General features: G+C 67.8%; 110 protein-coding genes, 3 tRNA genes, 1 other RNA gene and 1 pseudogene (2 of these 115 only partly in view). 50 read left to right on the forward strand and 65 right to left on the reverse strand.

Annotated elements, in window-relative coordinates; translation table 11 throughout:
• Together HMPREF1529_RS10110 and HMPREF1529_RS10115 are read left to right on the forward strand one after the other, a co-directional pair.
• On the forward strand, positions 1 to 2,090 hold the 3' portion of the coding sequence (locus tag HMPREF1529_RS10110) for an ATP-dependent DNA helicase (RefSeq protein WP_232212109.1). 1,096 nt of this gene lie to the left of the window's left edge; only the last 2,090 of its 3,186 coding nucleotides appear in the window; the start codon falls outside the window, past its left edge; it ends in the stop codon at positions 2,088 to 2,090.
• Positions 2,087 to 5,374, forward strand: a complete 3,288-nt coding sequence (locus tag HMPREF1529_RS10115; RefSeq protein ID WP_016464736.1) for an ATP-dependent DNA helicase — start codon at positions 2,087 to 2,089, stop codon at positions 5,372 to 5,374. The genes HMPREF1529_RS10110 and HMPREF1529_RS10115 overlap by 4 nt, the downstream gene beginning before the upstream one ends.
• A gap of 24 nt (positions 5,375 to 5,398) precedes the next feature.
• Here the strand turns inward: HMPREF1529_RS10115 and HMPREF1529_RS10120 are convergent, their stop codons facing one another.
• Positions 5,399 to 6,730 (reverse strand): hypothetical protein, encoded by a 1,332-nt coding sequence (locus HMPREF1529_RS10120; protein ID WP_016464737.1) that lies wholly within the window; start codon positions 6,728 to 6,730, stop codon positions 5,399 to 5,401.
• Between the two features lie 65 nt (positions 6,731 to 6,795).
• Between HMPREF1529_RS10120 and nudC the strand changes: the two genes are divergently transcribed.
• Both nudC and HMPREF1529_RS10130 read left to right on the forward strand, forming a co-directional pair.
• On the forward strand, positions 6,796 to 7,728 hold the full coding sequence (nudC, locus tag HMPREF1529_RS10125) for an NAD(+) diphosphatase (protein ID WP_016464738.1): 933 nt from the start codon (positions 6,796 to 6,798) through the stop codon (positions 7,726 to 7,728).
• Positions 7,725 to 9,440 (forward strand): ATP-dependent helicase, encoded by a 1,716-nt coding sequence (locus HMPREF1529_RS10130; RefSeq protein WP_005053632.1) that lies wholly within the window; start codon positions 7,725 to 7,727, stop codon positions 9,438 to 9,440. Before nudC ends, HMPREF1529_RS10130 begins: the two co-directional genes overlap by 4 nt.
• Positions 9,441 to 10,270: 830 nt before the next feature.
• Here HMPREF1529_RS10130 and HMPREF1529_RS10135 read toward each other — a convergent pair.
• Positions 10,271 to 11,680 (reverse strand): zinc-dependent metalloprotease, encoded by a 1,410-nt coding sequence (locus HMPREF1529_RS10135; protein WP_016464740.1) that lies wholly within the window; start codon positions 11,678 to 11,680, stop codon positions 10,271 to 10,273.
• Positions 11,681 to 11,815: 135 nt separating this feature from the next.
• Here HMPREF1529_RS10135 and HMPREF1529_RS10140 point away from each other — a divergent pair, with 135 nt between their 5' ends.
• Together HMPREF1529_RS10140 and HMPREF1529_RS10145 are read left to right on the forward strand one after the other, a co-directional pair.
• Entirely contained in the window at positions 11,816 to 12,934 is a 1,119-nt protein-coding gene (locus HMPREF1529_RS10140) for a YlbL family protein (protein ID WP_005053626.1), read from the forward strand.
• Positions 12,935 to 12,997: 63 nt separating this feature from the next.
• Positions 12,998 to 15,910, forward strand: a complete 2,913-nt coding sequence (locus HMPREF1529_RS10145) for a UPF0182 family membrane protein (RefSeq protein ID WP_005053625.1) — start codon at positions 12,998 to 13,000, stop codon at positions 15,908 to 15,910.
• Positions 15,911 to 15,994: 84 nt separating this feature from the next.
• Here HMPREF1529_RS10145 and HMPREF1529_RS10150 read toward each other — a convergent pair whose 3' ends face one another.
• The 7 genes from HMPREF1529_RS10150 to idi are packed head-to-tail and all read right to left on the reverse strand — an operon-like array spanning position 15,995 to position 21,621.
• Entirely contained in the window at positions 15,995 to 16,867 is an 873-nt protein-coding gene (locus HMPREF1529_RS10150) for a prenyltransferase (RefSeq protein ID WP_016464741.1), read from the reverse strand.
• Positions 16,864 to 17,208 carry a lycopene cyclase domain-containing protein gene (locus tag HMPREF1529_RS10155; protein WP_005053620.1) on the reverse strand — a complete coding sequence of 115 codons (345 nt, stop codon included), beginning with the start codon at positions 17,206 to 17,208 and terminating at the stop codon, positions 16,864 to 16,866. Before HMPREF1529_RS10155 ends, HMPREF1529_RS10150 begins: the two co-directional genes overlap by 4 nt.
• The gene (locus HMPREF1529_RS10160; RefSeq protein ID WP_016464742.1) at positions 17,205 to 17,564 is read right to left on the reverse strand and encodes a lycopene cyclase domain-containing protein; all 360 of its coding nucleotides are present in this window, start codon (positions 17,562 to 17,564) and stop codon (positions 17,205 to 17,207) included. The genes HMPREF1529_RS10155 and HMPREF1529_RS10160 overlap by 4 nt, the downstream gene beginning before the upstream one ends.
• A 1-nt stretch (position 17,565) precedes the next feature.
• Positions 17,566 to 19,161 carry a phytoene desaturase family protein gene (crtI, locus tag HMPREF1529_RS10165; RefSeq protein ID WP_016464743.1) on the reverse strand — a complete coding sequence of 532 codons (1,596 nt, stop codon included), beginning with the start codon at positions 19,159 to 19,161 and terminating at the stop codon, positions 17,566 to 17,568.
• Complete coding sequence (locus HMPREF1529_RS10170; RefSeq protein ID WP_005053613.1) at positions 19,158 to 20,012, reverse strand: phytoene/squalene synthase family protein; 855 nt, start codon at positions 20,010 to 20,012, stop codon at positions 19,158 to 19,160. Before HMPREF1529_RS10170 ends, crtI begins: the two co-directional genes overlap by 4 nt.
• Complete coding sequence (locus HMPREF1529_RS10175; RefSeq protein ID WP_005053610.1) at positions 20,009 to 21,076, reverse strand: polyprenyl synthetase family protein; 1,068 nt, start codon at positions 21,074 to 21,076, stop codon at positions 20,009 to 20,011. Before HMPREF1529_RS10175 ends, HMPREF1529_RS10170 begins: the two co-directional genes overlap by 4 nt.
• Complete coding sequence (gene idi / locus HMPREF1529_RS10180; RefSeq protein ID WP_005053608.1) at positions 21,073 to 21,621, reverse strand: isopentenyl-diphosphate Delta-isomerase; 549 nt, start codon at positions 21,619 to 21,621, stop codon at positions 21,073 to 21,075. The genes HMPREF1529_RS10175 and idi overlap by 4 nt, the downstream gene beginning before the upstream one ends.
• A 64-nt stretch (positions 21,622 to 21,685) precedes the next feature.
• Between idi and HMPREF1529_RS10185 the strand changes: the two genes are divergently transcribed.
• Positions 21,686 to 22,162: a MarR family winged helix-turn-helix transcriptional regulator gene (locus HMPREF1529_RS10185; protein WP_332248120.1), complete on the forward strand. Its 477-nt coding sequence runs from the start codon at positions 21,686 to 21,688 to the stop codon at positions 22,160 to 22,162.
• An 81-nt stretch (positions 22,163 to 22,243) separates the two neighbouring features.
• On the opposite strand, the gene HMPREF1529_RS10190 is transcribed toward HMPREF1529_RS10185, so the two are convergent.
• Positions 22,244 to 22,320 (reverse strand) — tRNA-Met (locus HMPREF1529_RS10190).
• A gap of 131 nt (positions 22,321 to 22,451) precedes the next feature.
• Here HMPREF1529_RS10190 and HMPREF1529_RS10195 point away from each other — a divergent pair.
• Complete coding sequence (locus HMPREF1529_RS10195) at positions 22,452 to 23,255, forward strand: carbon-nitrogen hydrolase family protein (protein ID WP_005053604.1); 804 nt, start codon at positions 22,452 to 22,454, stop codon at positions 23,253 to 23,255.
• On the opposite strand, the gene HMPREF1529_RS10200 is transcribed toward HMPREF1529_RS10195, so the two are convergent.
• The gene (locus tag HMPREF1529_RS10200) at positions 23,236 to 24,453 is read right to left on the reverse strand and encodes an aminotransferase class I/II-fold pyridoxal phosphate-dependent enzyme (RefSeq protein ID WP_016464744.1); all 1,218 of its coding nucleotides are present in this window, start codon (positions 24,451 to 24,453) and stop codon (positions 23,236 to 23,238) included. The genes HMPREF1529_RS10195 and HMPREF1529_RS10200 overlap by 20 nt on opposite strands.
• Before the next feature lie 100 nt (positions 24,454 to 24,553).
• On the opposite strand from HMPREF1529_RS10200, the gene HMPREF1529_RS10205 reads away from it, so the two are divergent.
• Positions 24,554 to 26,140 carry a trypsin-like peptidase domain-containing protein gene (locus HMPREF1529_RS10205; protein WP_016464745.1) on the forward strand — a complete coding sequence of 529 codons (1,587 nt, stop codon included), beginning with the start codon at positions 24,554 to 24,556 and terminating at the stop codon, positions 26,138 to 26,140.
• A 96-nt stretch (positions 26,141 to 26,236) separates the two neighbouring features.
• Here the strand turns inward: HMPREF1529_RS10205 and HMPREF1529_RS10210 are convergent, their stop codons facing one another.
• Genes HMPREF1529_RS10210 through HMPREF1529_RS10220 form a run of 3 tightly spaced genes read right to left on the reverse strand, consistent with a single transcriptional unit; the run spans position 26,237 to position 28,770 of the window.
• Entirely contained in the window at positions 26,237 to 27,526 is a 1,290-nt protein-coding gene (locus HMPREF1529_RS10210) for a maltokinase N-terminal cap-like domain-containing protein (protein ID WP_016464746.1), read from the reverse strand.
• A gap of 21 nt (positions 27,527 to 27,547) precedes the next feature.
• The gene (locus tag HMPREF1529_RS10215) at positions 27,548 to 27,787 is read right to left on the reverse strand and encodes a hypothetical protein (RefSeq protein WP_232212110.1); all 240 of its coding nucleotides are present in this window, start codon (positions 27,785 to 27,787) and stop codon (positions 27,548 to 27,550) included.
• A 50-nt stretch (positions 27,788 to 27,837) separates the two neighbouring features.
• Positions 27,838 to 28,770: a hypothetical protein gene (locus tag HMPREF1529_RS10220; protein ID WP_016464748.1), complete on the reverse strand. Its 933-nt coding sequence runs from the start codon at positions 28,768 to 28,770 to the stop codon at positions 27,838 to 27,840.
• Between the two features lie 102 nt (positions 28,771 to 28,872).
• Between HMPREF1529_RS10220 and HMPREF1529_RS10225 the strand changes: the two genes are divergently transcribed.
• From HMPREF1529_RS10225 to HMPREF1529_RS10235, 3 genes are read left to right on the forward strand one after another with little or no spacing between them, the layout of a single operon-like run.
• Positions 28,873 to 30,363 (forward strand): ABC transporter ATP-binding protein, encoded by a 1,491-nt coding sequence (locus tag HMPREF1529_RS10225; protein ID WP_084675244.1) that lies wholly within the window; start codon positions 28,873 to 28,875, stop codon positions 30,361 to 30,363.
• The gene (locus tag HMPREF1529_RS10230; protein WP_016464750.1) at positions 30,339 to 31,892 is read left to right on the forward strand and encodes a hypothetical protein; all 1,554 of its coding nucleotides are present in this window, start codon (positions 30,339 to 30,341) and stop codon (positions 31,890 to 31,892) included. The genes HMPREF1529_RS10225 and HMPREF1529_RS10230 overlap by 25 nt, the downstream gene beginning before the upstream one ends.
• 55 nt (positions 31,893 to 31,947) lie before the next feature.
• A complete protein-coding gene (locus HMPREF1529_RS10235) occupies positions 31,948 to 32,220 on the forward strand; it encodes a DUF3039 domain-containing protein (RefSeq protein ID WP_005055043.1) in 273 nt (90 codons plus the stop codon).
• Positions 32,221 to 32,230: 10 nt separating this feature from the next.
• On the opposite strand, the gene HMPREF1529_RS10240 is transcribed toward HMPREF1529_RS10235, so the two are convergent.
• The gene (locus HMPREF1529_RS10240; RefSeq protein WP_016464751.1) at positions 32,231 to 33,565 is read right to left on the reverse strand and encodes a nicotinate phosphoribosyltransferase; all 1,335 of its coding nucleotides are present in this window, start codon (positions 33,563 to 33,565) and stop codon (positions 32,231 to 32,233) included.
• 66 nt (positions 33,566 to 33,631) lie between these two features.
• On the opposite strand from HMPREF1529_RS10240, the gene murI reads away from it, so the two are divergent.
• The 5 genes from murI (at position 33,632) to HMPREF1529_RS10265 (ending at position 37,691) form a co-directional block, all read left to right on the forward strand.
• A complete protein-coding gene (gene murI / locus HMPREF1529_RS10245) occupies positions 33,632 to 34,468 on the forward strand; it encodes a glutamate racemase (protein WP_016464752.1) in 837 nt (278 codons plus the stop codon).
• Positions 34,465 to 35,202 carry a ribonuclease PH gene (gene rph, locus HMPREF1529_RS10250; RefSeq protein ID WP_005055050.1) on the forward strand — a complete coding sequence of 246 codons (738 nt, stop codon included), beginning with the start codon at positions 34,465 to 34,467 and terminating at the stop codon, positions 35,200 to 35,202. The genes murI and rph overlap by 4 nt, the downstream gene beginning before the upstream one ends.
• The gene (rdgB, locus tag HMPREF1529_RS10255; protein WP_016464753.1) at positions 35,199 to 35,843 is read left to right on the forward strand and encodes an RdgB/HAM1 family non-canonical purine NTP pyrophosphatase; all 645 of its coding nucleotides are present in this window, start codon (positions 35,199 to 35,201) and stop codon (positions 35,841 to 35,843) included. The genes rph and rdgB overlap by 4 nt, the downstream gene beginning before the upstream one ends.
• 65 nt (positions 35,844 to 35,908) lie before the next feature.
• Entirely contained in the window at positions 35,909 to 36,826 is a 918-nt protein-coding gene (locus HMPREF1529_RS10260; protein ID WP_016464754.1) for a cation diffusion facilitator family transporter, read from the forward strand.
• Between the two features lie 262 nt (positions 36,827 to 37,088).
• A complete protein-coding gene (locus HMPREF1529_RS10265) occupies positions 37,089 to 37,691 on the forward strand; it encodes a hypothetical protein (RefSeq protein WP_016464755.1) in 603 nt (200 codons plus the stop codon).
• A 3-nt stretch (positions 37,692 to 37,694) separates the two neighbouring features.
• On the opposite strand, the gene HMPREF1529_RS10270 is transcribed toward HMPREF1529_RS10265, so the two are convergent.
• Positions 37,695 to 40,106 (reverse strand): ATP-dependent DNA ligase, encoded by a 2,412-nt coding sequence (locus HMPREF1529_RS10270; RefSeq protein ID WP_016464756.1) that lies wholly within the window; start codon positions 40,104 to 40,106, stop codon positions 37,695 to 37,697.
• Between the two features lie 59 nt (positions 40,107 to 40,165).
• Between HMPREF1529_RS10270 and ku the strand changes: the two genes are divergently transcribed.
• Positions 40,166 to 41,014, forward strand: coding sequence for a non-homologous end joining protein Ku (gene ku, locus HMPREF1529_RS10275; RefSeq protein ID WP_005055061.1), 849 nt, complete (start codon positions 40,166 to 40,168; stop codon positions 41,012 to 41,014).
• A gap of 1 nt (position 41,015) precedes the next feature.
• Here ku and HMPREF1529_RS10280 read toward each other — a convergent pair whose 3' ends face one another.
• From HMPREF1529_RS10280 to HMPREF1529_RS10290, 3 genes are all read right to left on the reverse strand, one after another.
• Positions 41,016 to 41,741, reverse strand: coding sequence for a DedA family protein (locus HMPREF1529_RS10280; protein WP_005055062.1), 726 nt, complete (start codon positions 41,739 to 41,741; stop codon positions 41,016 to 41,018).
• Between the two features lie 137 nt (positions 41,742 to 41,878).
• Positions 41,879 to 41,960: transfer RNA gene (locus tag HMPREF1529_RS10285), tRNA-Leu, on the reverse strand.
• A gap of 12 nt (positions 41,961 to 41,972) precedes the next feature.
• Positions 41,973 to 42,800: a formate/nitrite transporter family protein gene (locus tag HMPREF1529_RS10290; RefSeq protein WP_005055068.1), complete on the reverse strand. Its 828-nt coding sequence runs from the start codon at positions 42,798 to 42,800 to the stop codon at positions 41,973 to 41,975.
• 166 nt (positions 42,801 to 42,966) lie between these two features.
• Here HMPREF1529_RS10290 and HMPREF1529_RS10295 point away from each other — a divergent pair, with 166 nt between their 5' ends.
• The 8 genes from HMPREF1529_RS10295 to HMPREF1529_RS10330 all read left to right on the forward strand — a co-directional run bounded on the left by HMPREF1529_RS10295 (position 42,967) and on the right by HMPREF1529_RS10330 (position 47,820).
• Positions 42,967 to 43,188, forward strand: a complete 222-nt coding sequence (locus HMPREF1529_RS10295) for a hypothetical protein (protein WP_005055070.1) — start codon at positions 42,967 to 42,969, stop codon at positions 43,186 to 43,188.
• A 90-nt stretch (positions 43,189 to 43,278) separates the two neighbouring features.
• On the forward strand, positions 43,279 to 44,469 hold the full coding sequence (locus tag HMPREF1529_RS10300) for a CpaF family protein (protein WP_005055072.1): 1,191 nt from the start codon (positions 43,279 to 43,281) through the stop codon (positions 44,467 to 44,469).
• Positions 44,466 to 45,323: a type II secretion system F family protein gene (locus tag HMPREF1529_RS10305; protein WP_005055074.1), complete on the forward strand. Its 858-nt coding sequence runs from the start codon at positions 44,466 to 44,468 to the stop codon at positions 45,321 to 45,323. The genes HMPREF1529_RS10300 and HMPREF1529_RS10305 overlap by 4 nt, the downstream gene beginning before the upstream one ends.
• Positions 45,320 to 46,246 (forward strand): type II secretion system F family protein, encoded by a 927-nt coding sequence (locus tag HMPREF1529_RS10310; protein ID WP_005055075.1) that lies wholly within the window; start codon positions 45,320 to 45,322, stop codon positions 46,244 to 46,246. The genes HMPREF1529_RS10305 and HMPREF1529_RS10310 overlap by 4 nt, the downstream gene beginning before the upstream one ends.
• A gap of 108 nt (positions 46,247 to 46,354) precedes the next feature.
• Positions 46,355 to 46,534 (forward strand): hypothetical protein, encoded by a 180-nt coding sequence (locus tag HMPREF1529_RS10315; RefSeq protein WP_005055077.1) that lies wholly within the window; start codon positions 46,355 to 46,357, stop codon positions 46,532 to 46,534.
• Between the two features lie 14 nt (positions 46,535 to 46,548).
• Positions 46,549 to 46,938: a TadE/TadG family type IV pilus assembly protein gene (locus HMPREF1529_RS10320; protein WP_005055079.1), complete on the forward strand. Its 390-nt coding sequence runs from the start codon at positions 46,549 to 46,551 to the stop codon at positions 46,936 to 46,938.
• Positions 46,922 to 47,398, forward strand: coding sequence for a TadE family protein (locus HMPREF1529_RS10325; RefSeq protein ID WP_332248122.1), 477 nt, complete (start codon positions 46,922 to 46,924; stop codon positions 47,396 to 47,398). Before HMPREF1529_RS10320 ends, HMPREF1529_RS10325 begins: the two co-directional genes overlap by 17 nt.
• A complete protein-coding gene (locus HMPREF1529_RS10330; protein ID WP_005055083.1) occupies positions 47,395 to 47,820 on the forward strand; it encodes a pilus assembly protein TadG-related protein in 426 nt (141 codons plus the stop codon). The genes HMPREF1529_RS10325 and HMPREF1529_RS10330 overlap by 4 nt, the downstream gene beginning before the upstream one ends.
• 11 nt (positions 47,821 to 47,831) lie before the next feature.
• Here the strand turns inward: HMPREF1529_RS10330 and HMPREF1529_RS10335 are convergent, their stop codons facing one another.
• Both HMPREF1529_RS10335 and HMPREF1529_RS10340 read right to left on the reverse strand, forming a co-directional pair.
• A complete protein-coding gene (locus tag HMPREF1529_RS10335) occupies positions 47,832 to 48,488 on the reverse strand; it encodes a DUF6226 family protein (RefSeq protein ID WP_005055085.1) in 657 nt (218 codons plus the stop codon).
• A gap of 35 nt (positions 48,489 to 48,523) precedes the next feature.
• Positions 48,524 to 49,774, reverse strand: a complete 1,251-nt coding sequence (locus HMPREF1529_RS10340) for an MFS transporter (RefSeq protein WP_005055087.1) — start codon at positions 49,772 to 49,774, stop codon at positions 48,524 to 48,526.
• A 73-nt stretch (positions 49,775 to 49,847) separates the two neighbouring features.
• On the opposite strand from HMPREF1529_RS10340, the gene prfB reads away from it, so the two are divergent.
• On the forward strand, positions 49,848 to 50,957 hold the full coding sequence (gene prfB / locus HMPREF1529_RS10345) for a peptide chain release factor 2 (RefSeq protein WP_005055089.1): 1,110 nt from the start codon (positions 49,848 to 49,850) through the stop codon (positions 50,955 to 50,957).
• Here prfB and HMPREF1529_RS10350 read toward each other — a convergent pair.
• Both HMPREF1529_RS10350 and HMPREF1529_RS10355 read right to left on the reverse strand, forming a co-directional pair.
• Positions 50,958 to 51,701, reverse strand: a pseudogene (locus tag HMPREF1529_RS10350) (alpha/beta fold hydrolase); the annotation flags it as partial.
• A 45-nt stretch (positions 51,702 to 51,746) separates the two neighbouring features.
• Entirely contained in the window at positions 51,747 to 53,048 is a 1,302-nt protein-coding gene (locus HMPREF1529_RS10355) for an ISL3 family transposase (RefSeq protein WP_016463282.1), read from the reverse strand.
• Between the two features lie 244 nt (positions 53,049 to 53,292).
• Between HMPREF1529_RS10355 and ftsE the strand changes: the two genes are divergently transcribed.
• The 3 genes from ftsE (at position 53,293) to smpB (ending at position 55,855) form a co-directional block, all read left to right on the forward strand.
• Positions 53,293 to 54,387, forward strand: a complete 1,095-nt coding sequence (gene ftsE, locus HMPREF1529_RS10360; RefSeq protein ID WP_005055093.1) for a cell division ATP-binding protein FtsE — start codon at positions 53,293 to 53,295, stop codon at positions 54,385 to 54,387.
• Positions 54,384 to 55,298 (forward strand): permease-like cell division protein FtsX, encoded by a 915-nt coding sequence (ftsX, locus tag HMPREF1529_RS10365; protein WP_005055095.1) that lies wholly within the window; start codon positions 54,384 to 54,386, stop codon positions 55,296 to 55,298. Before ftsE ends, ftsX begins: the two co-directional genes overlap by 4 nt.
• An 80-nt stretch (positions 55,299 to 55,378) precedes the next feature.
• Positions 55,379 to 55,855 carry an SsrA-binding protein SmpB gene (smpB, locus tag HMPREF1529_RS10370; RefSeq protein WP_005055097.1) on the forward strand — a complete coding sequence of 159 codons (477 nt, stop codon included), beginning with the start codon at positions 55,379 to 55,381 and terminating at the stop codon, positions 55,853 to 55,855.
• A gap of 124 nt (positions 55,856 to 55,979) precedes the next feature.
• On the opposite strand, the gene HMPREF1529_RS10375 is transcribed toward smpB, so the two are convergent.
• The gene (locus tag HMPREF1529_RS10375; RefSeq protein WP_005055099.1) at positions 55,980 to 56,639 is read right to left on the reverse strand and encodes an SIMPL domain-containing protein; all 660 of its coding nucleotides are present in this window, start codon (positions 56,637 to 56,639) and stop codon (positions 55,980 to 55,982) included.
• Positions 56,640 to 56,738: 99 nt separating this feature from the next.
• On the opposite strand from HMPREF1529_RS10375, the gene ssrA reads away from it, so the two are divergent.
• Positions 56,739 to 57,108, forward strand: a transfer-messenger RNA (tmRNA) gene (gene ssrA / locus HMPREF1529_RS15660).
• A 69-nt stretch (positions 57,109 to 57,177) separates the two neighbouring features.
• Here the strand turns inward: ssrA and HMPREF1529_RS10380 are convergent.
• The 3 genes from HMPREF1529_RS10380 to HMPREF1529_RS10390 form a co-directional block, all read right to left on the reverse strand.
• The gene (locus tag HMPREF1529_RS10380; protein ID WP_016464758.1) at positions 57,178 to 58,428 is read right to left on the reverse strand and encodes a tyrosine-protein phosphatase; all 1,251 of its coding nucleotides are present in this window, start codon (positions 58,426 to 58,428) and stop codon (positions 57,178 to 57,180) included.
• A 228-nt stretch (positions 58,429 to 58,656) separates the two neighbouring features.
• The gene (locus HMPREF1529_RS10385) at positions 58,657 to 59,253 is read right to left on the reverse strand and encodes a hypothetical protein (RefSeq protein WP_005050056.1); all 597 of its coding nucleotides are present in this window, start codon (positions 59,251 to 59,253) and stop codon (positions 58,657 to 58,659) included.
• Positions 59,254 to 59,271: 18 nt separating this feature from the next.
• Positions 59,272 to 60,111, reverse strand: coding sequence for an inositol monophosphatase family protein (locus HMPREF1529_RS10390; RefSeq protein WP_036283271.1), 840 nt, complete (start codon positions 60,109 to 60,111; stop codon positions 59,272 to 59,274).
• Positions 60,112 to 60,226: 115 nt separating this feature from the next.
• On the opposite strand from HMPREF1529_RS10390, the gene HMPREF1529_RS10395 reads away from it, so the two are divergent.
• From HMPREF1529_RS10395 to HMPREF1529_RS15365, 3 genes are all read left to right on the forward strand, one after another.
• Positions 60,227 to 60,302 (forward strand) — tRNA-Lys (locus HMPREF1529_RS10395).
• 202 nt (positions 60,303 to 60,504) lie between these two features.
• Entirely contained in the window at positions 60,505 to 60,708 is a 204-nt protein-coding gene (locus HMPREF1529_RS10400) for a helix-turn-helix transcriptional regulator (RefSeq protein WP_016464759.1), read from the forward strand.
• Positions 60,705 to 61,940, forward strand: a complete 1,236-nt coding sequence (locus tag HMPREF1529_RS15365) for a tyrosine-type recombinase/integrase (protein ID WP_016464760.1) — start codon at positions 60,705 to 60,707, stop codon at positions 61,938 to 61,940. Before HMPREF1529_RS10400 ends, HMPREF1529_RS15365 begins: the two co-directional genes overlap by 4 nt.
• Positions 61,941 to 62,114: 174 nt before the next feature.
• On the opposite strand, the gene HMPREF1529_RS10410 is transcribed toward HMPREF1529_RS15365, so the two are convergent.
• Positions 62,115 to 62,870, reverse strand: coding sequence for a hypothetical protein (locus tag HMPREF1529_RS10410; RefSeq protein ID WP_157533900.1), 756 nt, complete (start codon positions 62,868 to 62,870; stop codon positions 62,115 to 62,117).
• A 20-nt stretch (positions 62,871 to 62,890) separates the two neighbouring features.
• On the reverse strand, positions 62,891 to 63,997 hold the full coding sequence (locus HMPREF1529_RS10415; protein ID WP_016464762.1) for a hypothetical protein: 1,107 nt from the start codon (positions 63,995 to 63,997) through the stop codon (positions 62,891 to 62,893).
• Between the two features lie 34 nt (positions 63,998 to 64,031).
• Between HMPREF1529_RS10415 and HMPREF1529_RS16110 the strand changes: the two genes are divergently transcribed.
• The 4 genes from HMPREF1529_RS16110 to HMPREF1529_RS10430 are packed head-to-tail and all read left to right on the forward strand — an operon-like array spanning position 64,032 to position 66,283.
• Complete coding sequence (locus HMPREF1529_RS16110) at positions 64,032 to 64,793, forward strand: hypothetical protein (protein ID WP_016464763.1); 762 nt, start codon at positions 64,032 to 64,034, stop codon at positions 64,791 to 64,793.
• A gap of 19 nt (positions 64,794 to 64,812) precedes the next feature.
• The gene (locus HMPREF1529_RS10425) at positions 64,813 to 65,805 is read left to right on the forward strand and encodes an ArdC-like ssDNA-binding domain-containing protein (RefSeq protein WP_157831580.1); all 993 of its coding nucleotides are present in this window, start codon (positions 64,813 to 64,815) and stop codon (positions 65,803 to 65,805) included.
• Positions 65,806 to 65,852: 47 nt separating this feature from the next.
• Positions 65,853 to 66,074, forward strand: coding sequence for a hypothetical protein (locus tag HMPREF1529_RS15870; RefSeq protein WP_157533901.1), 222 nt, complete (start codon positions 65,853 to 65,855; stop codon positions 66,072 to 66,074).
• 29 nt (positions 66,075 to 66,103) lie between these two features.
• Entirely contained in the window at positions 66,104 to 66,283 is a 180-nt protein-coding gene (locus tag HMPREF1529_RS10430) for a hypothetical protein (RefSeq protein WP_016464765.1), read from the forward strand.
• 48 nt (positions 66,284 to 66,331) lie between these two features.
• Here HMPREF1529_RS10430 and HMPREF1529_RS10435 read toward each other — a convergent pair whose 3' ends face one another.
• The 19 genes from HMPREF1529_RS10435 to HMPREF1529_RS10530 form a co-directional block, all read right to left on the reverse strand.
• On the reverse strand, positions 66,332 to 68,584 hold the full coding sequence (locus HMPREF1529_RS10435; protein WP_016464766.1) for an ATP-dependent DNA helicase: 2,253 nt from the start codon (positions 68,582 to 68,584) through the stop codon (positions 66,332 to 66,334).
• A 25-nt stretch (positions 68,585 to 68,609) separates the two neighbouring features.
• Positions 68,610 to 69,218, reverse strand: coding sequence for a hypothetical protein (locus HMPREF1529_RS10440; protein ID WP_016464767.1), 609 nt, complete (start codon positions 69,216 to 69,218; stop codon positions 68,610 to 68,612).
• On the reverse strand, positions 69,215 to 69,745 hold the full coding sequence (locus tag HMPREF1529_RS10445; protein WP_016464768.1) for a DNA N-6-adenine-methyltransferase: 531 nt from the start codon (positions 69,743 to 69,745) through the stop codon (positions 69,215 to 69,217). Before HMPREF1529_RS10445 ends, HMPREF1529_RS10440 begins: the two co-directional genes overlap by 4 nt.
• 5 nt (positions 69,746 to 69,750) lie before the next feature.
• Positions 69,751 to 70,455: an exonuclease domain-containing protein gene (locus tag HMPREF1529_RS10450; RefSeq protein WP_016464769.1), complete on the reverse strand. Its 705-nt coding sequence runs from the start codon at positions 70,453 to 70,455 to the stop codon at positions 69,751 to 69,753.
• The gene (locus HMPREF1529_RS15370) at positions 70,452 to 71,036 is read right to left on the reverse strand and encodes a 5' nucleotidase, NT5C type (RefSeq protein WP_198013054.1); all 585 of its coding nucleotides are present in this window, start codon (positions 71,034 to 71,036) and stop codon (positions 70,452 to 70,454) included. The genes HMPREF1529_RS10450 and HMPREF1529_RS15370 overlap by 4 nt, the downstream gene beginning before the upstream one ends.
• 21 nt (positions 71,037 to 71,057) lie before the next feature.
• The gene (locus tag HMPREF1529_RS10460) at positions 71,058 to 71,516 is read right to left on the reverse strand and encodes a hypothetical protein (RefSeq protein ID WP_157533902.1); all 459 of its coding nucleotides are present in this window, start codon (positions 71,514 to 71,516) and stop codon (positions 71,058 to 71,060) included.
• 717 nt (positions 71,517 to 72,233) lie between these two features.
• Positions 72,234 to 72,821: a hypothetical protein gene (locus tag HMPREF1529_RS10470; RefSeq protein ID WP_016464773.1), complete on the reverse strand. Its 588-nt coding sequence runs from the start codon at positions 72,819 to 72,821 to the stop codon at positions 72,234 to 72,236.
• A 23-nt stretch (positions 72,822 to 72,844) separates the two neighbouring features.
• The gene (locus HMPREF1529_RS15375) at positions 72,845 to 74,299 is read right to left on the reverse strand and encodes a DUF7007 domain-containing protein (RefSeq protein ID WP_016464774.1); all 1,455 of its coding nucleotides are present in this window, start codon (positions 74,297 to 74,299) and stop codon (positions 72,845 to 72,847) included.
• A gap of 10 nt (positions 74,300 to 74,309) precedes the next feature.
• On the reverse strand, positions 74,310 to 75,383 hold the full coding sequence (locus tag HMPREF1529_RS10480; protein ID WP_198013055.1) for a ribonuclease HI: 1,074 nt from the start codon (positions 75,381 to 75,383) through the stop codon (positions 74,310 to 74,312).
• On the reverse strand, positions 75,317 to 76,426 hold the full coding sequence (locus HMPREF1529_RS10485) for a hypothetical protein (RefSeq protein ID WP_157533905.1): 1,110 nt from the start codon (positions 76,424 to 76,426) through the stop codon (positions 75,317 to 75,319). Before HMPREF1529_RS10485 ends, HMPREF1529_RS10480 begins: the two co-directional genes overlap by 67 nt.
• A gap of 147 nt (positions 76,427 to 76,573) precedes the next feature.
• Positions 76,574 to 76,933 (reverse strand): hypothetical protein, encoded by a 360-nt coding sequence (locus HMPREF1529_RS10490; protein WP_016464777.1) that lies wholly within the window; start codon positions 76,931 to 76,933, stop codon positions 76,574 to 76,576.
• A complete protein-coding gene (locus tag HMPREF1529_RS10495) occupies positions 76,930 to 77,412 on the reverse strand; it encodes a hypothetical protein (protein ID WP_016464778.1) in 483 nt (160 codons plus the stop codon). The genes HMPREF1529_RS10490 and HMPREF1529_RS10495 overlap by 4 nt, the downstream gene beginning before the upstream one ends.
• Positions 77,409 to 77,915 (reverse strand): hypothetical protein, encoded by a 507-nt coding sequence (locus HMPREF1529_RS10500; RefSeq protein ID WP_157533906.1) that lies wholly within the window; start codon positions 77,913 to 77,915, stop codon positions 77,409 to 77,411. The genes HMPREF1529_RS10495 and HMPREF1529_RS10500 overlap by 4 nt, the downstream gene beginning before the upstream one ends.
• Before the next feature lie 32 nt (positions 77,916 to 77,947).
• A complete protein-coding gene (locus HMPREF1529_RS10505) occupies positions 77,948 to 78,445 on the reverse strand; it encodes a hypothetical protein (RefSeq protein WP_016464780.1) in 498 nt (165 codons plus the stop codon).
• A 29-nt stretch (positions 78,446 to 78,474) separates the two neighbouring features.
• Positions 78,475 to 80,214 carry an FtsK/SpoIIIE domain-containing protein gene (locus tag HMPREF1529_RS10510; RefSeq protein WP_016464781.1) on the reverse strand — a complete coding sequence of 580 codons (1,740 nt, stop codon included), beginning with the start codon at positions 80,212 to 80,214 and terminating at the stop codon, positions 78,475 to 78,477.
• Positions 80,215 to 80,330: 116 nt separating this feature from the next.
• The gene (locus HMPREF1529_RS10515) at positions 80,331 to 82,862 is read right to left on the reverse strand and encodes an ATP-binding protein (RefSeq protein WP_016464782.1); all 2,532 of its coding nucleotides are present in this window, start codon (positions 82,860 to 82,862) and stop codon (positions 80,331 to 80,333) included.
• Entirely contained in the window at positions 82,862 to 83,950 is a 1,089-nt protein-coding gene (locus tag HMPREF1529_RS10520) for a hypothetical protein (RefSeq protein WP_016464783.1), read from the reverse strand. The genes HMPREF1529_RS10515 and HMPREF1529_RS10520 overlap by 1 nt, the downstream gene beginning before the upstream one ends.
• Entirely contained in the window at positions 83,950 to 84,123 is a 174-nt protein-coding gene (locus HMPREF1529_RS15875) for a hypothetical protein (protein WP_157533907.1), read from the reverse strand. Before HMPREF1529_RS15875 ends, HMPREF1529_RS10520 begins: the two co-directional genes overlap by 1 nt.
• A gap of 296 nt (positions 84,124 to 84,419) precedes the next feature.
• Positions 84,420 to 85,007 (reverse strand): hypothetical protein, encoded by a 588-nt coding sequence (locus tag HMPREF1529_RS10530; RefSeq protein WP_016464785.1) that lies wholly within the window; start codon positions 85,005 to 85,007, stop codon positions 84,420 to 84,422.
• Positions 85,008 to 85,550: 543 nt separating this feature from the next.
• On the opposite strand from HMPREF1529_RS10530, the gene HMPREF1529_RS10535 reads away from it, so the two are divergent.
• The 3 genes from HMPREF1529_RS10535 (at position 85,551) to HMPREF1529_RS10545 (ending at position 88,772) form a co-directional block, all read left to right on the forward strand.
• On the forward strand, positions 85,551 to 87,587 hold the full coding sequence (locus HMPREF1529_RS10535) for a RecB family exonuclease (RefSeq protein WP_036283283.1): 2,037 nt from the start codon (positions 85,551 to 85,553) through the stop codon (positions 87,585 to 87,587).
• Between the two features lie 29 nt (positions 87,588 to 87,616).
• Positions 87,617 to 88,240, forward strand: coding sequence for a hypothetical protein (locus HMPREF1529_RS10540; RefSeq protein WP_016464787.1), 624 nt, complete (start codon positions 87,617 to 87,619; stop codon positions 88,238 to 88,240).
• Between the two features lie 91 nt (positions 88,241 to 88,331).
• On the forward strand, positions 88,332 to 88,772 hold the full coding sequence (locus HMPREF1529_RS10545; protein ID WP_016464788.1) for a hypothetical protein: 441 nt from the start codon (positions 88,332 to 88,334) through the stop codon (positions 88,770 to 88,772).
• Here the strand turns inward: HMPREF1529_RS10545 and HMPREF1529_RS10550 are convergent.
• From HMPREF1529_RS10550 to istA, 12 genes are all read right to left on the reverse strand, one after another.
• The gene (locus HMPREF1529_RS10550; protein WP_016464789.1) at positions 88,769 to 89,542 is read right to left on the reverse strand and encodes a metal-dependent hydrolase; all 774 of its coding nucleotides are present in this window, start codon (positions 89,540 to 89,542) and stop codon (positions 88,769 to 88,771) included. The genes HMPREF1529_RS10545 and HMPREF1529_RS10550 overlap by 4 nt on opposite strands.
• Positions 89,543 to 89,544: 2 nt before the next feature.
• Positions 89,545 to 93,591 carry an FtsK/SpoIIIE domain-containing protein gene (locus HMPREF1529_RS10555; RefSeq protein WP_016464790.1) on the reverse strand — a complete coding sequence of 1,349 codons (4,047 nt, stop codon included), beginning with the start codon at positions 93,589 to 93,591 and terminating at the stop codon, positions 89,545 to 89,547.
• Between the two features lie 130 nt (positions 93,592 to 93,721).
• Positions 93,722 to 94,267 (reverse strand): nuclease-related domain-containing protein, encoded by a 546-nt coding sequence (locus tag HMPREF1529_RS10560; protein ID WP_016464791.1) that lies wholly within the window; start codon positions 94,265 to 94,267, stop codon positions 93,722 to 93,724.
• A gap of 47 nt (positions 94,268 to 94,314) precedes the next feature.
• Positions 94,315 to 94,482 carry a hypothetical protein gene (locus HMPREF1529_RS15880; RefSeq protein WP_016464792.1) on the reverse strand — a complete coding sequence of 56 codons (168 nt, stop codon included), beginning with the start codon at positions 94,480 to 94,482 and terminating at the stop codon, positions 94,315 to 94,317.
• A 108-nt stretch (positions 94,483 to 94,590) separates the two neighbouring features.
• Positions 94,591 to 95,952, reverse strand: coding sequence for a hypothetical protein (locus HMPREF1529_RS10565; RefSeq protein ID WP_016464793.1), 1,362 nt, complete (start codon positions 95,950 to 95,952; stop codon positions 94,591 to 94,593).
• A gap of 2 nt (positions 95,953 to 95,954) precedes the next feature.
• Positions 95,955 to 96,269, reverse strand: coding sequence for a hypothetical protein (locus tag HMPREF1529_RS10570; RefSeq protein WP_016464794.1), 315 nt, complete (start codon positions 96,267 to 96,269; stop codon positions 95,955 to 95,957).
• Positions 96,270 to 96,393: 124 nt separating this feature from the next.
• The gene (locus HMPREF1529_RS10575; RefSeq protein ID WP_016464795.1) at positions 96,394 to 98,796 is read right to left on the reverse strand and encodes a hypothetical protein; all 2,403 of its coding nucleotides are present in this window, start codon (positions 98,794 to 98,796) and stop codon (positions 96,394 to 96,396) included.
• Positions 98,797 to 98,850: 54 nt separating this feature from the next.
• A complete protein-coding gene (locus HMPREF1529_RS10580) occupies positions 98,851 to 99,021 on the reverse strand; it encodes a hypothetical protein (protein WP_157533908.1) in 171 nt (56 codons plus the stop codon).
• 115 nt (positions 99,022 to 99,136) lie between these two features.
• Positions 99,137 to 100,329, reverse strand: a protein-coding gene (locus tag HMPREF1529_RS10585; RefSeq protein WP_157533859.1) for an IS3 family transposase whose coding sequence is annotated in 2 segments (ribosomal slippage) — positions 99,137 to 100,042 and positions 100,045 to 100,329 — 1,191 coding nt in all. Because the reading frame shifts where the segments join, the coding sequence is not laid out codon by codon here.
• Between the two features lie 51 nt (positions 100,330 to 100,380).
• Positions 100,381 to 100,893: a hypothetical protein gene (locus HMPREF1529_RS10595; RefSeq protein ID WP_232212111.1), complete on the reverse strand. Its 513-nt coding sequence runs from the start codon at positions 100,891 to 100,893 to the stop codon at positions 100,381 to 100,383.
• 862 nt (positions 100,894 to 101,755) lie between these two features.
• Positions 101,756 to 102,544 carry an IS21-like element helper ATPase IstB gene (gene istB, locus HMPREF1529_RS10600; RefSeq protein ID WP_016464798.1) on the reverse strand — a complete coding sequence of 263 codons (789 nt, stop codon included), beginning with the start codon at positions 102,542 to 102,544 and terminating at the stop codon, positions 101,756 to 101,758.
• Positions 102,544 to 103,746, reverse strand: a complete 1,203-nt coding sequence (gene istA / locus HMPREF1529_RS10605; protein WP_036283295.1) for an IS21 family transposase — start codon at positions 103,744 to 103,746, stop codon at positions 102,544 to 102,546. The genes istB and istA overlap by 1 nt, the downstream gene beginning before the upstream one ends.
• Positions 103,747 to 104,210: 464 nt before the next feature.
• Between istA and HMPREF1529_RS10610 the strand changes: the two genes are divergently transcribed.
• Positions 104,211 to 104,894, forward strand: a complete 684-nt coding sequence (locus HMPREF1529_RS10610) for a hypothetical protein (protein WP_036283297.1) — start codon at positions 104,211 to 104,213, stop codon at positions 104,892 to 104,894.
• On the opposite strand, the gene HMPREF1529_RS10615 is transcribed toward HMPREF1529_RS10610, so the two are convergent.
• The 3 genes from HMPREF1529_RS10615 to HMPREF1529_RS16115 are packed head-to-tail and all read right to left on the reverse strand — an operon-like array spanning position 104,895 to position 105,780.
• Positions 104,895 to 105,179, reverse strand: coding sequence for a hypothetical protein (locus HMPREF1529_RS10615; RefSeq protein WP_016464801.1), 285 nt, complete (start codon positions 105,177 to 105,179; stop codon positions 104,895 to 104,897).
• Positions 105,176 to 105,442: a hypothetical protein gene (locus HMPREF1529_RS10620; RefSeq protein ID WP_016464802.1), complete on the reverse strand. Its 267-nt coding sequence runs from the start codon at positions 105,440 to 105,442 to the stop codon at positions 105,176 to 105,178. Before HMPREF1529_RS10620 ends, HMPREF1529_RS10615 begins: the two co-directional genes overlap by 4 nt.
• Entirely contained in the window at positions 105,439 to 105,780 is a 342-nt protein-coding gene (locus tag HMPREF1529_RS16115) for a hypothetical protein (protein WP_036283300.1), read from the reverse strand. Before HMPREF1529_RS16115 ends, HMPREF1529_RS10620 begins: the two co-directional genes overlap by 4 nt.
• Between HMPREF1529_RS16115 and HMPREF1529_RS16120 the strand changes: the two genes are divergently transcribed.
• From HMPREF1529_RS16120 to HMPREF1529_RS15895, 3 genes are all read left to right on the forward strand, one after another.
• Positions 105,779 to 105,937: a hypothetical protein gene (locus HMPREF1529_RS16120; RefSeq protein WP_198013056.1), complete on the forward strand. Its 159-nt coding sequence runs from the start codon at positions 105,779 to 105,781 to the stop codon at positions 105,935 to 105,937. The genes HMPREF1529_RS16115 and HMPREF1529_RS16120 overlap by 2 nt on opposite strands.
• 241 nt (positions 105,938 to 106,178) lie before the next feature.
• Positions 106,179 to 106,412, forward strand: a complete 234-nt coding sequence (locus HMPREF1529_RS15890) for a hypothetical protein (RefSeq protein WP_016464804.1) — start codon at positions 106,179 to 106,181, stop codon at positions 106,410 to 106,412.
• A 57-nt stretch (positions 106,413 to 106,469) separates the two neighbouring features.
• Positions 106,470 to 106,655, forward strand: coding sequence for a hypothetical protein (locus tag HMPREF1529_RS15895; protein WP_157533910.1), 186 nt, complete (start codon positions 106,470 to 106,472; stop codon positions 106,653 to 106,655).
• Between the two features lie 499 nt (positions 106,656 to 107,154).
• Here HMPREF1529_RS15895 and HMPREF1529_RS10630 read toward each other — a convergent pair whose 3' ends face one another.
• Positions 107,155 to 108,015, reverse strand: a complete 861-nt coding sequence (locus tag HMPREF1529_RS10630) for an IS3 family transposase (RefSeq protein ID WP_016464806.1) — start codon at positions 108,013 to 108,015, stop codon at positions 107,155 to 107,157.
• On the reverse strand, positions 108,012 to 108,311 hold the full coding sequence (locus tag HMPREF1529_RS10635; protein ID WP_016464807.1) for a transposase: 300 nt from the start codon (positions 108,309 to 108,311) through the stop codon (positions 108,012 to 108,014). The genes HMPREF1529_RS10630 and HMPREF1529_RS10635 overlap by 4 nt, the downstream gene beginning before the upstream one ends.
• A gap of 186 nt (positions 108,312 to 108,497) precedes the next feature.
• Between HMPREF1529_RS10635 and HMPREF1529_RS10640 the strand changes: the two genes are divergently transcribed.
• From HMPREF1529_RS10640 to HMPREF1529_RS10665, 5 genes are all read left to right on the forward strand, one after another.
• Entirely contained in the window at positions 108,498 to 108,749 is a 252-nt protein-coding gene (locus HMPREF1529_RS10640; RefSeq protein WP_157533911.1) for a hypothetical protein, read from the forward strand.
• A 22-nt stretch (positions 108,750 to 108,771) separates the two neighbouring features.
• Positions 108,772 to 109,092, forward strand: coding sequence for a hypothetical protein (locus tag HMPREF1529_RS10645; RefSeq protein WP_016464809.1), 321 nt, complete (start codon positions 108,772 to 108,774; stop codon positions 109,090 to 109,092).
• Positions 109,089 to 109,685 carry a hypothetical protein gene (locus HMPREF1529_RS10650; RefSeq protein ID WP_016464810.1) on the forward strand — a complete coding sequence of 199 codons (597 nt, stop codon included), beginning with the start codon at positions 109,089 to 109,091 and terminating at the stop codon, positions 109,683 to 109,685. The genes HMPREF1529_RS10645 and HMPREF1529_RS10650 overlap by 4 nt, the downstream gene beginning before the upstream one ends.
• Positions 109,678 to 109,947, forward strand: a complete 270-nt coding sequence (locus HMPREF1529_RS10655; protein WP_016464811.1) for a hypothetical protein — start codon at positions 109,678 to 109,680, stop codon at positions 109,945 to 109,947. Before HMPREF1529_RS10650 ends, HMPREF1529_RS10655 begins: the two co-directional genes overlap by 8 nt.
• Before the next feature lie 1,006 nt (positions 109,948 to 110,953).
• Positions 110,954 to 111,145, forward strand: partial view of a hypothetical protein gene (locus tag HMPREF1529_RS10665; RefSeq protein ID WP_016464813.1) — the 5' portion only. 462 nt of this gene lie beyond the right edge of the window; the window shows 192 of its 654 coding nt (coding positions 1–192); the start codon lies at positions 110,954 to 110,956; the stop codon falls past the right edge of the window.

A 111,145-nucleotide genomic window follows, 5' to 3' on the forward strand; every position in this document is an offset into this window, starting at 1 on the left:
TCGCGCGCCTGCTCCGAGAGCGCCACGTCCACGACGCGGTGCCCTGGTCGGCGTGCGCCGTCATCGCCCACGACAGTCGACAGGTTGCGGCACTCGAAGCCGAGCTCGCCGCCCGCGAGGTGCCCACGCGCACCCGCGGGCAGCGACCTCTGGCTCAGGCCCGGGCAGTGGCGGATCTGCTGCGCGTCGCGCTGCTGGCCGAGCTCGAGCCCACCGCCTGGACTCTCGAGGACGCCGTCGACGCCCTCCGCGCCGGAGGGATGGATCCGGTCGAGATCCGGCGACTGCGCGCCGCCCTGCGGCTGTCGGCGCTGGCCGGTGACCCGTCGGTGGGCGAGCGGGCCCCCGACGAGCCGGTCACCTCCAGCGCCGATCTGCTCGTGTCCGCACTGGGGCATCCCGTCGCGTTCGCGCTGCTCGACACGCGAGAGGGACGCCGCGCCGAACGGATCGCGCGCACCCTCGCCGACGTTCACGCCCAATGGGACCTCGTTCATGCCGGCGGCGCCGAGGCGCCGACCGCGCACGAGATTCTGTGGAGCGCGTGGCAAGGTCTGGGCGTTGAGCGGGCATGGGTCGCCGCCGCGGAGGGCTCCGGTCCGCTCGCCGCGCAATCCGGCCGCGAGCTGGATGCGCTTGTGGCCCTCTTCCAGGCCGCCAAACGTCACGGTGAGAGAGCGGACGGCACCTCACCCGGGGCGTTTCTGCGCGGCATCCTCGATTCCGACGTCGCCGAGGACCGGCTGGCCGACGATTCGACCGCGGATGCCGTCGACATTCTCACCCCGGCCGGCGCGGTCGGCGCCGAGTACGACACCGTCGTGGTCGCGGGCGTCCAGGAGGGCGTCTGGCCGAACCTCCGCGCGCGGGGGAGCCTGTTGCAGACCTGGCGGCTGGCAGCACTCGCCGCCGGCGCAGCGCCCGATGCCACCGAGACACTCGATCGGCGACGCGGCGTGCTGCACGACGAGTTGCGGCTGTTCGCCCGCGCCTGCTCCCGTGCGCGCCGACGACTCGTCGTGACCGCGGTCGACGATGACGATACGGGGCCGAGTCCGCTCTTCGAGCTTCTTCCGCCGGCTCAGCCGGCGGCGCGCTCCGCCGCGCATCCCCTGACCCTGCGAGGACTCGTGGCGCAGCACCGGCGCACGCTTTCGGAGCGTCGAGCCGACCCGTCCGCGCAGCGCGCCGCCGCCGAGCAGTTGCGGCTGCTCGCTGCGGCCGGCGTCCCGGGCGCCGCCCCCGAAGAGTGGTACGGCATCGCGCCCGTGACATCCACGGCACCGCTGCGCGATCTCACGCGGGAGGACGTGCGCGTCTCGCCGTCGCGGCTCCAGAGCGTGGAGGAGTGCCAGCTCAACTGGCTGCTCGCCGACCTGGGGGCCGATGACGGGGGAGCTGTGGCGGGCCTCGGCACGCTGGTGCATGCGGCGATGGAACGTGCGGAGAGTTCCGACGAAGATGCGCTGTGGGCGATCGTGGACGCGCGCTGGAGCGAACTGGAGTTCGAGTCCGCCTGGCGGGAGCGTGCGGAGCGCGCACGGGCACGCGAACTCGTCCGACGACTGTCGGTGTATCTGCGGCGGTTCGAGTCCGCGGGCGGAAGCGTCATCGGTTCGGAGCCGCATTTCGAGGTTCCGGTCGCCCTCGATCCGGTCGGCAGCCACGGCGCCATCGTCAGCGGGTACATCGATCGCGTGGAGCGCACCGCCTCGGGGGAGGTGGTGATCGTCGACTTGAAGACGGGTAAGCGCGAACCGCAGACCGACGCGAAGGTGGTCGACAATCCGCAGCTCGCCGCGTATCAGCTCGCGCTCGATGAGGGCGCCATCCCCGAGGCTGCCGGTCTCACCCCCGGCGGCGCGAAGCTGCTCGTCTTGCGCCCGTCGGCGGCCACGAAGGACTACGTGGAACCCCGCCAGCCGCCGCTGGATGATGCCGCCCGCGACGCGTTCCTCGCGCGGGTGCGTGAGGCGGCGACCGTCATGAGCGGCGCGGAGTTCTCGGCGCCGTATGAGGAGCACTGTCGTGACGATCACTCCTACGGCCTCTGTCGGATCCACACGATCAACGCGGTGAGCGCCTCATGAGCATCGTCTCGCCCGCCGCACTCGCGGCCGCACTCGGCCAGTTCCCGCCCACCGATGAACAGGCGCGCGTGATCGCCGCGCCTCTCTCGCCCGCGCTCGTCGTCGCCGGCGCCGGCAGCGGCAAGACCGAGACCATGGCGGGGCGGGTCGTCTGGCTCGTGGCGAACGGCCTCGTTCCGCGTGATGCGGTGCTCGGTCTGACGTTCACCCGCAAGGCCGCGGGCGAGCTGGCCGAGCGCGTGCATCGACGACTGCAGCGGCTCGCGGAGTTCGAACGCCGTGGGCTTCTTCCCCACCTCGAGACGCTCCATGCGCGGGGGCATCTCGACGTCCTCGGCGAGATCGAGCGCAGCGGTGCGCCGTCACCGTCCCGGTTCGCCGTCCTCGATCAGCTCGTCGCCGTCACTGGCGCCGCCGCGGTCGCGGACGACCTGTCGGCGGACGCACTGCTGGAGCGGCCGACCGTCTCCACGTACAACAGCTTCGCCGACAGCATCGTGCGTGAGCACGCCGTGAGACTCGGCCGTGACGCTGAGGCCGCGGTTCTCAGCGAGTCCGCAGCCTGGCTGCTGATGCGGCGCGTCGTGCTCGAGTCCGACGATCCGCGGCTGGAGGTGCGCGAGGAGGCGCTGCGCTCGATCATCGACGCCGCACTGCGGATCGCCCGCGACGCCGCCGACAACCGGGTCGACCTCGACGAGCTGGCGCGCTTCCCGGCGCGCTTCTCCGACGTCCTGGAACGCCCCTCGACGTCGGCCCGCGTCACCGTGTACGCCGATATCGCGAAAGCGCACGTCGCCGTGGGCGCACTCGACCTCCTCGCCGACCTGGCGCGGGAGTACGCCCGGCGAAAGCTCCGCCACGGCGTGATCGACTTCTCCGACCAGGTGGCCGGAGCCTGCGACATCATCGATGCGCACCCGGCGGTCGGCGAGGAGCTGAGGGACCGTTATCGCGTCGTGCTGCTGGACGAATACCAGGACACGTCCGTCGTGCAGACCCAGCTGCTCGCCTCCGCCTTCCGCGACGCGGCGGTGATGGGGGTCGGCGACCCCCATCAGTCCATCTACGGCTGGCGAGGGGCCAGCGCCGGCAATCTCGGCGACTTCGCGACGGCATTCAGCACCACCGGTGCGGCCGAGACCTTCGCTTTGATGACGAGCTGGCGCAACAGTGTCGACGTGTTGCGTGCGGCCGACGCCGTGCTGGCGCCCCTCGCCGAGAGCGTTCCGGTCGCCGTCGAAGGCCTGCGGCCGCGTCCGGGTGCGGGCTCGGGCGAGGTGGAGATCCACATCGACACCGACATCGACGCGGAGGCCGATGCGGTGGCGGACTGGTTCGCGCGCGTACGGCATGAGCGCGCGCGAGCGGGCGCCGCGACGACGGGGGCCGTGCTCTTTCGCAGCAAGAAGCACATGGTGCATTTCGCCGATGCCCTGGGCCGGCGCGGCATCCCGCATCGTATCCTCGGCCTCGGCGGGCTGTTGTCCACGCCGGAGGTGGTCGATGTCGTCGCGACGCTCCGGGTCATCAGCGACCCGCGTGCGGGGTCGTCGCTGATCAGGTTGCTCGCCGGTCCGCGCTGGGGGATCGGCGTGGCAGATCTGCGGGCGTTGAGTGAGCTGTCCCGGCGGATCAGCCGTCACGACGGCGCCCTCCAGCCGCTGCATCCCGACATCGTCGCGCGGATGCGGACGTCGGCGGGGGATGATCAGGGCTCGCTCGTCGACGCTCTCGACTTCTTCCTCCGTCACGGCGCCGACCACGGCTGGCTGAGCGACTTCACCGCGGCGGCACGAGAACGCCTGCGCGAGGCGGCGGCCGTCTTCGCCAGTCTGCGTCGGCACGCGACACTGCCGATTCCCGAGCTCGTGCGGATGATCGAGCTCGAACTCCGGCTGGATATCGAGCTGGCCGCGAACGAGGCACGCGGTCCGGCGCGGGTGGCCGGTGACCAGTTGCGCGCCTTCGTCGACGAGTTGCACGGCTTTCTGGCGACCGACGAGCGCGGGTCGCTGCCCAGCCTTCTCGCCTGGCTCGACCATGCCGAGCGTCTCGATGAGTTCGCGCCGCGCACCGAGCCGCCGGAGGACGATGTCGTGCAGCTGCTCACGATCCATGGATCGAAGGGCCTCGAATGGGATGCCGTGGCCGTCGTCCGACTGGTCGAGGATGAGCTGCCGACCCGGCCCAAAGACACACGCGGATGGCTCGGGTTCGGCGTTCTTCCGTACGAGTTCCGCGGCGATGCCGACTGGCTCCCCGCCTTTCGCTGGGGTGCTGACCAGTCCCCGACGCAGCAGGACCTCTCCCGTGCGCTGGACGACTTCGTCGCGGCCGGGCGCGCGCGCCAGCGGGATGAGGAGCGTCGGCTCGCGTACGTCGCCGTGACCCGTGCGCGGGATCACCTGTTTCTGAGCGCTTCGCACTGGTCGGGGACGAAGTCGCCGCGTCGCCCGAGTGCCTTCCTGGAGGAGATGGCCGCTGCTCTGGGCCGGACGATCGTGCCCGACGTCGACCCGGGCGACAACCCCTTCGAGGGTCGCCGCCGCCTCCTGCAGTGGCCGCTCGATCCCCTCGGGGCCCGGCGCGGCACCGTCGCCGCCGCAGCCGAGGAGGTGCGACAAGCTGCGCAGGCCGAGCCCACGACTGAACTCGCCCTCCTGCTCGCCGAGCGTGCCGAGCGGGAACGCAAGGCGCGACCGGCGGCGCCGGTGCGCATCCCGGCATCCCGCTTCAAGGACTTCCTCGGCGACGCGCCGGCCCTGCGCCGTCCGCTGCCCGAGCGTCCCTATCGCCAGTCGCGGCTCGGGACGGCTTTCCACTCGTGGGTCGAGCAGCGCTCGGGCGTCGTGGGCGCCGGCACCTCGCTCGATGACGCGCTGTGGGATGAGGAAGCATCCGATACCGCGGCCGTCTCCGACGGCGGTCCGGCATCGACAGAGCTCGCCGAGCTGCAGGAGCGTTTTCTGGCCTCCGAGTGGGCATCGTTGCGGCCGTTGGAAGTGGAGACGGAGATCGACGTCACGATCGAGGACGCTCTCGGAGACGGTCGACCGCACGTCGTGATCTGCAAGCTCGACGCCGTCTACCGGCGCGGCGAGCGCATCGAGATCGTCGACTGGAAGACGGGCCGTGCGCCGCGCACCGCCGCCGAGCGGGATGAGCGAATGATCCAGCTGCGCCTGTATCGCGAGGCGTACCACGCGAAGCACGGCATTGCGCGCGAGCAGATCGATGTGGTGCTCTTCTACGTCGCGGAAGGCCTCATCCTGCGCGATTGAGGTCGCGGCGGCGCGCGCCGGGTGTCAGGCCGTGCCGGTCCAGCGGCGCAGAGCGTTGCGCGCGGCAGTGTCGCGGTCGATGTCGTCGGCCGAGGGCTCGCCGGGGGCGTCCTGCGTGGCTGCCTCGCCCTGACCGGCCGCGGGCGCGGGTGCGGTGCCATCGTGAACAGGGATGTCGGAGGTGTGCACCGGAACCCGCGTCGTCGACGGATGCGCCGGCTGCGCCCACTCCGACATCTCGATCGCGACGGTGTCCAGGCGGCTCGTCTCGACCATCCCCGTCGCGTTCTCATCGGCGAGGAAGGTGGCGAGGGTCTCCGGGTCGAAGCTGTCGGTCTGCATCGAGGTGTCGGCGGCCTCGCCCGCACCGGCAGGGACACGCTGGGTCGCCGCAAGCGCCTGATCGAGCGTGACATCGTCGCGCGCCCGTACCGGTTCGTCGCGAACGTTGGCGTCGAGCGACTCCAACAGTGCCACGGCGTCGCGCACGACGTCCTGCTGCCCGGCTTCGTGACCGTGCACCAGCCACTTCGCGAACTCCAGCTCGGCATGCAGCCGGGCGCGCTCGGCGAGGAGGGCGTCGGGAGCACGGTGCGAACGGTGCGCGTACTCGTCGAGCACGTCGGCTTGAGCAGCTGGGGCCGAAGCCGTCCAGCGCACGTCGATCGCCGGATCGCCGACGCCGAGTGCGCCCCAGCTCAGAAGACCGGTGACGGCGGGTGTGCCCTCGGCGTCGTCCTCGAAGACGAAGGATGCCGGGTCGACCCCGCCGAGAACGACGGTCGTCTCGAAGCGCCACAGCGGATCGGATCCGATGGCGGTGCTCCAGCGTCGCAGCAGCCCGAAGGGCAGGAGCCCGGTCGCTTCCGCCCGATCCAGGAGGCGCTCGGCGTCGTCGCGCACCTGCGCGGAGGTCCGCATGGGCAGTCCCGCGTCACGGATCACGGTCACCGGGAGATCGTGGACCGCCGCGATCGCGGCGGCCAGAGCGGTGGCGACGCCCCGCCCCGCGGGCACGTGGGCCGCATCGACCCGATAGCCCGGCAGCAGCGTCTGGACGAGGGCGCTGCGACCGTCGACCGTCGTCTGGCCCAGAACATCGGGGGCGCCGAACGGCAGCACACCCCGCACGCCGGCGGTCAGCGACGTCAGGGCACGCGCCTCGGACAGCAGATCCTGCTCCGCCTGGTCGTTGACGGGCACACGCACCACGACCCGCCGGCCGTCGTCGAGCGTGGCGATGGCGCTGTCGTAGCGGCCGGAGACGCCCTCGGTCAGCGGCGCCACACCGACCACCGCGACGCGGGGAAGGGCCGACGTGACCGACGCGGCTAGAGTGAGAGGTGAGCGTGCCATGCCCCCAGGGTAGGTGTGCCGCGCCCCGTCCCCGTGTGCGCCACGCCCGTCGAGGAAGGTCCCGGATGTCGCCATCGGCTGAGCCGCCTGTTCCCGTGCGTCCTCCCGCGCTTGCGCGCGGCGGTATCGACCGCTGCGCCGACGAACGCAGCGCACCGGATCTGCTCGCGCGTCTGCGGGGCGAGGCGCCGACGCGGGTTGTCGCGGTGCACGGCGATCGCGCGCCGCTCGACGGCGACGGCGCTCTGCTGACGGTACCCGTCGGACACATCCGCGAGGGGGTGTCGTGGGCGTTCCTTGGGCGGGATGCCGAGGGAGCGGCAGTGCTGCTCGCGGCGTCCGGCGCCGACGAGGACATCCCCGTGGCCGCGCATCCCGCCGACGCGTGGGGGTCGTTGCGCGCGATCGGCGGCGAGATGTCGGCCACGGACGCCGGGCTGCTCGTCGAGGCGGTCGCCCTCGGGCGTTGGCTGGTCGAGGCGCCCTTCTGCTCCCGCTGCGGTGCGCGCACCGAGGAGCGCACGGGTGGGTGGGCGCGTCACTGTCCGGTGTGCGGGCGCGAGCACTTTCCGCGCACCGACCCCGCCGTCATCGTCGCCGTGATCTCTCCGGACGGCTCGTCGCTGCTGCTGGGCAAGAACGCGCTGTGGGCGGATCGCAATCTCTACTCGACGTTCGCGGGCTTCGTCGAGGCGGGGGAGTCGCTGGAATCGGCGATCGTCCGCGAGGTGCAGGAGGAAGCCGGCGTGCTCGTCGAGGCGCTGCAGTACCGGGGGTCTCAGTCCTGGCCCTACCCTCGGTCACTCATGCTCGGCTTCCATGCGACGGCGGCGGACATTTCCGCGGCCCGCGCCGACGGCGAGGAGATCGTCGACGTGCGGTGGTTCTCGCGCGAGGAGATCCGTGCGGCGCTGCGCGGCGACGGCGACATCCTGCTTCCCGGCACGACGTCCATCGCGCACCGGCTGATCGCCGACTGGGCGGGGGACCCGGCGTGAGCGGACGTGCGCTTGAGGGCCTCGACGACGAGCAGCGGGTCGCGGCGGCGATGCTGCGTGGACCGGTCTGCGTGCTCGCGGGAGCCGGCACCGGCAAGACACGCGTGATCACCCACCGCATCGCCCACGGGGTCGACACCGGCGCCTACTCTCCATCGCGGGTGATGGCGGTGACCTTCACGGCGAAGGCGGCGGGGGAGATGCGCGGGCGTCTGCGGGCGCTCGGTGTCGAAGGGGTCGCGGCGCGCACGTTTCACGCGACCGCGCTGGCGCAACTGAACTTCTTCTGGCCGCAGCTCGCCCGCGATACGGCGCCGTCGATCATCGACAACAAGGTGCGTGTGCTCGGGCAGGCCGCCGACAGCCTCGGCCTCCGTCTGGACGGCACCACCCTGCGCGACGTCGCCAGCCGCATCGAGTGGCGGAAGGTCGCGATGCGAACGATCGATCAGGATGCCGCTGCGCACCCCGAGGGCCTCGGCAACACGCTGGATGCGCAGGTGCTGGCGGATCTGCAGCGGCGCTACGAGAAGGTCAAGGACGAGCGGCGTCAACTGGACTTCGAAGACGTGCTGCTGGCGTGCGCCGGGATGCTGGAATCGGAGCCGCGGGTCGCAGCCGCGGTGCATGAGCAGTATCGCCATCTGACGGTCGATGAGTTCCAAGACGTCTCGCCCGTGCAGCACCGCCTGCTGGAGCTCTGGCTCGGGGATCGGCGCGATATCTGCGTCGTCGGCGACGCGAGCCAGACCATCTACTCGTTCGCCGGGGCCGACCCGCGCTACCTGCTCGGATTCCCGGACCGTTACGAGGAGGCCACCGTGGTGCGCCTCGAACGCAACTATCGCTCCGACCCGGCGATTCTCGGGGTCGCGAACGCGCTCATGCGCGGCCGACCGGGCGCCCTCGCGCTGCGTTCGGATCGTTCAGCCGGCCCCGTCCCGTCGGTCACCGCCTATGACGACGATCAGGCGGAGGCCGAAGGTGTGGCGACGGCGGTGGCCGCCCAGCTCGCGTCGGGCATCGAGCCGAACGAGATCGCCGTGCTGTATCGAGCCAACGCGCAATCGGCGCCCGTGCTCTCGGCCCTGGCCGCGCGCGGAATCGCCGCGACCGTTCTCGGCGGCAAGCGGTTCTTCGATCTGCCCGAAGTGCGTCAGGCGGTCTCGCTGCTGCGGGGCGCCTCCGTCGCGCCCACCCCGAACGGTCTGGTCGCGGCGGTGCGCGACGTGCTGCGCTCGGTCGGCCTGACCGATGATCCGCCTCCGGCCGGCGGAGCGCTGCGTGACGCCTGGGAGGCACGCGCCGCCGTCCTGCGTCTGGCCGAGCAGGCGCCGGAGGGCACCACTTTGCGGGCATTCACCGACGAGCTGATGGTGCGCGGACGCGGTCAGCATGAACCCACCCTGCGCACCGTGACACTCGCCACGCTGCATGCGGCCAAAGGCCTGGAATGGGATCACGTCCATCTCCTCGGCCTCGCGGAAGGACTCCTGCCGATCTCCTACGCCACCGGTTTCGACGAGATCGACGAGGAACGACGACTCGCGTACGTCGGCGTCACGCGGGCTGCGCGTACCCTCTCGATGAGCTGGTCGCAACGGTCGGGATCGCGCTCACGTCAGCGCTCCCGCTTCCTTCAGGAGATCGGCACAGGCACTGTGCGTGCGGCCGGTGCGCATGCCACGTCCGCCGGACGTGGGAGAGGCTGAGCCCGACCGACATGCTCGTATGCACCTCCCCGGAGCGCTCCGTGGGCGCGTCCAGGGCGTCGCGCAGGAGCCGGCCGGTGAGGACTCCGGCTTCGATCAGCAGACCGGGATCCGTGCGCACCGGATCACGACCGAGTAACTGGGCGGCGATGAGCGGCCACTGCGGGTCCTCGGCGGTGCGGCGTGCGTGCTCGCACGCGGTGCACGCCGTCGCACCGGGGATGACCACGGGTCCGACGCGCACGCGGTCACCGGCGAGCTCGATGGGGATGTGGGTGACGTCGGCGCGCATGAGCCGCGCGGCGCGGCGCGGGTCCATGAGCCGGTCGGCGACGACGATCACCGGCACCCCGCGCTGCGGCGCGTCGGCGGCCCAGGTGCTGATCGAGACGCGCGCCAGGCCTGCGGCGTCCCACCCTGCCAGCAGCGCTTCACGCTCGGCGCTCGTCAGCGACTCGGGCACCTCCACCCCCACGGCACGCGGGGTCGGTGGTTCTCGGATCAGGGCCTGCTCGATTCGTCCCGTGAACTCCGCGGCCTCCGCAGACGTGGCCCCGAAGCTGCGTGCCAGAGGTCCCAGTCCCGCATCGGCCACGCCGTCGGCAAGGGCGTCGAGGAGGCGCTCCTGCCAAGGGAGCACGCCGTCGACGCGGATCGCCGGATCCGTGCCGAGCTGGAGACTCGAGGGCGTGCGCCACAGCGGCGGGGACGAAGCGGCCAAGCGGAGCATGTCCCGATTCTGAGGCGAGACGGGCCCCCGTGCCGCGACTTTCCACAGCCGCGACACGTGCGGGTGTCCAGACCGGTGAGGGGGAGGAGGCCCCGTCGGATCACACCGGGCGCGGATCCTCCGGACCGTCGTCGTCGGAGGCTTGCGCGCCGGGTTCGCCGGTGGCGTGCTCCGCCTCCTCGGCCGCTTCGGCCAGCAGTGCGTCCAGCGCCTCGTCGAGGGCGTCCCGTTCGGGGTCCTCGCCGCGCTCGTGGGCCACCAGACGCGCCACGAGCGCCTGCGGGTCGTCGATGTCACTCGCCCCCGGCATGAGGTCGGGGTAGTCCCAGAGTCGGTCGCGGGCCTCGATGCCCACGGCATCCGTCACGGCGCGCCACATCGCCGCCGCTTCGCGCAGTCGTCGCGGGCGCAGCTCCAACCCGACGAGGGAGGCCATCGCCTGCTCGGCGGGACCGCCCACGGCTCGCCGGCGACGCACGGCCTCGGCGATCTTCGCCGCGGCGGGAAGGCGCGAGGTCGCGTCGGCGGTCACGACATCCACCCAGCCTTCGATGGTCGCCAGGAGGTTCTCGAGCCGAACAAGCGCAGCATCCTGCGCGGGCGTGCGTTGAGGAAGCAGCGCCCCGGACTCGAGGGCGGAGCGCAGCTCCTCCGGTGAGGACGGGTCGAAGCGCGACGCGAGGTCTTCGAGGGCGGTGGTGTCGACGTGGATGCCGCGGGCGAACTCGGTCACCTGGGTGATCACGTGCAGCCGCAGCCATCGGGCGTGGCGGAAGAGGCGAGCGTGCGCGAGTTCACGGGTTCCGAGATACAGCGCGAGCTGGTCGTCGGTCACGTCCAGGTCACGGGCGAAGTCGGTGAAGTTCTGCGGCAGGATCGCCGCGACGCCGTCGGGCATGACGGGAATGCCGACATCGCCGCCGGACACCACCTCCTGCGACAGGCGTCCGATGACGCCGCCGAGCTGAGCGGCGAACAGCGAACCGCCCACGCGTCGCATGAACGTGCCCGCTCCGGCGACGAGCTGTCGCATCTCCTCCGGGGTCTGCTCGTCGATCGCGGCCGTCAGCGCCCCCGCGATCGAGTCGGCGACGGGCTCGGCGAGCTCCTGCCAGACCGGAAGCGTCGTCTCGACCCACTGTCCGCGGGTCATGGCCTGCGCCGGGGCCGCAAGGTCCGAGATCGTCGTGGCCTCGCTCAGCCAGAGGGTTGCGAGGGCGAAGGCCTGATCGAAGTCGTGGCGAGCGCCCGTCGTGATACCGAGCCCGTCCTTGTTCGCCAGGTGCAGAGCCTGCGTCTTCGCCGCGCTCCAGTCGATGCCGTCATCGCTGCCGGTGGCGAAGGCGTGCTGCATCTGCGCCATCATCTGCTGCAGCATGGCGGGATCCACGCCCATGCGCGAGAGGTTCTCGAGCTGTTCGGGGTCAAGGCCTGCGCCTCCACCACCGAGCAGGTTCCGCAGCAGTTCTTGGAAGTCGTCTTCGGGGCGGTCGGGAGTCTCATCAGCCATATCAGGCGCCTTTCAGCAGGCGGATACCGTCGCGTTCTACGCTAATGGCTGGACTTCCCCGCACGGCCGCCTCGGCCCGCCACGGAGGATGTCCCGTGTACGCCGATCGCGAACGATCGGCCGGGAGGATCTGCTGTGGCACTGTTCGACGAGGGCACGACCGTCGTGCCCGCTCGCCGCCGTCCGGTGTCCCGCCCCCTGCGCGTCGGAGTCTGGGCTCTCGCTGTCGCCCTCGTGGCGTTGCTGACGCTCACACTGCTGCCGAGCACCTACGTCATTCAGCGTCCGGGCCCCGTCTTCAACACGCTGGGGTCGGCCCCGGACTCCTCGGGCGCCGATGTGCCGCTGATCACCGTGAAAGGCGCGCCGACCTTCCCCACCTCCGGTGCACTGGACCTGCTGACGGTGCAGGTCGTCGGCAATCGCGAACGCACCCCGTCGTGGTTCGAGCTCGCCCTCGCCTGGTTCGACCCCGCGAAGGCGGTGCTGCCGCTGGACGACGTCTTCCCGCAGGGGCAGACGACGCAGCAGCGCAACCAGGAGAGCGCGGTGATGATGGTCGACTCGCAGAAGGAGGCGACGGCTGCCGCTCTCACGCAGCTCGGCTACGACGTCAAGCCGATGGTGGAGGTTTACGCACTCACCGACGACTCCGCAGCGCAAGGCATCCTGCAGAAGGGTGACGTCATCCGCAGCGCGAACGGTCAGGCGATCACCGAGACCGATCAACTGCGCACCATCATCAACGCCGGTGCGGGCGCTCCCGTGCGACTCGCGATCGAGCGCTCCGGCGCGAGCGAGAACGTCGAGGTGACCCCCAAGCAGGCGACCGTCGACGGCAAGAGCACGTGGCTCGTCGGCATCTCGACGATGCACGACTACGACTTCCCGATCGACGTCACCCTCCAGCTCAACAACGTCGGCGGGCCCAGCGCCGGCATGATGTTCGCCCTGGGGATCATCGACACGCTCAGCGATGGGAACCTCAACGGCGGCGCACAGGTCGCCGGCACCGGGACGATCGACGCCGCCGGCACCGTCGGGCCGATCGGTGGCATCCGCCAGAAGATGTACGGCGCGGTCGGCGCCGGAGCGACGTACTTCCTCGCCCCCAGAGACAACTGCGACGAAGTGGTCGGTCACGTGCCGTCCGGTCTTCGCGTGTTCTCGGTCGCCACGCTCAAGGACTCGCTGCAGGTGCTGTCGACGATCCGCGACAAGGGCGACCTGGACGCGCTGCCGACCTGCCGCTGAGCTCACGGCATCCTGGAAGGTTGGTCGGCGTCCCGCCAGAATCACCCCACCTAGGATGGTGGTGTGACCACGACCTCAGCGCCGAATCAGGCCACGCCGAACCCCGTCCGTCGCGCGATTGCCATCACGCTCGCGGTCATCGCGGTCGTCGTGGTGGGCTTCTTCGTCTTCGCGAGCCTCTACGCCGATTGGCTCTGGTACGACCAGCTCGGGTTCTCGAGCGTCCTGTGGACGCAGTGGACGGCGCGCGTGATCATGTTCGTCGTCGGCTTCCTGGCGATGGCCGTGCCCGTCTTCATCGCGATCCAGCTCGCCTACCGTCTGCGCCCGGTCTACGCGCGTCTGACCTCTCAGCTCGATCACTACCAGGAGGTCGTGGAGCCGCTGCGTCGCCTGGCGATGTGGGGCATCCCGGTCTTCTTCGGCTTCTTTGCGGGCTTCGCCGCCTCGGCGCAGTGGCAAACGGCCTGGCTGTGGTTCAACCGCGTCGACACCGGCGATCTCGATCCGCAGTTCCAGATGGACACGGGCTTCTACCTGTTCTCGCTGCCGTTCTTCAGTTCCGTGCTCGGGTTCGCGTCGGCCGTGCTGCTCGTCTCGCTGCTGCTCTCGGCACTCGTCGCCTATCTGTACGGATCGGTGCGCGTCGGGCAGCGTGAGCTGCGCATCTCCAAGGCCGCGCGCATCCAGCTTGCGGTGCTCGCGGGCCTCTACCTGCTGGTGCAGGGTGTGAGCATTTGGCTCGACCGCTACAAGACACTGACTCAGCAGAGCGATCGCATCACCGGCGCGAGCTACGTCGATGACCATGCGGTGATCCCCGGCCTGACGATCATCGCCATCGCGGCCGCGATCGTCGCCGTCCTCTTCTTCGTGACCGCGATCATCGGGCGGTGGCGGTTCCCGCTGATCGGTGTGGGCCTGCTCGTCGTCTCTGCCCTGGTCGTCGGCGTGGCGTACCCGTGGGTCGTGACCAACCTGCAGGTGCGTCCGAATCAGGAGACGCTGGAGAGCCCGTACTACCAGCGCAACATCGACGCCACGAAGAAGGCCTACGGCATCGACGGCCTCACCAAGAACGACTTCCAGGCGGTCACGAACGTCGCACCCGGCCAGCTCCGCTCCGATGCCCAGACGACGGCGTCGATCCGCATCATGGACCCCGCGATCATCTCGCCCACGGTGCGTCAGATCGAGCAGTACCGCGCGTACTACCAGTTCACCAACCCGCTCGATGTCGACCGCTATCAGATCGACGGCAAGTCCCAGGACACGGTCGTGTCGGTGCGTGAGCTGAACATGGCCCAGCTCGGTCAGGCCGCGTCGTGGTACAACTCGACCCTGGTCTACACGCACGGCTACGGGATGGTGGCGGCCAAGGGCAATGAGCGCACGGCCGACGGCAATCCCGTCTTCATCGAGCGCGGCATCCCGACCACCGGCGCGCTCACCACGAGCGAGAAGTACGAGCCGCGCATCTACTTCGGCGAGAACTCGCCACCGTACTCGATCGTGGGCGCCCCGGAGGGCACCCCCGACATCGAGCTGGACTACCCGCGCGGCACGGGCGATGCGGCGCAGACGAAGACGACCTTCGAAGGAAACGGAGGGCCGAACGTCGGCAACCCCTTCAACCGTCTGATCTACTCGCTGAAGTTCCAGTCGACCGACATCCTGCTTTCTGACGGCATCAACGCGGACTCGCAGATCCTCTACGACCGCGATCCGATCGACCGCGTCAACAAGGTCGCGCCGTACCTCGAGCTCGACAACGACCCGTACCCGTCGGTCGTCGACGGACGCATCGTCTGGATCGTCGACGGTTACACGCTGAGCGCGAACTACCCGTACTCGTCGATCGTGAGCCTGCGCGACGCGATCAGCGACACGACGAACACGACGCCGCGCGTGGCCCTCGACGACGTCAACTACATTCGCAACTCCGTCAAGGCCACCGTCGACGCGTATGACGGCAAGGTGACCCTGTACGCGTGGGATGACACCGATCCGCTGCTGAAGGCGTGGCAGAAGATCTACCCGTCGACGGTGAAGCCGCTGTCGGACATGAGCGCCGACCTCATGAGCCACGTGCGCTACCCGACCGATCTGTTCAAGGTGCAGCGCGCCATGCTCGGCACCTACCACGTGGACGATGCGGGGTCGTTCTACCAGCGTGACAACGCTTGGAAGACCCCCAACGATCCGACGCAGAAGAACCCGGTGCTGCAGCCGCCGTACTACCTGACGATGAAGATGCCGGGACAGGATGCCGCGAGCTACTCCATGTTCACGACGTTCATCCCGGGCGGTGACGACACCCGCAACGTGCTCATGGGGTACCTGTCGGTGGACTCGGATGCCGGGGCCACGGCGGGCGTCAAGAGTCCGAACTACGGCAAGCTGCGCATGCTGGAGATCAACGCTGAGACGCCGGTGCCCGGACCCGGACAGGTGCAGAACACGTTCGACGCCGATCCGAGCGTGTCCGCGTTCATCAACATCCTGAAACAGGGACAGTCGGATGTCATCAACGGCAACCTGCTGACGTTGCCGGTCGGTGGGGGACTGCTCTACGTCCAGCCGGTGTTCGTGCAGTCGTCCGGCTCGACGAAGCTTCCGACGCTGCAGAAGGTGCTCGTGGCCTTCGGTAACCAGGTCGCCTTCGAGAGCACGCTCCAAGATGCGCTCGACAAGCTGTTCGGTGGCGACTCGGGCGCGAGCGCCGGGGACGGCGACGTCACCCCGTCGGCGACGCCGAGCCCCTCTGCGACCGCCGGCTCGGGGTCCGGCTCGGGTGCGACCGGCGGCGGCACCGGGACCAGCGTCGAGTTCCAGGCGGCGCTCAAGGACGCGCAGCAGGCGATGCTGGATCGGCAGAGCGCCCTGACGCAGGGCGACTGGACGAAGTACGGCGAAGCGGACGCACGGCTGACGGCGGCGCTGCAGAAGCTGATCCAGCTGGAGGGTCAGGGCTGAGTTCGCACGCAGGAGCGAAGGGCCGGGGGCGTGATGCCTCCGGCCCTTCTGCGTGGTCGCGTGAGGATGCGCGCGCCGGGGTCGTCAGCGGCCGAGCGCGTACCAGATCAGCAGCAGCGTGACCGCGAAGCCCGTGAACTGATTGAGCCAGAGGAAGCGATCCCACCCGCGTGTGGCGCGCTCGGCATCCTCATCGGCAACGTTGCGGTACGGCCACACGGTGACGATGTAGGGCAGCGCGAGCACCGCTGCCAGCGGGCCCGGCCATGCGGCGCCGAGCATCATGACGCCGGCGGCGGCGTAGCCGGCGATCGCGAGACGGACGGTGGCGCGGGCGCCGAAGACCGTGGCGATCGATGAGATGCCGGCCTGGCGATCCGCCACGACGTCCTGCACGGCCCCGAATGCGTGCGAGGCGATCCCCCAGAGGGCGAAGGCGCCGATCACCGCCCCCAGCTGCCACGTCCACGTCGCGCCTGCCAGCACGAGAGCGTAGACCGCGGGGGAGAAGAAGTGGATGCTGCTGGTCACGGAGTCGGCGAGGGGACGCTCCTTCAAGCGGAGGGGAGGCGCCGAGTAGAAGACGACGAAGAAGAGGCTCACCGCCAGCACCAGCCAGGAGACAGGCGTACCGACGGCAACGAGGTACACCACGAACGGGAGGCACGACAGTGCGGCTGCCCACAGCGTGGTGCGGTGCAGACGGCGCTCCAGCACGGCGCCGTGAGCGCCGCCCTTGCGCGGATTGCGGAGGTCGGACTCGTAGTCGAAGACATCGTTGATCCCGTACATCGCCAGGTTGTAGGGGATCAGGAAGAAGAGGGTTCCGATGATCAGGGGCGCGTCGACCCTGCCGGTCGTGAGGAGCATGGCCGCCGCAAAGGGGTAGGCCGTGTTGACCCAGCTGACCGGTCGGGAAGAGAGCAGGAGCTGGCGTGCGGTGGCGGTCGCGGTCATCGTGCGGGCTCCGTCTCGGTGTCGGTCGGGGCGGGAGGGACGCGTCGACGCGGGCGGAGAAGCTCAGCGATGGCCGGGACGGCGAAGGCGGCCACGATCGGGTAGGACAGGTCCTCGATGGGTGCCAGGCCCACACGGATGCCGCTGATGAGCGCGTCGGGGTAGGTGAACAGGCCCGCCGCGATCATCGCGTTGTCGAAGATCACGGTGAGTGCGACGAGGATCACGGCCGTCACGACGCTTGCCGCCAGCCGCCTGCGCAGGCCGGGACGGCGAGCCGTCGCGGCGAACGCGAGCAGCCCGAGGACGGCGAACGGCGCGACGATCAGGGCGTACGTCATAGCGCCTTCCGCACCCGCCCGCCCCGTGCGGTCAGCACCCGGATCACGGCAGCGTGGACGACCAGCGCCAGATAGCACAGGAAGGCGAGGAAGACCGGCTCTTCGATCGGAAGGTGCGGGGCCAGGTCGATCCCCAGAAGATAGGGGCTGTCGCCCTTGACGAACACACCGGTGGCGATGCCGACGGCATCCCAGGCGAGAAAGAACACGGTCCCGACGAGGACCGCGGCGATCGCGCGCCCCCTCGTCGGACCGACGTGCCTGGGCGCCGACCACAGCACGAGTCGCAAGCGCGCATCCAGCACGATGATCCCTCCCAGCGACACCAGGAGGATGAGCAGATAGGCGCCGGGCATCTCAGGCGTCGTCTCGGCCGGGGCCGACGCCCCGTCCTGCCCCGACACCGCTCGGTTCTGGCAGGCGGGCCGCGCCGTCGTCGCCGCGAAGCCGTTTGACGACCAGTTCGGCGGAGATCAGGCACATCGGAAGGCCGATGCCCGGCAGCACCGACGTGCCGGCGTAGAACAGTCCGCCGACCTTTCGCGATGCGTTGCGAGGTCGGAAGACGGCGCTCTGAGCAAGAGTGTGCGCGAGCCCCAGAGCACCGCCACGCCACGCCCCCAGATCGGCTTCGAAGTCGGCCGGCGCGATCGTGCGTCGCACGCGGATGCGGGCCGCGAGGTCCGGGATGCCGGTCCATGCGGCGATCTGGGCGATGACGCGATCCGCGGCTTCCTCGATCAGGGGCGCTCCTGTTCCACCGATCCCACCGCGCCCGAGCGACGGGTCGGCGGGCATCGGAACGAGCACGAACAGGTTCTCGCTGCCGACCGGTGCCACCGTCGGGTCGGTGGCCGACGGGCGGCACACGTAGAGCGAGGCGGGGTCGGGGATCCGCGTGTCACGCCCGAACACGTCGCCGAAGTTCTTCTGCCAGTCGCGGGCGAACAGCAGCGTGTGGTGAGCCAGCTCCGGCAGTTCGCCCTCGACGCCGAGCAGCAGCAGGAGGGCGCCCGGGCCCGGATTGCGCCGTCGCCACCACCGTTGCGGGTAGGTCTGCAACGACGCGGGCAGCATCGTCGTCTCGGTCGCGTGCAGGTCCGCCGAGGAGACGACGATGTCGGCCTCGTGCACCGTTCCGTCGGCCAGGCGGATGCCGATCGCGCGCGCGTCCTGAGTGAGGATCTCCGCCACCGGCGACGACGTGTGCAGCGTGGCGCCCTGGGCCTCGGCGACACGGGCGACGGCCGCGATGACCTCCGTGAAGCCGCCCTGTGGGTAGAGGACCCCTTCGTCCAAATCGAGGTGGCTCATGAGGTGATACAGGCTCGGTGCGTCGAAGGGTGACGACCCGAGGAAGACGGCCGGATAGCCCAGGATCTGGCGAAGGACGGGATCGGAGAAGCGGCGTGCGACGTGATCGTGGAGCGAGCGGGTGAGCAGGGGGGCGAGGCGGGGGAGCTGGCCGGCGACGGCCGGGGATCGCAGACCCTTGGTGGAGGCGTAGGTGTCGTACAGGAATCGCGACACGGCAAGCTCGTACGCATCGTGCGCCGAGTCGAGGTACTCGTCGAGGCGGGCTCCGGCCCCGGGCTCCCGGCTCTCGAAGAGCTCCCGCGCCTGAGCGCGTCCCGACACGACATCGATCGGGGTGCTGGATGCGTCGCCGTCGGGCTCGGGGTAGACACGATAGGCGGGGGTCATTGGGATGAGATCGAGCTGCTGGGCCGCCGTCGTGCCGCACAGGCGGAAGAAGTGATCGAAGACCTCCGGCATGAGATACCAGCTCGGTCCGGTGTCGAAGCGGAAGCCATCGCTCTCCCACGAGCCCGCGCGCCCGCCCACCTCGTCCGCGGCCTCGTGGAGGTCGACCCTCCAGCCGTCGCGCGCGAGCAGGGCGGCGGTCGCGAGCCCGGAGATGCCTCCGCCGATGACCAGGGCCGTGCGGCTCATGGGGTGCTCCGTTTCGGGGGGCGGCCGGCGAGGGCGCGAGCCGCGATGGTTGCTTTGACGGGAGTGGGCACCGAGACGCGCACGGTCTCGTCGTCGTCGCGCAGGCGGCGGGCCAGCTCGGCGAACAGCCCGTGTGCGGTCGTCACCGCGCGCCGGCAGTCGACGGGCAGGTCGGCGATCGCCCGGGCCGCGGCATCCAGGTCGGCGTCGATGCGGTCGAGGACGGCGATCCGGTCCCGGTGTCCGTCCTGGAGGCCGAGGTAGTCACGGCCCAGTCGGTTCTCGTCGTCCGCGCGGTCGCGGAGGAAGTTGACGTCCTGGAAGGCGGCGCCGAGGCGGCGGGCGCCCTCGACCAGCGTCGGGTCGGGGCTCAGCGGCGTGCTGCGACCGGCGTTGACGAAGATCTGCAGGCACATCAGACCGACCACCTCCGCCGACCCGTACACGTAGGCGTCGTGCGAGGCGTCGTCATGCTGCGTGCGCGTGAGGTCGGTGCGCATGGAGGCGAAGAAGGGGCGGATGAGATCATGGCCGATCCCGCATTCGCGCGCCGCCAGCGCGAACGCGTGAACGATGAGGTTGGTGCTGAAGCCGCGCGCGACCGCCGCCAGCGTCTCGGCTTCGAGCTCGTCCAGCAGCAGCCGCTGGGTGGGTGCCGGCAGGCCGGTCGCCTCGGCCGCGCCGTCGACGACCTCGTCCGCGACCCGTACGAGTGCGTAGACGCTGCGCACATGCGTGCGCACGCGCGGGCCGAGCAGGCGGCATGCCAGCGCGAACGACGTCGAGTAGGCCGTGATCACGGTCGCGGCCGCGTCCTGCGCGCACCGGTCGTACAGGGATCCACCGCTCACGGGATGCGCCCCTCGATCGTGTTCGCGACTTCGGCCAGCAGCGCGACGGCGGCAGGCGGCAGCGACGGCGATGCGGCCCGCGAGCGCGCTCGGCTGAGGCGGTCGTGAATGAGGGCGACCAGGTCGTCGCGTGCGCCGCTGGCCTCGAGTTCGCGCTGTGCGCGCCGCACGGCGATCGGACCCGTATGCGCGACGGCGAGAGCCGAGCTGACCCGCGGCCAGGCGGCGGTGTCGCGCGCGAGCGCGATGAGAGGAGTGCGCTTGGCTTCGCGAAGGTCGGCCCCCGGGTCGCGGCCGGCCTGACGACGTGAGCCGAACGTCCCGATGAGGTCGTCGACCAGTTGGAAGGCGAGCCCGAGGTCGGCCGCGGCGAGCGAGAGCTGCGCGCGGGCGGCATCGGTCGCACCGGCCATCACCGCTCCGGCCAGCAGCGGTGCTTCGAACGAGTAGGCGGCCGTCTTGTCGTGCGCGGCGCCGAGCAGCGCGTCGGTTTCGGGATAGTCCGCGCGGGCAGCGTGCTCGACGTCGGCGAGCTCGCCGGATGCCGAGACGAGGATCGCGTCGTCGATGATCTGAAGCAGGGCGACGCGTGTCGGAGCATCCACGGAGGCACACGCGACCAGTCGGCTCGCCTCGAACAGCAGGAGATCGCCGGCGAGCACGGCCGCGGCGTCGCCGACGGTCGCCGCCTGGTCGCCCGACGCTCCGAAGGCTTGCGCGCGAGTGCGGAAGCGACCCGCGACGTTCGGGATGCCGCGCCGCTCCAGATCGCGATCGATGAGGTCGTCGTGCACGACGAAGGCGGTGTGCAGAAGTTCGAGGGCGGCGGCGACGTCCCAGACGGCCGCATCGGCGGCGTCGGGCGACCCGCCGAACGCGCGGTACGCCGCGACGACGAGCGCCGGCCGCAGGCGTTTGCCGTCCGCGGCGGCCGCGGATGTCGCGGCTGCCAGCGCCCGCGCGCCGTCGCCGAGGGGCGCGGCCCGGCGTTCGAGGCGCTTGAGCGCGCCGCCGATGGCGGCGTCGATACTCTGCCGCGCGTCGTCATCGAGGAGCGTGATCACGACGCTCTCCGCACGCTGGCTTCTTCGAAGACGCCGAGCTGCTCGGCCTGGAGCACCAGCCACGGGCTGAAAGCCCAGGGGGTTGCCCGCAGCGAGACGGCGAGATCGGACGGATCGACCCAACGGGCCTCGGCGACCTCGAGCGGGTTCAGGCGCGGTTCGTCGTCGACGAGCGCGGTGTAGACCGGGCAGATCTCGTGCTCGACGATGCCGCTCGCATCGACCGCGCGGTAGCGGAAGAGCGGCAGGGCGATCTGCACGTCGCGCAGGGCGACACCGAGCTCCTGCTCTGCGCGGCGGTGCACCGCGTCGATCACCGGTTCTGCCGGTCGCGGGTGTCCACAGAAGGAGTTGCTCCACACTCCGGGCCACGTCTTCTTGTCGAGTGCCCGGCGTGTGACCAGCGTCTCGCCGCGCGAGTTGTAGACGTGGCAGGAGAACGCGAGGTGAAGTGCGGTATCGGTGCCGTGGACGCTCGCCTTGGGCGCCGTGCCGATCTCATCCCCGTTGTCGTCGAGCAGGACCACGTATTCTGTCGAGGACACGAGCTTCTCCTTATTGCTAGTTTAGCTAGCTATTTTAAGGGATACTACCTTTCGAGTGAGGGGGGTGTCCAGCGTGACAGACCGATGGATTCCGACGACCGACCGCGACCAGCTCGTGCGCGACGCGCTCGTCGCCGTGCGCTCCTTCAGCGATTCTATGGACCGCATGCACGGCGTGCTGCGCAGCGACATGGACATGAACGGATCCGATCTGGCGGCGCTGCGCATGCTGATCGTGCGAGAGCAGCGGGGTGAGTGGGTGTCGCCCCATGAGATCGCGAGACACCTCGCGATCTCGACGGCCTCGACGACGAAGCTTCTCGATCGCCTCGCCGAGCGCGGGCATATCGAGCGCCGGCCTCACCCCGCCGACCGACGCGCTCGCATCGTCGTGCTCACCGACCGCGCCCGCAGTGACTTCTTTCATCACCTGGGCGCGCGCATGGTGAAGATGCGCGATGTGATGAACGCCTACACCGACGACGAGCTGCGTGTCGTCGCGCGCTTCCTCGACGACATGGACGACGCGATGGTCGACTGAGTCTCGCGTCGGGCTCAGAAACGAAGAAGGCGTCCCGATCGGGACGCCTTCTTCGTTGACCGGATGACACATCCGATCGATTGGTTGCGGGGACAGGATTTGAACCTGCGACCTCTGGGTTATGAGCCCAGCGAGCTACCGAGCTGCTCCACCCCGCGGCACAAGGAATAGCCTAACACGGGTTTCGCGTGCCGGAGTACACGGGCGGGCACGGCCGGTCGTTGCTCCCGACGCGGTGGTCGGGGAGGATGGGACGAACGCCCGCCCGCCCTTCGAGAGGACACCACCGATGAGAACGGATGCCGTGGGTGTCGCCGTCGCCCAGTTCGCGCCCACGGCGGACAAAGCCGACAACCTCCGCGTCATCGACGAGCTGAGCGGCGTGGCCGCCGCTCGTGGCGCCGCGGTGGTGCTCTTCCCCGAGTACGCGAGCTACTTCGTCGATCCGTTCGATGCGACGCTCGCTGCCAACGCGGAGGACCTGGACGGAGCATTCGTCGCAGGGCTGACGGAGATCGCGGCACATCGCGGTGTCGTGGTGGTCGCAGGCCTCGTCGAACGCGGCGCGGCCGACCGCGTGCGAAACACGGTGGTTGCCGTGGACGCTGCGGGAGTGCGGGCCGTCTCGCGCAAGCTTCACCTCTACGACGCATTCGGACAGCGAGAGTCCGATTGGGTCGAACCGGCACCGGTCAGCGCTCCCGAGACCTTCGACGTGGGCGGTCTGACGATGGCGCTCATGACCTGCTACGACCTGCGCTTTCCGGAGGTGGGGCGCGTGCTCGCCGACGCGGGCGCCCACGTGATCCTGGTGGCTGCGGAATGGGTCAGGGGACCGCTGAAGGAGCAGCACTGGCGGACGCTTCTGCACGCGCGCGCCATTGAGAACACCCTGTATGTCGCCGGCGCCGATCACCCGCCGCCGCTGGGCGTGGGCGCATCGGTGGTCGTGGACCCTCAGGGCGTCGAGATCGCCGGGATCGGAACGGCGACGGATGTCGCCGTCGGTTTTGCGGATGCCGGCACCATCGACCGTGTCCGGCGCGTCAACCCGGCTCTGCAGTTGCGCCGGTTCACCGTCGCGCCGCGCTGATCAGCGCGAGACGGCGGCTTGCCTCGGCGATGACCTCCATCCGCTTGCACGCGGCGAAGCGCACCAGCGTCGCGTAGTCGCGGCGGCGTTCAGGAGCGACGAAGGCCGTGAGCGGAATGGCCACGACACCCGCGCGTGCCGGCAGCTCGCGGCAGAACTGGGCCGCGTCGATTCCCGGTTCCATCAGCGCCGCGGCATCCGCCACCGTGAAGTACGAACCGGCTGGCGTCGACACCGTGAACCCGGCGGCGTTCAGCCCTTCGGCGAGTCGGTCGCGTTTTGCCCGCAGCGTGGCCGCAATGCCGGCGAACACCGCGTCGGGAAGCCCGAGCCCGACGGCGATGGCGTCCTGGAACGGGGTTGCACACACGTAGGTGAGGAACTGCTTGACCGCCAGGACGGCATCGATGAGATCGGCGGGACCGGTGATCCACCCGATCTTCCATCCCGTCGTGGAGAACGTCTTGCCCGCGGAGGAGATCGACAGGGTGCGTTCGGCGGCGGCCTGATACGTCGCGATCGGAACATGGGCGCCGTCGAAGACGAGGTGCTCGTACACCTCGTCCGTCACGATGAGAGCGTCGTGGCGCTCGGCGAGTCGGACGATCTCCGCCCGGACATCGGCGGAGAAGACGGCGCCGGTCGGATTATGCGGATCGTTCACCAGGATGATCCGTGTGCGGTCGGTCACGGCGGCCGCCAGATCGTCGAGGTCGGGCTGGAAGTCGGGCCAGTGCAGTGGCACGGTGACCAGTCGCGCGCCGGCCAGCGCCACGGCGGCGGCGTACGCGTCGTAGTAGGGCTCGAAAACGACGACCTCGTCGTCGGGCGAGTCGATCAGGGCGAGGAGTGTCGCGGCCAGGGCCTCGGTCGCTCCGGCGGTCGTCACGACCTCGCGGTCGGGATCAAGACTCACCCCGTAGAAGCGCTCCTGATGCGCCGCGATAGCCCGCAGCAGCGCCGGGACACCGCGACCGGGCGCGTACTGGTTGCGCCCGTCCGCGATGGCTGCACGGGCGGCATCGATCACCGCGGCGGGTCCGTCCTCATCGGGAAAGCCCTGGCCGAGGTTGATCGCCCCCGATTGTGCGGCCAGAGCACTCATCTCCGCGAAGATCGTCGGCGCAGCGGCACCTTCTGCCGACAGCAATCCCGCCCCCTGTGCCGTACGGCGCCACGCGCCGGGAATCTCTCGCATCGCGCTCAGGCTACATGCATAGGCTGGGCGAGGTGCCGGCATAAGCAACACACAGAATCGCGCGACATCCTGGTCAGGTCTTGGGAAGAAGGAAGCACACATGAGCGAGAACACCCCCACCAACAGCGAACCGCAGGATGACGCCGTGCAGGGCATCGACGCCGCACAGCAGGGCGAGACCGTGCCGGAGCGTCCGCCGCTGCCCGAGCAGTCGGCCACGCACGCGGCCCAGAGCTCACCGGAAGCAGCCCCGACGGCGCCTCCCGCGCCCGTCGGCGCGCCGGAGCACAACGCCGGTTACGCCGCGCAGGCGCCCTACACGGCCCCGACCGCGCCGTCCGCTCACGCGACGAGCCCTCAGGCTCCCCACACCGCGTACCCGGCCCCGTCCTACTCCGGCGCGGCATTCGGCACCTCCGCCTTCGGCGCGCAGCCCACCGCCGCGTACCCGGCTGCGACCACGAGGCCCGAACACGCGCCGTCCGCAAAGCTCGGCGCCGGAAAGATCGTCGGCATCATGGTCGCCGCGGCGCTCGTCGGCGGTGCGGCCGGCATCGGCGGCGCGGCGGCGGGGGCGTCGTTCCTGCCGCAGTCGCAGACGGTGGTCAACGGAGCCCCGTCCACGGTCACGGTGAACAACACGGCGTCGGTCAACCAGACGACGGCGATCGCCGCGAAGGTCGTCCCGAGCGTGGTCACGATCTCGGCGACGGCCGGTTCCTCGGGCGGCACCGGATCCGGCGTCGTGCTCACCTCCGACGGGTACGTGGTGACGAACACGCACGTCGTCACCCTCGACGGTCAGTCCGGCGATGCCAAGTTGTCGGTCACCGCATCCGACGGCAAGGTGTACGCGGCGACCATCGTCGGCACCGATCCGACCTACGATCTCGCGGTGATCAAGCTCACGGACGCATCGGGACTGACGCCGATCGAGTTCGGCGATTCGTCCAAGCTCAACGTCGGCGACGCGACGGTCGCCGTCGGTGCGCCACTGGGGCTGTCGAACACGGTGACCACCGGCATCGTCAGCGCGCTCAACCGATCCATCCAGATCGCCTCGTCGGCGGCGCCGAAGGGCGACACGCAGGACCAGACCCCGCAGCAGGGCGACGGCAACGGTTCGCCGTTCCAGTTCGACTTCGGTCAGGGGCGGCAGCAGGCCACTCCGCAGAGCTCCATTTCGATCGCGGTGATCCAGACGGATGCCGCGATCAACCCCGGCAACTCCGGCGGCGCTCTCGTGGACGGCAACGGCAAACTGATCGGCATCAACGTCGCCATCGCCTCGGCCGGCGGCTCGAGCTCGAGCGGCCAGTCCGGCTCGATCGGTGTCGGCTTCTCGATCGAGTCCGACATCGTCAAGCGCATCACCGACGACCTGATCAAGAACGGCACCGCCACTCATGGTCTGCTCGGCGCGGGGGTGCGTGATGCCGCCACGCAGGAGGGCGCGACGACCGCCGGAGCGTACATCGCGGAGGTGACCTCGGGCGGTGCCGCTGCCGCCGCGGGCCTGCGCAAGGGCGACGTCGTGACGTCCTTCAACGGCGTTCCGATCACCAACGCCACCGACCTCACGGCTCAGGTCCGCGCGCTCGCCGCCGGGTCGAAGGCGACCATCGTCTACGACCGTGGCGGAAAGACCGCCTCCGCCGAGGTCACGCTGGGCCAGCTTCAGCAGTAGCGACGCTCACCGCCCGTAGACACCGGGCGACACCGAAGGCCACCGTGCGAGTTCTTCGCACGGTGGCCTTCGTCGTCGGGTGCGAGGGCGGCGGAGTCAGTGTGCGAGCAGACGCTCGATCGCCGACAGCGGGATCGCGAGCCATGCGGGTCGGTGCCGCGCCTCGTAGATGGCCTCGTAGACCGCTTTGTCGAGTTCGAGTGCGTTGAGCAGAGTCACCGCGGGCGCGCCGCCGGTGTCGGCATAGCCGGCGAGGAAGGCCGCGCGCGCCGTGCGGGCCCAGGCCTCGGCATCCTCGTCGACGGCAGCGTCGTGCTGCTGGGGGGCACGCTGCAGACGCAGTGAGCCCGCGACGTAGTCGAATGACCGCAGCATCCCGGCGATGTCGCGAAGGGCGAGATCCGGCGCTCGTCGTTCGGCGATCGGCCGCATCGGTTCGCCCTCGAAGTCGAGCAGCATCCAGCCCCGTGTGGGCGAGTGCAGCACCTGGCCGAGGTGGTAGTCGCCATGCACACGCTGCAAGGGTGGCCACGCGGAGGCCTCGGCGGCAGCGTAGATGCGGGAGATGGCCGCCTCGTGCGCGGCGAGGGCGGGAACTTCGACCATCGCGATGGAGAGTCGTCGCCGCCACGCTGTGCTGATCGCGTGGCGGGCGGCGTCGTCGGCAGACGGGGTGGGGAACAGGCGGGCGAGATCGCGATGGACGGCGGCGGTGACCTGGCCGAGGGAGGCGGCTTCGGATGTGAAGTCGGTGTTGACCGCCGCCGCAGCCAACGCCACCCGCCATGCGTCGTCGACGTCGGGCAGGAACTCCTGCGCGAACGCGAGCGAGCCTTGCTGCACGTCGCCGCCCTGCGGCATCATCCAGCGCCCGTCGAGATGGCCGACGACGGGCGGAACGTGGCGACTGCCCGCAGCGGCGAGGGCGGACTGCAGTTCGATGTCCGGGTTGATGCCCGGATGCAGTCGCCGGAACACCTTGCAGATCGTGGGGGCGGCCTGATGCGGACGGAAGATGATCGAGGTGTTCGACTGCTCGCCGACCAGCACCTGAGAGGGGCCATCCAGATCGCTGCGCCCGAGTTCGGCGAGCAGCGCAGAAGCGAACGCGTGATCATGGGGTCCGTCGATCAACGCGCGACCGTCCTGGAGCGCGATCGTCCACGGCCCGATGACCTCGGCGGGACGTGTCACGAGAGGGACCTGATAGACGACGGCATTCTCGTCGTCACCGTCGGCGACGATCACGACGCGCACGGAGACATCCGCGTCGCGGCTCGTCAGCTCGCGCTGGTCGAGAAGACGCAGGCGGGGGGAGCGGCCGGTGGGCGAGTACCACCGCTGCTGCGGCATCCACGTAGCCAGGTGCCCCAGCGTCGTCTGCATGCGTCGAGGCTAGTCAGCCGGTCACGGGCTGTCGAGGTCGCCGGATTCGTCATCCCCGTCGCGGTCGGCGTCCGCGGACGGCGCCGCGTGAGGAAGGAAAGTCTCCACCGGAACCGAGATCGCGACGCCCGCCGCGCCGAACACGCCGAGATCGTCGACCGGCGGCGGCAGCACCTCCGCGGGCTGTGGCTGGTCCGGGGGGTCTGCGGGAAGCCCGCCCCACTGCGACGGATCCTCGGGCCGGCTCTGGAAGATACCCATGGGCCCATTGTGCGCGACGCGCCACTGACGCGCTCCCGCCGCGCGCAGGATCACTCGGTCTCGTGGGTCGCGGCATCCTCGCCGGGCGCTGTGGGGGACCGATGCGTGTTGCGGCGCGGGATGAGACCGGCGACCGTGGTCGCCGCCGATCGCCCCCGGACGCCGATGGCGCTGCCGGTGCGTCGAACGAAGCCGAACGCGGTGCGCTCCACGCGCGTCGCCCCGGGTCGCGGCTCGAGTTCTGCGGGGTACTGCAGCGGTGCCACCCCGAAGGCGCGGCGGGATCCGACGACGACGCGTCGCCCGAGCAGGTGGTTTCCGGTGCCACCGACGGCGGCGCCGATGCCGAAGGGGAGCGCTTTGCCGATGACGGAGGCGCTGCCCTTAGCGGCGAACTGACGGATGAACGCCGACTTCAGCCGGTCGACGAGAGGACCCACCGCGGCTCGAGGCAGCGACTTCGTGACGAGCTCACCCCAGTACGCGGGCCGAGACGCGCCGGAGCCGGCGATCTGCCGGCCGAGCTGGGCGACGAGATCGACGCCCTCCTTGCCGAGCATGAGCGTCAGCACGAGAGCGCGTGCGCGGTCGGGGTTCTCCACGCGGATGCCGTGCAGCTCCGCCAGCGACTGCGCAAACAGCGCCGTGGCCTCGAGGAAGCCCACCGTCTCGACGCCGGACAGCGCGAGGGTCATGCCGGTGCCGATGCCGGGCACCACGGCGGTGGCCCCCACGGCTGCGCCGCCGGTGGTCACCGCGGCGAGGTAGCGGCGTTCGAGCATGCGGACGATGTCGCTGGTCGAAGCGTCGGGGTGACGCAGGCGGATGCTGCGCAGATGTGCGATCACGGCGGGACGCTGAACCTGAAGGACCCGGTCGAGTGCGCGAATGGTCCGGGGGTGCTCGGGGGACCCCTCCGGGGGCAGGCCGCCGGCCCACGGCGCGTCATCGGGGAGCGTGTGGATGCGGGGAATCTTGGCCATGACGGCACGATCCTATGGACGGCCGCTGAAGAGCGGCTGAGCGTTGACGCGGGTGTGTGGACGATCGGGGCGATCGTCGGGTCGGCTTGCTAGGTTTGACGGGTGAGCGCCCCCCATCCGACCCCCGCGGACGACGACGACGACGGCGTGCACGCACTGCCGCCGCTGCCTGTCGTGCCCGCCGCCGAGGCGGCAGCTCAGCTCGATCGCCGCGACGGCGGGCGCGAAGACGAACCGGTCGCGCCGCCGCGACCGCGCCGGCCCGCGGCCACGCCCGCCGCCAAACGCGCGCCCCGGCCTCGTAAGCCGAAGGCGACACCGAGACCGACACCGACACCGCCGCGGCCGGATGTGCCGCCGGCAGTGGCGGCCGCACGATTCGAGGCTGCCGCCCCGCTGTCATCGATCGAGCCGGATGAACTCCCGCCGAGGCCTGCCGCAGGGGACACCACCGCCGTGAGCGGTGCGGAGACGACGACCGTGGAGATTCCGCCCGTCGAGCGAGAGCCCCAAGCGGAGCGGCCGGAGCCCGCCGTCGAGGTCGAGGTCGACGGCGAGCACGAGGGCGATGCTGTCGCGGTGACCGAGGCGGCTGTGAGCGTCGAGGACGAGCCGGTGGGTGCGGACGATGTCCAGGCCGCACTTGAGGTTTCGCACGAAGCCGCACCTGAGGTTTCGCCCGAAGTTGCGGCTGACGTCGAGTCCCTCGTGGACCCGGAGCCTCTGCCCGATCCGGACGACGCAGCATCCCCGCTCGCGGAGATCCTCGCCGTCACGGCGTCGTCGACGGCGGACGACGAACGCACCGTCGACGAGTCCGTCGCGGACGAGCAGGTCGACGCGGTCCGCCTCAGCGGCGTGACGAAGACCTTCGGTGCGACCGTCGCGGTCGTCGCGATCGACCTCCGGATCGCCGCCGGTACCTTCTATGGGATCGTGGGGCCCAACGGGGCGGGCAAGACGACGACGCTGTCGATGATCGCGGGTCTGCTCCGCCCCGACAGTGGCGAGATTCGCATCGCAGGTGTCGACCTGGCCTCCGCGCCGCGTCAGGCGAAGCAGAAGATGGGCATCCTCCCCGATCGGCTGCGCACCTTCGACCGGCTGACCGGTCGACAGCTGCTCCACTACTACGGCGTGCTGCGAGGGCTGCGATCGGCGGTCGTGGAGAGTCGCACGGCCGAGCTGGCGCGGGCGTTCGATCTCACCGATGCCCTGTCCCGACCTGTGTCGGACTATTCGGCCGGCATGACGAAGAAGATCATGCTCGCCGGCGCGATGATCCACTCGCCGCGCGTCCTGGTGCTGGACGAACCGTTCGAGTCGGTCGACCCGGTCTCGTCCGCCGTCGTCCTCGACATCCTGTCCGCCTACGTCGCGCACGGCGGCACGGTGGTGCTCTCCAGTCACGGGATGGAGCTCGTGGAGCGCGTCTGCTCCGGACTCGCAGTGATCGTCGGAGGCCGCGTGCTCGCCGAGGGGACCGTCGACGAGGTGCGAGGGGAGCTCACTCTCGAACAGCGCTTCATCGAGCTGTCCGGCGGCATCAGCGATGCGGAGGGCCTCGAGTGGTTGCACACGTTCTCCGACTGAGGCTCGACCTCCTCCTCGGCGCTCTGCGCGGAGGTCGACGCCAGACCGTGCGCACCCTGGTCGGCGGCGCGGTGATCGCGGTGGTCGTGGTGGCGGTGTGCATCGCCGCATGGCGCCTGCACGCCTCCTCGGAGGATGCGGCTTTCGCGGTGACGATCGTCGCGGCATCCGCCCTCACTCTCGGGTTCTTCGTGACAGTGCTGGTGGGCGGCGTGGACGACCAGCTCGACCCGCGACGATTCGCCGTGGTCGGAGCCTCGCCCCGCGAGATCGCCGGGGTGACGCTGCTGGCCAGCGCGATCAGCGTGCCGGCGCTCGCCCTGATCGTCGTCGCGGTGGCGCTGAGCGCGCTGTGGACCGATCGCGGAGCTCCGGTGTGGGTGTCCATCGTCTCCGCCGTGTTGGGTGTGCTCACCTGCCTGCTGCTTGCGAAGATCGGCCTCGCCCTGGCGAGCATGGTCCGCGATCGCCACTCGAGAGAGCTGACGGGCGTGTTCCTCATCGCCCTGATCGTCGTCGTCGTTCCCGTCGTCGTCTTCCTCGCGTCCCTGCAGTGGACACAAGGAGTCCCGTCCGCCCTCGTCGCGGCCGTCGACCTGCTCGCGCTCACGCCTCTGGGGGCCGCCTGGGCGCTTCCCGAACGCGCGCTGAGCGGCGGCGCCGCTGCCCCCGCCGTGATCGCGGTGCTGTCGGTCGCGGTGCTTGCGGCGCTGTGGTTCTGGCTCGTCGACCGGCTGATGACGACGACGGAGCGCCCGGGGGCCGCACGTCAGCGACGCGGGCTCGGCTGGTTCGATCTGACCGGCGGCACGGCTGCCGGCGGCATCGCGGCGCGCAGCATCATCTACTGGTTCCGCGATCCGCGATATCTGGTCAACATCATCATCGTGCCGATCGCGGCGGCCCTGACGATCATCCCGCTCCTGCTGGTCGGCGTGCCGTTCGAGTTCGCGGTGCTGCTACCGGCGCCGCTGATCGCGCTCTTCCTGGGATGGCTGCCGCACAACGACCTCGCTTACGACTCCACGGCCTTGTGGATGCACATCGCGGGGGCCGTGCGCGGTGCGGCCGACCGGGCCGGACGTCTCGTGCCGATCGCGGTCGTGGGCGTGGTCCTGTTGGCGGTAGCGGTGCCGGTGACGATCTCCCTGCATGGTCGTTGGGCGATGCTCCCCGCGATGGCGGGCGTGTGCGCCAGCCTCTTCCTGGGCGGTCTCGGATTGTCCTCGCTCACCTCGGTCATCGCCCCCTACGCCGTCTCCCGGCCGGGCGACAGTCCGTTTCAGCAGCCGCAGCGCACGGGCGGCGGACTCTCGCAGGCGGTGGTCATGTTCGGTGCGGTGCTCCTCAGCGTTCCGGCGTTGTGGTGGGCCTGGCTCGCGTTGACGGGGGACGAGAGCTGGGCGTGGACCGCGCTGTGGGGCGGCGTGGGGATCGGCGCGCTGGCGCTTTTGATCGGGATCTTCGCCGGCGGGGCCGTGTTCGACCGCACGGGCGAGCGTCTGATGGAGTTCGCCGAGTCGACGTGACCCTCTGTGCACGAACCGGTCCGGGGGCGCCCTACCGCCGATAGAATCGGTCACCATGAGCCCCCTCGACAGCCCCGACGCACCCGGTGACGGCGGCGTCGCCACCCTTGATCGCGAGCTCGAAGAGCTTCTGCGCGAGGAGAACATCGAGCCCGGCGACCACGAGCGCTTCTCGCACTACGTCAAGAAGGACAAGATCCTCGAGTCGGCGCTCACGGGCAAGCCGGTGCGCGCGCTGTGCGGCAAGAAGTGGACTCCCGGTCGCGACCCGGAGAAGTTCCCGGTGTGCCCCACGTGCAAGGAGATCTACGAGTCGCTCATGAGCTGACTCGTCCCGCTCACGCGTCGATGTAGACCGTGGGCAGAGCCGGGTCGGACCGGCTCAGTGCGAGCCCCGTGACGGGAAGCTCTTCGCGAACGATCGCGTGATGCTCCCTCGCGCGAGCGACGCCCTCGGCCCCCTCGAATGCGGGGTCGGGCTCACCGGCTTCGACGAGCGCCACCTGCAGGGCGCGCGCCTCGGGATGATCCGCCGCCGTCTGCATCTGCTCGAACCCGTCGGAGACGGCGATGAGCTCGCTCGTCGCGGTACCGCGGGACAGGGTGCGGAACGCGGCCTTGCGGCCACCCTTGGACCCCTTGTCGGTCGAGGTCTTGGCCACTGCGACCCAGCCTCCGGCGGCATCCTGGCGGGCGACCAGCTTGTAGACCATCCCGGCTGTGGGCGCGCCCGATCCGGTCACCACCGACGTCCCGACGCCGTAGGCGTCGACGGGGGATGCCGCGAGTGCAGCCAGGGCGAACTCGTCGAGATCGCTCGTGACCGTGATCCGCGTGCCGGTCGCGCCGAGCCCGTCCAGCTGCGCTCGTACCTCCGCAGCCACGGTGGGCAGGTCTCCGGAGTCGATGCGCACCCCGCCCAGGCCCGTGCCGGCGACGCGGATCGCGGTCTCGACGCCGCGGCGGATGTCGTAGGTGTCGATGAGCAGCGTCGTGTCGGTGCCGTGTGCCTGAATCTGGCTGCGGAACGCGTCCTCTTCGCTGTCGTGCAGCAGCGTCCACGCGTGAGCGGCGGTTCCCATCGTGGGAATGCCCCACTCCCGTCCCGCCTGCAGGTTGCTCGTGGCACCGAATCCGGCGATGTAGGCGGCACGAGCGGCCGCGACGGCGGAACGCTCCGCTGCGCGACGCGAGCCCATCTCGGCGAGCGGACGGTCCCCGGCGGCGATGCTCATGCGTGCGGCGGCGTTGGCCACCGCGGAGTCGTGATTGAGGATGCTGAGCGCCAGAGTCTCGAGCACGACCGCCTCCGCGAAGGTGCTCTCGACGGTGAGCACCGGTGATCCCGGAAAGTAGAGCTCGCCCTCGCGGTAGCCGTGGATGCTCCCGGTGAAACGGTAGTTCTCGAGGTAGCGCAGCGTCTCGGCTCCGACGACGCGGTTGTCGCGGAGGTAGCGCAGCTCGTCGTCCCCGAACCGGAACGCCCGCAGCTCCTGCAAGAGCCGTCCGGTGCCCGCGACCACGCCGAAGCGGCGCGCTCCCGGCAGGCGCCGTCCGAACAGCTCGAACACGCAGCGGCGCGCTGCGGTGCCGTCACGCAGGGCCGCGTCGATCATGGTCAGCTCGTAGCGATCGGTGAGCAGGGCGGACGACGGGGCCTCGGCGCGGGTCATGCCGTCACTCTAGCGACGGCGCTGGTGACGTCGCCGTCGGCACGGCGGCGGGTAGGGTGGAGAACCGTGAATGACGCACCGATCGGCATCTTCGACTCCGGTGTCGGTGGACTCACGGTCGCCCGCGCCGTCTCGCAGCTGCTGCCGCGGGAGTCGGTGCTGTACATCGGCGACACCGCGCATTCGCCGTATGGGCCGAAGCCGATCGCGGACGTTCGGCGCTACAGTCTCGAGGTGCTCGACACCCTCGTCGACCAGGGCGTGAAGATGCTCGTGATCGCGTGCAACACGGCATCCGCGGCGGTTCTCCGTGACGCGCGCGAGCGCTACGACGTGCCCGTCGTCGAGGTCATCGGGCCGGCGGTGCGGACGGCGATCTCCACCACTCGCAATCGCCGCGTGGGCGTGATCGGCACGGTCGGCACCATCGGATCGGGCGTCTACCAGGACATGCTCGGCGTCAACGAGGATCTGTCGGTGTTCACGCGGGCCTGTCCGCGGTTCGTCGAGTTCGTCGAGGCGGGTGTGACCGGGTCCGCCGAGGTCCTCGCCGTCGCCGAGGAGTACCTCGCGCCGCTGCGCCACGCCGGCGTGGACACTCTGGTGCTCGGCTGCACGCACTACCCCTTCCTGGAAGGCGCGATCAGCTACGTGATGGGGCCGGACGTCTCGCTGGTCTCGAGCGACTCCGAGACCGCCAAGGACGTCTACCGCCAGCTCGTCTCGCGTGACCTGCTGGCCGGGCCGGATGCCGTGGCCACCCACGTCTACGAAGCCACCGGCGACTCCGCCGACGACTTCATTCGTCTCGCCGATCGGCTGATGGGCCGCGGCGTGTCCAGCGTGCGCCTGGTGCAGACCGGCGCCATCGACCTCCCGCACCCCTGGAAGGGGACCCCATGACCGACTCCACCACCCGCGCCGACGGCCGCACCCCCGATCAGCTGCGCCCCGTCACCATTGAACGCGGCTGGTCCGCGCACGCCGAAGGCTCGGCGCTGATCTCCTTCGGCGGCACCAAGGTGCTGTGCACGGCATCCTTCACGGGAGGTGTGCCGCGCTGGCTCACCGGCAAGGGCAAAGGCTGGGTGACTGCGGAGTACGCCATGCTCCCGCGTGCCACGAACTCACGCAACGACCGTGAGGCCGTCAAAGGCAAGATCGGCGGGCGCACTCACGAGATCTCCCGCCTGATCGGTCGCGCGCTGCGCGCTGTCGTCGACACCAAGGCTCTGGGCGAGAACACGATCGTCATCGACTGCGATGTCCTGCAGGCCGACGGGGGCACGCGCACCGCCGCGATCACCGGTGCCTACATCGCGCTGGCCGACGCGATCGAGTGGGGGCGTGCCAAGGGCTTCGTCGGCAAGAACGCGAAGGTGCTCCTCGACTCGGTCGCCGCGGTGTCGGTGGGCATCATCGACGGCGAGCCGATGCTCGACCTCGCCTACGTCGAAGACGTGCGTGCCGAGACGGACATGAACGTCGTGGTCACCGGCCGCGGCTTGTTCGTCGAAGTGCAGGGGACGGCCGAGGGCGCGCCCTTCGACAAGCGCGAACTCGACGCCCTGCTCGAACTGGGCGTGGCCGGCTGCGCCGACCTCCGCGACGCGCAGACTGCGGTGCTCGCGTCGTGACCGGCGTCCCGAACTCCTCCACGCCGACCGGTGGCTTCCGCCGGATCGTGCTGGCGACCCACAACCCGCACAAGGTGGAGGAGTTCGGGGCGATCGTCGCGCGCGTACGTCCCGACCTCGAGGTCATCGGCTATGACGGCCCCGAGCCCGTCGAGGACGGCGTGACGTTCGCGGCGAACGCGCTCATCAAGGCCCGCGCCGCCGCGGCGCACACCGGGCTGCCGGCGCTTGCGGACGACTCGGGTGTGTGCGTGGACGTGCTCGGCGGCGCCCCCGGTGTGTTCTCGGCGTACTGGGCCGGCCATCGCAAGGACGCGCGCGCCAATCTGGAGCTGCTGCTCGATCAGCTCTCCGACATCGCCGACCCGCATCGCACTGCGCAGTTCGTCTCTACGATCGCCCTGGTCGTTCCGGGGCCGGACGGGGTCGCCCGTGAGGACACGGTGGAAGGCGTGTGGCCGGGCAGGCTCGCGACCGCGCCGTCGGGCCGTGGCGGGTTCGGTTACGACCCGATCTTCCTGCCCGACGACCAGCACGGCCGCACGGCCGCCGACCTGTCGGCGGAGGAGAAGAACGCGGCATCACACCGTGCTCGGGCGTTCGTGGCGCTGGCGCCGCTGCTGAGCACGCTGGAGCGATAACCGCTCTCATTCCCGACTAGGCGAAAGCTGCCGTGCGGAGGCTGTGCGCGCCCTAGCCTCGACCTATGCACGATCACGCACCGACCGGAATCAGGCAGTCGAGCAACCGTCGTCTGCTGACGATCTCGCTCTGCCTCACCGCCACGGTCATGCTCGTGCAAGTCGTCGGCGCACTCTTCACGGGTTCGCTCGCCCTGCTCGCCGACGCCGCGCATATGTTCACGGACTCGTCGGCGCTCGTGATCGCGCTGATCGCCTCGACGGTGGCCGCACGTCCCGCGAACGACCGCAACACGTACGGATACCAGCGCGCGGAGGTCTTCGGGGCGCTCGTCAACGCGGTGATCCTGATCGCGCTGATGGTGTGGATCGCCGTCGAGGCCGTCCAGCGACTCGTCACCCCCGGCGAGGCTGAGGTCGCCGGTGGGCTCATGCTTCTCGTGGCGGCGGTGGGCCTGGGTGCCAACGCCGTCTCGATGTACCTGCTGAGCGCGGCGCAGAAGCGCAGCATCAACGTGCGCGGCGCCTACATCGAGGTGCTCGGCGATCTCATCGGGTCGGCGCTGGTCATCGTCGCCGCCGCGATCATCTGGACGACCGGGTGGATGCCGGCGGATGCGCTCGCTTCTCTCCTCATCGCGGTAATGATCCTGCCCCGCGCCGTCGGTCTGCTGCGCGAGGTGTTCTCGGTGCTGGGGGAGCGGGCGCCGAAGGGAACCGAGGTTGCGGAGATCCGCGACCACATCCTCGGAGAGGACGGCGTCGTCGATGTGCACGACGTGCACGTGTGGCAGCTCACCCGGGGAGCGCCGGTCTTCACCGCGCACGTGGTCGTCGCCGAGGACGTGCTGGCCGGCGCATCCGGGGGCACGGGTGCGTTGCTGTCCCGTCTGCAAGGGTGCCTGTCGCGACACTTCGATGTGGAGCACTCCACCTTCCAGTTCGAACCCGCCGGTCACCGCGAGCACGAGGCGCACGTCTGACACGCGGACGTGCGTCTGATGACGCATCGGCGTTCGGATGTGTCACGATGCAGAGCATGGATGCCGCCACCCGCGAGGAGTTCGCGGCGCTGCGCCGACGCGCGTATGGCCGAACGCTGACATCGTCGACGACCCGGTGGCGCTCGCTCGGCTTCGCGAGCTCGAGGAGCGCCACGACCGCGGTTCGACCCCCGCAACGGCGGCGCGGATGGCGGAGGCGGAGGTACTGTTCGGACCTCGTCCGCCGAGACCGGAGAGCTCGGTGCCGCCGGCGGCACAGGCTCCGTCCGCCCTCGACATCGCCGTCACCTCCGCTGAGCCGCAGCGGGCGGAGGCTCACGCCCGCGCGACGCCGACCCCTCCTCGGATCGGTCGTGCGCTGCTCATCGGGTGGGCCGCGTCGATCGTCGCGGTCGCGATCGTCGTGGGTGCGCTCGTCTTCGGACTAGCGTCACTGCGGCCGGTATCGGCAGTGACCGGTGCGCGTCAGGTCGCCAGCCTCGACGAGCCGATCACCGATCTGCCGACCGGAGAGTCGATGTCGATTCTCACGCAGGCGACGACGGTCTATCGCTACCACGGACTCGTCATCGCCTTCTTCGACGATGGTGTTCTCGACGTCACGCAGGCGTGCATTCTTGTGGGCTCGGAGTCTTCGTCGTCGGGTGATGAAGGCATCCGGTTCACGATGGGCTGCGCGGCGGGCCCTTTCCCCGCGACTGCTAGCCGGGAAGTCGAGCTCGACAGTCCCGGTGAACTCAGGGCTGACTTCCCCGTCGGCACGGCGCTCCAGTTCGTGTGGGACGGCACCGCGGTCGCCGTGTTCGCGGCCGACCCGCCTGCGCCGACCAGCGCACCTGCGTGAGGACTACTCCTCGCGGCGGACGTCCCCCGGCTGCTTCTCGGCGCGGAGTCCTCGCCACCGCGCGTGGCGCAGCGTGCCGTTCGGAGTGAACTCCGCGTACTCGACCTCGCCGACGAGTTCCGGGCGCAGCCAGAGCGCGTCCGATGCGTCTGCGGCGGGGACACCGATGAACGGGTTCGTCTCGGTGCGCAGCGGCCGCAGCTGCTGTTCGAGGCGACCGAGCTCGCGCTCGCTGAACCCCGATCCCACGCGCCCGACATAGCGCAGGCCCTCGGCATCCGGGATGCCGAGCAGTAGCGAGCCGATGCCGTCGCGTCGTTCGCCTTTGCCGGGGCGGATGCCGCCGATCACGACCTCCTGCATGGCCGTCAGCTTCACCTTGAGCCACTCCTCCGAGCGTTCGCCGCGCCGATAGGGAGAGCGAGGGTCCTTGACGACGACGCCTTCCAACCGCAGGTCGACGGCGGCCGTCAACGCATCGGCGATGTCGTCGGTGATCGGGGGGACGACGAGCGGGGGAGCCGCATCGGCGGTGAGGGTGAGGAGCAGGTCGCGCCGCTCGCGGAGGGGGTGGGCAGAGACATCGTCGTCGTCGACGCGCAGCAGATCGAAGACGAAGTAGTGAACGGGTGTCGCCTGGGCTTCGCGGGCGATCTCGTGAACGCCGGTCAGATGCATACGCGACTGCAGCCGTGTGAAGCTCGGGCGGCCGGCGGCATCCAGAGCGACGATCTCTCCGTCGATGACGGCGGGCAGAGCGCGGAGCCCGAGGTCGGCAGCGGTGAGCTCGGGGTAGCGTTCCGTGATGTCGGTGCCGCTGCGGGCGCGCAGGTGCAGCCGCTCGCCATCCCACGTGCCGATCGCGCGGATGCCGTCCCACTTGAACTCGACCCACGGAACGTCGCCCCAGCGCCGGGCGGCGGAGGCGGCGAGCGCCGGTGTCGTCGACACGGCGAGCATCGGCGCGTCACTTCCGGCTAACGCGCGGGATGTGGCGCGGTGACCGGCGCGAGCGGCGCGCACGGGAGGCGTCGCGGCATCCTTCGTGCGGTGCAGGAGCCACTGCGACTTCTCACCGGTACCCGACGTGCGGATTAGGGCGAGACGGACCTGCCCGAGGGGGCCGCCGGTGCGCCCGCTGAGCGTCGCGATGACCTCGTCGTCGCGCCACTTCTCCACCGTGAACGTGCCGGAGTCCCAGACGGTCATGGTGCCGGCGCCGTACTCGCCGGCGGGGATCTCGCCGGCGAACGTGAGGTACTCGATCGGATGCGGTTCGGTCATCACCGCCAGATGGTTGCGGTCGGGAGAATCGGGGATGCCGCGCGGCACCGCCCAGCTGACGAGCACCCCGTCGCGCTCGAGCCTGAGGTCCCAATGCAGCCGCGACGCGTGGTGCTCCTGAATCACGAACCGCCATGATTCTGCCGAGCCGCCATGATTCGGCGCGCCAGAACGTGGCGGCTCGGCGGATACATGGCGGCTCGACGGGAAGGGCTCGGGGGTGGCGGCGGGGGTGCGCTTGGCCATGTAGGGCGCGAGGGGGTCGGGTGCGAGGGCGGCGAGCAGGTCACCGTCGGCCGCGGCTCGCGCGAGCACCTCGTCGAGCAGCAGGTGGCGCAGGTCGGGATCGTCGAGCTCGGCCCAGGTTCGAGGGGCGGCGACCGTCGGCTGCGCGCGTCCGCGCAGCGAGTACGGGGCGATGGTGGTCTTGGCTGCGTTGTTCTGACTCCAGTCGACGAACACCTTTCCGGGGCGAGCCGCCTTGCTCATCGCGCTGACGACGAGGGCGGGGTCGTCGGCTTCCAGAGCCCGCGCCAGCTCGCGCGCAACCGCCGAGATCTCGTCGCTGGAGCGGGTGGCATCGAGCGCCGCGTACAGGTGGATGCCCTTGGACCCGCTCGTCACCGGCAACGGTTCCATGCCCATGTCCGACAGGATGCCGCGGGCCCGTCGGGCCACTTCCGCGCATTCGGCGAGCCCGACTCCGGGGCCCGGGTCGAGGTCGAGCACGAGGCGGTCGGGGCAGCCGCGTCCGCCATGGTCGAAGCGCCATTGCGGCGTGTGGAGTTCGAGGCTCGCGACCTGCGCGAGGTACACGAGCCCGGCGACGTCGGTGACCAGCGGGTAGTCCTTGGCGCCCCCCGAGTGGTCGATCGCGTGTCGCGGCATCCACTCGGGCGCGCCGGCTTCGAGGTCCTTCGCGAAGAAGGGCGGCTCGCCGGTGCCCTCCGGCCAGCGCAGCCGCGTCACCGGCCTGCCGGCCAGGTGCGGCAGCATCACGGGAGCGATGCGCGAGTAGTAGTCGATCACCTCGGCCTTGGTGGTGCCGGTGGCGGGATAGAGCACCTTGTCGAGGTTGCTCAGACGCAGGCGACGACCGCCCACGTCGACCACCTGCGCTGACTGTGCCATGGCGCCAGGCTAGCGTCCAGCCCCTGGCGTCGGCGGGCGGCAGCCGCTTGGATGGCCACATGAGAGCGATCTGGAAGGGCGCATTGACGTTCGGCCTCGTGAACGTGCCGGTGAAGGTCTACTCGGCAATCGAAGACCACGACGTCCCGCTGCATCAGGTGCATGCGGCCGACGGCGGCCGCATCCGGTATCAGCGGGTCTGCGAGCTGGACGGTGAGGTCGTGCCGTACGCCGACATCGACAAGGCCTACGACGACGGCGAGCGCACCGTGGTGCTCACGGCCGAAGACCTGGCCGCACTGCCGTCAGAGCGCAGTCGCGAGATCGAGGTGGTCGAGTTCGTCCCGAGCGACCAGATCGATCTGCTGACCCTTGACCGTCCGTACTACCTCGAGCCCGACTCGTCGTCGCCGAAGGCGTATGTGCTGCTGCGCCAGACCCTGGAGCGGACCGATCGGACAGCCGTCGTGCGCTTCTCGCTGCGCCAGAAGACGAGACTGGCTGCTCTGAGGGTCCGCGGCGACGTGCTGGTTCTGCAGACCCTGTTGTGGGCCGACGAGGTGCGGCAAGCCTCATTCGCCGCCCTCGATGAGCCGGTCAAGATCTCCGACAAGGAGTTGGAGCTGTCGGCATCCCTCGTGGAGAGCTTCTCGGCCGACTTCGACCCCGGCCAGTTCGTCGACGAGTATCAGCAGGAGCTCCGCACCCTCATCGACGCCAAGCTCGAGAAGGGCGACGCGCTCGACACGTCCGAGACCTTCGGTGAGAAGGGCGAAAAGGATGCCGGCGGTGAGGTCATCGATCTGATGGCGGCCCTCAAGGCCAGCGTGGAGCGCAGCCGCGCGGCGCGGGCGGAGAAAGAGAAGGTGGCCTCGCCCAAGAAGGGCAAGGCCACCAAAGCGTCCTGAGTCAGACGGCGGGCGCGTCGTCCTCGAGCGGCTCGACGGTCTCGGGGGTGAGTCCGGCCGCCTTCTCCTTCTTCACGACGCGGCGCTCGGAGAAGTAGTGCCAGATCGTGACGAGGGCGGTGCCGCCGACGGCGGCGAGCAGGATGAGGTCGATGTAGTTCTCGACGAACGTGGCCACCGGCGGGATGAACCCGATGAGGTAACCGAACATCGTGAGGCCGAAGCCCCAGAGGACCGCGCCGATGAGGTTGTAGAGCGAGTACTTGCGCCACGGCATGTGGCCGACGCCCGCCGCGACGGGCGCGAAGGTGCGCACGATCGGAACGAAGCGGGCCAGGATGACCGTGAGGCCGCCGTAGCGCTCGAAGAACGCGTTGGTGCGCTCGACGTTCTTGCGGCTGAACAGACCCGATTCCTTGCGTTCGAACACGGCCGGTCCGCCCTTGTGACCGATGAAGTAGCCCACCTCGCCGCCGATGAACGCGGAGAGTCCGATCAGCAGCGCCACCCACCAGACGCTGATGCCGAAGATCCCGTGCGGCGTCGTCGCGGTGGCGTGCGACAGCAGGCCGGAGATGACGAGCAGCGTGTCGCCCGGAAGAAGGAACCCGATGAGCAGACCGGTCTCGGCGAAGACGATGAAGCACACCACCAGCAGAGCCCACGGGCCCGCGTTCTGGATGATGGCTGCGGGGTCGAGCCAGGGGATGAGGGCGAGAGCGTGCACAGACTTCCCGTCGGTAGATCGGCGGTGGAGGGCCCGCTCCGAGAGGTGAGCGGTCGCGGTCAGTCTACCGGGGCGGTTCCCGAGTGATTGCGGTGAATCGGCTGATCAATCCAGGCGCCGCGCGCCGACTCGCTCTGTGCGGAAGGTGGGACTTGAACCCACACGCCCGAAGGCACAGGAACCTAAATCCTGCGTGTCTGCCGATTTCACCACTCCCGCGCGGGAGTCAGTCTATCCGGCGGCGTCGGCCGTCTCGGGGGCGTGGGTGTCGGTGAGGGCCGCAGCGCGGGGGCGACCGCCGACGATCCAGTAGCCGAGTCCGACGACGATGCCGCCGCCGACGAGGTTGCCGAGCCCCACCCAGAGCATGTTGTTCGCGAACAGCCCCCAGGTGAAGTGGGGGTCGCCACTGAACAGGCCGATGCCGTAGGTGGTCATGTTCGCGACGACGTGCTCGAAGCCCGAGCTGATGAAGGCGAGGATCGCGGCGAAGATCAGCAGGATCTTGGCGACGTCGGAGCGCACGCGCGCGCACATCCAGATCGCGAGGCACACGAGCACGTTGCAGAGGATGCCGCGGACGAACAGCTGCAGCGGACCCTCCTCCGCCTTGGCGGCGAGCATGTCGGCGATCATCTTGCCGGCGGGTGCGTTGGAATGCAGGACCCCCGACGCGACGATCAGTCCGGCGAAGACGAGGGCGCCGACGAGGTTGGCGACGAAGGTGGCTGCCATGGTGCCGATCGCGCGCCACCACCCGACCGCGCCCATCAGGGCGCCCTGGGGGAGGATCATCATCGCGCTGGTGAGAAGGTCGGCGCCGGCGAAGACGACGAGTGTCAGGGCGACGCCGAACACGAGGCCGGCGACGAGCTTGGCCAGGCCGTCACCGGCGGCGATGAGAGGACCGGCGGTCGCGACCATGAGGACGACGCCGATGCCGATGTAGGCGCCGGCGAGCATGCCGGACACGGCGAAGCGGCTGGGGGAGCGCAGTCCGTCGGCCTTGTGGACCGCGGCATCGGCCTGCACCTGCAGGGTCTCGGGAATCGTGAGCACGACGGCAGTCTACGAAGAGTGGTCAGACCACATGGGGTGGTTGGGCTGTGGAAAATCGAGCACTGAGATGTGAACGGGTAGGTTCGCAGCGGAGCGTGCAGCGGCTCTCGCGCCGACAGCAGTGCGCCTTCGTCGTGTGTCGACCAGTGCAGAGAGGTGAGTATCGATGATGATGCAGGACAAGCAGGAGGGCCGGCCTGGCTGGTTCACCACTATTTCGCGGCCCGGCCCGCACCTCTTCGCCACAGCCCTCACCTTTGGAATGATCGTGATGGGCGTGGGGGTGAGCATCGCGGTTCCGGATGCCGCTGCCGCCGTCACCGTCGGCATCGCTATGCCTGCGTTGGCGTGGTGGTCATGGATGATGCGCGCTTCCCGGTCGAGCTAGCGTCACACGGCGAAGAGAGCTGTCGCTGGACAGGCGTCGGGCTGTGGATATCTCTCACCGGCGGTGCGCCGACGATGCCACGATGCCGAGGTGAGCCCCTCCACGTACACGCCCGACGCGCCGCTCGTGTCGGCGGGGGCGTCGGCGAGTGTTGTGCAGGCGATCGCGGAACGTGTGCGCGACCGGCTTCGTGAGGAACAGGCCGATCCGCTCCGCCACCCCGATCGCGCCCACCAGGCGGCCGTAGCGGAGGTTCGCCGTCACAACGACTATGCCCTTGCCCGTGGGCTCGAGTTCGTCGACGACGAGGGCGCAGCCGTCCGCGACGTGCTTGCGCGGGTGACGGGCTACGGACCGTTGCAACCGCTGCTGGACGACCCGGAAGTCGAGGAGATCTGGATCAACGGTCCCGGTGCGGTCTTCGCGGCGCGCGCGGGGCGCAGCGAGCGCGTCCCGATGCGCCTCAGCGACGAGGCGGTGCGCGATCTCGTCGAGAAGATGCTGCACGCCACCGGACGACGGGTAGATCTCAGCCAGCCGTTCGTCGACGCGTCACTTCCGGACGGAAGCCGACTTCACGTCGTCATCCCCGACATCACGCGCTCGCACCTCGCCGTCAACATCCGCAAGTTCCTTCCCGCGCGGCGGAGCCTGGACGACCTCGTCGGCGCAGGATCGCTGCCCGCGCACGTCGCTGACATGCTGCGCGACGCCATGGTGGAGGGGCGAAACGTTCTGGTGTCCGGAGCCACACATGCGGGCAAGACGACGATGCTGGCGGCGCTCATCGGCGGGTGTCGCCCCGAGCAGCGGATCATCACGGTCGAGGAGACCTTCGAACTGGCGGTCACGGCTCCCGACATCGTCGCCCTGCAGGGGCGCCAGCCGAGTCTGGAGGGGACGGGCGCGGTGAGCCTGCGTCGCCTCGTGAAGGAGGCACTGCGCATGCGCCCCGATCGCCTGATCGTCGGGGAGGTCCGTGACGCGGAGGCGCTCGATCTCCTTCTCGCTTTGCATACCGGCGTGCCGGGCGCGGCGACGATCCACGCGAACAGCGCCGACGATGCCCTGTCTCGCCTGGCCACCCTGCCGTTGCTTGCGGGCCGCAACATCGACGCCGCGTTCGTCCAACCCGCCATCGCGACCGGCGTCCACCTTGTCGTGCACTGCCGGCGCGGCACCGGCGGTGAGCGATTCGTCGAGGAGGTCATCGAGACGACCGGTCGCATTCACGACGATGTCATCGACACCCGCGTCGTCTTTCGGCGGGGCCGCTCATGACGGTCGTGTGGGGCGCGGTGCTCGCTGCCGGCATCCTCCTCGTCTTGTCGCCCTGGCTGTGGCCGGCGAGCGAGCGCCGCGAGGCACCGCAGCGGGACGGTCGTGTATCGCGCATGCTCGATGAGGCGGGTTTCGCCCACGCCTCCACGATGCGCCCGGTGCTCATCGCGGCTGTCCTGTCTGCGTTGTTCTGCGCCATCAGTTGGCTGGTAACTGGGCTCGGCGCCGTCGCGCTGGTCGCGGCGGCGGCTGGAGCGGCAGCGCCCTTCACGTGGCTCCGCGGGCGTGCGCGGCGGCTTCGGCGGTCACGCCGCGCGCTGTGGTCGGACGTGTGCGACCTGCTGATCTCGTCCGCCCGGGCCGGCATGTCGCTGCCGGATGCCGTGGCCGCTCTCGCCACGAGCGGACCCCCTCCGCTGCGCCCTGCGTTCGACCGCTTCCGCGTCGACATGGCCGCGTCCGGACACTTCGACTCCAGCGCACTCCGCCTCAAGGCAGCCCTCGCCGATCCGGTGGCCGACCGGATCATCGAGACGCTCCGCATGGCACGCCAGGTCGGAGGGACCGAGCTGACCGCCGTGCTTCGTGCGCTCTCGGCATCCGTGCGGGCCGACGCCACCCTCCGCGCCGAAGTCGAGGCGCGACAGTCATGGGTGCGTGGAGCAGCGGTCGTCGGCGTGGTCGCACCCTGGATCGTGCTGGGTCTGCTGGCGCTTCGCCCCGAAGGGGCCAGCGCGTATGCGAGTCCCGCCGGCGTCGTGGTGGTGATCATCGGTGCCGTCGTCTCGGTGGGCGCCTACCGCCTCACCATTCGCATCGGTCGCCTGCCGGAGCCGCGGCGGTGGTTCGCATGAGCATCGTCAGCCTCGCCGCATCCGCCGTCGTCCTCGGTGTCGCGCTGGGAGCGGGGCTTGTGCTGGCCATCGGCCGGCTTCCGCGGTGGGCGGCGCCCTCGCTGTCGCGTCGCGTCGCGCCCTACCTGCGCGACATCGCCGATCCGCGCGGCATCACTCCGCTCGCGGCGCCGGCGGTCGCATCGTCGTGGCGGCTCGTGCGAGACCGGGTCGCCGCATCCTGGGTCGGACTCGGCGGTGGAGGGAGCGTCGCGCGTCGCCTGCGCCAGGCCGGGTGGCGCCAGGACGTCGTGGCCTTCCGCGCCCTGCAGCTCGGGTGGGCCGTAGGGGGCCTCGGAGCGGGTGGCCTTCTCGTCGTCGCCTTGACTCTCCTCGGGCGCGCAGCGCCGACCCTCGCACTTCTGCCACCACTGTTCGCCGCGGCCGGAGTTCTCGGCTGCGACTACCGGCTGACGAGAGCGGCGCGTCAGCGGATCGCGCGCGTCGAGGAGGAGCTTCCGACCGTGCTGGAGTTCCTCTCGCTGTGCCTGGCTGCCGGTGAAGGGTTGCGCGATGCGCTGCGTCGCGTGGGCGAGGTCGGCTCCGGCGTGCTGACCGGTGAGTTCCGCGCGGCAGTGCTGGCCAGCGGCACGGGCTCGAGCCTGCCCGACGCGCTTCTCTCGGTGTCGAAGAGCCTCGACGTGCCGGCACTCGCGCGCGCGATCGAGCACCTCGTGGCGGCGATGGACCGGGGAGCGCCCCTCGCGCATGTTCTGCAGGAGCAGGCCGTCGACGCGCGAGAGGACGCCAAGCGGGGGCTGCTCGAGCTGGCCGGGCGCAAGGAGATCTTGATGCTTCTGCCGCTCGTGTTCTTGATTCTGCCCCTGTCGGTTCTCTTCGCGATCTTCCCCGGCATCGTCATGCTGCGCCTCGGTGTCGGCTGACCGGCTGAGCCGGGCCGGTCGTCGTCGCGCAGCGCGATACCTCGCGTCTCGTTCCCACTGCTGTGGATAACTCCCGCGTGCGAAATCTCATCCGAGCAGACTCGACGCATGGACAGTTCCCACCGATCCGCACTGCGCGAGTTCGTCGACGATGAGACGGGTGACGTTCCGGGCTGGGTGCTCGTCACATTGATGACGGCCGGACTCGTCGTCGCGATCTGGACTCTCGCCGGCCCCGCGTTGGCTGCGCTGTTCGAGCAGGCGCTGAGCCGCGTCTCGGGACTCTGACTCCGGGAATCGGCGTGGAGAGCCTCCGCCACGATCAGCGCGGCTCGAGCACCGTCGAGTTCGTGCTCGTCGGAACGCTTCTCACTCTCTTGACCCTCGGCGTGCTGCAGCTGGCGCTCTCCGTGTACATCCGCAACGTCGTCCACGATGCGGCGGTGGAGGGCGCCTACTTCGGCGCGCTCGCCGACACGGATGCCGAAGCCGGCGCCGCACGCACTGCACAGCTGATCGCGACGGCCGTGGGTGACGGCATCGGCGCTCGGGTGAGCGCAGCCGACACCGACACGGCGCGCGGACCGGAGGTGGAGGTCCGCGTGGTGGCGACGCTCCCACTGGTGGGACTGCTCGGAGTGCCCTCCGGGATGGAGGTGAGCGCCCGTGCCCCGCGTGAGAGTTTCGACTGACGCACCGCGAGCGATCCGGGGCGCGACGCTCAGAGACGACAGCGGCTCGGCATCCCTGGAGTTCATCACCGTCGGGCTCATCCTGCTCGTGCCCCTCGTCTACCTCATCGTCGCGCTCGGCAGCATCCAATCCCAGGCGCTGGGAGCCGAAACGGCTGCACGGCAGCTCGCCCGCACGATCGCCTCGTCATCCGACCGAGCGACAGCCGACGCCCGCACTCAGCGGGTCGTCGATGCCATCGTCGCCGAATACGGCATCGACCGCTCGACTCTCGACGTTCAGGTGCAGTGCGCCACGCCCGGGCCGTGCCCCGCGGCCGGCGCGATGCTCTCGGTCACCGTGACGGCAGAGGTGCCGTTGCCGCTCGTCCCGCCGGTGCTGGGTCTCGACCAGGCGACGCGCGTGCCAGTCACCGCGACCGGGGTGCAGAAGGTCTCCCGCTATTGGGTCGAGCCGTGAGGGCCCTCGCGTCGCGCCTTCGAGACGATGAAGACGGCAGCGTGCTGATCCTGGCGCTCGGCTACTTCGTCATCGCGGTCGTTCTGGTGCTCGTGTGCGTCGACGCGACGAGTCTCTACCTCACGCAGAAGCGCCTGGATGCCGCAGCGGACGCGGCTGCGCTCGCCGGGGCGGACGGCTTCACCCTCTCCGTCGACGCGACCGGTCCCACCGCACGGTTGACGGACCCCGGCGTCTACGCTCAGGCTGAGGAGCTGCTCGCGGCCACCCAGACGGCCGAGCTGGTTGCGGCATCCACACCCGATGGTGTCTCGGCGCGCGTCACCGTCGCGACGACCTGGCACCCTCCCGTGCTGACGCTGTTCGTCCCGAACGGCTGGCCGCTGCGGGCCACCGCGACCAGCCGTACGGCGCTGCAATAGCGACCTCCTCGTCACGCCTCTGCCGCGTGGCGCAGCGGCCAGGGTCTCCATCCCGACGGCAGGTCCGCCAGCGTGACGGCCGCGGCCTCGAGGCGCTCCGGAGCCACGGTGCTGATGCTCGACGAACCACCGGATGAGCCGTTGGCGAACCGCACCCGGTACCACGCCGCCGGTTCTCCGTCGCGCCGTTCGATGCTCTCGGTGTAGTTGCCGGTGACGACGGCGAAGACGTGCTCCTCGAGCTCGTCGGCCTCGCGCTGCCACGTGGTGTCGCAGGCGTCGCATCCGCACAGCGGATAGGGGAAGTCGTGCAGCAGGCCGGCGTGCACCACCACTCCCGGGAACGCGGTGAACACGAAGGTCAACGGAGCACAGGCGGCGTCGCGCGGTCGCACCCGCACCGCGCGCGGGATGTCCCAGCTCGGTGTGGCGATCAGGTCGCCGGTGACATGCGCACCTTCGTCGACCTCGACGTCGTACGTGTCGCGCAGATGCTCGATGAGCGCCGCCGCGACCGTGTGCAGGGGCGCGTACCGTTCCGGGTGCGCGGTGACGGAGTACGCCGCGGTGGGCGGCGAATCGGGCCACCGGTTTCCGTAGTCGATGACCTGTCCGTCGGCGTCGACGAACACCTGCGGTGCGATCGACGGGCGGGTGTACGGGCTCATCCCGTCATCCTGCCGCAGCGCTGGTCGGTGCGCACTCACCGCTCGCGGGGGACGAATCTCGGCACCCAGCGGATGAAGCCGACCGCTCCCGCGAGCCCGATCACGCCGATCACGCCGGTCGCGACCGAGAGGGAGAGTACCGCGGCGACGGCCGAGACGAGCAGGGGAGCGATCGCACCCCCGGCATCCGTCAGCGTCCGCCACGACCCGAGGAAGGCCGCCGGATCCTCCTGCGGTGCCACATCGGCGCCGAGCGTGAGCAGGATGCCGCTGGAAAGCCCGTTGCCCACGCCCAGCACCGCGGCGAACAGCGCGAACCACATCGCGGCCTGCGAGAGGTCGTGCGTGAACGCGAGTGCGAGGAAGCCCGAGCCCATCAGCACCATTGCCGGCAGCGCCGCCCAGAGGCGGCCGAAACGGTCCATCACCTGGCCGCTCGCGTAGAAGAGGGCGAAATCGATCGCGCCCGAAATACCCACGACAAGCGCGATCGTCTGCGCATCAAGCCCGATCGACACACCCCACAGCGGCAGCACCACTTGCCGCGCCGAGCGGACCGCCGACAGGGATGCCGCCGCGAGCCCGAGCCGGGACAGCACGCCGCGGAAACGCCACATCGTCCGGAACACGCCCACGCGTTCGGGCACGGGGATCGACCCGGTGACAGGCTCACCGGTGTCTTCGGCGAGCCTCGAGTCGCCGGACGAACGTGTGACGCGCGGGACCGGCACGGCATCCTCCGGATCGGGGCCGAACACGAGCAGGGCGATCGTGGCGAGCAGGCACACGCCGAAGAACCAGACCGTCGAGTGCTCATCGCCGAAGATCGCGATGAGCGCGGCGGCAAGGAACGGCCCGACGAACATGCCGAGGCGGAATGTGCCGCCCAGCAGCGACAGCGCCCGGGCCCGGTAGGCGACCGGCACGCGCGTCGTCATGAACGAGTGCCGCGCCAGGCCGAACGCGGCCGCGCAGAATCCGATGAGGAACACCGCCGCGGCGAGCACCGGCAGGCTCGGGGCGAACAGCATGCCCGCCACGCCGCCGAGCGCGAGCACGCCGCCGATGATCATCGTCATCCGCTCGCCAATGCGGCTCACGGCCCACCCCGCCGGGATGTTGCCGCACAGCTGGCCGACGACGAGGGCGGATGCCACGAGCGCCGCGGTCGGCACGTCGGCACCCAGCTGCGCCGCGATCACCGGAAAGAGCGGGACCACGGCGCCCTCGCCAAGAGCGAAGAGCACCGTCGGACCGTAGATCATGGGCGCCAGGCGCCAGAGCATCGGGCCCATTCCGGGGGCAGACGCGGGGTCGGGCACGCGGGAGGTCACCCGATCCACGTTAGTCTGGAGTGTCATGCTTGATTTCGATCCTTCCGCCGACATCCAGGCCCTGCGTTCCACCTTCGCCGACATCCAGGCGGTGGTCGACGTCGAGGGGCTGCGTGCGGAGATCGCGCGCCTGTCCGAGGAGGCCGGCGCCCCCGACCTGTGGGACGACGTCGAGAAGGCGCAGAAGGTCACGAGCGCCCTCAGCCACCGTCAGGCCGACCTCAAGCGCGTCACCGACGTCGAGCAGCGCCTCGACGACCTCGAGGTTCTCGTCGAGATGGCGCACGAGATGGACGACGAAGACACTGCCGCAGAAGCGCGCCGCGAGATCGCCGCGCTGCAGGACGTCATCGGTCAGCTCGAAGTGCAGACCCTTCTGGACGGCGAGTACGATGACCGTCCCGCGGTCGTCACGATCCGCTCCGGCGCGGGCGGCGACGACGCCACAGACTTCGCCGAGATGCTCCTTCGCATGTACCTGCGCTGGGCCGAACGGCACAAGTACACCGTCAAGGTCATGGACACCTCGTACGCCGAGGGCGCGGGAATCAAGTCCGCCACGTTCGAGGTCGACGCGCCGTACGCCTATGGCACCCTCTCGGTCGAGGCCGGCACCCATCGTCTCGCGCGGATCAGCCCCTTCGGTGGTGCCGACAAGCGTCAGACGTCGTTCGCCGCCGTCGAGGTCATTCCCGCCCTGGAGGAGGCCGTCGAGGTCGAGGTGCCCGAGGGTGACATCCGCGTCGACGTCTTCCGCTCGTCGGGCCCGGGCGGCCAGTCGGTCAACACGACCGACTCCGCCGTGCGGATCACCCACTTGCCGACGGGCCTGGTGGTTTCGATGCAGAACGAGAAGAGCCAGATCCAGAACCGCGCCGCCGCCATGCGCGTGCTGCAGACGCGCCTCCTGCTGCTCAAGCGCGAGGAGGAGGCCGCGAAGAAGAAGGAGCTCGCCGGTACCATCACGGCCAGCTGGGGCGACCAGATGCGCTCCTACTTCCTCTACGGCCAGCAACTCGTGAAGGATCTCCGCACCGGCTACGAGGTCGGAAACCCCGCGGTCGTCTTCGATGGTGACCTCGACGGTCTCATCGCCGCCGGCATCCGCTGGCGCAAGCGCAAGGACGACGACTGATCAGTCGCGGCGGAGCCATGTCGTGACCGCGTCGCGGAACGCGGCGGGCTGCTCCACCCAGGGGTAGTGGCCGCACGCGGCGAGCCAGACGAGTTCGGCCCCGATCGCTGCGGCATAGTCGGCCACGGGCTGCACCCCGGTGAGCAGGTCGGCGTCGCCGGCGATGACCGTCGTCGGCGGAAGAGACGCCGAGCGGATGCGCTCGGCCGCATCGCCCGGAATGTCGTCGAACCACGCGGATGCCGCGGCGAGAGACACCCGCCCGATGCGGGCATGGTCGCGCTCACGCTCCGTCCATTTCGCGTAGCTGGCCGGCGCCTGCCTCTGGAACTGTTCGACGAAGCCGGCGTCGGTGGTCGCGGTGTCCTCGCCCAGCGCGGCGAGCGCGGAAACGACCTCGGGCTCGGTGCGGGCGGCGCCGATGGTCGCCGCGTCGGATGGCGATCCGGTGAGCCACGTCGCCGGCGGAGTGATCAGCGCAAGGGACGCGATGCGGCCCGGGTAGCGTGTCGCGGTCGACAGCGCGAGCCGCGTGCCGGCCGAATGAGCGAGCACGGAGGCCGAAGGAACGTGAAGCGCGTCGAGCAGAGCGACGACGTCGTCGGCATCCGTCCACCATCCGCGTGACCGGCCGCCGCTGCGGGTCGTGCCGCGTGGGTGCAGCACGATGACGTGCGCGCTCTCGCCGATGCCGGCGAGAGCCTCCAGGTACTCCGGGTCGCGACACGGGCCGCCGGGCAGGACGACGAGCGGGGGAGCGTCGGGGGAGCCGAATGTGGCTCTTCGGAATTAGGGGTGTAGCGCGGGTCTGAAGCCTCCGGCTTCGAGCAGTGATCTCGCGATGTAGTGGGTGAGGTTGCGGAAGCCGAGGGCGGAGCCGCGAAGGTGCTCGAGCCGGCCGTTGATGGCCTCCGTTGGGCCGTTGCTCGTTCCGGGGCGGTCGAAGAACGCGAGGATGTCCGCGGCGCGCTGCTTCAGCGTGCGGCCGAGGCGACGGACCTCTTTGAGCAGCGCGGGAACGCCGTTGCTGACAGAGTCAATCACCGCCCGCATCATCTCCTTCGCCTTGTTCTTGTCGGGTTCGCGGTAGGCGGCGACGATGCGCTGGTAGATGCCCCAGGTCGCTTCGACCTCGACGTGCTCCTCGGCGGCGAACACCGCGTCGAGCCGCGCGGTCTGCTTCTCGGTGAGGAAGCTCGCGCCGGTGTGGAGGGTGCGGCGGACCCCGTAGAGCGGGTCGCCGGCGTGACCGCGGTGCCCGAGAGTGTCCTGCTGAACCCTCTGCCGGCAGCGGTCCAGCGCGTCGCCCGCGAGACGGACGACATGGAACGGGTCCATCACCGGGACCGCGTCGGGGAGCTCTTCGGCCGCGGCGGTCTTGAACCCGGAGAACCCGTCCATCGCGACCACCTCGATCCGGCTCGACCACTCCGCAGGCCGGGCGGCGAGCCACTCCTTGAACACCTGCTTCGAGCGGCCCTCGACCATGTCCAGCAGCCTGGCCGGGCCCGTCTTGTTCCTCGCGGGGGTGAGGTCGATGATCACGGTCACGTACTTCTCGCCAAACCGTGTGTGACGCCAGACGTGCTCGTCGACACCGATCGTGGTGACCCCGTCGAACCTCGCCGGGTCGTCGATCAGGCGACGCTTGCCTTCGGCGATGATCGCGGTGTTCGCGGTATGCCACGACACCCCGAGCCCTGCTGCGGCGCGGGAGACGGTGAGGTGGTCGACCACGATCGCCGTGAGTGCCCACCCGATCCCGCCGCGGGAGATCTTCGCCCTCGGCGCCGCCGCCTTCGACGTGTCCTGCCGCCAGGTCCGGCGGCAGTGCGTGCACCGGTAGCGGCGCACCCGGACCAGCAGCGTCGTCGGCCGATGCCCGAACGGCTCATGCGCCAGCGGCCGCGTCACCGTGTCACGCGGCACGCCCTCCGCGCCGCACTTCCGACACCACGGGTCGTCCTCGACGACGCGGCACTCCAGCACCGCCCGATCAGGCTCGAGCAGCTGCCCGACGGCTTGAAGGCCGAGCTCGTCAAGACGGCAGAACGTGGTCAGGTCAGGGGTCGCGAACGTAGGGTGGTGCAAGTCGAGGTCTTCCGGCGGATGGTGAGCGTGAGAACTTCCATCCTGGAAGACCTCGACGCCCATCCGCGAACCAGCCGGCGGTCCCGGGCTACACCCTCAACTGCGAAGAGCCCCGAATGTGGACACGGCGAACGGAAGTTTCAGATCGAGCATGCGCACACGGCCACGCTATCGGGTGTGCCGTCGACACGCGGCGAGTGTCGCACCCGGCATCCGACGATCACCGACGTAGGCTCATCGAGTCATGATCCGGTTCGAGCACGTCACCAAGAAATACCGAGGGACCAGCAAGCCGGCGCTGAGCGACGTCGACTTCGAGGTGCAGCGCGGGGAGTTCGTCTTCCTCGTGGGCGCGTCCGGCTCGGGAAAGTCGTCCTGTCTGCGCTTGATCCTGCGGGAGGACAGCCCGAGCGAGGGCCGCGTCGTCGTGCTCGGTCGCGACCTCAAGACCCTCTCGACGCGCAAGGTTCCGTACTTCCGTCGGCACATCGGTTCGGTGTTCCAGGACTTCCGTCTTCTGCCGAACAAGACCGTGTTCCAGAACGTCGCCTTCACGCTGCAGGTCATCGGCGCGTCCCGCGCGTTCATCCAGCAGGCCGTCCCCGAAGCGCTTGCCCTGGTCGGCCTGGATGGCAAGCAGAAGCGGCTGCCGCATGAACTGTCCGGCGGTGAGCAGCAGCGCGTCGCCATCGCGCGGGCGATCGTCAACCGCCCGCAGATCCTCCTCGCCGACGAGCCCACCGGAAACCTCGACCCGGCGACCTCGATCGACATCATGCAACTGCTCGCCCGCATCAACGCCGGCGGCACGACGGTGGTCATGGCGACGCACGAGGCCGGCTTCGTCGACCAGATGAAGCGCCGCGTCATCGAACTGCGCGGCGGTGTGATGGTGCGCGACGACCGCCACGGCGGATACGGCGACACCTCGTCGCTGCCGTCGCTGCAACCGCAGATGGAACGCGGCGCGGCGGCCACCGCCGCATTGACCGCGGTGCTCGAACTGCAGCGAGAGATCGCGGAAGCGCCCGTCGAGCCCGTCCCCGCGCCTCCGACGGCGCCGGATGCCGCGCCGACCCCGCCCCTCACGCGTCCGGCAGCGCCCGCACCCGTATCCGCGACGCCCGCCGGCGCCGCTCCCCGCCCGGCCATGCAGCGCCCCACGCCTCTTCCGGCGAGCGGGGAGCCTGTGCCGCTCACGCGCCCCATCACCATCGCCGCCCCCGAGGTCGACCTCGGCGAGCTCGGCGTCGGTGACATCGACCTCGGCAAACTCGGGGTTGCCGACCGCCGCGGCCGAGAAGCAGACGAGAACGACGAAGTGGGACCGACCTCATGAGACTGCAGTTGATTCTCGGCGAGGCGCTCACGGGGCTGCGTCGCAATGCGTCGATGGTCATCTCGGTCGTCCTCGTCACCTTCGTGTCGTTGACGTTCGTCGGTGCCGCGATGCTCATGCAGATGGAGATCGGCAAGATGCGGGACTACTGGTCCGGTCGCGCCCAGGTCTCCGTGCTGATGTGCCGCGAGGATTCGACGGCGACCACGTGTGCCGACGGCGCGGCGACCCAGGAGCAGATCGATCAGGTGTCGCAGCGGCTGTCGAGCTCCGCGCTGAGCGGGGTTGTGCGCGACGTGCGGTTCGAGTCCTCCGACGAGGCCTATCAGAACCTGCTGAAGCTCTACGGCGACGAGTACAAGGACTATGTGACCCCTGCGCAGCTGGGCAACACATACTTCGTCGGTCTCATCGACCCCGAGAAGGCGGACGTCATCACCGAGGCGTTCAACGGGATGGCCGGGGTGGAAGAGGTGAAGAACCAGCTGCAGTATCTCGAGCCGCTGTTCTCCGCCCTGACGATCGCGACGTACATCGCCGTGGGCATCGCCGTGCTGATGCTCATCGCCGCCGTCCTGCTCATCGCGACCACCATCCGGCTGTCGGCCTACGCGCGAAGACGGGAGGTCGGCATCATGCGACTTGTCGGTGCCTCCAACCGGTTCATCCAGACGCCGTTCATCCTGGAGGGTGTCTTCGCCGCGTTCATCGGCTCGCTCATGGCGGGTGCGGCGATCGTCGTGGGCGTGCACTTCGGCGTGGGGCAGTACCTCAAGGGACGGGTGAGCTTCATCACCGAATGGATCGACATGGGGGACGCTGCCGTCGTCATCCCCATCATCGTCGTCATCGGCCTGGTGCTGGCGGCGCTGTCGGCGAGCTTCGCGATCCGCCGGTGGCTGCGGGCGTGAGATAGACTGACGGGCTGCCGTGTCCGCGGCATCCCGTTGTCCATCGGCGGAACAACGCCATCCAGCACAGAGGATCAGCCATGCCCAGGGAACGCGGGGAGAAGGTCGTCGCGACCAACCGTCGCGCGCACCACGACTACACCATCGAGAAGACGTACGAAGCGGGCCTCGTGCTCACAGGTACCGAGGTGAAGTCGCTGCGTCAGGGGCGGGCGAACCTGTCGGACGGGTACGCCTACATCGACGGCGGACAGGCCTACCTCGACGCCGTGCACATCCCCGAGTACTCGCAGGGCCACTGGACCAATCACGCCTCCAAGCGCACCCGCAAACTGCTGCTGCACAAGGAGGAGATCGTCAAGCTGTCGCACGCCGTCAGCGCCGGCGGGTACACGTTGGTTCCTCTCAAGCTCTACTTCTCCGACGGTCGGGCCAAGGTCGAGATCGCGATCGCCAAGGGCAAGCGCGAGTACGAGAAGCGGCAGACGATCCGCGAGCGCGAAGACAAGCGCGAGGCCGAGCGCGCGATGCGCGGTCGCAACCTCCGCGGCGAGTAGTCCCCACGAACTCCGCAGAAAGTGACGAACTCCGCAGCCGGAGGCGCGTCTGGATGCGGAGTACGTGTGATTCTGCGGAGTCGGTGCGACGCCGTGCAGCGCGCGCCGCACGAAATGCCGCGACCTAGCGTGCGATGAAGCGTGCCTCGACGCCCGCCGATACGACGATGTCGTCGGGGCGGAACTCGACGGCGGCGGCGCGATCGAACTCCGCCGCGGCCTTCGCCATCATCCGCGGCGCGGGGGTGGGGGAGGATGCGGCGCCCAGCAGCCCCAGATCAGCGATCTCCACCGGTACGACCTCGCTTCGTCCGATCGCCGCGGCATAGGCGGAGGCGCGCTCCACGGCTGCGGCGACGGCATCCGTCGCGACCTCCCGCTCGACGCGAGCGCGGGTCTCGGGCGTGAGCTGCCAGTCGACCGCGCCCACCCGCAGCCCCTCGACCGCTGCGATGTCGTTGAGCCAGTCGGAGAGGGAGCCCGGGTCGGCGAAGGTCGCGGTGATCTCCACGGACGCGTGGTGCACGAGGTCGAGCTGCCGGCCCTCGCTGTTCCAGGGTCGGTCGGCCCATACCGACATGCGCTGGCTCGACCAGTCGGCGATCGTGCCCGCCGATGCGAGTGTGGCCAGGTGGATGCGAATCGGCTCGGTGAGGCCGGCCACCCGCGCGACGACGTCCGCGCGCTCGGGCCCGTCGGCGGATGCCGTGACGTGCGCGACCGCGCGCTCGGGCAGCACACGGGTGTGGCTTTCTCCTCGGACGGTGATCGTGAGCTCGCTCATGGGGTAAACTGTAATGCTCGGGTGCCGACGGCATCCGCTGATAACTCCACAGCGTGACAGTGGCTCATTCGCCGCACGGCACGTCGCCGTGACGCACAAGGGGCTGATCGGTTTCGACAGCGTCTGTGAATCTGCGAGAAGCGGGCCGAGGATGCAGGGTTATCTCGTAAACGATCTCTGCAAAACTACAAGTGCCGAATCCAAGCGCACTGACTTCGCCCTCGCTGCCTAAGCGAGCCCGATAGTCCGTCAGACCGTGTGTGACCCCGCCACGGACCCTGGCGTCATCTAGGGGTCTTGCTGTGTGACGGCGCCTGGACGTCACACGGGACTCTTCCCAGGCTGGGCTCGTCGACTTAGGTGTCTGTGACAAAGGTCGGAGCCGAGCAGAACGTCTTCACAGACTGCGCCCGGAGAAGACGCAGTATCTCAGCGTTGGACGGGGGTTCGATTCCCCCCAGCTCCACGACGTCACTGTCACAGGCGAAGGCTCCGGCATCCGATCTATGGATGCCGGGGCCTTCGTCGTCTGCGGGTGTCAGCCCGCCGTGCGCTTCGTGCGACGGCGCATGAGCAGGATGCCGCCGGCGATGAGCAGCGCCCCGCCGATGCCGCCGACGAGCACCACGGCCGTGTCGTCGCCGCCGGTCTCCGGCAGCGTGGCCCTCGTCGTTGCGGCCGCCGCCGCCGCGACGGGCGTCGAGGTGCCGCCCGCCGTCGCGGGAAGGGCCGCGTTCACGACGTAGCGGTCCACGGTGGTGCCGTCCTGAGCGGTGACCGTGATGGTCGCCGTGCGACCCGACACCGTGGTGGATGCCGTGGCATTCGGGTTCGTCGTCGTCACCGTCACGTCCCCGGCCGCGAGCGCGGTCTGCGGGTCGGTGATGGTGGCGCCGCCCGTGGTGGCCGCGGCATCCAGGGGGACGGAGATGCCGTCGACGGTGATCGACGAGGCGGACGCGTCGTTCGAGACGAGCAGGTTCGTGCGCAGCGCGGCGAAGTCCTGGTCGGTGAGGCCGATGGTCTTGCGCAGGTACGAGTCGATGCCGCCGTACTTCGAGTTGACGTCGGATTCGAATGTGCCCTGCAGCAGCTGGGGCGTCGCCCACCCGACCTTCAGCTGCGTGTTCGACAGCAGGTAGTCGTGCAGGATGTCGGACTCGCTCACGCCGAGGATGTTGTACAGGAGGTCCATCACGGTGCCGGTGCGGTCCATGCCGTGCGAGCAGTGGATGAGAACGGTGCCGGTGGTGTCCTGGGCGATGAGGCGGAGGATCTGCGCGTAGGCCGTGATCATGGGGCCGCGATCGTTCGGGCCGTTGTAGCCCTTGTCGACGAGGTCGTGGTACATCACGGTGTCGTCGGGGTAGTTGCCGTCGGCGCCGAACATGGAGATGTTCACCGACTTCGCGCCGGGGACCGGCACGTCGGGCTTCGCCGCGATCTGCGTGGCCGTGCGCAGGTCGATGACGAGGTTCACGTGGTATTTGGTCGCCAGGGTGGCGGCGCCGTCACTGGTGATCTTGTCGAGGGACTCGGTGCGCAGCAGGCGCGGGGAACTGACCAGCTGGCCGTTGAGCCCGGTGAACGATCCGAGCTCACGCCCGTTGACGAGGCCGGGGACATCGGTGATGGCGTGGTCCTTCGCGGTCAGCGGGGGCTGGTTGGAGGAGTCGTCGGCGCTGGCGCTGGTGGCGCTGAGGCCGACGGAGCAGACGACGGCGGCGGCGACGAGGGTGGTCGCGCCGAGTCGGCCAAGGATTCCGCGTCGGGTGCGGTGCGTGATCACTGTTTTCTTTACAGTCGGGGGATGGTTCGTCCGGCCTCGCGCACGCCGTTCGGGCACGGCGAGGGGGCGGACGAAGAACCAGACTGCGGGGTGCGTGCGGCGCGCACCGCAATGGTGGATGAACCTGTGCTGACGGGGGCTGATGGGTATCGCCAGCGCGGGTTGTGGGGTCGCTGGGAAGCTGTGGAAAGACCGCGTGTCGCGTGGTGTGGACCGGCCGGGATGCCGTCAGCCGGCGGTGGCCGGCATGAGAAGCAGGTTCTGCTTCGTGTCGGAGACCGCGACCCAGCCGTCGCCGAAGAGATACGTCATGCCATAGCCCTTGTCATCGACCGTGATGACGCGGGACGGATCCTGCGTGATGTAGAAGCCGGACTCGCCCGCTTCGCGGCGCCAGCCCTCCTTCTCGAGCTGCGCGGACACCGTTTCGGCATCGGCCGAGCTGATGGGGGCCCAACCGAACTCGATCAGGTTGCCGGAGGCGACCGAGTAGTTCGCCCAGGTGCAGATCAGCCCGCCGCCGATCGGTGCGCTGGGCGGCTGGGTCTCGAAGGTGAACGGAGTCTGCTTGGCGGTCCAGCCCTTGGTCTTGAACTCAGCGAGGGTGTCGGAGACGATCATGCTGTCGCAGGTGACGGCGCCTCCCGCCGTGGCCGACGCGTCCGGCGTCGGCCCGGGCAGCGCCTCTGTCGGCGTGGGCGACACGGCGTTGCCGGTCGTGGTCGGATCGGCCGAAGGTGCGGCCGACGTGCAGCCGCTCAGCACAAGCGCGGACGCCAGAGCTACGGCGGAGAGGACGAGGGGCGCGAGACGAGCACGTGTCATCGGCGGGGGTCCGATCGGTCAGGAGGTGGCGGACGAAGCGCCGAGGAGGGACAGGAAGTCGTCGTGCAGGCGTCCGTTGGTCGCGAGTGAGGAGCGCGAGGACAGCGAGTCGGCTCCGTCGATGTCGGTGAACCGGCCGCCGGCCTCATGGATGATCGGCACGAGGGCTGCGATGTCGTACTCCTTGACCCCGAACTCCGCCACGAGCTCGAGACGGCCCTCGGCGAGCAGCATGTACGGCCAGGTGTCGCCATAGCCGCGGTCGCGCCAGACCGCGCGGCTGAGGCGGAGCAGATCGGCCGCGCGGCCGACCTCGTCCCACTGCGCGAGGGATTGGAAACTCACGCTGGCATCGGCGACGGCGTCGACACCCGAGACGCCGAGGCGGCGCGTGCCGCCGTCGGCAGTGTTGGTCCAGGCGCCCTGACCGGATGCCGCCCACCAACGTCGCCCGAGGGCGGGTTGGCTGGCCACCCCGACACGGGGGACGCCGTCGACCGCGAGTGCGATGAGCGTCGTCCACATCGGGATGCCCTTGAGGTAGTTGGCCGTGCCGTCGATCGGGTCGATGATCCACTGCCGGGCCGCGTCGCCCGAGGTACCGTACTCCTCGCCCAGGATGCCGTCGCCGGCCCGCTCGGTCGACAGCAGCTCGCGGAGCACACGCTCGGTGGCGAGATCGGCCTCCGTGACGTGGGAGGCGTCGGCCTTCACCTGGACGTCGAGATCGGCGGCATCGAAGCGCGCCATCGTCACGGCATCCGCCGCATCGGCAAGACGCAACGCGAGCCGGAGATCGTCGGTCAGGTCGCCGTCGAAGGGCGTGCTCCAAGCGGACGTGGTGGCGGGGGAGGTCACACCCTCAAGGATAGGGGTCACTCGGGGCCTCGATTCGCGGTGAGACGTTCGGGATGGTAACGTTGTCCCTCGGTTCGCCAGTGATCTTCTCGAAAGATCCGGCGGCCGACGGAACGCACCTCTAGCTCAATCGGCAGAGCAACTGACTCTTAATCAGTGGGTTCTGGGTTCGAGTCCCAGGGGGTGCACCAAGGAAGGCCCGCTTTGCCGCGTATTCACGCGGGAGCGGGCCTTCTTCCGTTCACTGGCGTCAACTTCTGCGATGTGGGTAATGCAGGGAATGATCCAAGAATGGCCGTTCAGAGGCTCATTCCCGAGTCGTTGTACGCGCCAGTACGTTGGCGAGGCCGCCCACTCCTCACCAACTCGTTGAAGACTGTGCATGTGCTTCCCATGAGCACCCAGACAGCACACTCACCCGCGGCAGCACTCCTCACTCAGGACGAGGCGGCGGAGTACCTTCGAACCCCTTCGCGCACCCTCGAGAACTGGCGACTTCGCGGCGGTGGCCCCAAGTTCGTGAAGTTCGGACGTCGAGTGTTCTATCGTCAGGGTGCACTCGACAGCTTCATCGACGACCACGAGGTCGCGTCGTGAGCCGCCGGCAGAAGGCACCGGGCGAGCTCGGGAAGGTCACCCCCCGCAAGCTGAAGAGTGGACGGTGGCAAGCGCGCGTAGAGATTCGGGACGGCCTGGGACAGCTCGTTCCGATCTCGGCCACAGCGGACAACGAAGCTGGGGCGATCCTCGCCATCGCGGACAAGGCCAACGCTGTCTGGGCTGGTGCGTTCATCGAGGTCACCGGGGACACGACGGTCGAGGCTCTTGGCAATATCTGGATCAACCAGCTGCGTCAGGACGGCACTCAGCCAACGACCATCCAGGCTTACCAAGATTCGCTGCGCACGCTGATTCTCGCTCGAATCTCGGCGTATCGGGTGAGCGCACTGACTCCCGCGTTTTGCGACAGCTACTTGCGCACGCTGGGAGCTGAGTCGGCTTCCAAGGCGCGCAAGGCGCGGAACGTGCTCTCCCAGATGCTTCGCATCGCGGTGCTCCACAAAGTGTTCGCGGCGAACCCCATCCGCGAGGTGAGCCGGATCCCCAGCACGAAGCCGGTGAAGCTGAGCTACGACCTCGAACAGCTGCAGGTGCTCTTCCGACTCATGTCGGAGTTTCAGGGCAAGAACCCGAGCCGGCGCGGTGGCCGCCGCACTGACCCGCAGATCGCCCTCGACGTGATGCGCATCGCGCTGGGCACGAGCGCCCGCCCCGGCGAAGTGCTTGCCATTCGAGAAGAGGACGTCCAATTCAGCGATCGCGTCCTTCTCAACATCAACGGGACAATCGTGAGGGTCAAGAGGGAGAATGCCCCAAAGCGTCCCGATGGTACCCCCGGCCCGCTCATCTACAGGCAGCCCTATCCGAAGAACGACGATCAGGCTCGCACAGTTCACGTGCCGGATCTTGCCGTGGAACCGCTCCGCCGACTGGTGAGCCAGTATCGAGAGAACGAGTTCAAACTGCTGTTCACTACCGGCACCGGGAACCCGGTAGACCAGAACAACGTCCGACGGGTGATCCGCGACTTCCGCGCCGTCCACGACGAAGATCTCCGTGCGATGGGTATTGACCCTGACCTGCTGACGCCCAAGGCCTTCCGGAAGACCGCCGCCACCGTGGTGTCGCAGGAGATCAATCCGGAGGCGGCGCAGGACCTGTTGGGTCACTGGAACGTGGTCCTCACGAAGGACTCATACATCGAGCCTACGAAGGTAGTCACAGCGGGCACCGCCGAGGCGCTGGACCGCCGATTCGCGGGACTCTGACGACCGAATATTGGCCGGGATTCAGCGGAGCGATTCGCGTCCATCCCGCATGTGCCGGTGTCAATAGCTGATGTCTCGACCGCAGAAGCCGAACGCGGCGCAGATCAGCTCCCTCCCACGACGCACAACAAAGTGCCCCTGCCGATCCGCCAGAGGCACTTTGTAGTACGCGGGTCAGAAGGGCACCGATGCGCGGCGCTGCGCCTCGTCATCGCTGGGGTCCCGTCGCTTCACCTCGTCGGCAATGCTCGCCATGAAATCCTCGTAGTGGCTGGTGAGCACGGTGAGGTCCGACCTGTCCAGCCGACCAAGAGCATTCGACGCCTCCTCGTCGGACGCGGTCGCGGCGATCAGCATGTCCGCGAAGCCGTTCCCGCCCTGGCCGAGGAGCGCGGCGCGGGTGTGAATCAGATGCGTGTCGGCTTTGCACGCGGGACCGTCGATGTCGACCTTCGGTTCGCGGATGGGGATCCGCCACAGGGTCGCCGAGACCTCACCGCCGCCGTCGCTCACGACTCGCTCGAACCCTGCCGCTTCCATCTCGCCATCCGTGGTGATGGAATGCAGTGGCACGTCGTCCAGGTCGTCGACCTGCTCGCCGTCAGCATCCTCGAGCCAGCGCGCACGGGGATACGCGCCCTCCCAGTCGTCTTCATCGAAGTGGACGATCGCGTACGCGGCGTCGTCGGGCGCTGTCTCGAGGATCTCTGCCATCAACTGCTCTACCTCAGCAGCGACGGCTCGGCTGTTCGCGTAGTAAGCGGAGGTTCGGGCGGCATCTGCAGCTTCGCGTGCCCGCATTGTCACTTCTTCCCGCGACGGGGCGGGACGTGTGAGCGCGTCGGCTGGCGCGCTGTTCTCCTTCGTGCGGAACTGGCCGGCGTTCGCCGCCTGACCGCGTGGGTGGAGGGACTCGTCGTGGGTGCTCATGACCACCATGAGTGCGGCGGTCAGCCGGCGAGGAGCCCAGCCTTCCGGAGCCGGTAGCGGACGTTGGAGGCATTCACAGGGAGGTTGCGGCCGCGAACCTCGAGGGCCCGGTCGAACTGCGCCTTCTGCCGATCGATCCACTCGTTCGCGAGCTTGCGCGTGTCGCCGCGATAGCCCGTTCCGATGACGTCGCGCGGTCGGATGCGGCCCGCGGCGAGATCGGAACGGAGCTTGACGAGCGCGTCGAGCTCAAGGCGGCAGGTAGCCTCACCCTGCCCCCCGGCATCCGTGGTCCAGATCGACTCGAAGATGTCGTCACCCGGGTGGGGGACCCCATCCACCCACATCCGTTCAGGGGCGCGCAGCTCGGCCAACACGCGGGCGTTGATTGCCACGCGCTCCGGGGTCACCGGGTGCAGCGATGCCTGCGCCTGAGTTTGAGCTTCCGCCTCGACGATGTCTTCGGGTCGGGGCAGCTCGTACTCGGCGAGGTGCTCTGCGGGGGTCTTTTCAGGCGGGTAAAGCACGTCAGGACCTTCCCAGTGCTCGCGGTCTTCGTTGCAGTCGCCGTCGTGGCCGTCGACGAGGACGCACCAGTCGTCGATGCTGCACCCGTACGCCTCGTTCGCTCCGCGCTCGTCGGCGACCTCAAGTCGTCCGTCCGCGCGCCGTGAGACGCGGCCGGTGGAGGGATCCGCCTGCGGCGTGAACCACACGCTCACTGGCCGTCCGGTGTCGGAAGTGTACGCCGCGGCAACGGCCTGGGCCGCAGCCAGATCGCCATCGAAGCGCTGACACATGTCGCACCGCTGGATGCCTTCGGGGCTGTCCATACCGACGAGAGCGCCTGGGACCGGGCCGTCGAAGCACTCGCAGTCTCCGTCGAGCGCGGACTGCTCGCTGCGTGTTGCTCGACCACCGGTGAGATCAATGCCGTTCCCATCGCTGTCCTGCAACCATGGGTTCGTCCTCGACGCGATCATGACGTCCGCCGAGCCGTCCCAGCGCACGCCGAACCCGGGAATGTCGGCGACGGTGATCAGACGGTCGGTGGGAGCGGAGTTCGTCTTCACTGCGAACCGTCCGGATGCCTGCCTCGGGTGAAGTGCCTCGTTGTAGGTGCTCATGACCACATGAGAGCGGCGCCGCACGTATGTGGTCATGAGCACCCCCATCGCGTTCAACGAGACCGACCACCCGCGCGGCCAGGCCTCGAACGCCGGCCAGTTTCGCGCTAAGGAGAACGCTGCGCCCGCGATGGCGCTCACCGTCGACGAGGCACCCCCGGAGTCGATCTACGGCAACGTCTCCAGCACGATCATCTTCCAGGAGGCGAACGATCGTGACGACAGCTTCGAGATCGAGCGCGCCGAGATCAACGTCGCGCGGATCCTCGACGGACTCGACTTCGAAGACCTCCCGGAGACGGTCGATGACTACGATCGCACCGACGGCCTGTTCCGCTGGGCGGCGAACTACGGCTACATCGCCGAGCACGGCGGCCCGTTCGAGGTGATTCTTGACGACGCGGAACTCGAGTCGTATCGTGCCGCACGCGAGAAGTCTGGGCGGATGAGCGCACTGCACCCGCTACCGACCATGACCGAGCAGGAACGGGAAGCGAAGGTCGCGCAGCTGCTCAGCGAACATCTGCCCGAGGGCGGCCTGAATGCGCTCTACAGCTGGGACATCGACCAGGCTGCGCGCTGGGCATGGGACACGCGGCAGGAGATCACGAAGGCGACGATTCAGCGGGGTATCCAGCAGCAGTACCTCTCCGACGAGACACGCACCGTGCTCGATCGGCTGCAGAACGCCGCACTCACCGCGTACCAGAACACTCGGAAGGACACCGACATCGCTGTCATCCGCGCGGCTGCTTACGGGATCTACGAGCATCTCGCCCGCCGAGGTTCCCATTGACGCCGCACTCATGGTGAACATGAGCACCGTCTTCGTCGAGACCGATCACCCCCGCGGGCAGGCCGCCAACGCCGGCCAGTTCCGAGAGAAGAAGAACGACTCGCCCTCGGGCGCCCTGGTCGCTGAGCATGCGAACCCGCTCGCGGTCCGCTTCGACACCCTCGAAGAGAAGATCGAAGCGATGAAGGAGGAGCTCGCAATCGGAGTGGCCGAGCTCGCCGACGACGAGAACTGGCAGCGCCACCTCGAGGTGATGAGCCAGTTCCACCAATACAGCTTCCAGAACCAGATCCTGATCTCCATCCAGCGGCCCAACGCTACGCGCGTCGCCGGTTTCAAGGTGTGGAAGGGTGTCGGACGCTGCGTCATGAAGGGTGAGAAGGGCATCGCGATCCTCGCCCCGAAGGTGATCAACCGGCGGAACAAGGAGACCGGCGAGCCGGAGCTGGACGCCAACGGAAAGCCGGTGCGAGCGGTTGTCGGGTTTACCAGCGCCACCGTCTTTGACGTTTCCCAGACCGATGGTGAGCCGCTGCCCGAGGTGTACCAGGAGCTCAGCGAGGACCCGCCCGCCGGGTTCGTCGAGGATCTCGAGGCTGCGATCGTCGCGAACGGGTTCGAGGTCGTCTACGAGAAGACCGGCAGCGCCGCTCTCGGCTACACCAGCCCGTCATCCAAGCGTGTGGTCATCGATCCGGACCTGTCGCCGGGCACCCGCGCCACGACCCTCGCGCACGAGCTCGGACACATCGAGTGCGGCCACCTGGAACGCATGGACGAGTACCACTCCGGTCACGGCGGATGCCGCGGAGAGATGGAAGTGCAGGCGGAGTCGTTCTCGTACGTTCTCGCCCGGATGAACGGGATGCAGACGAACCTGAAGCCCGCCAGCGAGTATGTCGCAGGCTGGGGGCGCCACGACAAGGACGCTCTCAGGAAGGTTGGCGACACGCTCCAGAAGGCAGTGAAGGGCGCCGTCGGGCGGGTGAAGTGGCGGAACCACGAGGCGTGAACCGCACCAAGTAGCTGGCGTCGGGTGCCACGCGTACCGTTGGTTCGATGAGAGACCTCGACGCCCGCGCCATGACCATGCCCGGCCAGATAGATCGCGACGTTGAACTCACCTACCTGCGTGCTGGCGCAGAACCTCCCTGGGAGCGTCCGCACCGCAATGGTGTGGACGTGACTTCCCAGCCGGACCTGCAGACGCCGTACCAACGTCAGCGACGCGAATCGTTCGAGGAGCGTGTTCGCGAATACCGGGCCAGCCACCTGATCTGAGGCGCCGATGTGCCGCAGGGGTGGAAGGCATGAGCAGCGCCCCCGACACGATCAGCGCACAGGTGGAAGGCGACAACATCGACTACCACTGGCATGGCGCCGATGCCGAGCAACGACACGAAGAGTGGGCATTGAATGATGCGCCCACCTACGACGAGGCGGTACCGGTGGGAACCGCGCACCCCTCGTCATGGCGACCGGTGGACTGATCGCCGCGGTCGTCGTGTTTGGCCAGATGGCGGGGATCATCGTCTAGGTCACAGCTGGCTACCGATGAACGCCTTCGCCTCGTCGAGGGTGGTCATCTTCCGACCGAACGCTCGCACGGCGTCCATGTAGGTGAGGCGGGTCGGCTCCGGGTAGGCCAACGGAGACGGTGCCGTCGGCGTCGCCTTCAGCATGCGCGGGTCGAGCACGGCCACCAGGCCGGTGTCGCTGGAGGTGCGGATGAGACGCCCGACTGCCTGCTGGAGCAGCAGCGCCGCGTCGACCGCGTATACGGCGCGCTGCGCCTCGGAGACGTTGCTGATGCGCTCGTTGATCTGCTCCACGCGGGCCTCATCGAGCGGGTTACCGGGGGAGCGGGGCACCCGGTCGATGACGACCAGCGAGCACGTCTCGCCGGGGGCGTCGACGCCGGTCATCATTGTCTTCGTGCCTACGAGCACGCTGCCAACATCCTCGCGCCACTCGCGGACGATGCGGGTGGATGATCCGCCGTCCCACTGCGAGTGGACCTTCACGCGCGGCAAAGCGCTACGGAGCGCCTCCGTGTACGCACGTCCCTCCCGTGCTGTCGCGGAGAGGATCAGCGCTCGACCGCCAGTGGCGCGCACGAGCTCGATGATCTGCTTCGTCGCCCACTGAGCGTGCCCGCGTACGTCGAATCGCCGCTTGTTGCCCCATCCCTCTGTTGTGATCTGACCGAAGTCGGGTCCGGCGACGACGCGTGGGATGTAGAGGCCCGACCGCTGGTACGCCGCGTTGAAAGGCGACGGGTACTTCACCAGTTGCGCGGCCAGTCCAGCCTGGAACGGGTAGTTGGAGGGCATCGTCGCGCTGATCGCGGACACAGACAAGCTCACGTGCTCAGTGACGTCATCGTCGACCTTCAGGTCGTAGCCGTAGAGATTGTCCCGGAGGAGGAACCCGACGTCGATCGGAGAGACGTTCGCTCCCCACCAGTCTCGTGACTTCGCGGCGTCGCCACGATCGTCTTTCTCCACCCAGCGCGCCCAACCGCTGCGGTGGCGGGTGAGCGCTTCCACGGTCTGCTTGAGACTGTCGAGCGCGTCTTTCGCTGAGCTGGCTCGGATCCGCGTCGTGACGTCGCTCGACTCGGTGTTCTTGCCGAGGTGCTTCTTGCCCGCGTCGATCCAGTCCTTGATCAGCTTTTCGGTGTCGCCGAGAGGGCGGTCCGACTCCTTGACGCGGCGCAGGCCGTCCTTCCCGCCGAGCGTGAAGTCTCGGAGCAGCCGGTCGAGCTCCTCGGCGAGGTGCTCCCCAGCGTCGCGCCAGGTCAGCGACGCGGAGGTGTTCCCACACGCTCGGGTGACGGAGCGCCCGATGCGCCCGAGAGTGCCGCCGGAGAGCTTCGCGGCGCCCTGGGATCGCACGTGGGAGGGGAGGGTGTGCGCTTCGTCGACGATGATGTGCTCGAAGTGGCCGAGCTTCATGCTGCCGACGATGACGGGGACCGCTTTCGCGGCTTGAACGGCGAGGATCGAGTGGTTCGTGATGACGACGTCGGCGCCGGCGGCGTGCTCCCGGGCGATTGTGACCTTCGCGGTGACACCGAAACGGGATCCGTCGTCGGCTTCGCTTGACGGTGACGACACGGTCGCCCACATCGCTGCGGAGTGCTCGATGGGGCAGGAGTGGCGGTCTCCAGGCTCGTCCGGGTCGTCCGCGAAGTAGGCGCGGCACGCCCATGACACGAGGCGCCGCAGCGGCTCGAGCTCGTCCAGTTCGAGGCCGTACAGCTGTTCGAGACCGTGGAGGGGGCGGCCCTTGTCGAGCACGTCGGCAAGGTCACGGTAGCGGAACGTGCCCGCTTCCCCCGTGAGCAGTTGCGCGGTCGAGATCACCTTCGCGGGGTCGATGTAGTTCGCGACGCCCTTCATGAACGCGGCGCTGACGCTGACGTCCGGGTAGAGTTCGCCTGCCGCCTCGACGACGATGGGCACGTCCTTGTCCTGCAGCTGTGCCATCAGCGCGAGCGAGTCGGTGGAGATCACCGTGCGCTCACCGCGGCGGATCGCCGCGAGAAATGCGGCCGCCAGCGCCGCGAACGACTTGCCCGACCCGGTCGGAGCCTGCCCAGCCGTGTGCCCGCGCCCTTCCATAGCCGCGACGATCGCACGGTGCAGGGCGTCCTGGCCCTCACGAGGCTTGGCGTCGAGTAGGCCCGTGGTGATACGCACGGCGCGCGTCAGGAGCGCGGAGCTGTCTCCGATCGGGACGGTAGCGAGGTCGAGATCTGCGAGGGTCCCGGAGGAGGCGAGGGTCATGGCTCTCACATGCACGGCGCCGGAGCTACGAGGCGGATCGCTCCATCGCGGCGGTGCAGGCACGCTCGTCCGCCCTCGCGTGGAGGCCTTCGAGCGTGCCGGAGTTATCGATGACCTCGTCGAAGTGGGCGGGCTCGAGGCTCCGCTCGGTCGAATGGGTTCCCGGGGCCGCCTCCATTGAAGGGCGGCTCACCCACAGAGCGGTCCCGCCGAGCTCGCGAACCATTGCGAGCTCGTTCGGGATTCGGATGCCGGTGATGACGACAAGCTGCCCGGCTGCGAGGCGTGCTGCGACACGCTCGCGCATCACGTTCACCCACGTGTCCTCGCCGAAGAACTCGCGGCCGCCTTCGCTGCCGTCCCGCTGCATGTACGCACGGAAGTCGCGGATCGACTTCGCGTCCACGAAGCCGAGGCGGTCCACCAGCCGGGATGCGAGCCGAAAGCCTGGCCAGATTCGGAGGCGGATACCTTCGCGGATACGGACCTTGATCCACGGGTCGACGGCGAGCATGTGCTCGAGGATCGGATCGCTCATGCCGAGTTTCACGAAGCCGTGGCGGGCGACGAGCCTGTCCGCGTAGGCGTCCTTCCCGGAGCGGAGCCGACCGCCGAGGGCGATGAGTACGCTCACGCGGCGGCGCCTTCCAGAACGAGGCTGGCAGAATGCACGTTGTGCAGCGGCACGAAGGTGCCGTCCAGACCTGAATCCCGCAGTGCTACAGCTGCCCAGTGCCCATACGCAACGAGGCACGACGGTGCGCCACTGTTGGATGCGGCACGGGTTCCGTCGGCACGATGGAAGTGCAGCCGCCCGTGGAGAAAAAGGACGCCGGTTGCCTTCTGCCAGACCTCGCGCACGAATCCGGCGGTCTCTGTGCGCGCAAAGACCAGCGCGACTCCACCGGCCGGGTGGTCGGCGAGCTTGGCCAGCCATGCCGACGTCTGGGCACCGTAGGGCGGGTTCAGCCAGACTCGGTCGCGTGCCCAATCAGCAGCGAGACCATCAACGGGAAGCTCGATGTGGCGCATCGCTGTTGGCCAGGGGCGGGGTGAGGGGGCCGCGCAGGGGTCTAGGTCGAACACGCCGATCGCGTCGATAAGTTCGGGCGGGGTGAGCCACGTGGTCGTGTCGGCCGCGGGGGACTGATGTGAACCCATGCCGGTCACGCAGCGGCCCCGACCTGTACTGGCCAGCCGGGATCGACGTTCACGGTGGGGTCGTATCGGCGCAAGTATGCCTGCAAAGATGCGGATTGTTCAGCCCTCCAGCCGACCTGGGCAGCGTGGAGCTCCATGAGTGACAGGCCGCCGAGATCCGGGTGGGCGAGGAGCTTCTGGACGATCTTGCCGGCAGCGACGGCATCGGCCTTGGCGTTGTGCGCATCGTCGAGTTCGATGCCGTAGTGCGCAGCGACGGCGGTGAGCTGCCGGCTGCCGCGGCGATACTTGTCCACATGGCGGTCGAGCACGATCGAGTCGAGAACAGGGTGGCGGAGGGCGCCCGTCTCCGGCCAAGTGCTCGCACTGGAGTCGGCGATGCGACGGTCCTCCTCCGCGAGCACCGTGAGGTCGTACGCGAGGTTGTGCCCGGCGATAGGCAGCCGCTGGTACGACTCGAACAGGTGGCGCACGCGGGAGAGCGCCACGGCGAGCGGCACGCTGCCCTCCGCCGAGGCCTGCGCGGTGGTGATGCCGTGGACGGCGGTGGCTTCCGGGGGGATTACGAACCCGTCCGGGCGCACGAGCAGATCGACTTCACGCGAGATCGTGCCGTCCGCGCGCAGGATGCCCGCGTACAGGGTGACGATCCGCGCGCTGAAAGCGTCGGGGCCAGTGGTCTCGAGATCGAAGATGATCATTTCGGTCATGGGAGCTCCCTGATGAGTTCGAGGACGTCAGCGGCGTTCGTCCACTGACGCAGTCGCGGTCCGGGGATATGGAGGTTGTAGGGGTACTCGCCGTACAGCAGTTGCCGCCACCGGGGCGTGTAGTAGCCGGTGATGTTCGGCTTATCGTCGATGAGGATGTCGGCGATGAGGGTCGTCTTGTCTTCAACCAGCGCGGTCCGTGATGCGGCCGTCTGCCCGTGCACGCGCCGCATCCAGGCGAGCTTGTCGCCGGCGGAAGTACGCGAGGTGCGGTAGGGGGTGCTCGCGAACGTGATGTGGTGCCCAAGGCCGGTGAGCTCACGCAGGACACGGCGGGCGCCGGCGATGGGTGGGAGATCTCCGAAGAAGCCGTCGGCGGTGAAGACAGCTTCGATGATCTTGCCCTGGTGTGGTGTGAGGCCGGCGCGCATGTCCCAGTTGGCAAACCCACCATCGCGGAACCGTGGCATGCCCGCTGCTTCCTCGCCGCGGGCGTCCAGCTGTAGGTCGAAGGACTCGGTGAGCGCGGCGATCGTGCAGTCGATGTCGACTGAGATATGGAGTGGGCCGTTGATTCTCATCAGCCACCACATGCACGGCGCTCAGCCGTCGTCGCGGAGAAGCCCGCGCTTGCGAGCCTGCTCGATGGTCTCGGCGGCTGTGCTTCGGGGATGGAGAGTGAGTGTGTAGCCGCGGTCGTCCTCGATCGCTTGGGGCGTTCCGGTAGCGTCGACGCGGGCGCGCACGGCTCCGACGTGGTCGATGGTGGGGACCATTCGACTGATCGAGGTGGGGGAGCTGTACCCCATAGCGTCCATGAGACCGCGGACGGGCATCCCCTCCCCGCGCGCTTCCCCCGCCTTCACCCAGCGGAGGAAGTCAGTAGCTTCGGCTGCGCGCTGTGCCACGTAGAGCCGCGCGACGGCATGGTGGATCCCGTGCTCTGTGGCGAGGTCCTCAGCGAGGACGTCGATGGTCTGCTCAATCGCGAGCAGCACGCCTTCGGACAGCGCGGCGCCGACCCTCGCGACAGCCTCGGCGTCGGCGGTGAACCGGAGCATCGCCGCAGCGTCGTAGTTGTGGCTGAACCCGCCCCTACGTGCCATCAGGCGGCCCGCCGGGTTGTGTGATGCGTCAGTTCCATGCCATGTCCTTCCGAGTGTGGCTCTCTCTGGACATCACATGCACGGCGATCAGACACATGTGTGTCCTATTGCGATCGGTTCATCGGACCGACGTCGAACGCCGCGTCCAGGGACGCCTCCTGCGTGCGGCATAAGACGCAGCCAAACAGCTCGCCCGACAGAGCTCGGCGTGCGACGAGAGCGCGGAGCTCGTCCATGTGCGTTGCGCACAACAGAAGCGTCAACTCACAACCAGACCGGCATACCGCAACATGCTCGGCGGCGTGGTCGCTACCGGGGAACTCACACGCCGCGGCAGCATCGATGGATGCGGCCAACTCGGCCGTGACCTCAGGTGCAAGGTTCGTCGGCATCGCTGATCCTCTCGTGCGTCTGAACACCACATGCACGGCGATGAACGCATGTGAATAGGCATCCCTTCGCCCCGGTGCGCCCCTCTTTCTTGGCACGCCGACTCGCCCAGCGACTCAGCGATCCGGCGAAGATCGTCGACGAGCGGCCGAACACCGCCAGTAGAGATGCGCCCCACCTCGAATCGGACGGCGAGAAGCGGATCGACATCGAGCTGACCAGGATTTCCTCCGGCCCGCGAGAGACGGCACCGAGCTTTGGAGCGTGGTCCGAGGTCTCGGGCTACACCCGGTTCAGCTGCTCTGACGCTTCCCGGAACCCCTCTGCAGTCGCTCTGAGCGGCTCGCCGGTCCAGGGGACCGTGTCGGTGAAGTACGACTGGTGCAGGTGAGCGTCCGCCGCGGCGCGCTTGGCCATCGTCGCCGCACGCTCTGCCGAGCAGACGACGGGCGCGGAGTCGTAGCGGTGCCAGGTCGAGCCCTCGCGGTCCAGGTGCGCCGTCATCAGAAACGCGCCTGGCTCTGCGGAGACGAACTGCTCCGTCTCCGTGACTATGCGCATCTCGGTCTCACTGGCGTGAGCGGGGTAGACGTATTGGACGGTGGTGAGGTATCGACCGTCGACGAGGCGGTGCTCTTCGGCGAACGTCCACACAGACCCTGCCTGGTCGTCGCTGAGCACCATGGAATGCAGGGTCGGCTCGTCCGGCATCACGCTGCGATGCGTGATCGGCTCGTCAGAGTACGGCGCCACCGTCGCACGGCAGCCGTCGACGAGCGGAACGTCGGGGGCGCTGTTCGATTTCGTGGCGAACTGGCCGCTGACAGCACGCGGGTGCACAGCCTCGAACGTGGAATCGGTGATGGTCATCGTCTCCGTCTCCGTCTCCGGGGTCAGGCGGGCAGGGTGGCCGCGCACTCTCGGGCTAGCAGGTCAGCCTTCAGCTGTTCGGGCGTCGGTTCTGCTGCTTTCCGAGCGGCCTCGTGGCGGGCGTAGGCCTCCTGGCTGATCTGTCGCAAGCGTGTAGCCTCGGCGGCGAGCTTCGCAGCACGAGCCTTCGCCTTCTCGTCGCGCCACACCTCGTAGTTGCCGCCCTGGGTCTCGGCTTCGAGCTTCGACAGCGCTACGGAGTACGCCTGTTGGGCAGCGTGCCACTCGGAACGCGTATCCGGGAGGGAACGCGACAGGTAGTCCCAGGTCGCCTTGGAGATGGGGATGCTGCCGGAGGGGATCGACACGCTGTACTGCAGGCGCGTGCGGTCTGTCCACGCGGAGAGCCCCTCCACGCCGTCCTCTTCGACGAGCTCGCGGAGAGTCCGCGTGCGCCCGTCCTGGAGCTTCCAGCGCTTCCCGAGATCGCCCCACACGCGCTCATTGGCGGCCCGGGTCATGACGGGGTCCGCCATGAACTCGTGGAGGCCTGGCAACGCCACCTTGTGCAGTGTCGGAGCCAGCTCCGGGGCAGCCTTCGGCGCCGGTGGCAGCTGCGCGTGGCGCGTCAGGTCGACCGCGAATCGTCCATCGCGTCCCCGATCGCCGTCACGGCGTGACTCGTACTCGGCCTTCGGAATGAGGTACTCGCCCTCGGCGCCGTCGGACTTACGGCGTGCGGTCACGCGCACGAGATCGGGGTCAGACTCGGCCTTGCGTGCGGAGGTGACGACGAAGTCCGTCTCGTGAGCCTTCGCCCAGATCAGGATGTCCTTCTGTCTCGACTCGCCTGGCTCGAGCTCTCGCCCGTTCGCCACCTCCCACTTGTCGGGGAACCGGTCCTTGATCGACTGATCGGAGTCTGCCTGCAACGACTCGGGCGTCCATCGATCGCGCTTGTGGGGGAGCGCGGCGAACTCTGCGGGGAAGTATCGGAGCGGGATGTTGATCTCGCAGTCTTCTTCGTACCAGCCGGAGGAGTTGCGCAGGGGAAGGGGGATCATCTTGTTGCGCCCGGGAGACAGCTTCACACCGCCGTGACCGCTGGTCCCGACGGTGTTGATACCGGGGGCGACCTCGGTGACGGAGTCCGCTGCACCCCAGGGGGTCCGCGACCCGATCTGGACGCTGTTCTGCCCCCAACGTGCGATCTCGGCGCGATGGGCGGCGGCGTCTGCCGCGAGCTCGCCGAAGTCAGCAGCGACCGGGCATAGCGCCCCGCTCACGTCGTCGCAGGCCTCGCACTGGAGGTCATCGCCCAACTCTCCGCCGTGCCGCGGGCAGGTGGAACGCGCTTCGGCGTCCGCGACGGTCAGGGATCCGCTGGGCGCGCTGTTTGTCTTCTCCCGGAACTGGCCGGCGTTTGTGGCCTGGCCGCGCGGGTGGAGGGTCTCGTCGAAGGAGGTCATGTCCACCATGAGTGCGGCCTCATGCAGCGTGTGCCTGCTCGAGCATGTGGTCCTGGTATGCCTGTCGCGCCTCGCGGGTCGCCTCGTGCCAGTTCGTTGTCTGGAGGGTCTCCCTCGCGCCGTCGACGATCTGCTGGCAAAGGACCTTGATCTGGTGCTCGTCCAGGTCGGATCGGACGGCACGGTGGCGCTGGAGGGCGAGGCGGTCAGCCACATCGTTGAGGACGTGTCCCTGATGGCTTCGCACCCAAATGAGTTCGAGACGCCCTGTGCGAATGAGCGCTCTGGCGTTTGCGAGCTCCTCCTCATGGATCTTGTGATGGACGTAGGCGCCGTTCATGACAGCGTCGATCGCGTTGAGGCTGTCGACGAACAACACGGCGCGGAAGTACGCGCCCTGCGTCCGGAACATCCTCACGAACGAGGCGATAGCCATCACCTCGGAAGCGAGGATGTTGGTGTGTGACCGCGCCACGTGCCAATCGCCCTCAGATGTGACCCACGAGTAGGCCCCATTCCCGTAGGTCGGGTGGACTGATCCGTCGCTCGCGGCATACATGACACGTTTGACGTACTCGGCGTGCTCGTAGCGAGCGATGTCCTCCCGGAGGCGTGCGCGGACAGCGTGAGCCCAGTCAGCGGAGGAGTTCAGTTCGATCAGATCGGCGGGAGCGAATCGGGTGTCATGAAGTCTCTCGGTGATCGCGTCCCGCAGCGCGATGGCGAAGCATCGGAGCGACACAGGACCTTCGGGTGCCCGTTCCGATACCCAGTCGGTGACAGCGCGGGTGAGGCCGCCGAGGACATCTTCTCCGCGTGTACGCGCCTGCAGGAACCGCTTCTGCTCACCCGAAGACAGATCTCGGATGCACCAGGCGACGGCGCTATCGCCGATAACACTGACGACGTCGAAAGAGCGCATCATGCGGACGTGCGCGGGGCGCGTCAGCAGCGCCGGTGTGGGCGCCGGCGCTTGGGACTCGATACTCGTCATATCCACACACGAGCGGCACACACCCGAAGGTGTCAGGCCGCCTCCCTTCCTGCGGGAACTTGGCGGGTAGTGGTGAGGCGGTAGGCCCGCATCATCCACTCGGCGACATCCGCCACGGTGCGAACCTGGAGGCCGAGCGGGCGACCCGGGAACTGCAGAGCTGCCGTTGCAGCGTCCGCCCAGTCGGCCGCTGCTTCAACGCGTTCCTCTTCGGAGGAGATGTCGGTGATGGCCTCGCCGTCGCAGTTCGAATCGAAGAACTCGGCAACCCACGCCTTTTCGAGACGCATCACCAGGCTCGGCCAGCCGCGGTAGATGATGAGATTCTTGAGGAGGCGGCGTACAGCGACACGCTTTGCATCGCTGGGGCGTGCGGGGAACGCGGCCGCCTCCTTCACGATCAGGGTGGCAGCTTCCGCATGAGCCTCAAGGAGAGCATTTGCCTGGTCTGCGGTGTAGTCCATCCAGAGGTCCAGAAGGCGGTCATCGACTGCGAGCTGGGACCACTGTGGCTCTCCGGCGGCAAGGTCACGGTGCGCGATGAGCGACGCGCGGATCACCCGATCCGCGCCTTCGTTCCGAAGGAACGCAGACAGCCACCGCTTGTGGGACTTGTCGGACACTGCGGCGGGCGGTAGGGCGTTGAGGGTGCGTACGGCGCGCGCGCGTTCGATGTCCTTCTCGACTGCGCTCAGGCCTCGCTCGTCCCACGTCTCCACGATCTCGGTGAGGCCGGCGACCAAACTCCGACGCTCACGAGCGATGAAGAGTTCCTCGGCAGATCGGAATCGATCACCCCAGTCGAGGGTCGGGATGGGCCCCATGGGCACGAACTCGTCGAGAGCGTGAAGGTCCGCGCCAACCTCCCTGCCACGTGCCCGGCGCACCTCGGTGATTCCGGCGCGGACGCAGGCGGTGGCGAGCTTATCGCTCCAGGCGAAGGGCGACCGGTCCTGAGCAATTTCGTGGAGGTCGAGAGGGCTGTTGCTCAGCCCAAGGACATGCCGTTCCAGCGATCGGGTGATGTAGTCCGCGATGCGTTCGCGGTCGATGGTGGGGAATCGTGCGCCCCGCTCGAAGCGCGTGATCGCCAGATCCACGACGTTCGCGGCCGGATCAAGCAGATGCCCGAGGATGACCATGCGGGACGTCGGCTCTTTGCCCGGGTCGACGATGGCCGCCGCGGCGGACTGCTTGATATGGTCCGCGAGTCGTGCCCGAGTCTGCGTGCGGTCGCTGGCGAGAAGGTCTGTCATGCGCCACACATGCACGGCGCCGACAGGCTTCGATCAGGGGGTGGTGTTGAGGCCGATCCCTGCGAGGTCCGCGTCGGACAGGGATGATGCGAGGGAGAACAATCGCGCGCCCGCGCTCACACCGTCGAACACGTACACGACAGTGCTGTCGCCACCGCGCATCAGACACAGCCGGTCACCGGCAGCGAGCTTCACGGAGAACGCGTTCGATAGTGCTGCACCGTTTCGCACGTCGACGATCCGATCACACGGCGCAGCCGTGTCCTCTTCGGATTGCGCCGTGGATGCTGCGGTGGCGGGCGGGGCGGCGCTCAAAAACCAGAGGAACCAGACGGCCAGGAGCACGGCGCTGGCGCCAAGTGCGATGACCGCAAAAAGTCGCGCGGCCTTCACGTCTCGTCGACGGTGTCGCGGGTGTACAGCTCCGCGAACCCTGCCGCGACGAGACTGTCCAGGAACGTAGTTTCATTGAGCGGATCCAGAAAGACGATCTGCCCGCCGATTGGCCGGGGACGCTCGGTATAGGGTGCGTAGGCGGTGGCGAGGAGGAAGAGCGGGATATCGCTCTCCCAAGCTTCGATCTCGACGCTCTGCGTGCTTCGATCGTGATAGATCGCCGTGAGCGCTTCCTCGCTGAGGGTAGAGATCGCGCTCGGGCCCGCTTCCGTGAGCGCGGCCATGACGACCGCCTGCGCGCGGTGGGCGATGTCCGCAAGGTGTTCCTCACGCAGCGTGAGTGCCGCAGCTGCGCCATCCTCACCCTCGGGCAGTGTGCCGTGTCCCGGGATGATCTCGTCGACGATCGCAGTTCGGCTTTCCGCCTCGATCTGTGTTCCATCGGGAATCGTCAGTAGCGCGAACTGAGCTGTCATGTCTGTGTGCCTTCCAGGGTGATCATGGCGGTGAAGGCCGGCACCGGCAGCCGGCTGAAGTAATCGACGACGGAGTCCTCGCCGGGTAGGGCTCCTAGGTGGGCGAGAACCCACCTGGTCCATTCGTCGGACTTTGTCCTCCGGCCTCGCCGGAGGATGTCCTTCGAGACCACCGATGGCTCGGCAGAGTAGAGCTGCTCACGAGGTGAGTCGATCAGTATCGCGTCGGTGGTGCGGATCGCTGAGCGGAGTGGGCTTGTAGGCAGGACCACGCTTGACCAGAGCGCGATGCGTGTCCGGGCCCAGATCTCTGGATACGCAATCCGGTGACGGAAAGGCACCGCGACTGCGAACCCGTCGAACTCCTCTTCCAGACGCAGCCGCAACTGCGCCTGCGAGTCTGCATCCACCCAGTGTCGGACGGCGTCGAGCGAGACGGGGTCTGCCAGCTGGGGGAAGATGTGGGGGAGGGCGGCGATCGCGAATCTCATCGCCGTGTCCAACTGGTTCTCATACCAACCCACATGCACGGCGGTCAGGCGGCGATGCCGCCACTGACCTGTTCGGGTTTGACGGTCCGCATGAATCCGACGAGGAAGACCCCGACCGCGGCGCCTTGCCCGGCGATGTTCGCGGCTTTCTCCGCGAGGCGAAGGCGGCGACCGATCGACGACTGGGTGATGGTCTCGTAAGCGTCGACGAACACGACGATGCGGTCTGGTCGGGTCGACTTCGGCATGTCCGCCCAGGACTGCGCGCCGATGCGCTTGCGTCGATGGCTGAGCTCGACGGTCAGCTGATCGATGACCCGATTGGCGGCATGAGCCGTGGTCGCCAGTGCCGCGCCCTGCTCGACGAGCCCGTCAAAGGATCCGGTGCTGGCGCCGTCGATCACCCGGACGTCATCGCCGCGGACCAGGTACGACTCGGCGGCCCGGGTGAGAGCCTTCGCGGCGTCGTCGGCGTCGGGTGTGGCGATGATCGCGTAACCGTAGGCGGCGAGGGTCTTGTTGAGGTCCTGAATGGTGGCCATCTTGGTCTCCTGATCGCGGTGAATCCGTGCTAGTTCTTGGCAGCGAGAGCGTGTCGTGCCGCGTTTGCGCGGGCATAGCCCTCGAGGGGCTTTCCGGTCTCGGGGTCCAGCTCCCACGTCTCGTACGTGCGGGAGCCCTTTCCGAACTGTGGCGACTCCGCTTCCTTCTTCGCCTCCCGGATGGTGACCATGTCAGGGAATCGCTGCATCACGGCGGCTGCCTCCGGTCGCGTCTGATCCAGCGCGGTACTGGGAAGGGGTCGGATGCCGCGGCTGCGGAGTTGGGAGATCAAGTCCGACTCGGAGGCGAAGAACGACTTGAACACCGACGGTGTCTGCCCAGCGAGCTCGGCGACACCCGCGCCGAGCGAAGCGTCAGAATCGATCTTGATGTGATCGGGCACCTGGGGAACGCGGGTGACATCGGTGAGGATGAGCTTCCGGTTCCCATCGGTGGCCCGTGCACCGAGTAGCAACTTGTGCGGCAGGTTCGTGCGCAGGGCGGTGGAAATGCCGGTGTTCACCGAAGCGACCTGCGTGGACAGCACGAGGTGATAGCCGACAAATCGCTGCTCGGCGGCGATCTTCTCGATGAACGTCTTGATCAGTTCGCGGGCGTAGTTCTTCGACTCCGCTTCCATCCGGAGGGGATCGTCCGATTCAAGTCGCTTCGGGACAGCGTCCATCGTGAACAGGCCCGTCACCTCGTCGACGACGATGACCACTTCCTTCATCGATCGACGCATGTCAGCGGGAAGGTCGGCGAGCTTCTTTGCGCCGTACTGCTTGAACAGCTCCGCGCGCCGCTCACCTTCCCGGTACAGCTGCTCGAGTGTGGTGGCGCCCTCCTCGAGGGTCTCGCAACCCCAGCCGCCACGTCGGACGAAGGGTCGCCAGTTCTCGAAGTCGACCGCCTTCTGCGGGACATCGATGATCACGAGTTCGGCGCCGGCCGCCAGGCACCCTGCGATGATGACGTTCAGGGTGACTGACTTGCCGGCACCAGTGATACCCCCCAGCTGCAGGTGAGGGGCGGCGGCCCAGTCCAGCCACAGCATTCCGTTGGGCTCGTCCCCGCGCTCGGCGAGGGTCTGCCCGACCGGGATGGGTGGCAGGACTGCGCCGCCAGCGCTCGGCAGCTGCGACATTGGGTAGGGAATCGTCTGCGCGAAGGTGGCAGGCTTTGACGGCACGATCTGTCCAGTGAGCTTGTTCGCATCGCCACGGAAGTACCAACCGACCTTGCCGATCGCGACCTGCACGATCTCGTCGAGCTTCTCATCGTGCTTGCTGGGGACGTAGTTGCCGGGCAAGCTCAGGAGGAAACCACCGCCGGGCCTCAGCGAGATCCCCACATCCCATGGCTTCACACCGAGAACTGTCGCTACGGCGCCGCGCGCACGGAGCTCCTCAGCGGTGAGTTTCGACATCGTCGCTTCAGAGATGAACGGTTCGAACCGTGTCATGAAGTATCCGGCATGCTGCGGGTCGGACTCCAGCTGCGCGGCGATCTGCTCACCGTCAGCGGGCTTGATGCCACGCATCAGTTCAACCCTGTAGGAGTCGGTCTTACCTGCGGACTTCGTCACCGTGGTCAGTGCTGATCGACGCGAAACCGTCAGCAAGCCCTCGGTCGGGTCGAACGACTGGATCACCCAACCGGTGCCGTGCCCACTGTCCGCGATAGCTTTCATCGCGGCCTCGACGTGACCGGGATTGTTGTGGTCGAACTTCCTCCCGACGGGCAGGTTCATCCGCTCAATGGCCATCGCGGCACGCTCCGAAGGGTCGTCGGGTCATGCCCTCCACCCCTGCGGCACGTGTCCCACGCGGTGGAGGTGAATTGGGGGCTCCGGGGCGGGGCGACCCTCCCCACCCCGGAGCCTTAAACAGCCTGGAGGACGGAGACCGTCTCCTCGCGGGCTGCTCGTGCCGCGATCGCTTGCTCGCGCTCTGCGCGGCGACGGCGGACATCATCGGGGTTCGTGGACGAATTGCGAAGGAACTCCTCCGCGAGAGTGACCTCCACCGGCGCGACACGGTTCTTCATGTCCACGTAATAGAACACGGCGCCGCGCGCGACACCGGGCCCGTCCGGATTGGGGAGATGCTGCAGACTGTCCCAGTTCAGGCCCGAGCCGCCAGAGAGGAACCGGGGTGTGCTGATTCGCCTACGCATCTCAGCGTTGTCGGACTGTCCTGCCATCTCGAGCACGGCGTCGACCTCGTCCTTGTCCTTGATGTGCCCGATCAGAACGCGAGAGAGGTACCCCTTGAGGCCGATCTTCCGCTGAAGCGACGGCTTCTGTGTGTACAGGATCGGGAGAACGTCCCACGAACGGGCCAGGCGGCCCACCTGGTCAAGGTCACCAGCGGCCCCCATCTCCATCACCCACGACTCGTCGAAGTGAACGGCCGCGCCTCCTCGATGACGCAGAGCGTTCATGCCACCCCAGATGAGCATGCGGATGATGTTCATGGAGTTGCGAACGGTTGGGTCGGGGTGGGCTGAGATGTCACCCGCGTAGGAAGAGCTAGGCAGCTCGAATGCGGACTGGCCAACCTCCACGAGAGTGGTGCCTTCCGAAAGACGCAGCGCCTCAGTATCCGGGTTCATCCCGAACGTCGCACGGAACATCGGGTAGACCTGCGCGTACTGGAAGACCGGTGCGGCGTACTCAGCGGGGATGACTCCCGCCTCAACGGCCATCTTCAGAGCTTGGCCGGTTGCGCGCGCGCCGCTCTTGACGCCCCAGTCGATCCCGAACGCGATCTGAGTCATGTACGCGGCGACATGCGGCCCGAACGGGTTCACGGTCGAGATCATCGACACCGACTTCGAGATACCCATCTGCGGGTCGTCGAAGATGCGGATCGGGTCGAGGATCCCGTCGCTGGAGAGGAAGTCATCGAGGGTTGCGACGTGCGCTCCGGCGGGCTCGAGGGCATCGCGGAGAGAGTCGCCGGACTTCGGGTTCACGATCAACTGCGGGTACCCCAGACGCTGGAACTGATCAGCAAGGAACTGCAGCAGCTGCGTCTTACCCGACCCGGAAGCGCCGAACACGGCCGTCAGCGGTGACGCGTCACCTTCGGAAGCTGCGCGCGGAGAGAAGTAGGCCGGCTGCCGGTCACGCTCGGTCAGGCCGATCAGCGCCCCCATCTCGTCACCGACCCGCGAGATCGACGGCAGCGCGGAGAAAGCGATCGTCGAGGCCGGCAGATCATGCAGGTAGGCGTTCGCCCGAACCCCACTACACGCCATCGTCTCGTGCCATGCCGCAGCCTGACGGTTAACCATCGTCGACAGCGTGATTCCCGGAGGCTCCAGCTTCGTGATGTCGTCGATGACCGAGTCGAATCCGACAAGCACGGAAGTGTCCATCAGCGTCGCCGGCGCCGTGCCCTGCGCGTAAGCGGCCTCCACCTGACCGAGCTCTTCCTCCCGCTCCTTCATCTCTGCACGGTCCATCTTGTTCTGGACCGCGAGCTCTTCGAGGTCAGCGCGGTACCTCCGCTGCTGGCCGCGGAGTTCGTTGCGCGTGACCTGCGAGGGCTCCACGAGCGCACGGATCGAGATCACGCGGGCGCCGGCGTCAAGCAGAGGCGTTGCCCACCGTGCGAGGTGGGTGGTCGCGTCTGTGTAGCGCAGGTCGAGGTTCGCGATCGTCGCGAAGCTGATCGCGTGTTCAGTGTCCTGGTGCGGCCAGTTCGAGCAGTCCGCCGGGTCGACAGCCATAGCGCGCCGCGCCGAGACGACGGTGGCGAAGTAGTGCATGTGCTCTTCATGTGGGATGACGGGGATGCCGGGCGCGTTGCCGCGGTTCCACCAGCTGTCCGCGAGATGCAATTCGTCGATCGTGGGAGTCCGAAACCCCGCACGGCTGAGGGCAGCGGAGACGTCGTCGGCGTCTTTGTCGAAGTCGCTCAAGGGTGCACCACCGTACTGCAGCGTCTCCGCGACAGATCCGATCGCGTCCTTCCACGATCCTGATCCCACCGAGTCCCGCAGCTTCACACCGAACAGCAGCACCCGTTTGAGAGTGGCACGGTCGCCGTAGTTGCGGTTCAAGAAGTCGCGGATGGGGGAGGCGGGCGGCGCCTCGTACAGCGTGGGGATGTTGATCAGAAGCGCATGCGTCTGCCGGTATGTGTGCTTTGCCGCACGCCGCGAACTTCCACGCCCTGCCATCTTCGCGAGCTCCTCATACGCTGCTGCGAGGGGCATGCCGACGGAGATCATCTCCTGATTGCTGGACGCATCTGTCACCGAGGACATGGGCACCGCGCGCCACAACCACACGCTGTTGTCGATTCCTTGCCACCGGCCGTCACGCAACGGCTTCTTCGCGCGGGTCTCCCACTGCGGGGTGGTGGGAATGGTCAAGCCGGAGCTCACGGCGGGCTTCTTGGCCATCACTGATCCTCGCCTTTGATGTTGTCGGAGGCGCCCGCTTTCGTCGGGGTGGGTGTCGGAGTGGCGCCATCGTCGAGAGCGGAAGTCGGGTCGGTCAGAAGCGTGGCAACCGCGTTCTGATAGGCAACGAGCGTCGGTCCGTCACCGGGTGCTCCCCATGCGACGACGACAGGGGTGGCAGTGTCGGCATGCTCGACGAGAAGGTCGTAGGTGACCGGAGTCGGTGCGGGCTCCGACTTGTTCTCGCCGACGACTGGCTTCCCGTTCTTCCACCAGAACGAGAGCGACACCCGTACAACGAGCGTGTCGGACTCCACTCCCTTCCCGCCCTCGAGAGGCTTCGCGCCGGCAGCGACAATCTCCGCACCGATGAACTTCTCGACTCCGCGGAGCGGGATATAGGAACGATCCGTGTTTCGGTCCTGGACAATCTGGTGCAGCGCGTCGGCGTCGCCGCCGGTGAAGGCGACTGCCCATGCATTGACAGCTTGCCTCACCTGAGCGGATGCGGCCGTGGACTGCAGATTGAACCAGGTGTCGGAAGCGGAGACCTTCACGTCAGCGATCGGCTCAAGCGAAGGGTTTGCGGTGACCGAAGCGCCCAGAACGTTGTCTACGACGACCTGCACGTAGGCGTGGAACATAGCTGCGCCACGGGCAACAGTGAACGTGTGAGTCTCGAACCTGTAGTTTCGCTTCACGTCGGAGTCGCTGGTCGGTGCCGGCGGCTCCTCAGAGGTGAATCCGTCCCAGGAGATGATCGATCCGCCGGGCAGAGGGGCGGGGTCGGTTTTCAGCCATGCGGAGAGGGCGCGGAATGCTTCCGACTTGCCCTGTGATCCATTCACCGCGGTCGAGGATGCGCTGTTGTCCGTCTTGGCGGGGGCGTTTGCTTGGGCCATCATCCCCGCGCCCATGAAGAACATCGCCGGAACAGCGCCGAATGCGACGAGGGTCAGCGCGCGGCGCTTCCACTTCAGTCCGTTGAGCTCCTTCCTGCGGGCAGGAGCATCGGGGTTGTCGGTGACGGTCTGGTCCTGCCAGACCGATTGTGCCTGCGCACCGTGGGTCTTCTTCTCGCGTGCCATCACTGGTCCCATACGCTCTGTCGCTGCCCGGCAAGCGCCGGCTGCGGATTGGTAGTTGCGGTGTTCAGCGCCTGCAACTGTCGGTGAGCGCGACGGGGGCTCACGGTGAGTTCGAGTGGCACAGCGCCGAACTCCTGCTGAGGCGCGCGCGCTGCGGCACGTTCGTCGAGCATCCGGCGAGCCTTCATCGAGACAGGACCGTAGGAGTCGGTGACAAGCGCAGCGAGGACGTCGTCGGGTACCCCCTCCTCCTCTACCAGCGCCTTCCGAACCTGCAGAATCGGGCAGTGTACGAGGGTGCCAGCGCACTCTGCGCACCGACGGGTGCCGTCGGCCCACGCGCGCTTCGGGATGACGTTCCTGCAGGCAACCCAGCACTTGGCACAATCGCCGGGCAGGTGATCTTTGTGCCCGTCGACGACAACGAAGCGCCACGACGTGCACGCGCGTCGGCTGAACAGGGCCATGGTCAGTTGCCCTTGCGTGCCAGGTCCTTGACTGCATCCAGGCGGGCTGCGTGCTCGTCAGTGAACTTGCCGGCTGCGCGAGCGATCGCGACGGATGCGTCGCCGTCCTTGGAAGGACGGGGGCCATCGAGCAGGCCGAGCGCGGTCAGGATCGACCAGATCGACTTCGACTGCGCTTCGTAGGACATCGCCACCGCGACTGCGTCGAAGGGATCGGCAGCCGCGGCTTTCACGATCGCGTCCAGCTCCAGAGTCCCCGCGAGGGTGAGCCGCGGCGTGGAGATGATGTGCGCGACGAGATCGTCGACGTTGTCCTTCGCGCCGAGGACGGCTGCCAGGAGCGTGATGTCCTCGTGACGCGCCGAAGCGATCTCTGCATGCTTGCTCAGGATCGCCCGTACTGCGCGCGCGGAGACCTTCGTGCCTACGCGCGGGTTCCGGGTACGCCGGAGCTTGCCGCCCTCCGCGGCGGATTCCTCGTGCACCGAAGTGTCGTCGACCGCGCTCGAGCGGGACTCGCTCTCGAGAAGGTTGTCGGGCTCGTTGAAGTCGGTCTTCGGAAGGGGAGCGTAGCCCTCGGTGATCGTCATGAGTGTGCCTCCGGGTCGTGGATGCGTTCACGGCCCACCCCTGCGGCAACACGATTCGAACTCCGCCGGAAAATGGCGTCAGCGACATCCCGCTCAGCTCCAGCCCACCACAGCCCACAGGTTGGGGTCGATGTCGGGCTGGAGGCTCACCTACTCTCGACTGGCATCGCGGGGCTCCAGCCCGACAAGCCCGACAAGCCCGACATCTGCGAGGGATACACATATAGGGATGTACTTGCAGACCCCCATATCTATCTATCTCTCTATCCCCATTAGGTAGAGAGATTGGATTATGTCGGGCTGGAGCGACTCGGACCCGTCCGATCCCAGCAATAACAGGGGTTCCCTCCAGCCCGACATTGGTCGGGCTTTGTCGGGCTGCAGCCCGACACTTTGTCGGGCTGGAGGCTTGTCGGTCACGAATGGGCCACGTTTGTGTCGAATGGGCTCAACCCGCCATGAAGCCGTGACTTCGAGCCAGGTACGCCCGCTGGCAAGGTCAGGTCGGAGGCCGGCTCTCGTTGCGCCGTGCATGTGATGGGTATGCCGCCGAAGCGACCCGACTACACGATCCCCAACGCCGCATGGTCAGGGCATCACCTGATCTTGGCGGACGAGGAGCTCGTCGACACCAAGATCAGGCGCCCCCTGCTGTCCCCGTCGATCGCCGCTGGCTACAACAGCTGCCCCGCGTCCGTCGTTGTCAATCGACTGCAGCCATGGGACGACGATCCGTTCGCAGCGAACACGATGGGCACCGCCGCGCACTTCGTCATGGAGACGCTGATGAGCCTCCGCCCCGAAGAGCGGACGCTCGAACGTGCGCTGGACATCCTCAAGAAGTCGTCCGATGAGCAGTGGTCGATCACGAAGCTCGAGAAGCAGAACAACGACCACTTGCTCGCGAACGCCGAGAACAGGACCCTCTGGCACTCGACGATCGAGAAGTGGATCCGGGCAGTCTTCCTCATCATCGACCCGCCAACCGTAGAGGTGGAGAGCACCGAGTTCCTTCTCGACAACATCAAGATCGGCAAGGGCGTTGGCGGATCGGAGGGCATCCCGCTGAAAGGGTACGTCGACCTCACCGAGTGGATTGTCCGCGACGGGCGGCGCGTTCGACTGATCGACGACTGGAAGTTCGGCAAAGCGAAGGTCAAGGTCAACCCACGTTACGGCGACGATTACGGCGATCAGCAGCGGATCTACTACGCGGGTTACGCCGAGTCGACGGGTGAGATGCCTGCAGGCGCACGGCTCATCTTTCCCCGCGGCATCGTCGACATCGACGCTGACCCCTCGCAGATGAGTCAGAGGCAGCGTGAGTCACTGACCATCCGCAACATCGACGTGTCGCCGAACGAGATGCGGAAGACGCTCCTCGGCTTCCGTGCCGGCTGGAACACGATGAACGAGTCTGCCGATCGGCGTTCATTCGAAGCGCGGCCCTCTGGGCTGTGCGGCTGGTGCCCGGCCGCGAACTCGTGCCCGGTCGCGAAGCTGCCCAACCAGAAGGCGCTGGATGCCGCGAAGGGGCAGCCGTCCGCATTGCAGCTGGGCATCCCGACACTGCGTCCCGGGGCCTCACTGCAGGAAGTACGCGATGCGCCCGGCGTCACTGTTCCGTTGTCTCGAGAGCCCGACTTCGACACGACCATCGAGCCGGCGGGCGACGACATGTTCCCCATCACGCTCCTGGAAGACGGAGAGACGGAGGAGTCGGTGCGCGCGGACGCTTCCCCGGCGCCAGCGGCGTCCGTTACCGGCCCTGAGCTGTCCGCAGACGAGCCGCCATTCGATCCGTTCGAGGACCCGCCATTCGATCCGTTCTACATCGAACCGCAGCCGGATCCCATCGAAGCAGTCATCCCCGACGAAATCGTGCCCGAACCGGTCGCCGAGACCGCTGAGATCTCGGCGGTCGTCAACGCCATGCTCACCACCACCGGAGCGTCGGTCAGCGCCGATGATCCCTTCGCGGCGGAGTGGTTCCGCGCCGTGCATGTGGGAGCGGAAGGCACATCCAATACCGAAGGAGACCAGACCACCATGAACGAGAATCACTCGGAGCACCGCCTCGACGTGAAGCCCGAAGCTGCGCCTTACGAGGCGGAGATCAACGGGATGCTCAACCTCAACTCCTACAGTGCCATCGCCGTCTCCGGCATCGTCGCACTGGCGTTCGAGCACATGCGTTCTCAGGACGTCCGCGTGAGCCCCGTCTCACTGAACAGGTTCTCTCAGGTGCTCGCCGGCATCGTCCTTCGCGTGCAGAAGCAGACGACCGGCTTCCAGAACTTCCAGTCCGGTGCGAACACCCGCCTTCGCGGGTTTCTGCGCATGGCGATCGAGGCGTTCCCGGCTCCGTTCCGCGTCCGCGCCGCGGATGGAACCGCCCTCATCCCGGCAACCCTGCAGGACTGGCAGCAGTGGACCGGCCGCATCGAAAACCTCCTCAGCGTGTCGATCATCACCGCGGTCGACCTCTACGACTCGGCCGCAGAATCGCTGAACTCGTCGCCCGAGGCGTTCTTCGCCGCCGGCGGCGAGGGGGCGCCCACGGTCCTCGTCACCAACTGACCAACCACCGCCACCCCTAGGAGAATCACATGGCACTCGAACTGTCCACGGACCAGAAGCGGTCCATCATCGTCGCCGCAGTCACCGCCGCAGGCCCCGGCGCTGACGACGGCCAGGTCGCCTCACAGGTCACCCGCATCGTCAACCTCTTCGAGGAGGGCAGCCCCGCGATGAACGCGTTCGCGCGAGCTGAGGAGCGCGCCGAGAAGACCAGCAAGGTGAAGGGCTTCACCGGCGAGGTGATCTATGTCGACACCGAGGCGTCCTCGAACCGCCCCGTCATCTTCCTCCGAACAGAAGTGTCCACCCAGGCACCCGAGGGTATCGAGGTTGTTCGTCTGGACCGCCTGGACTCGCGCGACGCCGAGCTCGTGAAGGCTCTCGCGAACCAGGCTCTCGCGCTCATCGGGCACAAGGTCGGCGTGACCATCGCGATCGAGCAGATGACCAACGGAAACAACGCGCGCATCCTTCGCGCCATCGAGGATCGCGGCCCAGGCGCTGCCGACATCGCCGGCCTGACCAACGGTGAGGGCTGGAAGCTGATCGACTGGCAGAACGGCGGCAAGGGAAACTTCGCCGCTATGGCTCCCCGCCTGAGCCGCCTTCAGAAGTACCTCGCCGACGCGCAGCCCGCCCTCGCCGGAGCCTGACCGGCGCACGATCAACGCCCCGCCCACGTGACCTGACCGTGGGCGGGGCGTTGCACGTTCCATAGAATCTGGTGCGACGAGAGGAAGTGCGATGGCGGGATCGTGGCAGGAATCCTGGAACGGGTACACCCTGATGTTCAAAGTGGACGCAGGGGAGGTGCGTAGAGTCGGCACGACCCCGATCAGGTTCGAGGCGACGGACAAGATCGGACAGCTGGCCGCAGATGGGTACTTCCGGCATCGGCCCGAAGATCACGAGGACTCGAGCCTCGGGCAGTGGTTCGACGTTGTCGTGCTAGCGAGCTTGGATATCAAGGAAGGCCACAAGCGTACGGGTCTCGGTACGGCCATTGTTCGATCACTCGCGAAGACCTTCCCCCACGCGCTGATTGTCGGGGAGAACGCCAATGAGGATGCCGTCGCTTGGCACAAGAACAGGCTCGAGAAGATCCTCCCCTCCCGCATGCTTGATGTGCTCGACCCCGAAGTGCGAGTGACCCCCGGGGTCGCTCTCGACCCCGAAGAGCTCTAGGCGAACAAGAGTCGCAGTGCCGCGACGGATTCGCCGCACACGCCCCACAGTGCGTAGCCGCTGAATGCCACGAACAGCAGCTGCTCGCGCCACGATCCAGTGTCACCCAGCACCGGCGCTGCGAAAGCGCCGTGGGGCAGCCAGATTCGACTGATCAGCGGGATACTTGCCCACCCCTTCGGGGGCTTCACCGGGATCGGCCACAGGAGCGGTACCCCGCCCGATGTGAGCATGTCACCGAGAATGTGGGTCAAGTAGCCGGCGCCGATCGCCCATGGCAGCCATGCTGTCTGCTCAGGCGACAGCACCCCTACGAGCAGACCAAAACCTATCCCCACCATCCACGCGAGCGGCCAGGATCGGACGATCCTCAGTACCTTCGAACCGAATGTCACGCACGCGCCCGCCGCTATCGCCGCGCCGACATGGATGGTGGTGTCCCAGCCAGTCGGTGACCAGGTGAGCCGTCCCAGATAGATCATTCCGATGATGACCATCGCTACGGCGAGCAACGAGTGCATACCCTTGCGGTGCCCTCCTGATAGCGCTCCGACGGTACCCGCAGCGATGCGCCCCGCGATGGGAACCGAGTGGGCGATGGTCGCATTGTGGTGGTCGGCGTCGGGAAGGAGCGCGGCACCGGCGGCCACCCCGACCCCGAGGAGCACGGTGCCAGGTGTGAGCTCGTAGATGCCGAGGGCAGGGATCGAGGTTGCGGTCAAGGCGAGCCAGGCGGCAGCGCCGCTAGCTGCGTGGCTGGTTCCCATCATGGTCAGAACCTCTCTTCCTCCGAAAGCACGCGGCGGGGCGCGCCGAACAGGTCGTCGTCGATGACCGGTGGCGGAGGGACGTCGATGACGGGTGGTGCGATCCTCGTGGGGGGAACAGCGGCGGCGGAGTCCGCGGCGTTCCGGCCATGGGTAAGGCGTTCCGGCGTGGCTGCCGGCAGGGGGAGCACTCCGGCGGGAGACTCCCGCGTAGTGGACTCTGCCTCGGACGACGGATAGACGGGTACGACCTCACTGATCCCGAACATCGCCGCTGCGTCCTCGAGGAGCACGTGCAGCGGTGTACCGTCCGCGGATAGCTCGAACGCTGCCGGACTGATCCACTCGGCCCGGTCCACAACCCCGATCTCAATCAAACGAGCGAGGATCGCGTCCACGAGTGGATAACCGGTGGCCTCGGCGCCCGGCGGGAGTGTGTCAACGTCTATCGCGTCATCCGGGCACGACTCGTCGTCGATACCGGGCCCTGCAAACACGACTTCTCGCGCCGCAGTGACGGCGGCAGCCGGCGAATCCGAGGTGGGTGGAAGTGGGAGCGGACCGACGGGTTCCTCGAACAACCCGTCAAAGTCGATGTCGACGAGGCCGAGATCGATTTCACCGCCATCCCACGGAACAGTGACGACCTCCTCGTCCTCTCCGTCATCGCCGGCCTCCTCGCCATCGATGCGGCGACCGAACACCGGCCCGTTGTCGACTGAACGGACCATCGTTGATAGATCGATCACGTCTTGGGGATCGATCGGCGAGCGGGCCGCGGCGATGTGCTGTACGAGCGAGTCGACATGGTCGGGAGCGTCGTACCAGGACTGGATCACCTGTGCGCTCGACGCGGAAGATTCGAACAGGCCGCGACCCTTCGGGACGTCGTCGCCGAGCTCGGGCGCCGCGACAGCGTCCTTCAGTGCGGACATCCGGGAGCCGAACGTCGACTTGCCGAGGAGGATCGAAGAGGTGTTGCCCTTCAGCGATGTGCCGCCAGGGATCTTCGAGAGGGTGTCGGTCTTGAGTTCCTGACCGGCGAGAACGAGCGTGACGCCGGCAGAGCGCGCTTCACGGACGAGGCGACCGGACTTGCCACCGATGTTGCGGCGGTTCGCGTTGGACAGTTCGTTCTCCGCATGAAGGCGCTGTTCCTCATCCGTCGCGTTCGCTGGCAGTTTGGCGAGCTGCTCCGTGAACATCAGTGAGGTGAACTCGTCGACGAAGACGAAGATGTGTGGCGGTCGAGCATCAACGGGGAGATCGGTGTACGAGGCGACGCCGTGTTTCGCGTTCAGATTCTTCCTGCGCACGACCTCTGCGTAGACGTGGTCCATCAACGCGGACGCCTCACCATCGGTGACAGCGACCGCCTTCGCCCAGGGGAAAGCGAACTTGAAGTCAGCGGCGCCCTTTGTTGGGTCAGCAATGAAGACCTCACATCCACGGATGAGCGCTCCGGCGATGAGGTTCTGCAGCGTCGCGGACTTTCCCGAACCGGTGCCGCCAAGAAGGAGAATGTGCGGGTCGAGTTTCCAGTCATAGACGATCGGCTCGCCGGTCACGCCAGACGCGAACGGGATGCCTGCCGAAGACTCAACCTCGCCCCAGTCGAAGGGTGCGGGGAACGGCACAGGTTGCTCCGGGCAGGCGATCAGAGCGACCGTGTCGGGAGTGGGGCCAGCCTCGTCCTCGAGGTAGATGTTCCCGGTCGCCGGCATCAGCGTCCGCTTTGCGTTGCGGACCGCCGAACGGTCAAGCCCGGGCGGCATCCGGAAGATGAGCCGCTGGACCTTCTCATTCTTCGGTAGCGGCTCAGCCGAGACCATAGCGGGAACCTGCCCGCTGGTTGTGATCACCTTCGCATCGGTGAACGCCTGCTCCCAGTCGAGCGCTGTGCACATGTCCCGGTGTTCACGGCGAGCGAAGGTGACATCGGCCGGACGCGCGCCGGCGACAATCCGGCAGCCATCCTCGCTCGCTGTGACGCGCAGCCAGGTGACGCCACCCATGCCGTTGCGGATCTTCTCGACGTTCTGCTTCACGATCGCGAGCGTGACTGCGCCGTACAGCCGCAGCTTGATGTCCCAGATCGACCGTTCACTCGTGCGGGACGTGAGTGCGTTGGCACCGACGACCTCCGGGCGGGGGAGTTTCGCTGCGTCGAATCCCGCCATGACGGAGGCCGCGAGGACCCAGACAGTCGCGTCACGATTGCGGCCCACCGCCGGCATCACCCGTGCCGGGTTGGTCGCGATCGGCTGCGGAGACCAGACGACACGGAACGCTCCGTGGTGCCGCTCGCCTCCGCGTTCACCGGTTCCGTCCCAACGCTGCACGGATACGAACGGCGCATTGTTGAGCGTCGAGGAGAGAGACTTCTCCTTCACCTCTGTCATGTAGAGCTCTGAGGGGATGCCCTGCGGCATCATGAACGGCTGGGAAAAGATGTCCTCGCCCGTAGCAAGCTTCCGTTCTCCGTAGACCGCGTGCTGAATGTACGGTTGCTGCTCACCCATCTTCAAGACGTTCGTCCACCGTGCTCGCCAAGCTGCCGTGCGATCCAACTGCTCAAGGTGCACGGCGATCCCGTCTTCGGTGAAGACTGACTCCCCGTCGGTGAGGGCGCCGAGGTAAATGCATGCGTCCGCGGCATCCGGAACTGCTTCGACACCGAACATCGCCCGGAACTGGCCCGCAGCGAATCCAAGGGTGGCTCCCGGATCGAACGAGCACGACCAGCGAGTCCGCCACGCGGCAGGCTTACCGTCGTTGTCCACGGTGATCTTCTGGATCCCGAGCAGCATCGGCTGCGGCATGCTCGTCTGCGACACGATCTGGTGCGATGCCGCGGACCGCAAGAGCAGCTCGAATGTCGTCTGGTCGATGGCCGGGTCTCGCGGGTCCACACTCGAGTCAGTCGGCCAAGCCACGATGGTCACCTTGACCGGGGACTTCGATCCCGGCACGGGCTGACCCTGGCTGTCGAGGTCTGGTTCATTGAGCGCCATGACCCAGTAGCCGCCGCCGATGGCTGGGCTCATCTTCGGGAGAAGGTTGATCACCCCCTCTGCACCAAGGTGAGCGGGTGCTTCAAAGGTGTCAACCAGGACAGGAAGTTGCCCCTGCACGGCGAGCTCGCGGTGCTCCGTCAGACGGGGTGCAGGGTCAACCTTCAAGGTCTGCCAGCGTGTGTCCCAGGTTTCCCGTGCGGCAACGGTCTTCCGCCACCCGTCATGCGCGTTCGGCAGAGCGATCGCGCGAAGGACGAGGCTGGCAACGATGACGGCGAAGCCGGCGGCTGCGAGCTGCCACGGGACGATCAGCCAGGCGAGGTCGAACCCATTGATTACGACTGTCGCGATAGCGAACGCCGCGATCGCTGTGGCCGCTCCGGCGGTCGGGACGAGGAGCGGGCTCATGCCCTTCTCCGCAGCTGCGGACACCACGGCGCGCAAGTCGATCGCCGGGCGGGGATCCGACGGCGCCGCGAACTGACGGGCGGAAGCGTCCCACTGGCGCACCGTGATGTACATCGCGATCGCGTTCGGCCACATCATCCAGGACGCGGATTCGGGAGCGGCACCGATGATCGCGAGCTGATCAGCAGGCAGAGTGACGACGAGGGCAGCAGATCCCAGCGCAACCCACGCGTTGAGCGTGGACGCTAGCAGAAGCCAACCTGCGAATGCCTTGGTCCTTGCGAGGAAGCCATCTCCCGCACTCTCGAGTGCTTGTGTGAGCTGACGCGCATCATTGGGGAGCCAGTCGGCCGAGGCGATGAGCTTCCAGCGGAGCGCCGCGAACCGCTGGTGCGCGCGCATCTTCTTGCCCTCGCCCGGGTTGCCGACGGTGGGGTAGCCAGCGCTGTCCTTCTTCCCGGTCAGCTGAGGGGGCGTCGACATCCACGCAGCAACGAGCAACAACGCCCACGCGACCAGTGCACCAGGCAGGCGAAGGAGCGTCGCGGCGACTCCGACGATGACCGCTCCCGCCACAATGAACGGTGCGATGTTCGGCGTCGGGGCCGCGTTACGGGGTGCGGCCATATCGTCGCTCCTGTCGTGCGGTGGACGAGCAGCGAGGGTGAGTGCGCCGCAGTCCGTTTGGGTCTGTTGCTCCCCACCCCTGCGGCGATGACGGCACCTCGCCGACTGCTTTCAACCGAGGTACAGCGGCTCAGGCGTAGATGATGCGGGATATTGCGGAAACCACCTGCGGGTCTCCGGGGCGCGAGCCAGTAAGACGCGCGATGCGCCGGAGCGTGGACTGATCGTCCCGGCCGATCACTGTGGCGGTCGAGCGCGGCCGATACAGCACCAGGTTGGGGGAGACGCCCCCTGGTCCTGGCCACACGACCAGTACGCTGCGACGAAAGTGGGCGGCAACGCCCATGTTCCGGAGCATGCGGCCGATGCCTTCGACGCCGGTCTGCAAAGTCTTCTTGTCGCAGTGCGCGGCGAGTTCCATACCTCGCCGAGTCACACCACCGAGAGTCCAATAGAAGCCGGCTCGCCAGACTTTCGAATCGAGCAGGGTCACGTCCCGGCCGGAGATGACGACGTGATCGATGTTGGCGGTGAATCCCGGAATCGGGATCCGCACGTCGTGGATGACGGTGGGGCCGCTCTCACGCCCTGCAAGTTGGGCGAGTACGCGGCCCGTGCGCGCCTCTCCGACGGCGCCGACCTTCCCGACATCACCGAATCTGGAGTCCGCGATCACCGATCGACCTGCTCGACCGATCACAGTGCCTTGCACGTGTGAGGCCATCAGCCGATCCACCCCGACACGAGCGAGTAGATCAGTCCGATCGCCGCGGCAGCGAGGATCGACCCTGCCGTGATCGCACCGGCGCGTGTGGAGAAGAAGCCTGCGATGTCGTCGGCGTCACGGCTGACGCGATCGCGGTAGCGGCCGAGGGGTCCGTCGGAGTTCATGCCATCCACCCCTGCGGCACGACCGCGATTCGAATCCGATTCGTGCGGGGGTCGGTATCTCCGCTCCTGCAGCACGAGCCGCGTCCGTAGTGGTTCCCGGTGTTGGGTTCAGAACACCAGTCGTTCAGGGACCTTCGTAGCAGCGGTCGCACCGTACCCGCGGTCGGCGTTGTCGCGAGGCGCACCGCTCGCAGGATCCAGAATCAGGTGCGGTGGTTCCTTGAACCCGAAACGTTGCAGCGTGATGTCGGATAGGTTCCGAGGTTGACGGCCGCGGCGCAGCTGGTGCGGGACAAGGCGGAGGCCAGCTGCGTAGTGCGCGACCGCGGTCGGCGCGTACATCCGCTGCGGTGGGCGAATCGCCGAACCGTCCAGTAGGGAGACGTCTTCCCGCCCGCCGGCGGGGCCGGTCGGGCGTTGCGCTGACAGGAAGAGAAACTCGTCCGAAACCTCATGTCGGGCCGGGAACCAGTCACGCCAGTCGACGACAAGCATCCGACCCGCGGTGCGGTTATGGATGCTCCCCGGTCGGAATCGAGTTGCACGCGAGATTCCCTTGCGCACCTCGGCGTCGAGCGATCGCCGCGAACCTCGGCCAGCGTTTGTCCGGTCGGCGACGACGAACACGACGATGAAGCCGGCATCGTCGAGCGGCCGACGCTCCATCGCCTCAGCCCACAGGAATGCCTTCTGCTCGGCCGCCTTCGACCACGAGGCTGTCATCTCGACCACGATGCGCACCCCGTCGCCGCGGACGATTACTGCATCTCCGGCCTTCTGGCTGTTCGCAAGCGCCGGTGGGACATCGGCCCCGGTGGCCGTGTAAGCGATGTCGCGCATCAGTGACTGCCGCTCACCAAGCGCGGTCGCAACGGGGAGCAGCTCCGCCACGCGAAGGATGAGCTCGGTCGTGAGAACGTTGTGCCGGTCATACTGACCGCCAGTGAGGAACTTCTCGCCGGCGGTCACGGACACCCATTCGCTGTACGTCATCCTTGGCTTCATCAGCTGGTCGAACGCGTGCGAAGCGGACGGGCGAAGCATGCGTGCGCGAACTGCGGCATCCCCGGATGCACCGGGCATCCACAGCGATCCGGTGTCGATCAGATCGAGCGCGAACATGTCCCCGAGCGCACGAGAGACATGCGAGTCGGAGAGGTGGCGGTCGGTGAGAGCGGCGAACTGCTCGGCGGTGACAGTGCGCCACGATGCGAGCACACCGAGGAGGTCAAGCTTCGCCTGCCACTGGTGGTCTATGCGCGCAAGAGCGGTATCTCGGTCCGTCGACAGATGCTTTGGTCGCTTGCCAGCGAGGCCCGCATGCTCCATCCGTTCAAGGTGCTCACGCGACGCCCACTGTGCGACCGAGCCGTGCTGCCAGACGCCGTCCCAGTACGGGTCGAGTCGTGCAGCAGAGCGGTGCGGATGCCCCGGCATGTTCGTCGGGATCGAGCCGATCGGGTACGCCACGGTCAGGAGATGAAGAACCGTACGACGCCGCCCAGGCCCGCGAACAGGAGGATGACCCCGGTGATCTCGTCGAACTTGCGTCTGCCAGGGCTCTGATCGCGTACCGGAATCAGGGAAATCGCGCCGACCAGCAGCACGACGCAGTACTCAATGAGAGGAAGGACGGAGGTGACCTCTGGCGAAAAATCGATCCAGCGGAATAGCCGATTGGCCATCAGAAGGACGCCCACGACTGCCAGCGGCAACTCCACGACGAGTTTCTGCGTCGAGGTCACTCGAAGACCGGTAATCGTCTTGGTGCTGCTCGTGTCTGCCATCGCTACTCCTTGTGATTCGAGGCGTTCCTGATCCACATGCACGGCGCTCATTCCACCTGCGCTAGCTCGTCGGCGCTGAGCATTCCCGGCCAGTCGCATCGTCAGCCGACGAGTATCGTGCGCGTCACGTAGTCCACACGAGCTCGTCGCGCTGCTGCCGCCAGTTCGGCACCTGGATGGTGAAAGGGTCGTTGCGGCGGCCGCCGGCAGTGGCGCGGACGATCGCATGGAACTGCGGGAGGTTGACGATGTCGCCCGGCTCCCAGGTGTCACCTGACTGCACGAGGTCACGCACGAGTTCCGCGACCGTGTTCGCTTCTTCCTGGCGGAAGATGACCAGGCTGCCAAAGCCGAGGAACGTGCGGCGTACTTCTTGGGCGAGTGTCTCGGGGGTCTGCGTCGCGAACACGCATCGGACGCCCAGCGCGCGGTCGTCGTCGCGGAGCGCGCGGATGACGCGGTCGTTCGTGTTCGCGATGTGCTTGACCTCGTCGGCGAAGATCGAAACGGCACGATTCTGCTCGAACCATCCGACGCACGTGCGGCGGATGTCCTCACGGAGTGTGTAGAGCAGCAGCCCCGACATGTCCTCACGGAGCTTGTCGTCCGGGAGCATCCCGGACGGACCGATGCCGGTGTTCAAGACGACGGCGACATCGGCTTCTAGAAGCTGCGGCCACGTGTACCTGATTCCCCGCGACCACCAGTGCTCGACGCCCATGAGTGCAGCGATCTTCGTGCGCGGCGCGTCGACGAGTTGACCTCGTTGCGCGGGAGTCTTGCCGTCTCCGTAGAGCGGCGCGAGCCGACCTGAAATGTAGGCGAAGCTCGCGGCAGCCGCATTGTGCGGGTCTGCGCCGGCGTTCTTGATCGCGGCAGCGAGTTCGACGCCGAGAGCGTCCCCGGAGTTCGTCAGCAGAATGTCTGCGTAGTAGAAGGGTGACGCGCCAAGGCGCACGGGCGCGAGCGTAACCGACTGAGCGATCTCGGGGGAGTGGGCGAGCGCGAGACCCGCCTCCAGAACGCGAGTGAGTGTGTCGAACGAGCGTGGACCGATGGATACCTCACCCCAGATGTAGACGAGCGCGGCGACGACCTTCCGCGCCCATGCGTCGACGCCTTCACCGGGCAGGACAGGGAACAGATCGATGCCGATTGGGCATGAGGGATCCAGGACGTGGATGATCGTCTTCTGCGGGTCCTGGTTGTAGTCCAGCCATCGTTCATACTGCGCGCTAGCGAGACCGTCGCCCTTGGTGTCGAACGCGACCATCGCGTGTCGAGCGGGCGCTCCGGGGACCCCGGAAGGGCGTACTCGCTCGCGTGACGCGGCGCCCCACAGATGCTCGAGTAGCGCGGTCTTACCGGATCCCGCCTGACCGAGAACCGCGAGGCCTGCATACGCGGCCCCGGCATCCAGATGAACGAGCTGATCATCGTTGATGCCGATCGGCGGACCGATGCGATCTCGCATGCACGACGGCGCCGGACGTGCCGCAGTCGTGGCGCCACCGGACGCGCCGGAGTGCGGAGCGATGAGCGCGAGCGGGATGTGCGGTCCGACGAGAAACGACGTCGGAGCGAGCGGATAGTCACCGCCGAATTCAGCCTGCGTGTACTGCTCGCCGTCCTTGTTCGTCCGCTGCTTCTCGGCGCGCGGTTTCCGCGCCGGCGCAGCGCGCTTCGGAGCTGCGGGAACGAACCCCCATTTGAGCTCGCCGATGAGTGTGCGCAGTTCGCTCGGCAGGATGAGCTTCCACGTCCCGAGAGCACCCGCCGCGAACACCGCCGCTGCAGCCAACGGCAGCCAGAGCGGGAGCGCAATGTGTAGCAGCATCGTCAGGAACCCGATCGCGAGAGACAGCCCCGCGCCGGCAACCCAACGCAAGATCTCCCGAGCGACGGTGATCTTCCGAGGGACGACGTTCAGGCCGAACCCGGGGATACCCGAAGCGACGCGCGACACGATGTCGGCGGCTCGGTCAGGGTCTCTCCCGCCGGCGTACAGAGACATGACGACCGCGCCCGGCAGACGAGAGTGATGAGTGCGCATCGCGTGGTGATCGAGCCACCTCGCGTACTTGCGGGACTCGCGGTACTGGGCGGGCTTCCGGATGCTCATCGCGACCCACTCACCCTCCATCAGGAGGTTCGCGACGATGCGCGAGAGGGTCGTGAAGTCTGCGCCAGCTTGCGTGTCCATCATGGGTCGGGCGCCACGTGCGATGCCGATGTTCGCGAACCCGCCAGCGGCGACAAGATCGGGTACATCGTCAACTTCCGTGGAGCGAGAGTTCATCGCTTGTGCGAGCGCGAACGCGACCGACTCCTGGTTCTGCGCGTCCTCGGTGACGAACGAGTGCTCGAGCCTCCCAGCGGCTGTCTTCATCGTCACGAACGTCGCCCCCGTAGGGGCTCCGGCCAGCGCGGACGCCGCCTCGTTTGCAATGTCGGTCGGGGACGAGTGGATTGCTCCCGCCTTCGTCAACTGGAATGCACGAACCCCGAACTTGGAGTGGCTGCTCATGCGGGACCACCCCTGCGGCAAACCGCGGCGTAGCGAGCCGGTCTTCGGGGCTTGTTACCCCGCCTGTACGACGCTCAGTCGCAGCTGAAGATAGCCGTTGCCGCGGTACTTGCCGTCAGCCGCGTAGCCAACAGGAAACTCGCCATCTTGCTTCTCCCAGCCGAGGGTAACGACGGAGAGACTGGCGCCCATGTCGATGGGCCAGTCGCCAGCGTTCGTGTACATAGACATGCTGCCGGCGATGGGGCGAAGTTGGATCGGGACGTCCGATAGCACGGTCGCTCCATCCCACACCTCGGCCACGTTCGGGACTGCTGCACGGATAGGTGACAGGTTGTAGTCACGCCGCCAGTGCGACGGTCGTGTTCATGATGGTCTCGAACTCGATGGGCGTCAAACGGCCCAGGCGGGCCTGCCGTCGTCGGCGGTGGTAGGTGCGCTCGATCCAGGTCACCATCGCGATGCGCAGCTGCTCGCGGGTGGTCCAGGGGCGGCGGTCGAGGACGTTCTTCTGAAGCAGCGCGAAGAACGATTCCATGGCGGCGTTGTCGCCGCTCGACCCGACTCTTCCCATGCTCCCGACCATGCGGTGTCGGCTGAGGGCGCGGAGCATCTTCCGGCTGCGGAATTGAGATCCCCTGTCCGAATGCACGACGCAGCCGGCGACGTCGCCGCGCATCAGGGCGGCGTTCTCGAGCGCCTGGACGACCAGACGGGACTTCATCCTCGAGTCGATCGAGTACCCCACGATCCGGCCGGAGTAGACGTCCTTGATCGCGCAGAGGTAGAGCTTGCCCTCGGCGGTCTTGTGCTCGGTGATATCCGTCAACCAGAGCTGGTTCGGGGCGTCGGCGGTGAACACGTGCCGGGTTCGGCCGTGCTCGTCGATGACGGCGCAGCGGTCGTCGTGGACGGGCGGGCCGGGCCGGCGGGCCTTGCTCCGCTTGGGCTTGCCGAACGCGCTGAACCAGCCGTTGCTGGAGGCGATCCGCCACGCGGTCCGGTCCGCCATCGCCTCCCCGTTGTCGCGGGCCTCGTCGGCGAGGAGCCGATGGCCGAACTCGGGGTCGTCCTGGTGGGCGTCGAACAGCGCGTTCGCGCGATACGCCTCGACCACCTCACTTGGGGTGATGGGGTTCGTCAGCCACCGGTAGTAGGGCTGGCGGGAGAGCTTGAGCACCCGACACGTCACCGTCACAGGGATCCCTGCGTCGGCGAGCTCGCTCACGAGCGGGTAGAGCCTTTTCCCGGCAGGTTCGCCTGCGACAGATACGCCGCCGCGCGGCGGAGGACCTCGTTCTCCTGCTCGAGCAGACGGTTCCGCTTCTTCAGCTCACGGATCTCCGCCGCCTCGGTCCGGGACTGGCCGGGCTTCGCACCTGCGTCGATGTCGGCGCGACGCATCCACTTCTGCAGCGTCATCGGGTGAACACCGAAGTCTTTCGCGATCTGCTCGATCGTCACTCCGGGCTCACGGTTACTCGCGACGCGCACGACGTCGTCACGGAACTCGGACGGGTAGGGCTTGGGCACAGCAACATCCTTCCAGGCCCACCCCCGCGGGCAAGCCAGATCAGATGTCACCTATTCGTGCAGCAGTCCCTTCTTACCGCGAAGCGTGACAGCTACGCCGTTGTCCGTTCCGACGGGCGGAAAGTAGAACTCAGCCTGCAGACCGTGAATGGTCGCCGCTGTGCCGTCGAGGTTGTCGGCCGCATCGTTGGCCATGTACACCATCAGCTCAAGCTCGTCGCCAGGCTTCGCTCTGATGTAATCCCTGAACTCGCCCTCGCCGGCGGTTCGGACGCGGACGAAGTTGCGTTCGTCGCCGACTGCGGGGTTGTCAGTGATCGAGTTCAGAACGGCATAACCTGCGGGGTGCTTGCCGGTGAAGGTGTCTCGTTTCGGCCCCCAGCCCGCGTGCCAGATCTCTCCAGCCGGTGCGGGCGATGGTACCGCCGCTCCGGTCGCCGACGCCGACGCCGCAGCGGTTGGCTCAGCAGAGTCAGCTTGTTGCGCGGGCGTCTTCCAGAAGAATGCCCACGCGGTGAAGAGAAGCGCGACAACGCCAACGACCGTCCCCACCCAGACGAGCACGTGCGCCGTCCTCGCCCGCTGATCCGTCGTCCCCACGCGCTCATAATCCTGGAGTCCGGCCCACGGGCGCAAGTCGCAGGCGTGCCCCCTCGATATGGGCACATTTCGATACACACAAGTGTGTCTATATGGAGGCGAGGAGCGCGATAATCGCCCACAGCGCCGCGCGCCCGCCCCCGCCCGGTTCCCCCAACCCCTGTTGCCGGCTCTTCCTTCGGCGTTCCGACACGTCCCGCGAGCGGGTCGTGTCGTTCCGTCTTCGGTGCGTGTCGGCGCCCTTGCCGCGGAAGCGGCTGCGGGTCGTCCTGCATGATGTCGGCACGGGGGCCGCCTTCATGCGATGGACGAGGGTTGCCCGCTCTCAGCCACTGCGTGGCTGTTCGTGGGCTGCGCGGTCTGCTGCCGTGGACGGCATCAGACCTGGCTTGGGGGACTCCTGGCCGGAGGGGCTGCCATCCACTATGTGTGCGGCTGTCGGGTGGTTCTGTCGTGGCGGTGCGGTCGAGGTGTTTCGTGTCGGCACGAGACGCTTCAATTCGTGTGCGGGAGTGGACCTGTGAGGGGGTGAACGGGCACGCGGTAGGCATACGGTTCGTGAGTGTTCAGAGTCACGCTTCGAGATGCTCCTTACTGTTACGGCGCGACACCAGTTGGTGTGTTCAGACGGGTCAACGGGAGCGCACAAAGGTCACCACCAGCACGTTGCGACGAGACGCCCTAACCATCCCGGGAACCGGACCAGCACCAGCAACGAAACGCAAACGACCAGCACCATCACGCCACTGCACGCACCCCTGTCGACGACGCTCGAAAATGAGGCCAACACGACGCTCGAAAACGAGGCCACCTGGTTGTCGTTTGCTTAGTCTGTCGGATCTTGTGTCTTGATGCTGGGGAGGCTGTCGAGGCCGCGTCCGCGGAGTCGGTAGCTGGCGCCTTTGAGGGTGAGGACGTCGGCGTGGTGAACGATCCGGTCGATCATCGCGGCGGCGACGGCTTGGTCGCCGAAGACACCGCCCCAGCCGCTGAAGGGCAGGTTCGAGGTGAGGATGAGCGAGGCGTGTTCGTAGCGGCTCGAGACGAGTTGGAAGAACAGGTTCGCGGCGTCTTGCTCGAACGGGAGGTAGCCGACTTCGTCGACGATGATCAGTCCATAACGGCGTAGCCGCGCGAGCTCCTTCGCTAGGTTCCCTTGCCGGTGGGACTCTGTGAGGCGGGTGACCCAATCCGTCGCGGTCCCGAAGAGGACTCGGTGCCCGTGGCGAGCTGCGACGATCCCGAGCGCCGTGGCGAGGTGTGTCTTTCCGGTCCCGGGAGGGCCGAGCAGGACCACGTTCTGCGCTTCGAGGAGGAATCCGCCGGAGGCGAGTGCGGCGATCTGCTGTCGGGTGGCGGGTTGCGCGTCCCAATCGAAGTCCTCCAGTGTCTTCCTGCTCGGGAACCCGGCGGCTTTGATCCGCAGCTCCGCGCCGGAAGCATTGCGGGCGCTCACTTCGCGTTCGAGGACGGCGGCGAGGTAGTCCTCGAACGACCAGCCCGCATCCCGTGCCTGATCTGCCATCCGGGCGGCGGCTTCGGTGATCCGGGGCGCTTTCAGCGCGCCCGCGAGGTAGGTGATCTGCTTCACTGACTCCGTGCTCTTCGTGACCATCAGGCGACTCCTTCGATCCCAAACGCCCGGTCATAGTCCGCGAGATCCCGACTCAGATCATCGACCGGCGTCGTCCGGGGCTGCTGGAACTGTTGCCGCAACCGTTTCGCCGCCTCAACGTGTGCCGGGTCGGTGATCGTGGAGCCGCGCGCCCAAACGCGGGCGTGGTCCGCGACAACCCGGCCATCGAGCCTCACCCGGACCCGGTCGAGGTCCGCGGTGATGTCAACGATCCGTCCGATCGCTGCGGGCTCAACCGAGTAGTCCGATGCGTCGAGTCGAACGTAGTAGTCCCGGCCGAGACGAACTCGTTCCCGCCAGCCCAGTTGTAGCGGGATCGGCGGCAACGGCAGCATCCGAGCCCGGTCGTGCCCAATCAGATCGACCGGGCGGGCTTTGGTCGTGCGAACCACCCTCGCGTTCGCCTTCTCGAGCCAGTCCTGCAGCTGCGCGTTGAAGTCCGCCGGGGAAGTGAAGGTCCGGCCGGGCATGAACGAGGTCTCGAACCAGCCGTTGCGGCGCTCGACGATCCCCTTCGATTCCGGGTCGTAGGGCTTGAGCTGCATGACCTTCGTCGCGAGGGTCCCCGCGAATGCCGCGACTCCTTGGGCGAGGCGGCCGCGCTGACCGATGCCGGACTCGTTGTCCCAGATCAGCCGCCGCGGAACCGCGCCGAGCTGTTGGATGAGTTCCCAGTGCCCGAGCAGCAGATCCTCCGTCTTCCGCGTCGGAATCATCCTCGCCGTCACGAACCGGGAGTGCGCCGCGACGATCACCAGCACCGGCAACAGCACCCGTGTGCCGTCCTCGAGGGGGATCTTCCGCGGCGGGAACCAGAGATCGCACTGCGCCGCGTCACCCGCCGCCCAGGTGAGCCGGTCCGCCGGGTCAACGGGGCGATGTTCAGGCCTCAGCCGCCTCACGTTCTCTCGGAACCACGTGATTGATCCGGACCACTCGACGCGCTCCGCGATCACCGTCGCCGGCATCGACGGGTGCTCTGCCAACAGCGCTCGCACTCGCGCCTCGAACGGCGAGAACGACGTCGGCTGCACTGGCCGCTCATACTTCGGCGGTCGCTCCGATGCCAACGCTCTATCGACCGTCGACCGCCCGATACCCAACTGCCTCGCGACCTGCCGCTGCGGCACCCCATCCGCGACGAGCCGCCGAATCAACGCCCAATCTTCCACTGAGATCACCCACCCAATCTGTCTGGGTGGCCTCGTTTTCGCCCGTCGCTAATGCGTCAGATTCGAGCGTCGCCGACAACCCCACGGGAAGTCAACCCCCGGAACACGCAGAAGACCCATAAACCTCACCAGACACAGGCCCGCACCAGCCCCCGAAACAAGCCCGCCCCGGAACAGAAACCACGCACCTTCAAGCGAAAAGCAGCACAACGCCACACCACGGGCAGCACGTCGAACCGCCACAACACGCAACGAACAGCCACACGCGAGAGCCCGTCAGGGCGCGAGCTCTTGAGTATGGCCCAGCGGAGGGGGTGGTTGCGCCTGTAGAGTGCAGACCGGGGATCAGGGTCGGTCCCCTGGGCTACCGCCGCGCGGCACCCTGGTCGGGTGCGGTCGCGGTGATGATGTCTCTCGGCTATCGCCGCGGCGCCCCGGATGACCGGCTCCGATAGACAGGGTGTGATGAAGAGATGCCGTTGAACGTTCGCATGGGGATCGCGTCTTTTGACGCGATGCTTTCCGTCGTGCGCGTGAACCATCTCGATGTCGAGACGGTTATCGTCTCGTGGGATCGGAAGCACCGTTCGGCTGCGGTGATGGGTTTGCTCGACATCGACGGTCAGCTGGTGGATGTACGTCCAGATGTGACCGGCCGGCTGACCTCGCTGTTGCAGGCGCCGATGCATCCCGACGTGCTCCGTCTTGCGTACCCGGACGCGGATCTTGTGCTGTCAGGTCAGGTGTCATTGTCGGTGTCGGTGCATGAGCCGACGTGGGCGCGCGTGCTCGACAATGTGGAGCTTCGTGTTCAGGCGGGACTTCGAGTCGCGTCGGAGGACATCGTTACTGCGGTGTGGGTGACGCTTGAGGCTGCGGGGCAGCCGAACGGGTCGGTGACGTTGGAGCGTCGGGTGATGTTTCCGGAGCTTCCCGACGACATTGTGTTCGAGCCGGCCTGGCTGTCAACTCGGCAGGAGGGTGCGGGGGAGCACGTCTCCTGGGGTGACGCGACACGGTCGTTCCCGACGCAGGAGATCACGCGCGCGCTGATGGTCTTGATGAATGAGCTTGCGGTCCGCCATGAGCGGGAGACGAACCTGACGGAGTCTTCGAACGGCAAGCTCGTGCTCACGAAGGCTGTTGTCAGCCTGTAGTCAGAACTCGTACTCGGCTTCGTCGAGGAGCTGGTCAGCGGTGGTGGCTATCGCCCGCGCGATCGTTCGCGCGTTTTCTGCGGTGACTCCGATGCGAAGGTGGCCGGCGAACGTGATCGGTGTCAGCTCGTCGACGGTGCACCCCTCGACGGCGTCGAGGAGGTCGCCGCTGATGCGTAGGGCGTCGTACGGGCGATAGGCGACGACGTGGGTACCGATGGCGATGGCGACCCGGTCGTGAGCTTCGGTCTTCGCAACTTCGATGGTGGTCTCGTAACCGTTCATGCGTTCGGTCCTGTCTCAGCAAGGATCATCTCGGCGAGGGTTATGGCTCCACGAGTGCTGATGGTGATCGTCCGCTCGCTGAGCTTCATGACCACATCTGTGCGGCCGCTTCCTGCCGCTGCTTCGACGTCGTCGAGCAGTGCGCGCGCGAACGTGATGGCATCTGAGTAGGTCATCGCGTGGGTGTGCTTGTCGGTCACGGTGGTGAGTGAGACGGAGTGCTCGTTGATCTCGACGCGCAGCTGAGAGGGTGTCCCTGTCACTGGTGTGCTCCGATGATTTTGCGCAAGCGTGCCGCCGCGATGTTCGCCTGTTCGATGAGGATGGTGAGCGGTCGCACGTGCTGGACGAGGGCGCTGTCCTGCATCGGCAGGGGTGTGTTGCTGACGATCTGTTCGATGAGTGACTGTGCGTGCGCGGCGACGAAGATGCGGTTCTCGGTGAGAACGGTGATGGTGCGGTTCGCGTGCAGAATCTGGGGTGCCTGATCGGTGCTGATCGCGTCGGCGTGGGCAACTGCCTTGCGGAGACGGTCGATGCGGAGGTCGATGGTCTTCTCGTGGGGATCGAGCATGGTGATGTCGGGGGCGATGCTGTTCATGTTGGTCCGCACATGCACGGCGCTCCATGCCGTGCATGTGCAGGTGATGGGTGAACGATTGATCGAACTCATCGTGAGTGTCCTGTTGATGCTCACGCTTGGCGCACTCTTCGCTGTTGCCGGCTTCATGTCCCTGTCGGCGGTGATGATGGCGTGATCACCATCGCGCGGTCTGGGCCTCCGATGAACGATGCCTGTGGTTGTCGATGCCGTTGAGTCGCAGTTCGAAGACACGACGAATTGAACCGGCGTATGTGGGCAAGCAAGTGTCCTATCTGTCAGCGGATGATGCGGGGTTGGAGATCGACACCGTGAACGCTCCAACGGTTCTGTCGGTGCAGTTGCAGGGTCGTGATGACGCTGCAACTGCGGTTGGGAATGCTGTGCATGTGGGAGCCATGACCAATCCCACGCACGCAGGTGAAGAGCGCCGTCCGAACCCCGCGAGCGTTCAGCGGTGGCGTCGCGGAAGTGACGGAGTGATCGTCACGACCCGCGCGCGGGGCGTGTCGGAGTCGTCGTTCACTTCGGTGCTGGTCACGCGTGAGGACACCGGTCGCTCTTACTGGGCGACGTGGCAGGGACTGATGAGGAAGTACGAGCCGCTCGACGCGGCAGGTGGGAGCGAGTAGATGGCTGAACGGATGAGGGTCACTGGTGGCAAAGTCACCGTCGAGGCTGGTGCACCCGTGACGAGTGTGGATTTCGCCGGCGGTGAATTGGTGCTGGAGATCGGGGTGACCCTGCGCAACTGCACGATCGACGCTCAGACGGTCGTGTCGACCGTGCCCGCCGGCGTCGTCGACGAAGAAGAACCGCCCGCTGACGCGTTCGCCGCGCCACCGGCGCCTCAGCCGACGGGCACGGAGCTGTGAGTTCGTCTGAGGAGCGCGAGCAGGGGGAATTCGTTGTCACGTTCGGGATCGTTGGGGTGACACGGTTCACGGCGCTGACATGCCGTTCTCATGGTGGTCATGATGCCCTTCGATGAGTCTCTTCACCCTCGAGGTCAGGCTGCAAATCGGGGCTGGTTTGCTGCGCTTCAGCACGATCCTCCGGCGAACCATCTCACTCCCGTCCTGCCCGAAGCAGAGCGCTTGGCTGGGTTGGAGGCGGATGCGATCTACTACGACGACGTGACGTCTATCGCGGAAGCGATTGTTGGGCACGCGATCGTCGGTGCAGAACGTGTGCAGGGGGGGGCAGCGGGGAGGTCTCGATTCTCACGCTGGACGATGCCACTGAGCTGCATGTGTTCGCGAACGAGGGCTGCCCCGAGTGTCCGGCGGGGGAGTTCGGAATCGACGCGATCGCCGCCTTCCCGAACGTCATCGGAGCTGAACCCGGTTCTGTGGACACGGGTTGTGTGTTGAATTATGCCGCGATGGCGGCGTGATGGGTGTTCTCGAACTCGAGTGGTGAGACGTCGCCGATGCCGGAGTGGCGGCGTTTCGGGTTGTACCAGGCCTCGATCCATTCGAAGATCGCCTGCCCCAGTTCGTCTCGGCTCTGCCAAGCCTGCTGGTCGAAGAGTTCGCGTTGCATCGTCGACCAGAACGACTCCATAAGGCCGTTGTCAACGCTGGACGCGACCCGGCCCATCGATCCGAGCAGCCCTGCTTGACGGAGCCGGTGCCCGAACACCCACGAGGTGTATTGGGATCCGCGGTCCGAATGCACCACCGTGCCAGGCTCGGGTTTGCGTCGCCACCTCGCCATATCAAGCGCGTCGACGACGAGCTCCGCCCGGATGTGATCGGCGATCGCCCACCCGACCACGCGGCGGGAGAACACGTCCACGACGGCCGCGCAATAGACCTTCCCGGTCCTCGTCGGATGTTCCGTGATGTCCGTGACCCAGAGCTTGTCCGGGCGGTCCGCGACGAACTGGCGTTTCACGAGATCCTCGTGCGGGGCCGGCAGCGGGCGATTCTTCCCGCGTTTGCGGCGGTGGCTGATCCCCGCGATCCCGGCCCGGCGCATCAGCCGGGCCACCCGCTTCTTTCCGCATCGGATCTGCAACCCGAGCCGCAGCTCCGCGTGCACGCGCCTCGCGCCGTAGCTGGTTCGAGATTCTCGGTGAATGCGGATGATCGTGACCGTCAGCTCCTCGTCGACGCGTGCTCGCTCCGAGGGAAGGCGACTCTTCCACGCATAGAACCCCGACCGCGAGACCCGCAGGACCCGGCAGGCAAGGGCCGCGTCGATCCCGGTGGCCACGAGGTGCTCGATCACCGGGAAGACCCTTTTGGGCCGACCACCTCCCGAGCGAAGTACGCCGACGCCTGCCGGAGGATCTCGATCTCCGCAGCCTGAACCCGGTTCTCGCGTCGCAGCCGCACCAGCTCGGCCCGTTCGTCCGAGGTCACGCCTTCCTGGACGCCCTCGTCGACATCGGCGATCTTCATCCATCGGCGCAGACACGACTCGCTGATTCCCAGATCGGCCGCGAGCTGCGCAATCGGCTTTTCCTTGGACCGCGCGAGCGCGACTGCCCTCCGACGAAACTCCACCGGGTGAGCTACAGGCATGATGACTCCTTCACGAACGACTCTCGCCGCTCAGATCAGGTGTCCACAAGACCGGGTTCAGCTCCATCACCCGCGTAGAGGTGGTGGACGATCGCGCGGACCGCTTCGGCGACGACGCCATGGCGCGCCTGGAGCTCAATGTCTACGCGCAGGGCGCCTCAGCCACCGTGGTGGAAGCTTCCGGCAGTGAAGGCAATGGCTACTACGGTCGCGGGTTCACGATCGTGGTCGTACATCCAGGCCATTCTCGTCATCGTGGAGGGTGACATCTCGCCCGGTGCGGGCGTTGGCCCCGACCCGGTTGACCGCTATAGGGGTGTTCGGGCGCTGTTCAACGCGGACCTGCACGCCATCGATCCGACATACGCGCCACGCGAGGACTGGATCATCCTCGACCCGTTGACGATCGAGCATCTGAGGCCGGTCGGACAACGCTGACCCGACCGTGCATGTGGAGGGCATGGATGACAGCCCGAAGATCGACCGCTACACGCGAGTGAACGCCTCCGCCTTGATCGTCTTCGATGAGCGGGGCGGGAACGAGTTCAACGGGGTCGACGGCCGCACCCTCCACGCACTGGCCAACCGTGGCCTCGTGTGGTTCGAGCGTGTCGCCCCGTGGGCGAAGACGAAGCGCTACCGCGGCGGGCTGACACCGAAAGGGCGGCGGGTGCTCGAACTGCTTGAACCGCACAATCCGGTCCAAGGCGAGGCTGGCCCCGTTGAGTCGATCGGGATCGAGTCAAGTTCCGCAGGCCACAGGGAACAGGACCAGCAATGACGATCGAGCTTGCATCCCCGCCTCAGCCGGTGCCGGCGCGGGAGACGGAGCGTTCGATGCTGGATCGGCTGCGCGTCCGGTACGGGCGCACGTATAAGAACGGACCCTACGTGGGTCGGCAGTTCGCGATCGCGGAGCACGTCGCGACAAAGCCCGGTGCTTGGGGTGGCGATCGCATCGCAGACGCGATCGTGCTTGACACGTGGGGAGTCCCGCACGCCGAGTTGACCGAGCCCGAGCGCCTCGACACCCGTTGGGGCGAGCGGCAGTCCGTCCACGGCTTCGAGGTGAAGGTGTCGCGCTCAGACTGGCTCACGGAGCTGCGCGACCCGGAGAAGGCCGAAGCCTGGGCGCGGTACTGCCACTACTTCTGGCTTGTCGCCGCCGACCGGAGCATCGTCCGTGATGATCTGCCGGACGGATGGGGACTTCTCGTGCCGCATGGCACGTCGTTGCGCGCCGCCGTGAAGCCAACGCGGCGAACCGCTCTCGCGATGCCCCTGCCGATCGTCGTCTCGATCGCTCGCGCCGTGCAGAAGACCGAGGTCGACATGGCTCACCGATCGGCCGGACGGGGGGCCGACGATGGCTAAGCCCAGCGATCGCCTCATTGCTCGCCTCATCGCGGAAGGTCACATCGAGCCGGGTGAATACCGCGTCGAGCGCACTTACGCCGGATTCTGGCAGCGCCGCGAGGGCGCTTTCTCATGGGATCTCGTGACCGCCGATGGACAGCATGCCAATGTCGGTTCGCAGTATTCCGTCAAGGAGTGCGCCAGCGCCGAGGCGTGGGAGTGGTTCGGTGAGGGCATCATCCCAGGACGTACAGCGGCGCAACCGGGAGGTTCGGAGTGAACGACCTGCCGCACATCCACGACTTCGTCTGCTTCTCGGCTAGCGTTGCCCGCTGGATCGCGAGGACCAGGAATCGGCCGAACCGATGGTCCGCACGCCGACGTGCGACTGCCCATGCCACACGACACCCGGAATCATGCACGTCGCGGCGTGCTGCTCGACAAGGCTCACGGCCCACACCCCGCCGCAGGATCGAACGATGAGCGAGACGCTGGGGGATGGTGTGAGCGAACGATGACCACGATCCAGCCGCTCCCATGCCCGGCCACGTGGGACGAGTTCGAGGCAACCAAGTCGCAGCTCATCGACACGCTCGGGCGTCCGCTCGTAAGCGAGTGGTGTGCGGCGTGTCGGTGCTCACACTTCACGGTCGAGCCGCATCTGTCGCAGGTGCCCTGTCCTGACTGCGGATCCACCTCAACTCGGTGCGTGCGGGGGTCTGGCTTCGAAGCGGCAGAGTGGCATAAAGCCCGCCGTGACGTATTCGATCGCCTGCGCGACCAGCTGGAGGCGTCCGGTGTCCCGCAGGTAGCGAGATGGGGTGATCCTGTCGTCAATGACGACTGAACGAGAGATGCTCTATCTGCTGACCGCGCTAGACCGCCGTGCCGCGAGGGACGCTCGCGGACAGGTGGGGGCGGGCGGAGCGCGTGCAGTACCCGGGTATCCCTTACGCCGACACCGTGCATGTGTTCCTCATGAGGACTACCGATGAACCAAGGTGGGTTGCGTGTTCGGCCAAGGAGTTCGGGCCGTCGGGGGTCAAGCGTCACCTCGCGCGACGAGGCGCGCTGGACACACTGTGTGGGTTCTCGGCGACCTTCCCGGAAATCTGGCGTGCGAACACGGTGAAACCGAAGTGCCCGGCCTGTGAGCGAATCGAGAAGTCGCTGCCCACGTTCGCTTCGCGCACGCCCGGTCACGTCGACGGCATCCGCCTGCCGCACACAGCGGAGCGTGCCATCGTGGACGCGGTTGCCACGATGGCCGCCGGTAAGGTGCTGTCGTGACTGCCGGACAAGCGATCGTGACGTGGGACGTGCAGGATGAATCCGAACGGCTTGTGGGTGTCCCCGATGTAGCTCTCGCGTCGACGCTGAGTTCCGCGCTCGACCAGGTGTACGCGCTCCGCAGTGTGTTCGCGCACGCCGCGCTTGAGCTGAAGCGTGCCCTTTCGTACGCGGGGTTCGCCCGCTCC

It is taken from the genome of Microbacterium sp. oral taxon 186 str. F0373 (assembly GCF_000411455.1).
In the GTDB taxonomy this organism is placed as follows: domain Bacteria; phylum Actinomycetota; class Actinomycetes; order Actinomycetales; family Microbacteriaceae; genus Microbacterium.

Coding starts and splice junctions, on each gene's coding strand:
- HMPREF1529_RS16120 (WP_198013056.1), top strand. CDS start 105,779: ATGTTGGTCCGCACATGCACGGCGCTCCATGCCGTGCATGTGCAGGTG.
- HMPREF1529_RS10520 (WP_016464783.1), bottom strand. CDS start 83,950: ATGGCACGCGAGAAGAAGACCCACGGTGCGCAGGCACAATCGGTCTGG.
- HMPREF1529_RS10570 (WP_016464794.1), bottom strand. CDS start 96,269: ATGGCAGACACGAGCAGCACCAAGACGATTACCGGTCTTCGAGTGACC.
- HMPREF1529_RS10210 (WP_016464746.1), bottom strand. CDS start 27,526: ATGCAGACGACGCTGGGGCACCTGGCTACGTGGATGCCGCAGCAGCGG.
- HMPREF1529_RS10650 (WP_016464810.1), top strand. CDS start 109,089: ATGACGATCGAGCTTGCATCCCCGCCTCAGCCGGTGCCGGCGCGGGAG.
- HMPREF1529_RS10635 (WP_016464807.1), bottom strand. CDS start 108,311: ATGCCTGTAGCTCACCCGGTGGAGTTTCGTCGGAGGGCAGTCGCGCTC.
- HMPREF1529_RS10295 (WP_005055070.1), top strand. CDS start 42,967: ATGATGATGCAGGACAAGCAGGAGGGCCGGCCTGGCTGGTTCACCACT.
- HMPREF1529_RS10610 (WP_036283297.1), top strand. CDS start 104,211: ATGCCGTTGAACGTTCGCATGGGGATCGCGTCTTTTGACGCGATGCTT.
- ku (WP_005055061.1), top strand. CDS start 40,166: ATGAGAGCGATCTGGAAGGGCGCATTGACGTTCGGCCTCGTGAACGTG.
- HMPREF1529_RS10375 (WP_005055099.1), bottom strand. CDS start 56,639: ATGAGCGAGCTCACGATCACCGTCCGAGGAGAAAGCCACACCCGTGTG.
- HMPREF1529_RS10450 (WP_016464769.1), bottom strand. CDS start 70,455: ATGACCGAAATGATCATCTTCGATCTCGAGACCACTGGCCCCGACGCT.
- HMPREF1529_RS15890 (WP_016464804.1), top strand. CDS start 106,179: ATGACCAATCCCACGCACGCAGGTGAAGAGCGCCGTCCGAACCCCGCG.
- HMPREF1529_RS10535 (WP_036283283.1), top strand. CDS start 85,551: ATGCCGCCGAAGCGACCCGACTACACGATCCCCAACGCCGCATGGTCA.
- HMPREF1529_RS10430 (WP_016464765.1), top strand. CDS start 66,104: ATGAGCAGCGCCCCCGACACGATCAGCGCACAGGTGGAAGGCGACAAC.
- prfB (WP_005055089.1), top strand. CDS start 49,848: ATGCTTGATTTCGATCCTTCCGCCGACATCCAGGCCCTGCGTTCCACC.
- HMPREF1529_RS15370 (WP_198013054.1), bottom strand. CDS start 71,036: ATGAGAATCAACGGCCCACTCCATATCTCAGTCGACATCGACTGCACG.
- HMPREF1529_RS10385 (WP_005050056.1), bottom strand. CDS start 59,253: ATGACACGTGCTCGTCTCGCGCCCCTCGTCCTCTCCGCCGTAGCTCTG.
- HMPREF1529_RS10315 (WP_005055077.1), top strand. CDS start 46,355: ATGGACAGTTCCCACCGATCCGCACTGCGCGAGTTCGTCGACGATGAG.
- HMPREF1529_RS15875 (WP_157533907.1), bottom strand. CDS start 84,123: ATGCTCGACGAACGTGCCGCAGCGCGCGCGCCTCAGCAGGAGTTCGGC.
- HMPREF1529_RS10470 (WP_016464773.1), bottom strand. CDS start 72,821: ATGACCATCACCGATTCCACGTTCGAGGCTGTGCACCCGCGTGCTGTC.
- HMPREF1529_RS10575 (WP_016464795.1), bottom strand. CDS start 98,796: ATGAGCAGCCACTCCAAGTTCGGGGTTCGTGCATTCCAGTTGACGAAG.
- HMPREF1529_RS10200 (WP_016464744.1), bottom strand. CDS start 24,453: ATGCGAGAGATTCCCGGCGCGTGGCGCCGTACGGCACAGGGGGCGGGA.
- HMPREF1529_RS10215 (WP_232212110.1), bottom strand. CDS start 27,787: ATGGGTATCTTCCAGAGCCGGCCCGAGGATCCGTCGCAGTGGGGCGGG.
- HMPREF1529_RS10260 (WP_016464754.1), top strand. CDS start 35,909: ATGCACGATCACGCACCGACCGGAATCAGGCAGTCGAGCAACCGTCGT.
- HMPREF1529_RS10540 (WP_016464787.1), top strand. CDS start 87,617: ATGGCACTCGAACTGTCCACGGACCAGAAGCGGTCCATCATCGTCGCC.
- crtI (WP_016464743.1), bottom strand. CDS start 19,161: ATGAGCCGCACGGCCCTGGTCATCGGCGGAGGCATCTCCGGGCTCGCG.
- HMPREF1529_RS10195 (WP_005053604.1), top strand. CDS start 22,452: ATGAGAACGGATGCCGTGGGTGTCGCCGTCGCCCAGTTCGCGCCCACG.
- HMPREF1529_RS10270 (WP_016464756.1), bottom strand. CDS start 40,106: ATGGCACAGTCAGCGCAGGTGGTCGACGTGGGCGGTCGTCGCCTGCGT.
- ftsX (WP_005055095.1), top strand. CDS start 54,384: ATGAGACTGCAGTTGATTCTCGGCGAGGCGCTCACGGGGCTGCGTCGC.
- HMPREF1529_RS10505 (WP_016464780.1), bottom strand. CDS start 78,445: ATGGCCACCATTCAGGACCTCAACAAGACCCTCGCCGCCTACGGTTAC.
- HMPREF1529_RS10445 (WP_016464768.1), bottom strand. CDS start 69,745: ATGGGTTCACATCAGTCCCCCGCGGCCGACACGACCACGTGGCTCACC.
- rph (WP_005055050.1), top strand. CDS start 34,465: ATGACCGACTCCACCACCCGCGCCGACGGCCGCACCCCCGATCAGCTG.
- HMPREF1529_RS10155 (WP_005053620.1), bottom strand. CDS start 17,208: ATGACGTACGCCCTGATCGTCGCGCCGTTCGCCGTCCTCGGGCTGCTC.
- HMPREF1529_RS10655 (WP_016464811.1), top strand. CDS start 109,678: ATGGCTAAGCCCAGCGATCGCCTCATTGCTCGCCTCATCGCGGAAGGT.
- HMPREF1529_RS10545 (WP_016464788.1), top strand. CDS start 88,332: ATGGCGGGATCGTGGCAGGAATCCTGGAACGGGTACACCCTGATGTTC.
- HMPREF1529_RS10550 (WP_016464789.1), bottom strand. CDS start 89,542: ATGATGGGAACCAGCCACGCAGCTAGCGGCGCTGCCGCCTGGCTCGCC.
- nudC (WP_016464738.1), top strand. CDS start 6,796: ATGTCGCCATCGGCTGAGCCGCCTGTTCCCGTGCGTCCTCCCGCGCTT.
- HMPREF1529_RS10485 (WP_157533905.1), bottom strand. CDS start 76,426: ATGGTCATCCTCGGGCATCTGCTTGATCCGGCCGCGAACGTCGTGGAT.
- HMPREF1529_RS10310 (WP_005055075.1), top strand. CDS start 45,320: ATGAGCATCGTCAGCCTCGCCGCATCCGCCGTCGTCCTCGGTGTCGCG.
- HMPREF1529_RS10435 (WP_016464766.1), bottom strand. CDS start 68,584: ATGACCCTCGCCTCCTCCGGGACCCTCGCAGATCTCGACCTCGCTACC.
- istB (WP_016464798.1), bottom strand. CDS start 102,544: ATGGTCACGAAGAGCACGGAGTCAGTGAAGCAGATCACCTACCTCGCG.
- HMPREF1529_RS10150 (WP_016464741.1), bottom strand. CDS start 16,867: ATGACCGCGACCGCCACCGCACGCCAGCTCCTGCTCTCTTCCCGACCG.
- HMPREF1529_RS10135 (WP_016464740.1), bottom strand. CDS start 11,680: ATGGCTGATGAGACTCCCGACCGCCCCGAAGACGACTTCCAAGAACTG.
- HMPREF1529_RS10425 (WP_157831580.1), top strand. CDS start 64,813: ATGAGCACCGTCTTCGTCGAGACCGATCACCCCCGCGGGCAGGCCGCC.
- HMPREF1529_RS10530 (WP_016464785.1), bottom strand. CDS start 85,007: ATGACGATCACCGAGGGCTACGCTCCCCTTCCGAAGACCGACTTCAAC.
- HMPREF1529_RS10410 (WP_157533900.1), bottom strand. CDS start 62,870: ATGAGCACCCACGACGAGTCCCTCCACCCACGCGGTCAGGCGGCGAAC.
- HMPREF1529_RS10510 (WP_016464781.1), bottom strand. CDS start 80,214: ATGGCCATTGAGCGGATGAACCTGCCCGTCGGGAGGAAGTTCGACCAC.
- HMPREF1529_RS10645 (WP_016464809.1), top strand. CDS start 108,772: ATGGATGACAGCCCGAAGATCGACCGCTACACGCGAGTGAACGCCTCC.
- HMPREF1529_RS10615 (WP_016464801.1), bottom strand. CDS start 105,179: ATGAACGGTTACGAGACCACCATCGAAGTTGCGAAGACCGAAGCTCAC.
- HMPREF1529_RS10240 (WP_016464751.1), bottom strand. CDS start 33,565: ATGACCCGCGCCGAGGCCCCGTCGTCCGCCCTGCTCACCGATCGCTAC.
- HMPREF1529_RS10305 (WP_005055074.1), top strand. CDS start 44,466: ATGACGGTCGTGTGGGGCGCGGTGCTCGCTGCCGGCATCCTCCTCGTC.
- HMPREF1529_RS10555 (WP_016464790.1), bottom strand. CDS start 93,591: ATGGCCGCACCCCGTAACGCGGCCCCGACGCCGAACATCGCACCGTTC.
- HMPREF1529_RS16115 (WP_036283300.1), bottom strand. CDS start 105,780: ATGAACAGCATCGCCCCCGACATCACCATGCTCGATCCCCACGAGAAG.
- ftsE (WP_005055093.1), top strand. CDS start 53,293: ATGATCCGGTTCGAGCACGTCACCAAGAAATACCGAGGGACCAGCAAG.
- HMPREF1529_RS10400 (WP_016464759.1), top strand. CDS start 60,505: ATGAGCACCCAGACAGCACACTCACCCGCGGCAGCACTCCTCACTCAG.
- HMPREF1529_RS10415 (WP_016464762.1), bottom strand. CDS start 63,997: ATGAGCACCTACAACGAGGCACTTCACCCGAGGCAGGCATCCGGACGG.
- HMPREF1529_RS15880 (WP_016464792.1), bottom strand. CDS start 94,482: ATGAACTCCGACGGACCCCTCGGCCGCTACCGCGATCGCGTCAGCCGT.
- HMPREF1529_RS10115 (WP_016464736.1), top strand. CDS start 2,087: ATGAGCATCGTCTCGCCCGCCGCACTCGCGGCCGCACTCGGCCAGTTC.
- HMPREF1529_RS10515 (WP_016464782.1), bottom strand. CDS start 82,862: ATGGCCAAGAAGCCCGCCGTGAGCTCCGGCTTGACCATTCCCACCACC.
- HMPREF1529_RS10335 (WP_005055085.1), bottom strand. CDS start 48,488: ATGAGCCCGTACACCCGCCCGTCGATCGCACCGCAGGTGTTCGTCGAC.
- HMPREF1529_RS10160 (WP_016464742.1), bottom strand. CDS start 17,564: ATGCCCGGCGCCTATCTGCTCATCCTCCTGGTGTCGCTGGGAGGGATC.
- HMPREF1529_RS10220 (WP_016464748.1), bottom strand. CDS start 28,770: ATGGCCAAGATTCCCCGCATCCACACGCTCCCCGATGACGCGCCGTGG.
- HMPREF1529_RS15375 (WP_016464774.1), bottom strand. CDS start 74,299: ATGGTGGACATGACCTCCTTCGACGAGACCCTCCACCCGCGCGGCCAG.
- HMPREF1529_RS16110 (WP_016464763.1), top strand. CDS start 64,032: ATGAGCACCCCCATCGCGTTCAACGAGACCGACCACCCGCGCGGCCAG.
- HMPREF1529_RS15870 (WP_157533901.1), top strand. CDS start 65,853: ATGAGAGACCTCGACGCCCGCGCCATGACCATGCCCGGCCAGATAGAT.
- smpB (WP_005055097.1), top strand. CDS start 55,379: ATGCCCAGGGAACGCGGGGAGAAGGTCGTCGCGACCAACCGTCGCGCG.
- HMPREF1529_RS10205 (WP_016464745.1), top strand. CDS start 24,554: ATGAGCGAGAACACCCCCACCAACAGCGAACCGCAGGATGACGCCGTG.
- HMPREF1529_RS10120 (WP_016464737.1), bottom strand. CDS start 6,730: ATGGCACGCTCACCTCTCACTCTAGCCGCGTCGGTCACGTCGGCCCTT.
- HMPREF1529_RS10340 (WP_005055087.1), bottom strand. CDS start 49,774: ATGCTCTGGCGCCTGGCGCCCATGATCTACGGTCCGACGGTGCTCTTC.
- HMPREF1529_RS10495 (WP_016464778.1), bottom strand. CDS start 77,412: ATGACAGCTCAGTTCGCGCTACTGACGATTCCCGATGGAACACAGATC.
- HMPREF1529_RS10235 (WP_005055043.1), top strand. CDS start 31,948: ATGAGCCCCCTCGACAGCCCCGACGCACCCGGTGACGGCGGCGTCGCC.
- HMPREF1529_RS10460 (WP_157533902.1), bottom strand. CDS start 71,516: ATGCTCCGGTTCACCGCCGACGCCGAGGCTGTCGCGAGGGTCGGCGCC.
- HMPREF1529_RS10580 (WP_157533908.1), bottom strand. CDS start 99,021: ATGTACACGAACGCTGGCGACTGGCCCATCGACATGGGCGCCAGTCTC.